Source organism: Coprococcus sp. AM100_B19A, from assembly GCF_027662015.1.
Classification (GTDB): domain Bacteria; phylum Bacillota; class Clostridia; order Lachnospirales; family Lachnospiraceae; genus Allocoprococcus; species Allocoprococcus comes.
This window is the reverse complement of the sequence record NZ_JAQDKN010000001.1, coordinates 1-115,343: the sequence shown is the minus strand read 5'-3', so window position 1 is coordinate 115,343 and position 115,343 is coordinate 1. Positions and strand designations below refer to the sequence as shown.

General features: G+C 41.1%; 106 protein-coding genes, 3 pseudogenes and 2 riboswitches (1 of these 111 running past the window's edge). Of the genes and pseudogenes, 60 read left to right on the top strand and 49 right to left on the bottom strand.

Features of this window, described 5'->3' with window-relative positions; genetic code table 11:
* The 7 genes from hisG to PGQ33_RS00510 all read left to right on the top strand — a co-directional run.
* On the top strand, nt 1-121 hold the final stretch of the coding sequence (hisG, locus tag PGQ33_RS00540; protein ID WP_270205047.1) for an ATP phosphoribosyltransferase. The gene continues 536 nt to the left of window position 1, outside the view; only the last 121 of its 657 coding nucleotides appear in the window; the start codon falls outside the window, past its left edge; the stop codon is at nt 119-121.
* 5 nt (nt 122-126) lie between these two features.
* Nucleotides 127-1,425 carry a histidinol dehydrogenase gene (gene hisD, locus PGQ33_RS00535; RefSeq protein ID WP_022220613.1) on the top strand — a complete coding sequence of 433 codons (1,299 nt, stop codon included), beginning with the start codon at nt 127-129 and terminating at the stop codon, nt 1,423-1,425.
* 3 nt (nt 1,426-1,428) lie between these two features.
* Entirely contained in the window at nt 1,429-2,019 is a 591-nt protein-coding gene (gene hisB / locus PGQ33_RS00530; protein WP_022220612.1) for an imidazoleglycerol-phosphate dehydratase HisB, read from the top strand.
* A gap of 22 nt (nt 2,020-2,041) precedes the next feature.
* Entirely contained in the window at nt 2,042-3,325 is a 1,284-nt protein-coding gene (gene hisIE / locus PGQ33_RS00525; protein WP_270205046.1) for a bifunctional phosphoribosyl-AMP cyclohydrolase/phosphoribosyl-ATP diphosphatase HisIE, read from the top strand.
* Between the two features lie 223 nt (nt 3,326-3,548).
* Nucleotides 3,549-3,848, top strand: a complete 300-nt coding sequence (locus PGQ33_RS00520; RefSeq protein WP_022220610.1) for a hypothetical protein — start codon at nt 3,549-3,551, stop codon at nt 3,846-3,848.
* A 260-nt stretch (nt 3,849-4,108) separates the two neighbouring features.
* Nucleotides 4,109-6,727 carry an NlpC/P60 family protein gene (locus PGQ33_RS00515; RefSeq protein ID WP_270205045.1) on the top strand — a complete coding sequence of 873 codons (2,619 nt, stop codon included), beginning with the start codon at nt 4,109-4,111 and terminating at the stop codon, nt 6,725-6,727.
* Nucleotides 6,728-6,999: 272 nt separating this feature from the next.
* The gene (locus PGQ33_RS00510; RefSeq protein WP_270205044.1) at nt 7,000-9,321 is read left to right on the top strand and encodes a C40 family peptidase; all 2,322 of its coding nucleotides are present in this window, start codon (nt 7,000-7,002) and stop codon (nt 9,319-9,321) included.
* 113 nt (nt 9,322-9,434) lie between these two features.
* On the opposite strand, the gene PGQ33_RS00505 is transcribed toward PGQ33_RS00510, so the two are convergent.
* On the bottom strand, nt 9,435-10,316 hold the full coding sequence (locus PGQ33_RS00505) for an AraC family transcriptional regulator (protein ID WP_270205043.1): 882 nt from the start codon (nt 10,314-10,316) through the stop codon (nt 9,435-9,437).
* A 324-nt stretch (nt 10,317-10,640) separates the two neighbouring features.
* Here PGQ33_RS00505 and PGQ33_RS00500 point away from each other — a divergent pair, with 324 nt between their 5' ends.
* The 9 genes from PGQ33_RS00500 to PGQ33_RS17110 all read left to right on the top strand — a co-directional run bounded on the left by PGQ33_RS00500 (nt 10,641) and on the right by PGQ33_RS17110 (nt 19,686).
* Nucleotides 10,641-12,248: an ABC transporter substrate-binding protein gene (locus tag PGQ33_RS00500; RefSeq protein WP_055248809.1), complete on the top strand. Its 1,608-nt coding sequence runs from the start codon at nt 10,641-10,643 to the stop codon at nt 12,246-12,248.
* A gap of 100 nt (nt 12,249-12,348) precedes the next feature.
* Nucleotides 12,349-13,314 carry an ABC transporter permease gene (locus PGQ33_RS00495; RefSeq protein ID WP_022220605.1) on the top strand — a complete coding sequence of 322 codons (966 nt, stop codon included), beginning with the start codon at nt 12,349-12,351 and terminating at the stop codon, nt 13,312-13,314.
* Nucleotide 13,315: 1 nt separating this feature from the next.
* On the top strand, nt 13,316-14,221 hold the full coding sequence (locus PGQ33_RS00490) for an ABC transporter permease (RefSeq protein ID WP_416386984.1): 906 nt from the start codon (nt 13,316-13,318) through the stop codon (nt 14,219-14,221).
* A 39-nt stretch (nt 14,222-14,260) separates the two neighbouring features.
* Nucleotides 14,261-15,265, top strand: a complete 1,005-nt coding sequence (locus PGQ33_RS00485) for an ABC transporter ATP-binding protein (RefSeq protein ID WP_270205042.1) — start codon at nt 14,261-14,263, stop codon at nt 15,263-15,265.
* Complete coding sequence (locus PGQ33_RS00480; protein ID WP_118219091.1) at nt 15,258-16,286, top strand: ABC transporter ATP-binding protein; 1,029 nt, start codon at nt 15,258-15,260, stop codon at nt 16,284-16,286. The genes PGQ33_RS00485 and PGQ33_RS00480 overlap by 8 nt, the downstream gene beginning before the upstream one ends.
* A gap of 91 nt (nt 16,287-16,377) precedes the next feature.
* Complete coding sequence (locus PGQ33_RS00475) at nt 16,378-17,592, top strand: MalY/PatB family protein (protein WP_270205041.1); 1,215 nt, start codon at nt 16,378-16,380, stop codon at nt 17,590-17,592.
* Nucleotides 17,593-17,621: 29 nt separating this feature from the next.
* Nucleotides 17,622-18,770, top strand: coding sequence for a double-cubane-cluster-containing anaerobic reductase (locus PGQ33_RS00470; protein ID WP_270205040.1), 1,149 nt, complete (start codon nt 17,622-17,624; stop codon nt 18,768-18,770).
* A gap of 241 nt (nt 18,771-19,011) precedes the next feature.
* A complete protein-coding gene (locus PGQ33_RS00465) occupies nt 19,012-19,404 on the top strand; it encodes a C-GCAxxG-C-C family protein (RefSeq protein ID WP_022220600.1) in 393 nt (130 codons plus the stop codon).
* A 138-nt stretch (nt 19,405-19,542) separates the two neighbouring features.
* Entirely contained in the window at nt 19,543-19,686 is a 144-nt protein-coding gene (locus PGQ33_RS17110; RefSeq protein ID WP_442872433.1) for a sortase B protein-sorting domain-containing protein, read from the top strand.
* A 323-nt stretch (nt 19,687-20,009) separates the two neighbouring features.
* Here PGQ33_RS17110 and PGQ33_RS00460 read toward each other — a convergent pair whose 3' ends face one another.
* Both PGQ33_RS00460 and PGQ33_RS00455 read right to left on the bottom strand, forming a co-directional pair.
* Nucleotides 20,010-20,252 (bottom strand): hypothetical protein, encoded by a 243-nt coding sequence (locus PGQ33_RS00460; RefSeq protein ID WP_270205039.1) that lies wholly within the window; start codon nt 20,250-20,252, stop codon nt 20,010-20,012.
* Nucleotides 20,253-20,334: 82 nt separating this feature from the next.
* Nucleotides 20,335-20,544, bottom strand: a complete 210-nt coding sequence (locus PGQ33_RS00455) for a hypothetical protein (RefSeq protein ID WP_270205038.1) — start codon at nt 20,542-20,544, stop codon at nt 20,335-20,337.
* A gap of 162 nt (nt 20,545-20,706) precedes the next feature.
* On the opposite strand from PGQ33_RS00455, the gene PGQ33_RS00450 reads away from it, so the two are divergent.
* The gene (locus tag PGQ33_RS00450) at nt 20,707-20,934 is read left to right on the top strand and encodes a hypothetical protein (RefSeq protein WP_270205037.1); all 228 of its coding nucleotides are present in this window, start codon (nt 20,707-20,709) and stop codon (nt 20,932-20,934) included.
* Nucleotides 20,935-21,006: 72 nt separating this feature from the next.
* Here PGQ33_RS00450 and PGQ33_RS00445 read toward each other — a convergent pair whose 3' ends face one another.
* Together PGQ33_RS00445 and PGQ33_RS16920 are read right to left on the bottom strand one after the other, a co-directional pair.
* The gene (locus PGQ33_RS00445) at nt 21,007-21,162 is read right to left on the bottom strand and encodes a rubredoxin (protein ID WP_270205036.1); all 156 of its coding nucleotides are present in this window, start codon (nt 21,160-21,162) and stop codon (nt 21,007-21,009) included.
* A 54-nt stretch (nt 21,163-21,216) separates the two neighbouring features.
* Nucleotides 21,217-21,315, bottom strand: a complete 99-nt coding sequence (locus PGQ33_RS16920; protein WP_334294845.1) for a rubredoxin-like domain-containing protein — start codon at nt 21,313-21,315, stop codon at nt 21,217-21,219.
* 487 nt (nt 21,316-21,802) lie between these two features.
* Here PGQ33_RS16920 and PGQ33_RS00435 point away from each other — a divergent pair, with 487 nt between their 5' ends.
* The 5 genes from PGQ33_RS00435 to PGQ33_RS00415 all read left to right on the top strand — a co-directional run bounded on the left by PGQ33_RS00435 (nt 21,803) and on the right by PGQ33_RS00415 (nt 26,916).
* A complete protein-coding gene (locus PGQ33_RS00435) occupies nt 21,803-23,509 on the top strand; it encodes a peptide ABC transporter substrate-binding protein (RefSeq protein ID WP_182451008.1) in 1,707 nt (568 codons plus the stop codon).
* A gap of 72 nt (nt 23,510-23,581) precedes the next feature.
* Nucleotides 23,582-24,541 (top strand): ABC transporter permease, encoded by a 960-nt coding sequence (locus PGQ33_RS00430; protein ID WP_270205035.1) that lies wholly within the window; start codon nt 23,582-23,584, stop codon nt 24,539-24,541.
* A 17-nt stretch (nt 24,542-24,558) separates the two neighbouring features.
* A complete protein-coding gene (locus tag PGQ33_RS00425) occupies nt 24,559-25,458 on the top strand; it encodes an ABC transporter permease (RefSeq protein ID WP_270205034.1) in 900 nt (299 codons plus the stop codon).
* A 26-nt stretch (nt 25,459-25,484) separates the two neighbouring features.
* Nucleotides 25,485-26,507 carry an ABC transporter ATP-binding protein gene (locus PGQ33_RS00420; RefSeq protein ID WP_118218881.1) on the top strand — a complete coding sequence of 341 codons (1,023 nt, stop codon included), beginning with the start codon at nt 25,485-25,487 and terminating at the stop codon, nt 26,505-26,507.
* A 37-nt stretch (nt 26,508-26,544) separates the two neighbouring features.
* Nucleotides 26,545-26,916 carry a hypothetical protein gene (locus PGQ33_RS00415; protein WP_270205033.1) on the top strand — a complete coding sequence of 124 codons (372 nt, stop codon included), beginning with the start codon at nt 26,545-26,547 and terminating at the stop codon, nt 26,914-26,916.
* Between the two features lie 53 nt (nt 26,917-26,969).
* On the opposite strand, the pseudogene PGQ33_RS16915 reads toward PGQ33_RS00415, so the two are convergent.
* Nucleotides 26,970-27,164 (bottom strand): annotated as a pseudogene (locus PGQ33_RS16915) (aldehyde dehydrogenase family protein); the annotation flags it as partial.
* An 825-nt stretch (nt 27,165-27,989) separates the two neighbouring features.
* Here PGQ33_RS16915 and PGQ33_RS00400 point away from each other — a divergent pair.
* From PGQ33_RS00400 to rsfS, 14 genes are all read left to right on the top strand, one after another.
* The gene (locus PGQ33_RS00400) at nt 27,990-29,855 is read left to right on the top strand and encodes a TIGR03960 family B12-binding radical SAM protein (protein ID WP_270205032.1); all 1,866 of its coding nucleotides are present in this window, start codon (nt 27,990-27,992) and stop codon (nt 29,853-29,855) included.
* On the top strand, nt 29,839-30,546 hold the full coding sequence (locus PGQ33_RS00395) for a TIGR03936 family radical SAM-associated protein (protein WP_055157215.1): 708 nt from the start codon (nt 29,839-29,841) through the stop codon (nt 30,544-30,546). The genes PGQ33_RS00400 and PGQ33_RS00395 overlap by 17 nt, the downstream gene beginning before the upstream one ends.
* A complete protein-coding gene (locus PGQ33_RS00390; RefSeq protein ID WP_270205031.1) occupies nt 30,547-31,737 on the top strand; it encodes a ribonuclease E/G in 1,191 nt (396 codons plus the stop codon).
* Entirely contained in the window at nt 31,730-32,212 is a 483-nt protein-coding gene (gene ybaK / locus PGQ33_RS00385; RefSeq protein WP_008370496.1) for a Cys-tRNA(Pro) deacylase, read from the top strand. The genes PGQ33_RS00390 and ybaK overlap by 8 nt, the downstream gene beginning before the upstream one ends.
* A gap of 205 nt (nt 32,213-32,417) precedes the next feature.
* A complete protein-coding gene (locus PGQ33_RS00380; protein ID WP_055157219.1) occupies nt 32,418-33,737 on the top strand; it encodes an aspartate kinase in 1,320 nt (439 codons plus the stop codon).
* An 89-nt stretch (nt 33,738-33,826) separates the two neighbouring features.
* A complete protein-coding gene (locus tag PGQ33_RS00375; RefSeq protein ID WP_270205030.1) occupies nt 33,827-34,240 on the top strand; it encodes a CBS domain-containing protein in 414 nt (137 codons plus the stop codon).
* Nucleotides 34,241-34,358: 118 nt separating this feature from the next.
* On the top strand, nt 34,359-34,667 hold the full coding sequence (rplU, locus tag PGQ33_RS00370; RefSeq protein WP_008370484.1) for a 50S ribosomal protein L21: 309 nt from the start codon (nt 34,359-34,361) through the stop codon (nt 34,665-34,667).
* A gap of 15 nt (nt 34,668-34,682) precedes the next feature.
* A complete protein-coding gene (locus PGQ33_RS00365) occupies nt 34,683-35,015 on the top strand; it encodes a ribosomal-processing cysteine protease Prp (RefSeq protein ID WP_008370483.1) in 333 nt (110 codons plus the stop codon).
* Between the two features lie 5 nt (nt 35,016-35,020).
* A complete protein-coding gene (gene rpmA / locus PGQ33_RS00360) occupies nt 35,021-35,305 on the top strand; it encodes a 50S ribosomal protein L27 (RefSeq protein WP_008370482.1) in 285 nt (94 codons plus the stop codon).
* 73 nt (nt 35,306-35,378) lie between these two features.
* Entirely contained in the window at nt 35,379-36,662 is a 1,284-nt protein-coding gene (gene obgE, locus PGQ33_RS00355) for a GTPase ObgE (RefSeq protein WP_055248620.1), read from the top strand.
* A gap of 32 nt (nt 36,663-36,694) precedes the next feature.
* Nucleotides 36,695-36,985 carry a ribosome assembly RNA-binding protein YhbY gene (yhbY, locus tag PGQ33_RS00350; protein ID WP_270205029.1) on the top strand — a complete coding sequence of 97 codons (291 nt, stop codon included), beginning with the start codon at nt 36,695-36,697 and terminating at the stop codon, nt 36,983-36,985.
* A 17-nt stretch (nt 36,986-37,002) separates the two neighbouring features.
* Nucleotides 37,003-37,635, top strand: coding sequence for a nicotinate-nucleotide adenylyltransferase (nadD, locus tag PGQ33_RS00345; protein ID WP_022221033.1), 633 nt, complete (start codon nt 37,003-37,005; stop codon nt 37,633-37,635).
* Nucleotides 37,616-38,218: a bis(5'-nucleosyl)-tetraphosphatase (symmetrical) YqeK gene (gene yqeK, locus PGQ33_RS00340; protein ID WP_270205028.1), complete on the top strand. Its 603-nt coding sequence runs from the start codon at nt 37,616-37,618 to the stop codon at nt 38,216-38,218. The genes nadD and yqeK overlap by 20 nt, the downstream gene beginning before the upstream one ends.
* A gap of 8 nt (nt 38,219-38,226) precedes the next feature.
* A complete protein-coding gene (rsfS, locus tag PGQ33_RS00335; RefSeq protein WP_270205169.1) occupies nt 38,227-38,577 on the top strand; it encodes a ribosome silencing factor in 351 nt (116 codons plus the stop codon).
* 102 nt (nt 38,578-38,679) lie between these two features.
* On the opposite strand, the gene PGQ33_RS00330 is transcribed toward rsfS, so the two are convergent.
* The 4 genes from PGQ33_RS00330 to nagB form a co-directional block, all read right to left on the bottom strand.
* Complete coding sequence (locus PGQ33_RS00330; protein WP_270205027.1) at nt 38,680-40,152, bottom strand: PTS transporter subunit EIIC; 1,473 nt, start codon at nt 40,150-40,152, stop codon at nt 38,680-38,682.
* Nucleotides 40,153-40,233: 81 nt separating this feature from the next.
* Nucleotides 40,234-40,713, bottom strand: a complete 480-nt coding sequence (locus PGQ33_RS00325) for a PTS sugar transporter subunit IIA (protein ID WP_270205026.1) — start codon at nt 40,711-40,713, stop codon at nt 40,234-40,236.
* Nucleotides 40,707-41,837: an N-acetylglucosamine-6-phosphate deacetylase gene (gene nagA / locus PGQ33_RS00320; RefSeq protein ID WP_270205025.1), complete on the bottom strand. Its 1,131-nt coding sequence runs from the start codon at nt 41,835-41,837 to the stop codon at nt 40,707-40,709. The genes PGQ33_RS00325 and nagA overlap by 7 nt, the downstream gene beginning before the upstream one ends.
* Nucleotides 41,838-41,867: 30 nt before the next feature.
* On the bottom strand, nt 41,868-42,599 hold the full coding sequence (nagB, locus tag PGQ33_RS00315; RefSeq protein ID WP_270205024.1) for a glucosamine-6-phosphate deaminase: 732 nt from the start codon (nt 42,597-42,599) through the stop codon (nt 41,868-41,870).
* A gap of 605 nt (nt 42,600-43,204) precedes the next feature.
* On the opposite strand from nagB, the gene PGQ33_RS00310 reads away from it, so the two are divergent.
* The 14 genes and pseudogenes from PGQ33_RS00310 to PGQ33_RS00245 all read left to right on the top strand — a co-directional run bounded on the left by PGQ33_RS00310 (nt 43,205) and on the right by PGQ33_RS00245 (nt 62,654).
* Nucleotides 43,205-43,546 (top strand): helix-turn-helix domain-containing protein, encoded by a 342-nt coding sequence (locus PGQ33_RS00310; protein ID WP_117823668.1) that lies wholly within the window; start codon nt 43,205-43,207, stop codon nt 43,544-43,546.
* 212 nt (nt 43,547-43,758) lie between these two features.
* On the top strand, nt 43,759-44,274 hold the full coding sequence (locus PGQ33_RS00305) for a hypothetical protein (protein WP_055157119.1): 516 nt from the start codon (nt 43,759-43,761) through the stop codon (nt 44,272-44,274).
* 438 nt (nt 44,275-44,712) lie between these two features.
* Complete coding sequence (locus PGQ33_RS00300; RefSeq protein ID WP_270205023.1) at nt 44,713-45,279, top strand: TetR/AcrR family transcriptional regulator; 567 nt, start codon at nt 44,713-44,715, stop codon at nt 45,277-45,279.
* 16 nt (nt 45,280-45,295) lie between these two features.
* Nucleotides 45,296-46,708: a glycoside-pentoside-hexuronide (GPH):cation symporter gene (locus PGQ33_RS00295; RefSeq protein WP_270205022.1), complete on the top strand. Its 1,413-nt coding sequence runs from the start codon at nt 45,296-45,298 to the stop codon at nt 46,706-46,708.
* A gap of 40 nt (nt 46,709-46,748) precedes the next feature.
* A pseudogene (locus PGQ33_RS00290) lies at nt 46,749-47,123 on the top strand (extracellular solute-binding protein); the annotation flags it as partial.
* A 21-nt stretch (nt 47,124-47,144) separates the two neighbouring features.
* A complete protein-coding gene (locus PGQ33_RS00285; RefSeq protein WP_178293770.1) occupies nt 47,145-47,888 on the top strand; it encodes a glycerophosphodiester phosphodiesterase in 744 nt (247 codons plus the stop codon).
* 187 nt (nt 47,889-48,075) lie between these two features.
* Entirely contained in the window at nt 48,076-49,596 is a 1,521-nt protein-coding gene (locus PGQ33_RS00280; RefSeq protein WP_270205021.1) for a putative DNA modification/repair radical SAM protein, read from the top strand.
* Between the two features lie 53 nt (nt 49,597-49,649).
* Complete coding sequence (locus PGQ33_RS00275; RefSeq protein ID WP_270205020.1) at nt 49,650-50,414, top strand: TIGR03915 family putative DNA repair protein; 765 nt, start codon at nt 49,650-49,652, stop codon at nt 50,412-50,414.
* Between the two features lie 225 nt (nt 50,415-50,639).
* Nucleotides 50,640-50,715, top strand: a riboswitch (cyclic di-GMP riboswitch).
* 20 nt (nt 50,716-50,735) lie between these two features.
* Nucleotides 50,736-50,954 (top strand): hypothetical protein, encoded by a 219-nt coding sequence (locus PGQ33_RS00270; protein WP_270205019.1) that lies wholly within the window; start codon nt 50,736-50,738, stop codon nt 50,952-50,954.
* 72 nt (nt 50,955-51,026) lie between these two features.
* Nucleotides 51,027-52,076 (top strand): GGDEF domain-containing protein, encoded by a 1,050-nt coding sequence (locus PGQ33_RS00265; RefSeq protein ID WP_270205018.1) that lies wholly within the window; start codon nt 51,027-51,029, stop codon nt 52,074-52,076.
* 97 nt (nt 52,077-52,173) lie between these two features.
* Nucleotides 52,174-53,664 (top strand): HD domain-containing phosphohydrolase, encoded by a 1,491-nt coding sequence (locus tag PGQ33_RS00260; protein WP_270205017.1) that lies wholly within the window; start codon nt 52,174-52,176, stop codon nt 53,662-53,664.
* Between the two features lie 225 nt (nt 53,665-53,889).
* A complete protein-coding gene (locus tag PGQ33_RS00255; protein ID WP_270205016.1) occupies nt 53,890-56,748 on the top strand; it encodes an ATP-binding protein in 2,859 nt (952 codons plus the stop codon).
* 146 nt (nt 56,749-56,894) lie between these two features.
* Nucleotides 56,895-56,985, top strand: a riboswitch (cyclic di-GMP riboswitch).
* Nucleotides 56,986-57,218: 233 nt separating this feature from the next.
* Nucleotides 57,219-60,425, top strand: a complete 3,207-nt coding sequence (locus tag PGQ33_RS00250) for a hybrid sensor histidine kinase/response regulator (RefSeq protein ID WP_270205015.1) — start codon at nt 57,219-57,221, stop codon at nt 60,423-60,425.
* A gap of 306 nt (nt 60,426-60,731) precedes the next feature.
* Nucleotides 60,732-62,654 (top strand): hybrid sensor histidine kinase/response regulator, encoded by a 1,923-nt coding sequence (locus PGQ33_RS00245; RefSeq protein WP_270205014.1) that lies wholly within the window; start codon nt 60,732-60,734, stop codon nt 62,652-62,654.
* A 369-nt stretch (nt 62,655-63,023) separates the two neighbouring features.
* Here PGQ33_RS00245 and PGQ33_RS00240 read toward each other — a convergent pair whose 3' ends face one another.
* A complete protein-coding gene (locus PGQ33_RS00240; RefSeq protein WP_270205013.1) occupies nt 63,024-64,349 on the bottom strand; it encodes a hypothetical protein in 1,326 nt (441 codons plus the stop codon).
* Between the two features lie 155 nt (nt 64,350-64,504).
* Between PGQ33_RS00240 and PGQ33_RS00235 the strand changes: the two genes are divergently transcribed.
* The 4 genes from PGQ33_RS00235 (at nt 64,505) to PGQ33_RS00220 (ending at nt 68,975) form a co-directional block, all read left to right on the top strand.
* Entirely contained in the window at nt 64,505-65,476 is a 972-nt protein-coding gene (locus tag PGQ33_RS00235) for a helix-turn-helix transcriptional regulator (protein WP_270205012.1), read from the top strand.
* Between the two features lie 118 nt (nt 65,477-65,594).
* The gene (locus PGQ33_RS00230; protein ID WP_270205011.1) at nt 65,595-67,061 is read left to right on the top strand and encodes an RNA-binding domain-containing protein; all 1,467 of its coding nucleotides are present in this window, start codon (nt 65,595-65,597) and stop codon (nt 67,059-67,061) included.
* Nucleotides 67,062-67,132: 71 nt separating this feature from the next.
* Nucleotides 67,133-68,143 (top strand): O-acetyl-ADP-ribose deacetylase, encoded by a 1,011-nt coding sequence (locus PGQ33_RS00225; protein ID WP_270205010.1) that lies wholly within the window; start codon nt 67,133-67,135, stop codon nt 68,141-68,143.
* A gap of 169 nt (nt 68,144-68,312) precedes the next feature.
* Nucleotides 68,313-68,975, top strand: a complete 663-nt coding sequence (locus PGQ33_RS00220) for a vWA domain-containing protein (protein WP_270205009.1) — start codon at nt 68,313-68,315, stop codon at nt 68,973-68,975.
* Between the two features lie 64 nt (nt 68,976-69,039).
* Here PGQ33_RS00220 and PGQ33_RS00215 read toward each other — a convergent pair whose 3' ends face one another.
* Entirely contained in the window at nt 69,040-70,926 is a 1,887-nt protein-coding gene (locus tag PGQ33_RS00215; protein ID WP_270205008.1) for an ATP-binding response regulator, read from the bottom strand.
* Between the two features lie 125 nt (nt 70,927-71,051).
* Between PGQ33_RS00215 and PGQ33_RS00210 the strand changes: the two genes are divergently transcribed.
* Together PGQ33_RS00210 and PGQ33_RS00205 are read left to right on the top strand one after the other, a co-directional pair.
* On the top strand, nt 71,052-71,945 hold the full coding sequence (locus tag PGQ33_RS00210; protein ID WP_195251503.1) for a NifB/NifX family molybdenum-iron cluster-binding protein: 894 nt from the start codon (nt 71,052-71,054) through the stop codon (nt 71,943-71,945).
* A gap of 114 nt (nt 71,946-72,059) precedes the next feature.
* Nucleotides 72,060-73,592: a hypothetical protein gene (locus PGQ33_RS00205; RefSeq protein ID WP_270205007.1), complete on the top strand. Its 1,533-nt coding sequence runs from the start codon at nt 72,060-72,062 to the stop codon at nt 73,590-73,592.
* 88 nt (nt 73,593-73,680) lie between these two features.
* On the opposite strand, the gene PGQ33_RS00200 is transcribed toward PGQ33_RS00205, so the two are convergent.
* Nucleotides 73,681-74,535, bottom strand: a complete 855-nt coding sequence (locus PGQ33_RS00200; RefSeq protein WP_022221020.1) for a LysR family transcriptional regulator — start codon at nt 74,533-74,535, stop codon at nt 73,681-73,683.
* Between the two features lie 152 nt (nt 74,536-74,687).
* On the opposite strand from PGQ33_RS00200, the gene PGQ33_RS00195 reads away from it, so the two are divergent.
* Nucleotides 74,688-76,082: an MATE family efflux transporter gene (locus tag PGQ33_RS00195; protein ID WP_270205006.1), complete on the top strand. Its 1,395-nt coding sequence runs from the start codon at nt 74,688-74,690 to the stop codon at nt 76,080-76,082.
* A gap of 80 nt (nt 76,083-76,162) precedes the next feature.
* Entirely contained in the window at nt 76,163-76,864 is a 702-nt protein-coding gene (locus PGQ33_RS00190) for a DNA alkylation repair protein (protein WP_195251646.1), read from the top strand.
* Between the two features lie 121 nt (nt 76,865-76,985).
* Here PGQ33_RS00190 and PGQ33_RS00185 read toward each other — a convergent pair whose 3' ends face one another.
* The 4 genes and pseudogenes from PGQ33_RS00185 to PGQ33_RS00170 form a co-directional block, all read right to left on the bottom strand.
* A complete protein-coding gene (locus tag PGQ33_RS00185; protein WP_118198270.1) occupies nt 76,986-78,062 on the bottom strand; it encodes a tyrosine-type recombinase/integrase in 1,077 nt (358 codons plus the stop codon).
* 175 nt (nt 78,063-78,237) lie between these two features.
* A pseudogene (locus tag PGQ33_RS16910) lies at nt 78,238-79,236 on the bottom strand (Gfo/Idh/MocA family protein); the annotation flags it as partial.
* Between the two features lie 27 nt (nt 79,237-79,263).
* A complete protein-coding gene (locus PGQ33_RS00175) occupies nt 79,264-80,634 on the bottom strand; it encodes a sodium-dependent transporter (RefSeq protein ID WP_117823654.1) in 1,371 nt (456 codons plus the stop codon).
* 343 nt (nt 80,635-80,977) lie between these two features.
* Nucleotides 80,978-81,397, bottom strand: a complete 420-nt coding sequence (locus tag PGQ33_RS00170; RefSeq protein ID WP_211133927.1) for a LysM peptidoglycan-binding domain-containing protein — start codon at nt 81,395-81,397, stop codon at nt 80,978-80,980.
* Between the two features lie 235 nt (nt 81,398-81,632).
* Between PGQ33_RS00170 and lexA the strand changes: the two genes are divergently transcribed.
* The gene (lexA, locus tag PGQ33_RS00165; RefSeq protein WP_055157087.1) at nt 81,633-82,253 is read left to right on the top strand and encodes a transcriptional repressor LexA; all 621 of its coding nucleotides are present in this window, start codon (nt 81,633-81,635) and stop codon (nt 82,251-82,253) included.
* A gap of 273 nt (nt 82,254-82,526) precedes the next feature.
* Here lexA and pepV read toward each other — a convergent pair whose 3' ends face one another.
* The 10 genes from pepV to PGQ33_RS00115 all read right to left on the bottom strand — a co-directional run bounded on the left by pepV (nt 82,527) and on the right by PGQ33_RS00115 (nt 91,206).
* Nucleotides 82,527-83,894 (bottom strand): dipeptidase PepV, encoded by a 1,368-nt coding sequence (gene pepV / locus PGQ33_RS00160; protein WP_195502631.1) that lies wholly within the window; start codon nt 83,892-83,894, stop codon nt 82,527-82,529.
* Nucleotides 83,895-83,972: 78 nt separating this feature from the next.
* Entirely contained in the window at nt 83,973-84,422 is a 450-nt protein-coding gene (gene dtd / locus PGQ33_RS00155; protein ID WP_055260960.1) for a D-aminoacyl-tRNA deacylase, read from the bottom strand.
* 143 nt (nt 84,423-84,565) lie between these two features.
* Complete coding sequence (locus PGQ33_RS00150; RefSeq protein ID WP_117558349.1) at nt 84,566-85,201, bottom strand: cytidylate kinase-like family protein; 636 nt, start codon at nt 85,199-85,201, stop codon at nt 84,566-84,568.
* 83 nt (nt 85,202-85,284) lie between these two features.
* Complete coding sequence (locus tag PGQ33_RS00145) at nt 85,285-86,202, bottom strand: RluA family pseudouridine synthase (protein WP_055260964.1); 918 nt, start codon at nt 86,200-86,202, stop codon at nt 85,285-85,287.
* On the bottom strand, nt 86,192-86,719 hold the full coding sequence (gene lspA, locus PGQ33_RS00140) for a signal peptidase II (protein ID WP_270203678.1): 528 nt from the start codon (nt 86,717-86,719) through the stop codon (nt 86,192-86,194). The genes PGQ33_RS00145 and lspA overlap by 11 nt, the downstream gene beginning before the upstream one ends.
* Before the next feature lie 25 nt (nt 86,720-86,744).
* Nucleotides 86,745-87,521 carry a YlmH/Sll1252 family protein gene (locus PGQ33_RS00135; protein WP_270205005.1) on the bottom strand — a complete coding sequence of 259 codons (777 nt, stop codon included), beginning with the start codon at nt 87,519-87,521 and terminating at the stop codon, nt 86,745-86,747.
* Nucleotides 87,522-87,538: 17 nt separating this feature from the next.
* Complete coding sequence (locus PGQ33_RS00130; RefSeq protein WP_008370263.1) at nt 87,539-88,084, bottom strand: cell division protein SepF; 546 nt, start codon at nt 88,082-88,084, stop codon at nt 87,539-87,541.
* A 28-nt stretch (nt 88,085-88,112) separates the two neighbouring features.
* On the bottom strand, nt 88,113-88,811 hold the full coding sequence (locus PGQ33_RS00125) for a YggS family pyridoxal phosphate-dependent enzyme (RefSeq protein WP_008370261.1): 699 nt from the start codon (nt 88,809-88,811) through the stop codon (nt 88,113-88,115).
* Nucleotides 88,812-88,828: 17 nt separating this feature from the next.
* Nucleotides 88,829-90,244, bottom strand: coding sequence for an HlyD family efflux transporter periplasmic adaptor subunit (locus PGQ33_RS00120; protein WP_008370259.1), 1,416 nt, complete (start codon nt 90,242-90,244; stop codon nt 88,829-88,831).
* A gap of 17 nt (nt 90,245-90,261) precedes the next feature.
* Nucleotides 90,262-91,206 carry a TIGR01212 family radical SAM protein gene (locus PGQ33_RS00115; protein ID WP_270205004.1) on the bottom strand — a complete coding sequence of 315 codons (945 nt, stop codon included), beginning with the start codon at nt 91,204-91,206 and terminating at the stop codon, nt 90,262-90,264.
* 79 nt (nt 91,207-91,285) lie between these two features.
* On the opposite strand from PGQ33_RS00115, the gene PGQ33_RS00110 reads away from it, so the two are divergent.
* A complete protein-coding gene (locus PGQ33_RS00110; RefSeq protein ID WP_022221010.1) occupies nt 91,286-91,492 on the top strand; it encodes a DUF378 domain-containing protein in 207 nt (68 codons plus the stop codon).
* 122 nt (nt 91,493-91,614) lie between these two features.
* Here the strand turns inward: PGQ33_RS00110 and PGQ33_RS00105 are convergent, their stop codons facing one another.
* From PGQ33_RS00105 to PGQ33_RS17105, 22 genes are all read right to left on the bottom strand, one after another.
* On the bottom strand, nt 91,615-92,601 hold the full coding sequence (locus PGQ33_RS00105) for a D-alanyl-D-alanine carboxypeptidase family protein (RefSeq protein WP_270205003.1): 987 nt from the start codon (nt 92,599-92,601) through the stop codon (nt 91,615-91,617).
* On the bottom strand, nt 92,585-92,980 hold the full coding sequence (locus tag PGQ33_RS00100; RefSeq protein ID WP_008370250.1) for a methylglyoxal synthase: 396 nt from the start codon (nt 92,978-92,980) through the stop codon (nt 92,585-92,587). Before PGQ33_RS00100 ends, PGQ33_RS00105 begins: the two co-directional genes overlap by 17 nt.
* Before the next feature lie 14 nt (nt 92,981-92,994).
* Entirely contained in the window at nt 92,995-94,119 is a 1,125-nt protein-coding gene (locus tag PGQ33_RS00095) for an FtsW/RodA/SpoVE family cell cycle protein (RefSeq protein WP_055157102.1), read from the bottom strand.
* Nucleotides 94,116-94,346 carry a cell division topological specificity factor MinE gene (locus tag PGQ33_RS00090; protein WP_022221008.1) on the bottom strand — a complete coding sequence of 77 codons (231 nt, stop codon included), beginning with the start codon at nt 94,344-94,346 and terminating at the stop codon, nt 94,116-94,118. Before PGQ33_RS00090 ends, PGQ33_RS00095 begins: the two co-directional genes overlap by 4 nt.
* An 11-nt stretch (nt 94,347-94,357) precedes the next feature.
* The gene (gene minD / locus PGQ33_RS00085; RefSeq protein WP_008370246.1) at nt 94,358-95,149 is read right to left on the bottom strand and encodes a septum site-determining protein MinD; all 792 of its coding nucleotides are present in this window, start codon (nt 95,147-95,149) and stop codon (nt 94,358-94,360) included.
* A 13-nt stretch (nt 95,150-95,162) separates the two neighbouring features.
* Entirely contained in the window at nt 95,163-95,807 is a 645-nt protein-coding gene (locus tag PGQ33_RS00080) for a septum site-determining protein MinC (RefSeq protein ID WP_022221007.1), read from the bottom strand.
* A 19-nt stretch (nt 95,808-95,826) separates the two neighbouring features.
* The gene (locus tag PGQ33_RS00075) at nt 95,827-98,667 is read right to left on the bottom strand and encodes a penicillin-binding transpeptidase domain-containing protein (RefSeq protein WP_442872443.1); all 2,841 of its coding nucleotides are present in this window, start codon (nt 98,665-98,667) and stop codon (nt 95,827-95,829) included.
* 61 nt (nt 98,668-98,728) lie between these two features.
* Nucleotides 98,729-99,256 carry a rod shape-determining protein MreD gene (mreD, locus tag PGQ33_RS00070; protein ID WP_173826051.1) on the bottom strand — a complete coding sequence of 176 codons (528 nt, stop codon included), beginning with the start codon at nt 99,254-99,256 and terminating at the stop codon, nt 98,729-98,731.
* 2 nt (nt 99,257-99,258) lie between these two features.
* Nucleotides 99,259-100,146, bottom strand: a complete 888-nt coding sequence (gene mreC / locus PGQ33_RS00065) for a rod shape-determining protein MreC (RefSeq protein ID WP_008370236.1) — start codon at nt 100,144-100,146, stop codon at nt 99,259-99,261.
* Complete coding sequence (locus PGQ33_RS00060; protein ID WP_270205001.1) at nt 100,147-101,169, bottom strand: rod shape-determining protein; 1,023 nt, start codon at nt 101,167-101,169, stop codon at nt 100,147-100,149. It abuts the gene before it with no gap.
* Nucleotides 101,170-101,190: 21 nt separating this feature from the next.
* Nucleotides 101,191-101,901 carry a RadC family protein gene (gene radC, locus PGQ33_RS00055; protein ID WP_008370231.1) on the bottom strand — a complete coding sequence of 237 codons (711 nt, stop codon included), beginning with the start codon at nt 101,899-101,901 and terminating at the stop codon, nt 101,191-101,193.
* A gap of 66 nt (nt 101,902-101,967) precedes the next feature.
* Nucleotides 101,968-102,228: a DUF4321 domain-containing protein gene (locus PGQ33_RS00050; protein ID WP_008370229.1), complete on the bottom strand. Its 261-nt coding sequence runs from the start codon at nt 102,226-102,228 to the stop codon at nt 101,968-101,970.
* Between the two features lie 105 nt (nt 102,229-102,333).
* Nucleotides 102,334-103,986 carry an NAD(P)/FAD-dependent oxidoreductase gene (locus tag PGQ33_RS00045; protein ID WP_270205000.1) on the bottom strand — a complete coding sequence of 551 codons (1,653 nt, stop codon included), beginning with the start codon at nt 103,984-103,986 and terminating at the stop codon, nt 102,334-102,336.
* Entirely contained in the window at nt 103,979-105,214 is a 1,236-nt protein-coding gene (locus PGQ33_RS00040; RefSeq protein ID WP_195502648.1) for an aminoacetone oxidase family FAD-binding enzyme, read from the bottom strand. Before PGQ33_RS00040 ends, PGQ33_RS00045 begins: the two co-directional genes overlap by 8 nt.
* Nucleotide 105,215: 1 nt before the next feature.
* Nucleotides 105,216-106,511 carry a methionine gamma-lyase family protein gene (locus tag PGQ33_RS00035; RefSeq protein WP_008370218.1) on the bottom strand — a complete coding sequence of 432 codons (1,296 nt, stop codon included), beginning with the start codon at nt 106,509-106,511 and terminating at the stop codon, nt 105,216-105,218.
* Nucleotides 106,511-107,476, bottom strand: coding sequence for a tRNA (adenosine(37)-N6)-dimethylallyltransferase MiaA (miaA, locus tag PGQ33_RS00030; protein ID WP_172676610.1), 966 nt, complete (start codon nt 107,474-107,476; stop codon nt 106,511-106,513). The genes PGQ33_RS00035 and miaA overlap by 1 nt, the downstream gene beginning before the upstream one ends.
* Nucleotides 107,477-107,485: 9 nt before the next feature.
* Entirely contained in the window at nt 107,486-109,606 is a 2,121-nt protein-coding gene (gene mutL, locus PGQ33_RS00025) for a DNA mismatch repair endonuclease MutL (protein ID WP_270204999.1), read from the bottom strand.
* Between the two features lie 33 nt (nt 109,607-109,639).
* Nucleotides 109,640-112,291, bottom strand: a complete 2,652-nt coding sequence (gene mutS / locus PGQ33_RS00020) for a DNA mismatch repair protein MutS (RefSeq protein ID WP_330376882.1) — start codon at nt 112,289-112,291, stop codon at nt 109,640-109,642.
* 17 nt (nt 112,292-112,308) lie between these two features.
* Nucleotides 112,309-112,746, bottom strand: a complete 438-nt coding sequence (locus PGQ33_RS00015) for a tyrosine-type recombinase/integrase (RefSeq protein ID WP_147326329.1) — start codon at nt 112,744-112,746, stop codon at nt 112,309-112,311.
* Nucleotides 112,737-113,468, bottom strand: coding sequence for a tyrosine-type recombinase/integrase (locus PGQ33_RS00010; protein ID WP_270205168.1), 732 nt, complete (start codon nt 113,466-113,468; stop codon nt 112,737-112,739). Before PGQ33_RS00010 ends, PGQ33_RS00015 begins: the two co-directional genes overlap by 10 nt.
* 310 nt (nt 113,469-113,778) lie before the next feature.
* Entirely contained in the window at nt 113,779-113,976 is a 198-nt protein-coding gene (locus tag PGQ33_RS00005) for a helix-turn-helix domain-containing protein (RefSeq protein WP_117558317.1), read from the bottom strand.
* A 244-nt stretch (nt 113,977-114,220) separates the two neighbouring features.
* On the bottom strand, nt 114,221-114,592 hold the full coding sequence (locus PGQ33_RS17105) for a hypothetical protein (RefSeq protein ID WP_416387083.1): 372 nt from the start codon (nt 114,590-114,592) through the stop codon (nt 114,221-114,223).
* Between the last annotated feature and the right edge of the window lie 751 nt (nt 114,593-115,343).

Below are 115,343 nucleotides of genomic sequence, written 5' to 3'. Positions count from 1 at the left end.
CGATGAGGTTTGCCCGTTATCAGCGCGTATGATCGTAAACCCGGTCAGCATGCGTCTGGAAAATGACAGGATCAAGGAACTTCTTTATAAACTCAGAAGTATATTAAAAAGGGAGGCTTAATGCACATGAGAATACAAAAGCTGAACAGCGATACAAAGAAAAATCTGCTGGAAGATCTGCTGAAAAGAAGTCCGAACAATTATGGACAGTATGAGGCAAGCGTAAAAGAAATTTTAGATAAAGTAAAAGAAGAAAAAGATGCGGCAGTTTTTGCATACACTGCCAAATTTGATGGGGCAGAGCTTACTGCAGATACGATTGAAGTCACAGATGCAGAAATTGAAGAAGCATATGCGCAGGTTGATGATACACTTCTTACAGTCATCCGCAAAGCAAAAGACAATATCGAAAGTTATCATGCAAAACAGCGTCAGAACAGCTGGTTTGACAGTAAACCGGACGGAACCATTCTTGGGCAGAAGATCACTCCGCTTCACAGAGTCGGCGTGTATGTACCGGGAGGAAAGGCAGTTTATCCGTCTTCGGTACTGATGAATGTGATGCCGGCAAAGGTTGCCGGTGTGGATGAGATCATCATGGTAACGCCTCCTGGAAAAAATGGAAAAGTAAGTCCGAATACACTGGTTGCAGCCAAAGAAGCCGGTGTGGATAAGATCTACAAGGTCGGCGGTGCACAGGCAATTGCAGCCCTTGCATACGGAACAGAGAGTATCCCGAAGGTTGACAAGATCGTAGGACCTGGAAATATCTATGTAGCACTTGCAAAGAAAGCAGTTTACGGTCATGTCAGCATTGATTCCATTGCAGGACCAAGTGAAATCCTGGTTGTGGCAGATGAGACAGCTAATCCGAGATATGTTGCGGCAGACCTGCTTTCCCAGGCAGAGCATGATGAGCTCGCTTCCGCAATTCTTGTTACGACAAGTGAAAAGCTGGCACATGAGGTATCCGATCAGGTAGATGGTTTCTTAAAAGAACTTTCAAGAGCAGAGATCATTTCCAAATCTCTGGATAATTACGGATATATTCTGCTTGCCGATACGATGGAAGATGTGATCGACGTGGCAAATGAGATCGCATCCGAGCATTTGGAAATCCAGACAAAAAATCCATTTGAAGTGATGACCAAGATCCGCAATGCAGGAGCTATCTTTATCGGAGAATATGCAAGCGAGCCACTGGGCGATTATTTCGCCGGACCAAACCATATCCTTCCGACCAACGGAACTGCTAAATTCTTTTCCCCGCTTTCTGTAGACGATTTCATTAAGAAATCCAGTATCATCTCTTATTCAAGAGAAGCACTGCAGAAGGTACATAAGGATATCGAAAGCTTTGCAAAAGCGGAACAGCTGACTGCACATGCCAATTCGATCCATGTACGTTTTGAAGAGGAGGACTAAAAGATGGAGAGCAGAGTTGCATCCTGCAGTCGTGTGACAAAAGAAACACAGATTGAGATGACACTGAATCTGGACGGAACAGGAAAGACTGACATTTCCACTGGCATCGGTTTCTTTGACCATATGCTTTCCGGCTTTGCAAGACATGGACTTTTTGATCTGACTGTCAAAGTTACCGGAGACCTGGAGGTAGACAGCCACCACACGATCGAGGATACCGGAATCGTGCTGGGACAGACCATTGCAAAAGCACTAGGAGATAAAAAAGGAATCAAGCGGTATGGACATTTTATGCTTCCGATGGATGAGGTACTGGTGCTTTCGGCAATCGACCTTTCCGGAAGACCATATCTGAATTTTGACGCCACATTTACCTGTGATAAATTAGGAGAACTGGACACGGAGATGGTAAAAGAATTTTTCTATGCTGTTTCCTACAGCGGTGCAATGAACCTGCACCTGAAAGTCCTGGATGGCGGCAACAACCATCATATGGCAGAGGCGTTATTTAAAGCATTTGGAAAAGCGCTTGATATGGCTGTATCCGAAGAACCACGGATGAAAGAAGTGTGGTCTACAAAAGGCAGTCTGTAAAAAGATAAAAGGAGTTTCTCGTATGAGTTATAAAAGATTGATTCCCTGCATTTTTATTCTTGGAGGGAAGGCGGTAAAATGGTTTGATGACCCGACAGTTGTATCTGAAGATGTGATTGCGCTGGCAAAAGAGTACAACGATAACGGGGCGGATAAACTTCTGGTATTTGACCTGTCAAGCACGGATCAGGATCATGATGAGTCCATTGAACTGATGAAAAAGATCAACCGCGTGATCCGGATCCCGATGGTTGCCGGAGGAAATGTAAAGCGGCAGGAGGATGTGAAGAAAATCCTCTACACCGGTGCAAAGCGTGCCATGCTGAATTTTTCAAAGCCGGATTCACAGAAACTGATCGAATCGGTGGCAAAGCGGTTTGGAAAAGAGAAGATCGCGGTGTCACTGAATGACTTTGATGCATTATTTAAGCAGCAGCATCTGATCCAGACTTACAGTAGCCAGATTGTATTTATGCACCGTCTGGATCTGAATTCCGTTGTTAATATTACGGATATTCCGTGTGTGGTTGTGACCGATACACTGGAAAAGGAAGAACTTTTTAAGATCCTGGAATGTCCGGGTGTGAAAGGACTTTCTGGAATGTATGTGAGTCAGAGAGAAATCAATTGTGCTGATTTCAAAGAAGAGTGCAGCCAGAAAGGAATTCGTATGACATCCTTTGAGAGTCTGATGGATTTTTCCGAATTTAAATTAAATTCCGATGGATTACTTCCGGTTGTCACACAGCATTATAAGACGTCCGAAGTGCTGATGGTGGCATACATGAATCAGGAGGCATTTGAAAAAACAGTGAAAACCGGACGGATGACCTATTTCAGCCGGAGCAGACAGAGTCTCTGGACAAAAGGCGAGACATCCGGACATTTTCAGTATGTCAAATCCCTGACCATCGACTGTGACAAAGATACCCTGCTTGCAAAAGTCGATCAGGTAGGAGCGGCATGTCATACCGGCAATCCGACCTGCTTCTTCCAGCCAATCGTAGGGGATCAGTATGAAGAAATCAATACGCAGCAGGTATTCGAGAGCGTGTATCATACGATCATGGATCGCAAAGAGCATCCAAAGGAAGGATCTTACACGAACTATCTGTTTGAAAAAGGTATTGATAAAATTCTGAAGAAGGTTGGAGAAGAGGCTGCCGAGATCATCATTGCAGCGAAGAATCCGAACCCGGAAGAACTCAAATATGAGATGTGCGACTTCCTGTATCATATGATGGTGTTGATGGCAGAACGCGGGATCACCTGGGATGACATCATGGAAGAGATGGCAAAACGGTAAAAATAGCATATTTGAAAAAAAGAGGGACATATACTGAGGTAGAGGTATATGTCCTTTTTGTTTGTCTGAAATTGGGAAAGAACTTTCTGGTAAATGAAAAGGACTACCTGCCAAAGATGCGCACTCGCGCAAAGAAGAATGTTGCAAGTAACTGCGTTCGGTGTAGAATGCACCGAGGCACATTCATTTTAATTGGATGCTTTAGCAGAAGGGAGAGATTGGAATGAACGAATCACAAGAACGCCGCGAGGAGTTGCTTAGGATGTCACGTCAAAAATGGAGAAAAGGCAGTATCCCGGCGGTGCATCCAAGGTATCAGCATGTATACAGGGGATTATATGGAGAACATTCTTCAGAAGAAAATGGCGGAAGCAGTTTCTTTGCGCGGATGTTTATCAGTTTCCTTATCTTTGGGATGTTTGTGGCAGCAGATTATACAGGAGAGAAAATCTGGAAATATACGCCCTCACAGATCGTGTCACAGATTGAGTACCAACCGGATATTATGGGTGGAAAATGGTAAGAGAAGATAGGAAAGCAGTTCTATGGCGGAGACGGACTTGTAGAAAAAGGTGTAGAATTGTGTATTTTTACCAAAAAAACACCACATATGGTTAAATTTGTGCTATAATTAAAAATAATCAAACAAAAGATGAATGGAACTCCTAAATTTAATGTTTTATACATTTTATTAATGCAATTGTTAATGCGAAGAAGAATTTTTTGAAAACTTCAAAAATTAACATACAACTTATAGCCTATTTACGAGAGGAGGATCAATTATTGAAGTTTAGGAACAAATTTGTATCAAAAAGGATCGGGACAAAGACACTGGCAAGCCTTCTGGCATTTGGAATGGCTCTTGGTTCGCCAATGGCGGCATTTGCCGATGATGGGGAAACGGCCGTTGTAGCAGAGAATACAGTGCAGGCAAAAAAGACAGATGGATCAGAAGCATTTGTGAATGTATCTGATTATGTATGGGGAATGATGGAAAGCGGAGCAGTCAGGCTGAATAATGAAACCGGCTATCTGGAAGATACCTCGACTGGTCAGAAAGTGGATCCGGAGACAGGCGAACGCCTGACAGAGACACCGGATGTTCCGGAGACACCAGCCATACCGGACACCCCTGGAAATCAAGAAAACCCAGAGGTTCCGGAAAAACCGGACACTCCGGAAAATCCAGAGACACCGGAAAAACCAGAAACTCCAGAAAAGCCGGAGAATCCAGAAATTCCAGAAAAACCGGATACTCCGGAAACTCCAGAGGCACCGGAAAAACCAGGCACTCCAGAAAAGCCGGACACTCCGGAAACTCCAGAGACACCGGAAAAACCAGGCACTCCGGAAAATCCGGATAGCCCGGATTCCGGAAAATCCGATTCCAAAGATCCGATTCAGACACCGGATACTGATAAGGCAGATTCTTCCGAAGACCGGAAAGATACAAAGACCGACCCAATTCCGGGAAGTGAGATCGACCATACACAGGAGATCAGCAAAGCAGAAGAAGCAGCCGGTCAGAACGAATCAAAAACTGCAGTCAGTAATTCTGAACTGATCAGCCGTCAGCAGATTGTGAAGCAGCCAGAGATGGTAGAGGATTTTCGTTTCTGGACTGTGGCAAGAAAATATGCATTTGCCAGAACAGCGATCAATGTACGGGAGAAAATTCCGGAAGCTGCAGATGGCAGGGCAGATGCTTCCGAGGAAGCCAAAGAAGCAGAGCTTGAAGCGGCAAAAAAAGATGCAAAAGAGCTGAGAGCCGGATTTGATAAAGAGAATCAAAAATACAACACGAAAAAAGTGAAACGTACAAAAACGGCAAAAGGTGTAAAAAAATCTACACAGATCAAACTGACCGGACTCAACATTTTTTCATCAGCGAAATTAAAGGCAGAGGCGCCGAATCAGACTAATCTGAAAGCTGGAAAAAGAGCTGAAACAGCAAGACAGGCTGAGAAGGATCTGCAGAAGCAGAAAGAAGAACAGGCGGCAAAAGTGACTGCTGACCTGGCAGCACAGCAGATGGAAGAAAAGGTCCGCTCGGTCGGAACGATTTCGCAGGACGGGCTTCTTTATATTTTGAAAGAAGAAAACAATGGCTGGTTGTATGTGGAATCCGGTAATGTCAGGGGATTTGTAAAGGCGTCTGAAATTTATACGGAAGATGCGGCACAGGAACTTCTGGATGTCTATCAGACACAGGCCAGGTTAAAAGCTTCCAAAGAAAACAAAGACTATACCGGAATCGAGGGAACCGCAAAGACGGCACAGGCACTGATCGATGCAAAAGATAATCAGGCATATACCTATCTCCGTGCGACGGTGAAGCAGACGGTTGCAGATAAAGAACCGGCACTGGTAAGCGATCAGCTAGATACCGATAAAAAAGGAATCCTGAATATTCAAGAAGAGAAGAATGCGGATTCCAGAGTTGTTGGGACAATGACAGCAGGAGAGCTCTGCTACATTCTCGCAGATGAAGATTCAGACTGGGTTTATGTAGAATCCGGAGATGTCAGAGGCTTTGCGGAAAAGAAGTATTTGAAATCAGACGCTGAAACCAAAGCACAGGTGACAGAAAGAGGAGCTGATGCCTATTCAGTGGCAGAGGAAAACATGGATCCGGAAGATAATAAAGCTCTTTATTATACGCTGACTTCTACAAAAGAAGGAACGCCGAGTGGTGAAATCCGCCAGTCAATGATTGAATATGCATCCCAGTTTGTCGGTAATCCTTATGTGTGGGGCGGAACCAGTCTGACAAACGGAGCAGACTGTTCCGGATTTGTACAGCAGATTTACAAGGCTTACGGATATGATCTTCCGCGTGTTGCCGAGGATCAGAGCCAGTATGGAACCAAAATTCCAGTAGAAGACGCACAGCCGGGAGACCTGATCTTCTATGCAAAGAACGGTTATGTATATCATGTTGTGATGTATGCTGGAGATGGAAAGACCATCGAAGCTGCAAATGAAGATGTTGGAATCATTTACGGAACTGTTTATAACAAAGATGCAGTATGGGCAACCCGGATCCTGGACGATCATTATACTGTTGCAGGTGGCGGAATCGGAACAGTCAATGCGACAGAAGAGATGTACGGCGCAGATCTTGGCAATTTTACGATTACATATTACTGTGCATGTGAAATCTGCTGTAACAAAGCAGACGGGATCACAGCAACCGGAACTCCGGTCATTGAGGGACAGACCATTGCGGTGGATCCGAGTGTAATCCCTTACGGAACAAAAGTCATCATCGGCGGACATGTATTTACTGCTGAAGACTGTGGTGGTGCGATCAAGAAAAACCACATTGATGTCTATGTAAACAGCCATGAAGAAGCACTTGCTCTCGGCGTGACGAATGCAGAAGTATATCTGGTTAAATAAAAATTAAGCGAAGGATAATTTGTTCTTTCGGAGTTTATCTAAAGCCATAAAAAAAGGAAAATGTTCTGACGTAAGATATGTCAGGACATTTTCTTTTTTTCATTTTACCAAAATATTTTCCGAAAGAAATTACTCTCTGAGTTTGAAAAATTTTATCAGAAATATTTTTAATGAAATATGGACGGTTTTGTCAAAGAGTAGTAGAATAAAAATGTCGTGTTTCGACTAAAAGGACTGCATTTTACAGAATTTGTAAGAAGGAGCAACAGATTTTGAAATATAGAAATATACAGGTAGCAAAAATGACAGGAGCAAAAATTCTAGCAGGATTACTTGTTTTCGGACTTGCTTTCAGCGCTCCGGCAACAGCTTGGGCGGCAGAGGGCGGTCTTACAGAGGTTACTTCTAATGGATCAGAAAATGGAGAAAAATTACATGCAAAATCCATTGATGGGCGTGATACACTTACAGAAGTATCAGATCTTGTCCTGGAGATGATTCATAATGAAGAAATCAGATACAATGAAGAGACTGGATATCTGGAAGATACCGGTCTGCGTGATGCGGCGAAAACAGGATGGAAGGTTGATCCGATAACAGGGGATGAAGTAGAAGTAATCCCGGCTAACCCGGATGTGCCGGTTACGCCGGAGCAACCGACAGATCCGGTCAATCCGGATACACCACAGCAGCCTTCGGATGGCAATGTGAACAATGAACAGCAGCCTTCGGAAGACCAGACAGAAGACTCAGAAGAAAACAAAGCGCAGGAGCAGGAAAAAAATGCGCAGGATAGCGAACACAAGATGACCAATGAAGAACTGGTCAAGAGACAGCAGATCGTCAGTCTTCCGGAATACGAAGAAGATTTCCGTTTCTGGACAGTTGCGAGAAAATATGCATTTGCAAAGACAAAGATCAGCATACGTGAGGCAATTCCGGAGGATATCAGTGGAGCCGTTGATACTGATCGGACAGAAAGTGATATTCAGGAAGCAACAGCTGATGCTAAAAAACTGTTTCATAAGGAAACTTCTGTAAAGGCGAAGAAATCAAAGACGAAATCTTCTGCGAAAAAGACGAAAACAGCAAAGAAAGTACAGCTTAATACATTTTCTGCCGAGACATTAAAAAACACAGCAGACACTTCGGGAAAGAAGTCATCCTTAAACTCGGATACTGCTACAGCATTGCAGGATGATACTTTAAATGCATCCCCAGCATCCCGGCAGTTGACCGAAAAGGTGCGTTCTGTCGGAGAAATTTCACAGGATGGACTTCTCTACATTCTGAAAGAAGAAAAGAATGGATGGCTGTATGTAGAATCCGGAAAGGTCAGAGGATTTGTAAAAGAATCCGAGCTTTATACCGGAGATGCCGCACAGGTACTGCTGAGTGGATACCAGAAGCAGGCAAAAAAAGCTGCAAAAAAAGCCAAGATTGCATACACTGGAATCGAAGGAACAGCATCCCTTGCAAAAGAAACGGTTCCGGCAAATGAAAATCAGGCATTTACCCATGTACGTGCAACCGTAAATCAGACACTGGCTACGAAAAAATATGCACTGGCAGATGCATCAAAGTCGGATGGAACTGTAGCAATCCAGGAAGAGGCAAATGGACAGTCACGTGTGATCGGAACCATGTCCCAGGGTAATCTGTGTTATATCCTTGCGGATGCAGAGAAAGACTGGATCTATGTGGAGTCCGGGGATGTCCGAGGGTTTGTCTCTAAAGAGGCTGTTCAGACTGGGGATGAAGTAAAAGCGCAGGTAGAAGCAGCAGGCGAAGGTGCTTACCAGACAGCTACAGAACTGATCGCACCGGAAGATAACCGGGCACTTTATTATAGCTATGCTTCTGTAAAGCCGGGAACACCGGGGAATGCGATCCGCCAGGCAATGCTGGATTTTGCCGCACAGTTCATTGGCAATCCTTATGTATGGGGCGGTACAAGCCTGACAGAAGGGGCGGACTGCTCCGGATTTGTACAGCAGATCTATAAGAATTTTGGCTATAATCTGCCAAGAGTAGCCGAAGATCAGAGCCAGTATGGAACCAAGATTCCGGTTGAAGACGCACAGCCGGGGGATTTGATTTTCTATGCAAAAGACGGTTATGTCCATCATGTTGTGATGTATGCAGGAGACGGAAAGACCATCGAAGCTGCAGATGAAGACCAGGGAATCATTTCCGGAACGGTATATATTCCGGAAGCTGTCTGGGCAACCAGAATCCTGGAAGAAAATTATAATCTGGAAGGCAAGGATGTGAACGAACAGAACGCTACAGCCGAACAGTATGGAGACAGTATTGGAGAGTATACCATTGATTATTATTGTTCCTGCGAAACTTGCCGTGCGAAGGCAAGCAAAGTTAAAGCAACCGGAACTCCGATTGTTGAAGGGCAGACCATTGCGGTTGACCCGGATGAGATTCCGTATGGAACAAAGGTGATCATTGACGGACATGTATTTACTGCTGAAGATTACGATACTTCCGGCAAAGAAAAACATATCAGTATCTATGTCAATGAGCATGAGACTGCACAGAAGCTGAATGAGAAGAAGGCAGAAGTACATCTGGTGAAATAAAGACAATCAAAAAAAGAAATATTAAACAAGAAAAACTTCGGATCACTGGCGAAAATCCAGAATATCCGAAGTTTTTTGCATGTCTACACTATTCAGACAAGTCATTCTCCCGGCTAATGTTTGATCTTTTTCAGTTTTTCATTGCCTGCCTGACATTCGGTCGGGGAAATATGATACATTTTCTTAAAAGCACGAAAAAATGAAGAATAGTCTCCAAAACCGGACTGGACAGCAACCGTTTTAAGCGGAACATCCTGCCGGATCAGCGAGACCGCAAGTGCCAGCCGTTTCTTTAAAATATACTGATGACAGGTCGTATTCAGTTGTTTCTGAAAAAATTTGTTCAGACTGCTCTTGCTCATGTGGAAAGTACGCGCCAGATCCTCCACGCCGATTTCTTTCAGAAAATGCTGATCCAGATAGCGGACGATCTGATTGGTCTGATCGGATTCAATCTCAATAAATTCGTTGGAATATTTCAGGGCATAATTGATGATTTTTACCAGAAGACAGGTGGATGCACCACAGGCATAGGTTTCGGAAAGCTCCCCATAAGAAGCATATTCCCGGTAAAAGGTTTCAAATTCTTCCTCAAAATTGCACAGCTTATTGGTAGTATGAAGAAGATGAGGTGTGTCAATATTGAAAACAGATTCCTCAAGAGCCGGAAGCTGGCTTTTCAGATTGGAAATATATGATTTTTCCAGCCATACAGTGATAAAATCATAATAGTTTGCAACAAGATCACTGGAGGTAAAGTAGTGTGGAATATCCGGTGGAATAACCAGAATATCGCCATTTGTAATAAAATGCCGTTTCTGGCCGATGCGGAACAGAAAATCTCCGCTTTTACAAAAGCTGATCTCGTAAAATCCGCTTTTGATCATAGAAAGATCTTCCATCAGATATCCTTTGTGGTGCGTGCATTTTACATGGCGCAGATGACGTTTGCCGGACAGATGCATTTCAGGGCTTTGCTCATATAATTTTTTCATTTATAAACCTTTCATGATGAATAATAATTTAACAAATCTTTTTTAATCATTATACAATACACATTGCAAAAAAGGTAAAAGAAATTGTAAAAAAGTTATATTTTTTGTTATAGATAAAAACAATAAATTGTTAAAAGTTACAAAAATAACGGGAAATCAACGTTTTCTGGAATTATTGATAAATAATAGCAATAAGTACAAAAAGTGATAGAAAAAAGCTATTTGCAAAGAAAAAAATATTTTGGTAGTATTTTTGAAGAGTTGTTAACGAGGGGATACACAGACAGAACAACTTAAGGAAAATACAATGGAGGAAAAAGGAAAATGAAAAGAAGAGCACTCGCATTATTGTGTGCAGGAATTTTAGCAGTCGGTATGCTTGCCGGATGTGGTGGAAGTTCTGACAAGAAAGACAGCAGCGCAAAGACAGAAGACACGAAGAAAGAGGCAAAAAGTGATGGGACTTTTACAGTTGCATTGAATTATATGCCAAATTCACTTCAGCCAAGTGCACAGAGCAGTGATGACTTGGTAAGTGCAATCCGTCCAATCTATGAACCGTTATTTGCTGAGACAAAAGACGGTCTGGAATATTATCTGGCTGATAAGCTTGATATTTCAGAAGATGGTCTTACCTACACACTTCATATTAATGACAAAGCAACATGGAGTGATGGAGAACCGGTTACAGTAAAAGATATCAAATTTACCATTGATTATGGTGCATTGGTTTATGGCGGACCTACATCATTCACCAAGGTAAATGGTGGAGAAGTGCAGATTAACGAGATTGATGATAAGACAATGGAATTTGTACTTCCATCAGTATATGATAACTATGTCAGAACGTTATCTCAGTTCTATCCAATGCCGGCACATGCATTTGATAATGATCCGTCAAAGATTAATGACAGTACATACTTCAAAACACCGGGTATGGCTACATCTGGAGCATATGTAGTAAGCGAAATTAACGAAGATAGTTTTGTTTATACAGCAAGAGATGACTACTACAGAGGAACTCCTTCTGTTAAGAAAGTCGTTATGAAAACAATCGGCAGCGGAAGCACAAAACAGATCGAATTTGAAAATGGCGGAATTGATTATATGCGTGTTACAAGCGCAGAAGACCTGAAGAAATACAAAGAGGAGTCTGATAAATACAATATGTACAGTATATCAGAAGCTCGTCTTAATTACCTTCAGTTAAACCCACACGGACCGGTAATGTCTACATTATCTCAGGATGCAAGAAAAGCAATCTTCCTTGCACTTGACAAAGATGCGATTGTTGATTTTGCATGGGGATCAGATGAACTTGCAGAGCCAGCGAACAGCCTCATCACACCGGACCAGTCTATTTATAATAAAGACTGTAAAGGATATAACTTCAATCTGGAAGAAGCAAAAAAACTTGCAAAATCATCTGGATTGGAAGGAAAAGAACTTACATATATTTACAATTCAGACCGTGCAAATATGGAAGCTGTAGCAACTGTCGTACAGCAGCAGTTAGCTGAAATCGGCGTAACAGTAAATATTGAAAGCTGCGATACTTCTACATTCTTCCCACGTTTCTTTGCAAGCAAAGATAAAGAACTGGCTACAACATGGGATCTTGGTACAAACGGATGGGATTCACAGCGTGGTTCAAACTGTGGACAGGCAATCAGCTACTTTACAAATCGTCTCTGTGATTGTGGATACAGTGATGAAGTTTCAGGGCTTGCTCAGAAAGCCATAGGAACTGCAGATGCGAAAGAAAAACAGGAACTTTGGAATACAATTCAGGACAAAGCTTTGGAAGAATGTTGGGAATACCCACTTACATATACAAACTTTGTTATGGTTTCGCAGAAAAATGTTACTGGTTTAGATGGTTCGTCAGTTGTTCCTGAATTCATTGATTACTTATCTATTCATGTGGATTAAAAATTTACATTAGCTGAAAAGCATACGGAATGTGGCATGCCTTTAAAGTAAAGACAAGCCACATTCTTTCATATATTCGGTTTTACAGAGAGGAATACTTATGTGGAAATATTGTTTAAAAAAGACGGCTCAGGTAGTAATCGTAATGATATTGATTTCCTTTTTTTCATTTGCAATTGTCTATTTTGCACCAGGTGACATATCGGATATGTATGTGAATCCGGAAATGACGGAAGAACAGAAAGCTAATGTGATTGCACAATTGGGGTTGGATAAGAGCATGACAGAGCAGTATTTTGCCTGGGCTAAACGTGCGGTACACGGAGATTTAGGTGTATCCTTATCTAATAAGTCGGCTGTGTGGCCCCAGTTTATGCAGCGTCTTCCGGCAACGATCATACTTATGGGAAGTTCTATGATCTTGTCACTTTTACTTGCAATCCCGCTTGGCTTATGGTCGGGATATAAGAAGAACTCATGGCTTGATAACTTGATAAGTTCGTTAGCGTATATGGGAATGTCCATTCCTTCTTTTTGGTTTGGTATGCTGCTTATTATTGTATTTGCTGCAGTATTAAAGGTATTACCTTCTTCCGGTATGCATACCGTTGGAAATGTATCTGCATTTGATACGTTCCAGCATATGATTCTTCCATGTATTACGCTTAGTATCGGTCATGTTGCGGTTTATATCCGTTATATCCGTGCAAATACCATCGGACAGTTAAGCGAAGAGTATGTGCTTACCGCCGAAGCAAAGGGAGATTCTCAGACGAAAATTTTATTCCGACATGTGTTGAAAAACACGCTGTTGCCTATCATTACATTGATGGGAATGAATCTGGCATCTTTGGTATGTGGATCCTTTATTGTAGAAAGTGTCTTTGGATGGCCGGGAATTGGAACCTTTGCGATGTCTGCGATTGGTTCAAGGGATTATCCGGTAATCATGGCGTATGTTATGCTTTCAGGTTTTCTTTTGGTAGTCGGTAATTTTATTGCAGATTTATTGTATGCCTTTGTTGATCCAAGAATTAAACGGGGAGGTGCATCCGGTGGGAAATAATATAGTAATAACCAATGATTCATTTGCAAAACTGGAAAAAAAGAAAACAGTAGAAGTTTCTGTGGAGAGACAGAGCGTATGGAAAGATATTTGGAAAGAACTAAGGAAAAACAAAGTTGCTATGGTAAGTGTCGTACTTCTTGCCATTCTCATCATTGCTGTTCTTTTGGCACCTCTTAGTCCTTACGATCCTTATAAGTTAGATGCCTCTCAAAAACTGCAGGGTATTTCATCCAGTCACTGGTTTGGCACAGATGAGTACGGAAGAGATTATTTTACCAGAACCTTATATGGTGGAAGAGTTTCTTTGCTGGTGGGATTCATGTCTATGATCATGACGGTTGTAATCGGAACATCATTAGGTGTATTCTCCGGTTATGTCGGAGGAAAAGTGGATATGTTTTTGATGAGTTTCACAGATATTTTCCTTGCTCTTCCGAGTATGCTGTTAATGGTTATTTTAAATACCTTTTTAAAGCCTGGTTTACCGACTCTGATCGTTGTATTGAGTCTGTTTTCCTGGGCATCCGTTGCAAGAATTACGAGAGCGGAGACAATGTCATTAAAGGAACGAGATTTTGTGGTGGCTACACAGAATCTGGGGGCATCAAACTTCCGCGTGATCGTTAAACATATTATCCCTAATATTTTAGGACCGGTTATTGTTGCTGCAAGCTTGAGTGTGGCAAATGCAATTCTGATGGAATCTTCTTTGAGCTTCCTGGGATTAGGTGTGCAGATTCCACGTGCATCCTGGGGAAGTATGCTTCAGGGGGCACAGGCGCATATTTTGGATTACCCCTTATTGGCGGTATATCCGGGTGTAATGATCCTAATTACAGTTTTGAGCTTTAATTTACTGGGAGATATTCTGAGAAACGCATTAGAACCTAAAATTGTAGAATAGCAAAATAGGCAGTAACCACCTTAGGGAAAGGGATAAAAAATGAATAATTTATTAGAAATGAAACATGTGGCTGTGAATTTTGCTGCATATGGAGGCACTGTGCAGGCGGTGCGGGATATATCGTTTTCTATTGAAGAAGGACAGACGGTTGCACTGGTAGGTGAATCGGGCTGTGGAAAATCGATTACAGCGAAAACTATTATGGGGCTTGTAAAAAAGCCGGGGAAAGTAATGGAAGGAAGCCAGATCATATTTGAAGGTACAGATATCGCAAGATATTCTTCTAAGGAGTGGAAAAAATTCCGTGGCAAAGAATGTTCTATGATTTTTCAGGATGCACTTGTTTCTTTAAATCCGACCATGAAAATCGGAAAGCAGATCATGGAAAGTCTTGACAATCATGCCGTAACGACTTCTAAAGAAGAAAAAAAGAAAAAAGTAATCGATATGCTGAAGTTAACAGGCATTGCAGATGCTGAAAAATGTCTTGAAAAGTATCCGCATGAGTTATCTGGTGGAATGCGGCAGAGGATTATGATCGCAATTGCATTGATTTCTCATCCGAAATTGTTGATTGCTGATGAACCAACCACATCTTTGGATGTAACGATCCAGGCGCAGATTCTGGCTGAAATGAAAGCCCTGCAGAAAAAACTGAATATGGCAATTCTGCTGATTACGCATGATTTGGGAATTGTGGCGGATGTGGCTGATAAAATTGTAGTTATGTACGCCGGGAAAATTGTAGAAGAGGGTATGGTCAGAGAGATTTTCTATCATCCGGTTCATCCATATACAAAAGCCCTTTTAAATTCCGTTCCACGACTGGACAGAGATGGAAAAGAAATGCTTTGTACCATAGAAGGAAACATTCCGGATATGACAAATCCGCCGAAGGGATGTGCATTTTGTGAAAGATGTCCGCATGCCATGAATATTTGTGCACAGTATATGCCGGAGGAAAAAACGGTATCTTCCAGTCACAGGGCATCTTGCTGGATGATGGATGAACGTGCCGCAAAGGGAGGTGTTGCACATGCCTAGCCAAAAGAAAATCTTAGAAGTTAAAAATTTGAAAAAATATTTTCCGGCTGCTCAAAAACAACAGTTAAAGGCTGTTGATAATGTGTCATTTGATATTTACGAAGGTGAGACTCTGGGAATTGTTGGTGAATCCGGATGCGGAAAAACAACCTGTGGAAAAACCTGTCTTGGAATGTATCCGGTAACAGATGGAGAGGTTCTGTTTCACGGAAAAAACATTCATACCATGTCAAAGAAAGAACGGTTTGCATTTACAAAACGTGTGCAAATGATTTTTCAAGATCCGTATGCTTCTCTTGACCCTCACCAGAAGGTTTATGATATAATAGCAGAAGGAATCCAGATTCATGGGATGGCGAAAAACAAAACAGAAGAAAAGAAGATGGTAGCGGAACTACTTGAGATGGTTGGATTGAATGCAGAGCATGCATCGAGAAATGTCCACGAGTTTTCAGGTGGGCAGCGTCAGAGGATTGGAATTGCCAGAGCACTTTCCGTTAATCCAGAATTCTTGTTTTGTGATGAACCTATTTCAGCATTAGATGTTTCGATACAGGCACAGATTATAAATCTGCTTATGAAATTACAGAAAGAAAAAAATCTGACCATGTTGTTTATTGCACATGACCTGTCTATTGTAAAACATATATCAGATCGTATAGGGGTAATGTACTTGGGGAAAATGGTAGAACTTACAGAATCCTCTAAGTTATATGTTGATCCAAAACATCCTTATACGAGAGCTCTTTTATCAGCGGTTCCGATTGCGGATCCTGAGGCATCAGCACAAAAAGAGCGTATTATGTTAAAAGGCGATGTCCCAAGTCCGGTGAATCCACCAGTTGGATGCAGATTTGCAGGACGCTGTGAAAACTGTATGGAGATCTGCCGTAAGGAAGAACCTCAGATGATAGAGATTGTTCCGGGACATTATGTGGCATGTCACCTGTATGATGAGATACCAGGGTCAAAAGGTCAGAAAGACGATGCAAGCTTGCTTGCAAGAGTGCAAAGCACGTAGCAATCTGGTATCAAAGGGGTTAAAATACCTTTTGACTACAATATCATGATGACTAAAAGAAAAAAATGTATGTAACAGAGGAGAAAGAAAAATGAAGTACGATTTTACAAGTATTATTGACCGTAAAGGAAAAGATGCCCTTGCAGTGGATATCCTTCCAAATATGCTTGGACCGGGGAACAAAGTAGAAGTAAGAGAAGGAATGGATTATATTCCGATGTGGATTGCGGATATGAATTTCCCGGCGCTCCCGAAGATTACTGAAGCGATCATCGAAAGAGCTAAACATCCGACCTATGGATATTTTATTACCAGAGATGAGTATTACAACAGCATCATCAAGTGGCATGAAGAACGGAATCATGTGACCGGACTGAAAAAAGAACATATCGGTTATGAGAATGGAGTTTTAGGCGGCGTGGCAAGTGCACTTCACGCGGTCTGCTCACAGGGTGACAATGTCCTTGTCCATGCACCGACTTATATTGGATTTACCGGCACACTGAACAACAATGGCTACCATATCATTCACAGCCCGCTGAAAAAGGATGAAGAAGGCATCTGGCGGATGGACTTTGAGGATATGGAAGAGAAGATCGTGAAAAACAAGATCCATGCAGCTGTTTTCTGTTCACCGCACAATCCGACCGGCCGTGTATGGGAGCGCTGGGAAATCGAGAAAGCAATGGAAATTTATAAAAAATACGATGTGACCGTCATTTCCGATGAAATCTGGTCCGACATTATTTTATATGGAAACGAGCATATCCCAACCCAGTCTGTATCTGAAGATGCAAAAAACAGAACGGTTGCTTTATACGCACCGTCAAAGACCTTCAACCTTGCCGGACTGATCGGAAGCTATCATATTATATACAACAAACGCCTGAAAGACAGAGTGTTAAAAGAGTCTTCCCTCTGCCATTACAATTCGATGAATGTGCTGTCCATGCATGCACTAATGGGTGCGTATACACCGGAAGGACGGGAATGGGTTGGCGAGCTTCGGGAAGTGATCGGGGAAAATGTCGCTTATGCATGTGATTATATCGACAAACATTTTGAAGGTGTTTCCGTAACCAGACCGCAGGGAACCTATATGCTGTTTGTTAACTGTGAAGAATGGTGCAAGGCACATGATAAGAGCCTGGAAGACGTTCTGAAGATGGGATATGAAGCAGGTGTGTTCTGGCAGAACGGAAAGCCATTCCATGGTGAATGGTATATTCGTATGAACCTTGCACTGCCGACATCCAGAGTGAAAGAAGCATTTGACCGTCTGGATAAATATGTATTCAATGCTTAAAATGCATACAATAAAGGAGGAAAATAAAAATGGAATTAGTAAAAGAGCTGCCGGAGATTTTTGAAGAATTTGCAGAGCAGAGACAGAGATCTTTCCTGGTAATGAAAGAAGTAAAGGACAAAGGAATTCCGGTTGTAGGTGCGTACTGTACCTACTTCCCACAGGAAATCGCAATGGCTATGGGAGCAGTTACCGTAGGACTTTGCTCTACATCCGATGAAACGATCCCGATCGCAGAAAAGGATCTGCCGAAGAATCTGTGCCCGATGGTAAAGGCAAGTTACGGTTTTGCCGTATCTGACAAATGTCCATTCTTCTATTTCTCAGACGTGGTAGTCGGAGAGACAACCTGTGATGGAAAGAAAAAGATGTACGAACTGATGAAAGAATTCAAAAATGTCTATATCATGGAACTTCCAAACTCACAGAGAGAAGATTCCCTGGAACTGTGGACAAAAGAGATTATCCGTTTCAAAGAATATCTGGAAAAGACATTTAATGTAGAGATCACAGAAGAAAAAGTGCGCCATGCTGTTCATGTATCCAACCAGGGACGCATTGCACTGAAGAAATTCTACGAAGTTATGAAAAATGATCCGGCTCCGATGAACGGTTCCCAGCTGTTCGGCGTTCTCTATGGAAGCCAGTTCAAATTCGACAAAGAAAAGATGCCGGCAGAAATTGATGCCCTTCGTGAAAAGCTGATGAAAGAATACGAAGAAGGTGAAAAACCAGAGAGAAAGAAACGTATCCTTTTAACCGGATGTCCAAGCAGCGGTGCACCGATGAAGGTTGTAAAAGCCATCGAAGAACACGGTGGAAATGTTGTAGTCTATGAAAACTGTGGAGGTGCAAAATCTGTTGACCGTCTCATCGATGAAGATGCAGAGGACATCTACAAAGCAATTGCAGAGAGATATCTTGCAATCGGATGTTCCGTTATGACACCAGATAACAACCGTATCGAACTGATGGGAAGACTCCTTGAAGAGTATAATATCGAGGGTGTAGTAGAAATGACACTTCAGGCATGTCATACTTACAATATTGAGGCAAAGAGCATTGAGAAATTTGTTAAATCCAAAGGACTTCCGTATATCCATGTAGAGACTGATTATTCTCGGGCAGATATCGGACAGCTGGATACACGAATTGCTGCATTTTTGGAGATGATCTAGGATTTAGAATGTATCAAATTTAAAAGAATATGTCCCGGTATTCTGAAAAAGTGGATGGGATTCTAACAGATTTATGTTATAATAGGAATTAACAGGCAGGGAACAGGCATCAGTCTGTTCCCTGTGTATATTTACAGGTATATGGAGAATATGCCGGAATTTTTTCAGAGAGCAGCTAAGACTGAGGCGAAGCCTTTGAAAAAATTTTACCAGATTGAATAAAATAAGAGAGGTATTGAATATGACAATCGAAGAACGCGCAGCAAAAGCTGCAGATTTAAAAGCTGCCGGAGCATGCAACTGTTCCCAGGCAGTGGTAAAAGTATTTGAAGATAAGCTTTCATTGGACGATGAGACACTGATGAAATTAACCGCAGGCTATGCAGCTGGAATGGGATGTCTGGAAGCAACCTGCGGGGCACTCATTGGAGCTGTGATGACCGCCGGAGTCCTGACAGACGGAGCTGGAACGCCTCGTTATTCCAAAGAAATCCTTGCAAAGTTTCAGCAAAAATGCGGAGCAACGATCTGTAGGGAGTTGAAGGGCGTCGGCACAGGAAAGGTACTCTGTGAATGTCCGGAATGCGTAAGAAATGCGGTGCTTGCACTAGGAGAAGTAATGGGGATTGAATAAATAAAACGATACGAATACGGAACACATCCACATTTGTGCTATACTTAAGCTAACAAAGTGTTTAGGACATGGTTTCATAGCTTCAAGAAAGTAATGGTTTTAAAATACAGGCTGAACTGACAACAGACTAAGAAGACTATTCCAAAACCAAAGGCGCCGGCTTCCGATGCAAAGGATAAAGTTCCGGAGACGGGAGATAGCAGTTCTATGACATTGTATCTGGTTCTGATGGGGATTACAGCAATGTCAGGAGCACTGGTATTAAGAAGAAAAAGTAAATAACAAAAGGGCGTATCGGTGCGGATATCAAGAGATTTTATTTCTCCCTCTCAGGTATAATACATCTTGGAGGGGGAATTTTATAACCAGATAAGTATGATTCTAAGATTAGTCATGTTTTTAAATGTGTTCTTGTATTATGCGGAATTGATTCAGAAAAATATCATTGTCAGGACTTTGATATGGCTAAAATGGTTGATTTTCTCACTTAAACAAGCTACTATTAAAAGTAATTGTCTTAATAAAATACTCGTTTCAAAATTATCGCTTACAGTATTATACGATATGATAAAGTATCGTTGTGGTCGCATTCTGCGGAAATCATTCTATCCGAAAGGCTGAAGCTGTACAGTTTCAACCACTTCATGCTTTGCTTCAGATACTTTTTTGACATGAGGTTCTACTTCATAATTTTCCTTTCCTTTGATATTAAGTACACCTGTCATCATGTATGACAGTGACTCGTTTATGGAAGGATATAATTTCTTTCCTTTGTGTTTGGGATCCGGCACACCCAGTACGCACAATATTAAAGCAGCCTCATTCTCATTGATTCCTTTCATACCCATAATATTTTCCTCCTGTTATATATTGATTTCAAATAATATGGAAGAAAAAATTATTTTTATTTCTTTTTAAGGAATAAAAATACTATCCCGGTGGCAAGAAAAATAGCTGCTGCGATTCCGTAAAGCGAGAATTCTGAGGATTTTTCTTTGACAACTGGAGCCTTTTTTTGGATTCTTTCGTGGATTTTTCTTTTTTTTCAACAGAACGTGTTTTTTCTTGCGCTGTTTTTGTGTCAGTATCATTTTTGGATGGACGGATTTTCGTTTTTTTTTGCTCCGAAGCATCTGCCACCTGTATTTCCTGTGTATCCAATACCTGATAAAATATATGATGCTTCCGATTGCGATTTTCTTTATTTTGTGCGTGCCGATATGCGCGATGGGCGGGGGATTTATTTACAGCGTCTGGTTTCTTGTAATTGCGGCTGTGTGCCTAATTGTGCGCAGATATGGAATGAAAATGATGCATGTGATCATTTACTGGGATAATGGTATGGTTTTTTATGACAAAGATGGAAATGAAATTGTGCAGCTGCCACGGCAGGCAATTGAGCAGATGTCAGGGAATAACAGGAAAATTACAATTCCATGGAATGGCGTAGAATACAAGATTGTCAGAAACCCGTTTGATAATGAAAAAGAGGTACAGGAAATGCTTGCATTTTATGGAAAAGACAGGTAATTTACTCTAGTACAGCACAAAATCACCGGCGTGTTATGAATCATAAATACGCCGGTGAAATATTCCCTTTATTTACTCAGCAGAGAACTGATCTTTTCCCACAGAGCACAACGGACATTCAAAATCCTCCGGGACATCTTCCCATTTTGTGCCAGGTGCGATACCGCATTCCGGGTATCCCTGTTCTTCATCATATTCCCATCCGCAAACGTCACATACATATTTCATAATTTTGATCTCCTTTTAAAATAGCTTGTCATATCTAGTAATCATTCAGGGTAATTATTCAAAAATCGGTTCGAAATCGCTGGCATCATGTCCGCATACAGGACAGATGAAATCTGCCGGCAGGTCACTGCCCTCATATACATAGTTACAGATCTTGCATCTCCATCCGACGATTTTCTTATCCTGAGGTACATCATTTTTCTTTGGCTTTACATGATTCTGGTAATCTGCATAAGTAAGCGGTGGATTGTCGCTTAAAAGCTTTGCATCTACAACTTCCCCTCCTAAAATAAATATCCGATAATAATTACTAATATTATTGTATGCTATTTAGAGATAGTTATCAAGCAAATTAAAGAAATGAGCAACTATTGTTGGAAAATACCACTTATAGATACTACGGATAAAACATTTTAAATATAGAAATTAAAAATGTTAATTAAATAACAATATTATTGACGCTTGGCCAGTTAGATGTTAAGATCAAATTGTAGTTAGAAATGACAGATGCTGTAAAACAGATGTCGTTTTTTTATGTCAGAAAACGATTTGATGACCGGCCGACAATGTGATTTCCTTGATATGCATGAAATCGTTAGCAAATCTGATGATACAAAATAATCTGAGGAGGAACATGAAAATGAAATTCAAGAGACTTTTGACATCGGCACTTGCGGTTATAATGTCTGTGTCAATGTTGGCAGGATGCGGGGGAACATCGGATTCTGCAAAGAAGGAGGAAACAAAAGCAACCAGTGAGGATACCCAGGTATTGAATCTTAGTGCAAATTATTTCGGGAATAATTTCGATGTGCAGGATATGGGATGGCGCTGGATGATGGCTGCGTGTTATTCGGGACTTTATCGCAATGTTGCTGATGAATCCGGAGAGCATTTCGAATTAGAAGGTGCTGAAAAAGTAGATGTTTCAGATGACGGAACAGAATATACTTTCCATCTGAGAAAAGATGCAAAATGGTCTGACGGCGAACCGGTTACAGCACATGATTATGAATATGGATGGAAACGTCTGTTAAATCCAGAGTATGCTTATGGAAATGCATACGGCCTTTACAATGTAGTCGGTGCAAAGGAATACAATACTGGTGAAGGAACAGCTGATGATGTGCAGGCTTATGCAGAAGATGATTATACTTTCAAAGTTAAATTACTGGCAGAGGATCCGACATTTATTTCAAAACTTGTATCTACACCACTTTATCCGACCAGAGAAGATCTTGCAGAAGCAGCAGGAGATGACTGGGGAAAAGATTGGACACTGAATGTATATAATGGTCCTTTCTGTATGACAGAGCTTGTAGAAGATAACAAGATGGTTTGGACAAAGAATGAATATTACTGGAATAAAGACAATACCAAATTGGATTCCATCAACTGGTTCTTTGTAGCAGAAGGTTCTACTGCAGCAACCATGTTTGAAAATGACGAAATCGATATTCTTCAGACAACAGGTGATTATTCAAAAAAATATAAAGAAAAAGCAGCTGCAGGTGAAATTAAGATGATCGCTGCAGATTATCCGGGAACTACTTATTTGGGATACGAATTCAAAGATGGTGGAAAATCAAAACTGATGAAAAATCAGAAGATCAGAGAAGCGTTAACCTACAGCATTGACCGTGAAGAGATGATCGAAACAGCATTCGGACAGTACAAACCGGCTTACGGTCTGATTCCGCCGGCACTTAGTGTTGGAGGAGAATCTTTCCGTAAATCAGTAGAAGAACCGCTCCTGAAACCATATGAAGAATATGATGGTGACAGTGAAAAATTACAGGAATTGTTCAAAGAAGGTTTAAAAGAACTGAACATGGATACAGACCTCTCAAAGGTTACAATCACATTCCTTTCTTTTGATTCAACAGCAGAAGATGCTACCATGAGAGAGTATCTTCAGCAGACATGGCAGCAGAAACTTGGAATTACCGTTGAGCTGAATGCAATGAACGATTACACTTTATTTGCAGCAGAACAGGAAGCCGGAAATTACGATGTATATCAGAATTACTGTGCATGCGATAATGATGATCCGTATTTCCTGCTTGAAACATTCTATGCACATTCCCTTGATATGTTTGCAGGTTGCTACAACAATCCGGAATTTGATGCTGCAATTGATAAATCCAAAAAAGCAACTGATGATGAAGGACGTTTGGAAGCTTATAAAGAAGCTGAACAGATTTTGATTGATGACAGTGCATTTATTCCTGTATACTATACGACGAAGGAATATTTCCTGAAACCTTGGGTAAAAGATTTCCGCTGGTCTTCTTATGGAGCAAGCATGGAATTCTACATTACTTATATTGAAGGAAGAAATAAGTAAATCAGAGATTAAAAATAAGAACAAGGCTTTCGTAGGTACGGGAGCCTTGTTTCTGAATATGGAGAAATATTTATGCTGAAATATACCTTGCGTCGTTTTGTGGAAATGCTTTTTACACTGTTTCTGATTGCGACGGCAACATTTTTTATGTTAGAAGCGATTCCGGGGAATCCGCTGAGCGAACGCGCAGACAGAATGCCTAAGCAGGCAAGAGAGGCTCTCTATGCAAAATACGGTCTGGATCGTCCGGTGATGGAGCGTTATGTAAAGCAGATGACGAATATGATGAAAGGCGATTTTGGAGAATCCATCGTATATGCAGGTCAAACGGTCGGAAAACTCATCCGTACGAGGCTTCCCGTATCAGCAAGACTTGGATTACAGCAAATGCTTCTTGGCGTTACAGTTGGGCTTTTGCTCGGTATTTTGGCGGCAATGAAGCTGGGCACGGTGGCGGACTATCTGGTTGTCGGTCTGACGGTCTTTTTGATCTCGGTTCCGCATCTGGTATTCGGACTTCTTTTGCAAAAGATATTTGCCGGAACACTAGGGTGGTTTCCGATCATCGGGTGGCCGGAAGGAAAGGATTTATGGATAGGCGGATGGAAGTATACAGTTCTTCCGACGTTAACAGGCTGCTTTGGTTATATTGCGGTCTATGCCAGATTAATCAAAACATCGATGCTGGATGTTGTTAATCAGGAATATATTTTGACTGCGGAATCAAAAGGACTGAGTAAGGGTGCAATCATTCGAAGACATATTCTGCGGAATTCATTTATTCCTGTTATGACACAGCTTCCGCTGACGATTGCGATGTGTATTACCGGATCTTTTTTTATTGAAAATATCTTTTCGATTCCGGGAATCGGGCAGTATTATGTTACGGCAGTGAATAATCAGGATTTGCCAATCGTTCTTGGAGAAACAGTTCTGCTTGCGGTGCTGTATATTATTGTTCTGTTTCTGACTGATATTTTATATGTCGCAGTAGATCCACGGATTCAGCTGCCTGATCATAAGAAACGCTAGGAAAAGGGGGAAGAAACGTGTCTAAATTTGAAATCATCGGATATGAAGAAGGTATGGAGTTTAACGAACGTCCCACGATTTCTTACTGGCAGGATACATGGAGAAGTCTTCAGAAAAATCAGGTTGCCATGGGGGCTCTTCTGGTGCTTATTCTTCTTACGATTATGGCAATTATCGGTCCAAATCTTCGAGGGTATGATTATATCAATATGGACATTGCCCAAAAGAACAAAAGCTGCAGTGCAACGTACTGGTTTGGAACGGATCGACTGGGAAGGGATCTTTTTTCAAGAGTCTGGGCCGGTGCCAGAGTTTCGATGATCATAGCGTTAGTTGCAACTACCCTAAAGCTTTTTATGGGTACTTTTTATGGCGCGATGATGGCGCATTTTGGAGGCTGGGTAGATGATGCTCTGATGCGGATCATAGAAGTAATCGATTCTCTTCCGAGTCTGCTTTTGACGATTCTAATTATGATGGTGCTTGGAAAAAATTTATTTTCTCTGCTAGTGGCCCTCAGTATCACAGCCTGGTGTAATACTGCGAGACAGGCAAGAGGAATGATCAAGCAATTAAAGGAAGCAGAGTATGTAAGTGCTGCCGAAGCACTTGGAGCCGGTCCCCTTCGGATTATTTTGAAACATTATATCCCCAATATGCTGGGAATATTGCTGTTGGATGCTTCTACTTCTATTCCTTCCTTTATCTTTATGGAAGCAGGCTTAAGTTTCCTTGGAATTGGTCTGATCCCTCCAGAAATCAGCCTTGGAGTGCTGATATCCCAAGGACAGCAGGCTATGGATTTTTATCCGACGCAGTTGTTTTTTCCATGTGTGGTTTTGTGTATTATTGTGATGGCGTTTAATCTTTTGGGGGACGGGCTTCGGGATGCGCTTGATCCAAGACTTCGTAATTAAATGCAGGGTTCTAAGAGGAGAAATATATGAATGAGAAAAATCCAATGCTTGTAGTTGAAGATCTTCGTGTGTCCTATCATACCTATGCAGGAGAAGTAAAAGCGGTAAGAGGTGTTTCTTTTGCTATCAAAGAAGGGGAAGCACTTGCGATCGTTGGTGAGTCCGGGTGCGGAAAAACGGTTACGGCTAAAGCAATCATGGGACTTATCAAAAAGCCGCAAGGTGAGATTAAGGAAAACAGTAAAATTTTATATCGCGGAGAAAACATTCTAACCTACAATCAAAAACAGTGGCAGGCGTATAAGGGGGGAGAGTGTGCGATCATTTTCCAGGATGCTTTAGTAGCATTAAATCCAACGATGCGTGTTGGAAGGCAGATCATGGAAAATTTGATGGTTCATAAGCGCATGAATCGTAAGATGGCAGAAAAAGAAGCTGTCGAAATACTCCGAAAGGTAGGGATTCCGGAACCGGAAAAACGTGCGAAACAGTATCCGCACCAATTTTCGGGAGGTATGCGTCAGAGGGTGATGATCGCAATCGCATTTGCATGTGATCCGAAGATTCTGATCTGTGACGAACCAACGACCGCACTGGATGTGACCATTCAAAGTCAGATCCTGGATTTGATCAAAGAATTGCAAAAGGAGCACAAAACAACGGTAATTATGATTACACATGACCTGGGGATTGTGGCAAATATTGCACAGGAAATAGCGGTAATGTATGCTGGTGTAATTGTGGAAAAAGGAAGCAGCCGGGATGTTTTCTATCATCCGCGACACCCGTATACCTGGGCTTTGATTGAATCGGTACCGCATTTTAATTTGAAAAATAAAGAGGCTCTGGCATCGATTCCGGGAAATCCTCCGGATTTATTAAATCCACCAACGGGCTGTCCGTTTTCTACCAGATGTAAATATTGTATGCAGATTTGTAAAGAGAGGATGCCGGAGCGTTTCGAATTTGAAAATGGGCATACTGCAGCCTGCTGGCTTCATCATCCTCTGGCACCGAAAGTGATGATGCCGGATTATAAAAATGAATAAGTAGGAAATCTATGCCAGAAATGAAAGGGAAATATAGATGATAAAACAGGAAGAAATTAAAAAGAAAAGCAGATGTTTTGGAAGAGATATTGGAAAGATGCTATGCATCGGAGCCGGCACAGGAGTGGTTACTTTCATTTTACTGTTTCTATGTGGAACTTTATTTGGTGGAGGATTTTCAAATGGTCTGGAAATGGCAAAGAACGGTTTGTTTTTGATTGTGGCACTTTTGTTGTTTGTAGTAGCAGGAATGGTTATGGGAAAAGGAAAAAAGAAAGAACCGGAGTTTAAGGATGCCGGATGGAGAAAACACTTTTCGGTAATCGGACTGAAAACGGCGGTGATGATCCTTGGGCTTGCTTTTCTTTTGCTGGGTACGGTATTAGATTATATTCTGATAAACGATTAAAGATAAAATTTAGTTATTGATAAAAAATGCCAGGTTTTCTCCCTGCGCCGCATTTAGCGCAGGAAGAGTCTCAGCATTTTTTCTTTTATCAAACTGTATTTCTGGTAGCGGATCGGGAGATCCATCCAGGTTTTTTTGTCTACGATGCTTCTTATATGGCTGAAGCAATGGAAGTCTTCTTTTCCATGATAACAGCCCATTCCGCTTTCACCGACTCCTCCGAAAGGCATCTCGCTGGAAGCTAAATGTCCTTGAATTATGTGATATAAATCCTGATGATTATTGCTGGTATGACTTACGGCACACATATGCCACATTATTGAAAAAGAATATTAATAATTTAAAAGTAATCTCTAAATTATTAGGACATTCAACTGTAGATATGACTGAAGACGTTTATATTGACGATCAAAGAGATATAATTGATACAAGCAGCATTATGACAAAATATGTCGATTCACTATATGACAAAATTCATATGAGCGATAAAAGTGAAGAACTTGATATGTCAAAAATAAGTGATGCCTTTCTAAAAATAAGATAGTGTCCGTAAATATAATTATATAATCGTGTGTTGTATCATATGGTCTTACATGGTAACAGAACTATAGTTTTTGTTGCAAAATGCCATAAAACAAGCATTATTTTAATTTTTAATTTTTTAAATTATTTCAGATTTTCCCACAATGAAAGGGAATACTGCAAAACATATACGGTTTGCAATGTGTTTTCCAGGACATTGTTTTGTTGTTTATTGACTAGATTCGTAATTATGTATAAAATACATTTTAATGAATAATTATTCAATGTATATGTCATATCATTGCGTAACAGGCAACAAAAATCTTATAAAAGATCAAACTGTTACATATAATCTCATACAGTCTTTTACAGTACAGAAACTACACTTTCTGTTACTTAATAGCAAAAACAGGCTGTTTTCACCTCATTTATTTTGCAATTTTCTGAAATAAATGGTATAGTTGTAAAGTTAAAAAATTGTAAATATTGCTTGTATTTACGGCGTGAATCGTTATAGAATTAAGAGCAAAAGAACTAAAAACGGAGGAAAAATGAGGAAATTAGCATTAGATGATGATATTTTACTGAATATAGAGAAACCTGCCCGCTACATTGGCCATGAAGTCAATTCGGTCATGAAGGACAAAAAAGCGGTGGAAATCCGCTTTGCAATGTGTTTCCCGGAGGTATATGAGGTTGGTATGTCCCATCTGGGGATCCAGATTCTGTACGATATGTTCAATCGCCGGGAGGATACCTGGTGTGAGAGAGTATACTCTCCGTGGATCGATCTGGATAAGATCATGCGCGAAAAACATATTCCACTTTTTACCCTGGAATCTCAGGATCCGGTGAAGGAGTTTGATTTTCTTGGCATCACATTACAGTTTGAGATGTGTTACACCAATGTACTGCAGGTGCTGGATTTATCCGGTATTCCACTTCACAGTGAATACAGAACTTTAGAAGATCCATTTGTCATTGGTGGTGGACCATGTGTTTACAATACAGAGCCACTGGCTGAATTTTTCGATATGTTCTATATCGGAGAGGGCGAAGTGGTTTATGATGAACTTCTGGAAGCATACAAAAAGTGGAAGAGAGCCGGAAAAAGCCGAAAAGAATTTCTGGAAATGGCAGCAGAGATTGAGGGAATTTACGTTCCTTCTTTTTATGATGTCACTTACAAAGAAGACGGCACAATCGAATCTTTCCTGCCAAACAATCCGCATGCAAAGGAAAAAATCAAACGAGTAGTTGCAGCAGATATGAGCCAGACAACTTATCCGTTAAAGCCGGTTGTTCCGTTTATCAAGGTTACACAGGACAGAGCCGTTCTGGAAATCCAGCGTGGCTGTATCCGTGGATGTCGTTTCTGTCAGGCGGGAATGGTTTACCGTCCGACACGTCCGCGTGATATCAACATGCTCAAAGAGACGGCACGTGCAATGCTGAAAAATACGGGACATGAAGAGATCACCTTAAGTTCTTTAAGTTCCAGTGATTACAACGAACTGGAAGAGATCGTCACCTTCCTGATCGATGAGTTCCACACACAGGGCGTCAACATTTCCCTGCCGTCCCTTCGTATCGATGCATTTTCTTTGGATGTTATGAGCAAGGTGCAGGATGTGCGTAAGAGCAGTCTGACCTTCGCCCCGGAAGCCGGAACACAGAGGATGCGTAATGTAATCAACAAAGGTCTGACGGAAGACGACATTTTAAATGGTGCAGGACAGGCTTTTGAAGGTGGATGGACGAAGGTCAAGCTCTATTTCATGCTTGGACTTCCGACCGAAACCCAGGAAGATATGGAAGGAATTGCTGTTCTTGCAGATAAAGTAGCACGCCGGTATTATGAAATTCCGAAGGATCAGAGAAATGGAAAATGTCAGATCACGGCAAGTAGTTCCTTCTTTGTACCGAAACCATTTTCACCGCTTCAGTGGGCGACCATGCAGCCGATGGAAGAATATATCCGCCGTGCAGGAATTGTACAGGAAGCATTCCGCAACCAGCTGAACCGCAAGAGTCTGCGCTACAACTGGCATACCGCCGAAGTAACCGTTCTGGAAGGCGTCTTTGCCCGCGGTGACCGGAAGGTCGGAAAGGTTCTGGAAGAGGCTTACCGTCTTGGCTGTATTTACGATGCGTGGGATGAGTATTTTGATTATGATAAATGGCTGCAGGCCTTTGAAAATACAGGTGTAGACATGGATTTCTATAATCTCAGAAAGCGTGAATTAGATGAAATCTTCCCATGGGATTTCATCAATTGTGGCGTGACAAAATCTTTCCTTATAAGAGAATGGAAGAATGCAATGGAAGGGAATGTAACCCCGAACTGCCGTGCAAAATGTTCCGGCTGTGGGGCAGCAAGTTACGGAGGAGGTGTCTGCTTTGAAGGCAAGAATTAAATTTCGGAAAAATGGAGTGATGAAGTTCATCGGACACCTGGATATCATGCGGTATTTCCAGAAAGCGATTCGCCGTGCCGAGATTCCGATCGCATTTACCAGTGGTTACAGCCCGCATATGATCATGTCTTTCGCTAATCCACTTGGCGTAGGGCTTACCAGTGACGGGGAATATTTTGATATCGAATTGACCGAGTCAATCGCCAGCAAAGAAGCGGTCAGACGGCTGAATGAACAGATGGTAGACGGCATGGAGATCGTCAGCTTTGTGCAGATCCCGGATGATAAGAAAAGCAAAGGAATGTCAATCGTAGCAGGTGCCGACTATTTATCTTCGGTAAAAAATGGCAGCCTGCCGGAAGATCTTGCTGAAAAGCTGGAAGCTTTTTATGCGCAGAATGAAATCTGTGTGGTCAAAAAGACGAAAAAGAGTGAAAAAGAAGTGGACATTCGTCCGATGATCTACAAGCTGGAATGCCGGGACGGAAAGATTTATATGCGTGTGGCAGCAGGAAGTGTCCAGAACTTAAAGCCGGAGCTGGTCACAGAAGCGTTTGTCCGCTATCTTGGTATGGATGCGGAGGAAGTGACCTTTACCCACCACAGACTGGAAACTTTTGCGGAATCCGAAGACACGGAGGGCAAGATGATTCTGGTTCCACTGGATGCGCTTGGAACGGAGATTGTATAGATGGAACGAAAAGTACTCCTTACGGAATGCATGAACCGCCGGGTGCTTGCACTTTTAGAGGATGAGAAAGTAACGGAATTTCACTTTGGCAGTAGCGGAGAAAAAAAGAGCTGCCGCCTGGGTGAAATTTATGTCGGAAGAGTACGGAAAATCCTTCCGAATATCGGTGGCGCATTTGTTGAAATTGCCAATGGTGAGCAATGCTATTTTGCGCTGGATGGAAAATATACCTCGGTTTTCACCAATAAGATTGGAAAGAAGCCACTTGTGATCGGTGATGAGCTTCTGGTTCAGGTGGAGAAAGAAGCAGTGAAAACCAAGCAGCCTGTCGTGACCGGGAACTTAAATTTCACCGGGCAGTATGTAGTACTGACTTCCGGCAATCGTACCATTGGTGTATCCGGTAAAATTCACGGTGCCCGGAAAGAAGAACTGCAAAAGCTGGGACAGGACTATATAGACTGTGATTTCGGATTGATTTTCCGGACAAATTGTGTGGAAGCAGAAGAAACACAGATCCGTGCCGAAATTGACAAACTGGCAGAGAACTATCACAGAATCGTAGAATATGGCAAGATGCGGACCTGCTTCAGCTGTCTGCAAAGTGCACCGGATCCGTGCGTACAGGCACTCCGGGATATTTACAAAAAAGATTTGACGGAAATTATTGTAGAGGAAACGGTAGAAGATGGAGCTTTGTATAAAGAAGTTCAGACTTATCTGGAAACGGAAATGCCAGATGAACTTCCGCTTCTCCGTGCGTATACGGATCCGTCTTATCCACTTGTAAAATGCTATAACCTGGAAGGGGCGATCCGAGAAGCCAGACAAGAACGGGTATGGATGAAATCCGGGGCTTATCTGGTGATCCAGCCAACCGAGGCGCTGACTGTAATCGATGTCAATTCCGGAAAATGTCTGAAAAAGAATTCTCATTTTCCGGAGATCAACCGGGAGGCAGCAAGGGAAGCAGTCCGCCAGATCCGGCTCCGCAATATTTCCGGTATCATTATTATTGATTTTATCAACATGAAATCAGCAGAAGAGAAGAAAGAACTTCTTGCGTATCTGCAGCTGGAATTAAAGAAGGACCCAAATCCGGGAAATGTGATTGGAATGACGAAACTGCAGCTGGTGGAAATTACACGAAAGAAAATCCGAAAAACACTGGAGGAAAGTTTACATGGGTAAAAAAGAAGTCAAAACAAATGCAATGCGAATTTTAGACAGAAAGAAAATTTCTTATGAATATCAGACCTATGAATGCGATGAATTCACAGACGGAATTGAAACCGCCGACAAGCTGAATCTGCCTCACGAACAGGTTTACAAGACCATTGTCACAACTGGAAAAAGTGGTGAACATTATGTGTTCGTGCTCCCGATCGAAGCGGAGATTGATTTTAAGAAGGCTGCAAAAGCGGTTGGTGAAAAATCTATTGAAATGCTTCATTTAAAGGAGTTAACACCGCTTACCGGCTATGTGCGTGGTGGATGCACTTCGATCGGAATGAAAAAGCATTTTCCGACGGTCATTGATGCAAGTGCACAGCAGTTTGAAAAAGTTTATGTAAGTGCCGGAAGAATCGGTGCACAACTGACACTTGCACCGGAGGATTTGAGAAAAGCAGCGGATGCTACATTTGCAGATGTAATTCATGCATAGAAAGTTTTCAAAAAAAGAAATTCTATTAGACAAAATGCAAGATTTTCAATAGATTCCAAAAGAAAATCTTGCATTTTTCACGTCAGCGTAATAAAGTAATAACTACATAAGTGTAGAAACATCTGCACGGTGTTTCTACAGAAAATGCAGGTTTGCCATGTGCAGATCAGAATACATGAATTGAGAGATGGAGGAATACCAACAGATGATTAAGGTAGTGAAATTCGGCGGAAGCTCTCTTGCCGATGCAGTACAGATTAAAAAGGCAGGAAAGATCGTTCTTTCAGAGGAATCAAGACGTTACGTTGTACCGTCTGCTCCGGGAAAGCGTTTTTCCGACGACACCAAGGTAACAGATATGCTGTATCGTTGTTACGGCGCAGCTGTAAAAGAGAAGAAATTTACAGAATTACTCGCTGACATTCAGAAGAGATATCAGGAAATCATTGAAGGGCTTGGGATCACTCTTTCTCTTGACGAAGAATTTGCCACCATCCGTGATAATTTTGCAAAGAAGATCGGAAGAGATTATGCTGCTTCCCGTGGAGAATATTTAAACGGACGTGTAATCGCAGCTTATCTTGGATATGAGTTTATCGATGCGGCAGAAGTGATCAAGTTTGATGAAAATGGGAACTTCCTTTCAGAAGAAACTAACCAGGTACTTGCAGACAGACTTTCAAAAGTAGAGCGTGCCGTGATTCCTGGATTCTACGGAGCACGTCCGGACGGAACGATCCAGACATTTTCCCGCGGCGGATCTGATGTAACAGGATCGATCGTTGCAAGAGCCACACATGCTGATATGTATGAGAACTGGACAGACGTATCCGGATTCCTCATTGCAGATCCCCGTATCATCAAGAATCCAAAAGGAATCGAAGCAATTACTTACAAAGAGTTGCGTGAACTTTCTTATATGGGTGCCAGCGTATTACATGAAGATGCAATCTTCCCGGTTCGTAAAGAAGGAATCCCGATCAACATCCGTAATACAAACGCACCGGAAGAAAAGGGTACTCTGATCGTAGAAGGAACCTGCAGAAAGCCGAAGTATACAATTACCGGTATTGCAGGAAAGCGTGGATTTGCTTCTATTACAATTGAAAAAGCAATGATGAACTCAGAAGTCGGATTTGGTCGCAAGGTTCTTGGTGTATTTGAAGATGAAGGGATTTCTTTTGAACATATGCCGTCAGGAATTGATACTATGACTATCTTCGTCCATCAGGATGAATTTGAAGAACATGAGCAGAAAGTGCTTGCGGGCATCCACCGTGCCGTGAATCCGGATGACATCGAACTGGAATCCGATCTTGCACTGATCGCTGTTGTTGGACGTGGAATGCGCCAGACGCGCGGTACAGCCGGAAGAATTTTCTCCGCACTGGCACATGCACATGTCAATGTAAAAATGATCGACCAGGGATCCAGCGAGTTAAATATTATCATCGGTGTGAGAGAGCACGACTTTGAAGCAGCAATCAAAGCAATTTATGATATTTTTGTTAACACTCAGCTGTAAATCTTCAATTCGATCCTCAAATATGGTATAGTACAGGTGTTGGGGAAAACTCCCCTGTACAGAACATTCATACAAGAGAGGATACGAAAATGAACATATTATTTTTCCTGAAGCCAAAAGCAGAAGTGGCATTTGTATATGACTACCACACGCTCAGACAGGCAATGGAAATCATGGAGTACCACAAATACTCATCCATTCCGATGATCAACCGGGAAGGTAAATACGTTGGTACAATCACCGAAGGAGACCTGCTCTGGGGACTTAAGAAGCTGAACATCCTGAATCTGAAAGGAGCAGAAGACATTGCAATCACGAAGATTGCAAGAAGAGCAGATTACCGGCCGGTAAGTGCCGATTCCAATATGGAAGATCTGATGGAAAAAGCGATGGATCAGAACTTTGTTCCGGTCATTGATGACCAGCAGAATTTCATAGGAATTATCACAAGAAAAGACATTATCGGATATTGTTACGAAAAAATTAAAAAAATCGCAAATTAGGGGTTGACTTTGTGCAGTATGCCACTGTATAATACAGAGGTATGCCGCACAACGAGGTTATAAGTCCTGATTTGATCAGACACCGTAGTTGGCGAGTAATGATAATAGGAGGTGCCATATGTACGCAATTATAGCAACAGGTGGTAAACAGTACAAAGTAGCCGAAGGCGATATCATTAAAGTAGAAAAGCTTGGTGTGGAAGCCGGACAGTCTTATACTTTTGACCAGGTTCTCGCAGTAAGTGGTGACGAGCTTAAAGTTGGAACACCAGTAGTAGAAGGTGCAACAGTTGAAGCATCTGTAATTGGTGACGGAAAAGCTAAAAAAGTTATCGTTTACAAGTATAAGAGAAAAACAGGTTACCACAAGAAAAACGGACACAGACAGCAGTATACAGCAGTTAAGATCGAAAAGATCAACGCGTAAGAAGCTGGTGGTTATATGATACGAGTAACCATTTATAAAAATGAAAAACATCAATGTGTAGGTTTCAAAGCACATGGTCATGCAGGATTCAGTGAAGAAGGACAGGATATTGTCTGCGCAGCTGTTTCCGTACTTACGATCAATACTTTGAATGCCATTGAGAAATTTGCGGATGACCGTACAAGCCTTGTATCCGATGAATCCAAAGGACTCATTGACTATCGACTTAAAGGTAATCCGACTCGCGAGGCAAAGCTTTTGCTTGACGCGATGGTTCTTGGTCTGGAAGAGATTGCAGAAGATGAGAACTACAGAGAATATATGGATTTGACATACGAGGAGGTGTAACAACCATGATGAAATTAAACCTTCAGTTTTTCGCTCATAAAAAAGGAGTTGGTTCTACAAAGAACGGTCGTGACTCTGAATCTAAGAGACTTGGAGCAAAAAGAGCAGACGGACAGTTTGTAAAAGCTGGTAACATCCTTTACAGACAGCGCGGAACAAAGATTCATCCAGGAATCAATGTAGGTCGCGGTGGTGACGATACATTATTTGCACTGGTTGACGGTGTTGTTCGTTTTGAAAGAAAAGGAAGAGATAAGAAACAGGTTTCTATCTATCCAGTAGCTGAATAAGCAGATTTAACAGAGGCTTCAAACTTTTTGGGTTTGAAGCCTTGTTTTTAGTCATAAATAAGGAGGACATATTATGTTTGCAGACAGAGCAAAAATATATATCCGATCCGGAAAGGGCGGCGACGGTCACGTCAGCTTTCGCAGGGAATTATATGTTCCGAATGGCGGTCCGGACGGAGGCGACGGCGGTCGCGGCGGTGATGTAATCTTTGAAGTGGACAAAGGTCTTAACACACTGGTAGATTTCCGTCACAAAACAAAATATAAAGCACAGGACGGAGAGGAAGGCGGCAAAAAGCGCTGCCATGGTAAGGATGCAAAGGATCTGATCCTGAAAGTTCCTGAAGGGACAGTTATCCGTGAAGCAGAGACCAATAAAGTCATTGCCGATATGTCGGGCGAGAACCAGCGCCAGATTATCTTAAAAGGTGGTAAGGGCGGTCTTGGAAATATGCATTTTGCAACCTCTACCATGCAGGTTCCGAAGTATGCACAGCCGGGAAAGCCTGCACAGGAACTCTGGGTGAATCTGGAACTTAAGGTGATCGCAGATGTTGGGCTTGTAGGTTTCCCGAATGTTGGTAAATCCACATTCCTTTCCCGTGTAACCAATGCGCAGCCAAAGATTGCAAATTATCATTTCACAACACTCAGCCCGAACCTTGGAGTTGTAGATCTGGAAGGTGCAAAGGGATTTGTTATTGCAGATATTCCGGGACTGATTGAAGGAGCATCAGAAGGTGTCGGACTTGGACATGAATTTTTGCGTCATGTTGAACGTACCAAGATGATGATCCATGTTGTGGATGCGGCAGGTATCGAAGGACGTGATCCGGTTGAAGACATTTACAAGATCAACGCTGAGCTGGAAGCCTATAACAAAGAAATTTCCATGCGTCCACAGGTCATTGCAGCGAATAAGGTTGACCTGATCTATTCCGAAGATGAAGATCCGATCCAGAGACTGAGAGATGAGTTCGAGCCAAAAGGAATCAAGGTATTCCCGATTTCCGGTGTGACCGGAGAAGGGCTTTCTGATCTTCTTTACTATGTAAATAATGAACTTCAGAAGTTGGATGACAAGCCGATCGTATTTGAACAGGAATATTTCCCGGAAGAAGAGATCATCCACATGGATCTTCCATATACCGTGGAAAAAGAAGACGATGTATTTGTAGTAGAGGGACCGAAGATCGAAAAGATGCTTGGTTACACCAATCTGGATTCCGAGAAGGGATTTGCTTTCTTCCAGAAATTCCTGAAAGAAACCGGTATCCTTGAACAGCTTGAAAATGCAGGTGTTCAGGAAGGCGATACTATCCGTATGTACGGTCTTCAGTTTGAATATTACCGTTAGAAAAGAACATAATTTCAGAAAGGAGAAGTTTTATGACTTCCAAACAGAGAGCTTATTTAAAGAGCCTTGCGATGACAATGGATCCGATCCTTCAGATCGGTAAATCCAGCGTAACACCGGAACTTACCGCAGCTGTTGCAGAAGCGCTTGAAGCAAGAGAACTGATCAAGCTTCACGTTCTTCAGAACTGTGGAGATGATCTGCGTGGAATGCCAGAGATCCTTGCAGAGCGTACACGTTCCCAGGTGGTACAGGTTATCGGAAGAAAAATCGTTCTTTATAAAGAGGGAAAAGACGACAAGAAGAAAATCGTTCTTCCTTAATGAGTGGAGTATAGATTATGAGAATCGGTATTATGGGCGGAACATTTGATCCCATCCACAACGGGCATCTGATGCTTGGTGAATATGCATACCAGCAGTTCCATCTGGATGAAGTGTGGTATATGCCAAACGGCAATCCGCCCCATAAATCAAATCCGGAAATACGAAAAGATTTACAGGACCGTGCCGAAATGACACGCCTTGCAATTGAAGAGATCCCGTATTTCCGGCTTTGTACCTATGAAATGGATCGAAAGGAAACTTCGTACTCCTATCAGACAATGGAGTATTTTAAAGAGACTTATCCGCAGGATGAATTTTATTTTATCATCGGTGCGGATTCTCTTTTCAATCTGGAAACCTGGAAATGTCCGGAAAGACTTCTGAAAACAGCGGTCATCCTGGCAGCATATCGGGATGATGCAGGAGCGCCGAAAGAAATGCGCCGTCAGATCACATATTTGAAAGAAAAGTATGCATGTGATATCCGGCTTCTCCGTACCCCTGTGATGCCGGTTTCTTCCAGTGAGATCCGGCAGATGATCCGAGGAGGAGAGACAGAAGATCTTCCGATTCCGAAAAAGGTTGCAGATTATATAGATTTGAACAGATTATATCAGGTGAGTGAACATGACGGAAACAATACTTAAGATGCAGAAAAAAGTAAAACGGTACCTGGATAAAGACCGTTATGATCATACGATCGGTGTGATGCATACGGCAGGCTGCCTTGCCATGCGTTATGGTGCCAATCTGGAGCAGGCTTTGACGGCAGGACTTTTACATGACTGTGCAAAATGTGTGCCGGCAGATGAAAAGATTAAGCTCTGCGAGAAAAATCATATCGAAATTTCCGATGCAGAGTACAAAAATCCGGGACTTCTGCACGCAAAGCTGGGCGCATTTTTTGCCCAGAAAAAATATGGAATAGAAAATGAAGAGATTCTACGATCGATCGAGTCTCATACAACCGGTCGTCCGAATATGTCTCTGCTTGATAAGATCATTTATATCGCAGATTATATTGAGCCTGGAAGAGATGTTGCACCAAATCTTCCGGAAGTACGTGCGCTTGCATTTGTAGATATCGATGCATGTCTTTACCGTATTCTGGAAGATACACTTGCATATCTTGCCGAAAAAGGTGCAACGTTAGATCCTGCGACAGAAGAGACATTTTTATATTATAAAAACCTGAAAAACAGTGATTCCGAAAAGGAGGACAAAAACTGATGCAGACAATCGAGCAGTCAAAAGAGATGGCAAAACTTGCCTGCGAAGCACTCGCTGACAAAAAAGGCGAAGATATCCGTGTAATTGACATTGCAGGAATCTCTGTGCTTGCAGATTATTTTATTATTGCAAACGGAACCAATGAGAGCCAGGTAAGAGCTCTTGTCGATAATGTCGAAGAAGAACTTGCAAAAGCAGGATATGAAGTCAACCAGCGTGAAGGCTATGGACTCGGAAGCTGGGTGCTTCTTGACTTTGGCGACATTATCGTTCATGTATTTGACAGAGAAAACCGTGTTTTCTATGATCTGGAAAGAATCTGGAGAGACGGAAAACAGGTTGATCCGGAAGAATTATAAAAGAATTCAAAATGAGAATGTGCTTCGGCACATTCTTTTTTTAATGTAAAAAGCAGGGCATGCGCCCTGCTTTTCTGATACAATTATTCAAGATATATAAGCTTATTCACAAAGTCTTGAGAATGCATCCGCAACAAACTGAACTTTAGTTCCAACAATAACCTGTACAGAAGTTTTTCCAGGTCTAATAACACCTGCAACACCTGCAGATTTGATCACTTTGTCGTTAACTGCAGTCATATCTTTTACTTCCAGTCTCAGTCTTGTTACACAGTTGTCGATGCTTGCAATGTTTTCCTTTCCGCCGCAACCTTCAAGAATCTTTGCTGCGATAGCTGTGAAGTCATCACTTGCCAGTTCTACATTTTTTTCTGCTTCCAGATCATCATCATCTTCTCTACCTGGTGTCTTCAGATCAAATTTCTTGATCGCGAAGAGGAATACGAAATAGAAAACTAAGAATGCTGCGATTCCAAGCGGAATAATAAGCCATGTCTTAGCTGCTGCCGGAAGAGAAGCAGAGAAGAATAAGTCCATCGCACCTGCTGAGAATGAGAATCCTGCACGGAATCCAAGAGCAACCGTGATCATTGTGAAGATACCGTAAAGTGCTGCATAAATTACATAAAGTACCGGTGCAAGGAACATGAATCCGAATTCGAACGGTTCAGTTACACCACAGATGAATGCACAAATAGCTGCAGAAGCTACAAGTCCGATTGCAACTTTCTTTTTCGCCGGTTTTGCACATTTTACCATAGCAAGAGCTGCACCAGGGATACCAAACATCATACATGGGAAGAATCCTGACATGTACATTCCAAGACTCCATGATACGTCTGCAGATGTTTCACCGGCCCAGAAGTGCTGTAAGTCACCAAGACCGATGGTATCAAACCAGAATACGTTGTTCAGTGCGTGATGTAATCCGGTAGGGATCAGCAGTCGGTTGAGGAATGCATAGATACCGGCTCCTACAACATCCAGACCAACAATACCTTTTCCAAGAGCAACAAGTGCACCGAAAAGTAATGGCCATACGAATAATAAAACAACAGATGCAAGAATAGAAACAACTCCTGCAATAATTGCTACACAGCGTTTTCCACTGAAGAAAGCCAACCAGTCCGGAAGCTTTGTGTTTTTGAATCTGTTGTAGCACATTGATCCGATGATACCTGCAAGAATACCGATAAACGGGTTTGCGATTTTGTCGAAGGCAAGTGTCTTTGTTGCACTGTCTGCGATAGAAGGCATGATCGTTGTAACAAATCCTGTTGAAAGAAGTGTTGTCATCATAAGCCATGAAGCAAGAGCAGCGATACCACCTGTACCATCATTTTTTTCAGACATACCGACACCGACACCGATTGCAAAAAGAATTGCCATGTTGTCGATCAAAGCTCCACCTGCTTTTACTAAAAACAGACCGATCAGATTTGCTGCACCCTGGATGTCTCCACCCTGCATCGCAGCCGGACATAACCTGTATCCAATACCCATGAGGATACCACAGATCGGAAGAATAGCTACCGGGAGCATTAACGCTTTACCAAGTTTTTGTAAGAATTTCATGTTTTTCCTCCTTAGAAATAAAATAAAAGTATACACTAAACTGGACCATTCCAGTTAGCTTCGATTGAAAAAGCACAGATCCTAGGATAATTTAAGCACAGCATCCTCCAGTGTGACTTCGCCTTTCTTCTGAAGGGCTATTTTTCCATAAGTATCTGTATTACAGATGAGTACCGGAGTAATGGTATTTAATCCGGCTGCCTGGATCTTATCCAGATCAACTTCCATCAGGAGATCTCCCTGTTTTATCTTGTCACCTGCAACAACATGAGGGATAAAAGGTTCTCCTTTCAGTGTAACAGTATCAAGACCGATATGGATCAGAATCTCTGTTCCCTGGGTGCTTGTCATAGTAACGGCGTGAAGAGTATCAAATACCATACTCACTTCCCCATCTGCCGGTGCATAGACCCTTCCCTCGGAAGGAATGACTGCAAATCCGTCTCCTAATATTTTATCCGCAAAAGTCGAATCCGGAACTTCTGTGATCGGTACGACTTTTCCGTTACACGGGGAGTGGAGTAGATTCCCCTTATTTTTTCCTTTAAATAAACCTAACATGTGATCTCCTTTCCATCTACATAGACGCTTACTATATTCAAATCTTTATCTAAAAGCACAAAATCTGCTTTCTTACCAGCGGAGATACTTCCGACCTCATGGAAAATTCCGATTTCTTTTGCCGGATTTTCAGATGCGCACATGACTGCTGTTTCAAACGGAAGGCCGACTTTCTTAACCACAAAACGCACACAGTCCATAAGATTCGTAGCAGAACCAGCAATTGTTCCATCATGCAGGGTAGCAAGATTGCCTTTTACCTTTACCGGCTGTCCGCCAAGGGTGTAATCTCCATCATTCAGACCAGTTGCTCGCATACTGTCACTGATCAGGATCATACGCTTCGCACCAAACATGGCAAAGGTTGCGCGGATCACAGACGGATGAATATGTACACCGTCGCAGATCAGCTCTGCATGGCATGTTTCAGAATCCCTGACTGCACCGATCACGCCCGGATTTCTATGATTCAATGGTGGCATTGCATTGTACAAATGGGTTGCGTGGGAAGCACCACGCTGAATGGCTTCTTTTGCAGTATCATAATCCGATGCGGTATGCGCAAGGGATATAACCACCTCATCCTTTGCTTTCTCGATAAATTCCATGGCTCCCGGTTCTTCCGGTGCAAGATCCACCAGTTTGATCAGTCCCTTTGCCGCTTTTTGAAGCCGGCAGAAATATTCATAATCACAATGCAGGATATTTTCTTCTGCCTGGGCACCTTTTTTGGAAGCACTGATAAATGGTCCTTCCATATTGATACCGACCAGGTGTGCACCGCCATTGTAGGCGTAATCACCTGCATTTTTCATGACATTTAAAAGCTCGTCTTTAGCAATTGTCATGGTAGCCGGACAGACAGAAGTCACACCGATGGACGCTTCATATCTCGTAATGATATCCAGTGCTTCTTTTGTACCGTCGCACATGTCTGCTCCCATGCATCCGTGAAAATGAATGTCCACAAGTCCCGGAATCATATAAAGTCCCTGGGCATCCACGATCTGGGCATCCTGTTCCGAAAAATCCGAAAAACTTACAAATCTGCCATTTTCTACAACTGCATTCCCGTTCACAAAAGTATGATCTTCTGTATAAATTAACGCATTTTTAATGATCATTTTCAAAGCCTCCGTTCCTTGCAGACATGATTATAAAGGAAGTTTGCTAAGTGCAGCTTCGTCAGCTACCAAAGTCACATCATTGTGCAGCTGTAAAACAGAAGCAGGAACCTTCGGTGTGATCGGACCAAAGAAAGCATCTCTTACGATTTCTGCTTTATCTTCGCCACTTGCAACGATCAGGATTTTCTTTGCCTGCATGATCGTCTTGATTCCCATTGTATAAGTCTGTTTCGGAACATCGTCAGCTGAAGCAAAGAAACGTTTGTTTGCTTCGATGGTAGACTGAGTCAGATTTACACAATGAACCTGCTTGTCAAAAGCTTCCCCCGGTTCGTTGAATCCGATATGACCGTTATGACCGATTCCGAGAAGCTGAAGATCTACGCCGCCTAAAGACTGAATCAGATTGGTATATTCCTGGCATTCTTTTTGAGAATCCGGTTCCATTCCGTTTGGAAGGTGTGTATTCTCAGCTGGAATATTCACATGATCAAATAGGTTCTGATGCATGAAATAGTAGTAGCTCTGATCGTTGTCACGGCTAAGTCCTTTATATTCATCAAGGTTTACCGTCATAACTTCTGAGAAATCAAGATCACCTTTGTTATACCATTCCACCAACTGCTTATAAAGACCGATCGGAGTAGATCCGGTTGCAAGCCCCAGAACACAATTTGGTTTCATAATAACCTGTGCAGAAACAATATTGGCAGCCTTGCGGCTCATGTCTACGTAATCTTTTGCTTTGTAAATTCTCATTTTTATCCTCTCTCCATTCCATAAATATTAAACGCCACGATTCTTTACACAATTTGCATATATCACAGCAAGTTGTATTAGTACATATACACATCCTAACCAATGCGCACACTTCTGCCTACAAAAAATTTAGCGTTTTACCGAATTACATTGAAATTGGTGAATATTCTTCTAGTTAAATTCATGATATTATTATAACAAAAAAATCAAGATTACCCATGTAAAAAACTACGTGAAGTATATAAAAAACAACAAAAACAACAAATATACATAAAAATGTTATCCTTGCTTTTCATATCTTATGGGGATATTGCTGGACAATCTTTGTTTCTAACGGTTTTAAGGATTTCTACTCATTTTTGTTTCCAGGAAAAAGCTGTTTTTATAAACTTCTGATTGAATAAAATCCATTTCCGAAGCAAGGACAGAAAGGGTCTGTTCTACGATCTGGAAAGAATCTGGAGCGATGGCAAACAGGTGGATCCGGAGGATCTGTAAATATATTTTCTGATGTTTTGGAGACTGATACTGGTGATCCGATGCTTTCTGTGTTATAATATATAAGTTATCAGGGAACTTGATTCTGAATCATGGAGGCACAAAGTATGGAACCCATGTATTTGTCAATCCAGCCGAAAAAGACTGGAGAACACATAAGAAAGCTACTCTTGGAACAAGGATATACAATTCGGGAAATCCAGGGAGCTTTTGGATTTGAAAATCCGCAGGCCATTTATAAATGGCTTTCCGGCAAATCGTTACCCAGTATAGACAATTTCATTATTTTAAGTAGATTATTACATACTTCGATTGAAGATATCCTCGTCATTGACGGGGATATTTCTTATTACATAGGAAATTTCATTTCCTATGTAATAAAAGCCTCCGGCAGGATGCGTACTGCGGCGTATAATGAAGATGTCGCAAGCGACCGCCACAGGCGCTAGAATGTGCTTCGCACATTCTTTGTTCTTTCTGTGGAGTTTTAAACTGTTGGTTGAATGACAAACTGCTATCATATAATTATAATTAAATCAGAAGTTGAGGAACAGATATTATTTATATGGTGTTCGAGAATTGCGGGAATTGCATAGCAATGGAGCAATCCGGTTACATCATTTATATTGTAAGCAAGAGAACAGTATGGGAGGCAAAAATCATGAAGAAAATTACATCAGCTTATGCAAACAAGATGTTGAGAAGCCTTGAGGAAGATAAAGCATTCTGGGTAAACAAGGAGGCAGCATCCAGTACCTATGTGGCAGCGGTCAATGAGGAGCCGGTCATTCCGGAATATGATTATATGACCATTGCAAATACAATTGACGAGATCGACAGGAAGATTGTTACTATCAAACATACATTGAACCTGACAAATGCCACCGCAAAAGTGCAGGTTGGCAATCAGGAGATGAGCATTGACAGCATTCTGATCCGAATGGCGCAGCTTAACAAAAGAAAAGCTGTTCTTGACGATATGCGCAAGCGGCTTCCGAAAATGCGTGTGTATAGTAATTCCTTCAGTTCATCCGGATCGGTACCGGAATATAAATATATCAACTATGATCTGGAAGTAATCCGTCAGGAATACGACCGTATTTCCAATACAATTATGGAAATGCAGATTGCACTGGATCGTTACAATCAGACAGTATTGTTTGATGTGGATATCTAAGTAGGAATTTCCGTACAGGGTATATCTTCAACAAAGCTTATAGACGGTTGGTTATGGTTCAATGTCATCGTTTATTGGTTATTTGTTATCAGGTTATGTGTTCTTGTTCATAGAAACATTTTTGGAAAAGTATACAATTTAAATTTTTAAATCCCCCTGTAAAAAACCTGTGTCAGTTCACAGTGTAGAGGTACGGTTTCAAGCACGCAACAGCTGTGGAAGCAATTCCGCAGCTGTTTTTATACTAAAAAAAATTGCAACCAAGAGAGTTTTAAATCAAAATGTATCCGCAGAAAAAGAGATGTCATTCAATATTAAAAAGTTACCAAAAACAAGAAACTATTTTTGTGAATTTAGTTGCTTGTTTTTTTGTGCGCAAAGATGCTACAATCAAGGAAACTATTACAAGAGAAATAGTTTCCAAAAGGAGATGATCTTGTGCCGAATCAAAATTTAAAAGGAGATATTCTCGAAGCAACCATCCAGGCATTTCAAAAAAAGGGATTAAAATTTACAATGGATGATCTTGCATCTCTTCTGGGAATCAGCAAAAAAACAATCTATACTGTTTTTCCTGACAAAAATTCGTTGGTTCTGGAGATGGTTGATTATTGTTTTTCCTCGATCAAAGAAAGTGAACAAAAAGTTCTTCAAGATCTGAGTCTGGATACGGTTGGTAAAATCAGAGCAATTCTTGGTGTGTTACCGGAAGGGTATCGGGAGCTTGATCTCAGACAGCTTTATCAGCTAAAGGAGAGGTATCCCGAAGTTTATGAAAAAGTAAAATCCCGTCTGGAAACCGGGTGGGAGAGTACGATTTCATTACTGGAACAGGGCATCTCAGAAGGGAAAATTCGAAATATCAAGATTCCAATTTTAAAAACCATGATGGAAGCCACATTAGAACAGTTTTTTCAGAGAGACGTGCTGGTCCAGAATGGAATTTCTTACCATGAGGCATTAGATGAAGTCGTATCCATTCTGATCGATGGCATTACAATCTGACAAGGGGGAATTTATTATGGGAGAAGTACAGAAACTAAAAGGAAAAGAAAAGTTTGCCTACGGAATCGGGGCTGTAGGGAAAGATATGGTCTATATGCTGTCAGCGTCCTATGTCCTTTATTATTACCAGGACATCATGGGTGTCAGTGCTGTGGCAATGGGGGTGATCCTGTTTATCGCCCGAATTTTTGATGCATTTAATGATCCGATCATGGGAATCATCGTAGCAAAGACGAAAACCAGATGGGGCAAGTTCCGACCGTGGCTCTTTATCGGTACACTGACAAATGCCATTGTTTTGTATCTGATGTTTGCTGCACCGCCCTCTCTTTCAGGCAGAGGACTGGTTGCTTATGCGGCTGTAACCTACATACTCTGGGGCGTAACTTATACGATGATGGACATTCCATACTGGTCTATGATTCCTGCTTTTACCGAAAGTGGAAAAGAGCGCGAAAATCTTTCTGCAATGGCACGTTCCTGTGCCGGCGTTGGTTCTGCCATCGTCACGATCATTACTGTGCTTTCTGTATCCACGCTTGGCAAACTGGCAGGCGGGGAAGGTGCATCGGAAATTGAACGGCTTGGATATCGCTATTTTGCACTGATCATTGCGGTTTTGTTTTTCATTTTTATCACGATTACCTGCCTTTCTATTAAAGAAAAATCTTCGGTAAATATGGAAACAGCAACGGTAAAAGAAATGTTCCGGGCACTGTTTCGCAATGGCCAGGCAATGACCATGGTTGTGGCAATTGTTATGATCAATACCGCATTATATATTACATCGAATCTGGTCATTTACTTTTTCAAATATGATTTCAGTCCGGAAGCATGGCAGAGCAATTATACGCTTTTTAATACCTTTGGCGGTGCATTCCAGATTCTTGCGATGATGATTTTGTTTCCGCTGTTCCGGAAATTTATGAATACGATAAATCTTTTTTATGTCAGCTTTTCTATGGCATTTGCAGGATATCTGCTCCTTCTTGTGATTGCATTCTCCGAAAGTACCAGTGTCTATCTGCTTCTGGTTCCGGCATTCCTTATTATGTCAGCGATGGGTATGCTGAATGTCATTGTGACGATTTTTCTTGCAAATACGGTAGATTACGGGGAATTGAAAAATAACCGGCGTGACGAATCGGTAATTTTTTCGATGCAGACCTTTGTGGTAAAGCTTGCATCTGGCGTGGCTGCACTTGCGGCTTCGATCGTTATTCAGATTTTCCAGATCAAGAAGGATGAAACGGCAGAAGTACTGACGGCAATCGCACCGGCTTCCAGGCTGGGACTTCGGATGTGTATGACGATCATTCCGATTCTTGTATTGCTGATCGGATTACTTGTGTTCCGAAAACATTACATATTAACAGATGAAAAGACAGAAGAAATATCCAGAACACTGGAAGAACGGAAGAGAGCATAATATTTATATCTATAATTTTATAACGAAATTTTAGTGGGACAGTTTGCGGACTGAAGATCCAAAGAAACTCTGTGCACCATGGGAATTCGTAAAATTCCTGATTTCTCCGGAATCACAGGCATACTGGAATGCACAGACAGGATATTTCCCGGTTACCACAAAAGCACACGATGAACAGACATTCAAAGATAATATCGCGCAGTATCCTCAGTTCCAGACAGCAATCGATCAGCTCCATGATTCTTCACCGGAATATTGCGGTGCGCTTTTAAGTGTATTCCCGGAAGCAAGAGCAACTGTTGAGTCTGAAATCGAAAGTATGCTGAATGGAAAAGAAGATGTCGACACAGCAGTACAGAAAATGTCAGATTCGATCAACAAAGCGATCACTGACTACAATACTGTAAATAATTAAAAAGAATCGAGGCAGTAAACAATGAGCAAAACAAAAATATTTGCACACAGAGGTGCAAGCGGATATGCACCGGAAAATACGTTGGAAGCATTTGCACTGGCAATCACACAGGGTGCTGACGGAATCGAGCTTGACGTACAGCTTACAAAGGATGGAATCCCGGTTGTGATCCATGATGAAACCATCGACAGAGTTACAGAAAAAAAAGGATGGGTCAAGGATTATACCTTAAAAGAGTTAAAAGAGCTTACAGTACTGAAAAACAAATTCCCGGAGTATTCCGCAGCAAAGATCCCAACCCTGGAAGAAGTACTGGATGCGGTAAAAGCATCCGGTATCCAGGTCAATATTGAGCTGAAAACAGGAATTTACTGGTATCCTGAAATCGAGCAGAAGGTTGCGGATCTTGTAAAAAAAGCAGGAATGGAAGAGCGGGTGATTTATTCTTCCTTTAACCATTACAGCATCCAGCAGATGAAGAAAATTGTGCCGGAAGCAGAAACCGCTTATCTGTACAGTGATGTGATCCTGAATGTTGCAGAGTATGCGAAGAATACAAAAGTAGACGGACTGCATCCGGCAGTATATCATGTAAAAATGGCAGATTTCCTGAAAGAATATCTGGGCAGCAATCTGAATGTCCGTGTCTGGACAGTCAATGAAAAAGCGGATATGAAATGGCTGATCGATGCAGGAGTAACTGCAATTATCACCAATTATCCAGACATGGCAGTGCAGATCAAAAAACGTGATGTCATTCGTTGATGAGTTGCATGAAGCATGGAGCAAAAGTATTTCTTAAATAAAAGAAAATATGTTTACTAAAACAGGGTATGTATGGCAAATGAAGCTGTACATACCCTGTCTGTATATTCAGGTCAATTCTTGATTGCCTCTGTTTTAACTGTAAAAAACACTTGCGCAATCGAACATATGTTTGTATAATGGAAATATGAATACAGAAATGACAAATGAACATTATACAATACAGGAAAAATTACATATTCTTGCTGATGCTGCAAAGTATGATGTCGCATGTACATCAAGCGGCTCAAGTCGCCGGGGACAGAAAGGAGAACTCGGTAATGCCGTTTCATGTGGAATTTGTCACAGCTTTGCGGCAGACGGAAGATGTATTTCTTTACTTAAGATCTTAATGACCAATCATTGTGTCTACGATTGCAAATACTGCATTAACCGTGCGAGCAATGATGTAAAAAGAGCTACATTTACTCCGGAAGAGATCTGTAATCTTACAGTCGAATTTTATAAACGGAATTATATAGAAGGACTTTTCCTAAGTTCCGGTATTTTGAAAAATCCAACCTATACGATGGAAAAGATATGCGAGACATTGTTACTTCTCCGCACCAAATATCATTTTAATGGATACATTCATGTGAAGACGATTCCGGGGGCTTCGGATGAATTACTTGCAGCTGCCGGTTATCTGGCAGACCGTGTCAGCGTGAATCTGGAACTGCCAACTTCTGAGGGACTTCGTAAGCTGGCACCGAACAAGACTATGCAGACAATCCTAAGTCCGATGGGAAAGGTGCAGAATACCATTGCCGCACATCGCATGGCAATCGGAAAATCATCATATATGGAAAGAAGTCGTGGAAATCAGTTCCTGCATAACGGAATTTTTTCTGATACTTCCAAACAACAGTTCCAAAGGAAACTGGATAGCAGGGCAGCGCTGCAAAAAGCAGCAGATGTATCCTCAATTACTGCACAGTCAAATCCTGCTCTATTGGATTCTTCCTTCACCTGGAATCAGGCATATCAACTTGCACCACATGATATGTACAGATTAAAACGCAGCTTTGCACCGGCAGGACAAAGCACCCAGATGATCATCGGAGCGACAGGTGAAAGCGATTATACCTTATTACAGACCACGCAGCAGCTTTATCAGGGATTTGATCTGAAACGTGTTTTTTATTCGGCATATATCCCGCTGAATGAAGATCCTGTTCTGCCTGAGATTGGAACTCCACCGCCGCTTTTGCGTGAACACAGGCTTTATCAGGCAGACTGGCTGATCCGGTTTTACGGATTTCAGGCAGATGAACTTTTAACCATAGAGAAACCGAATTTTAACGAACTTCTGGATCCGAAGTGTGATTGGGCATTACGCCATCTGGAATTATTTCCCGTTGAAGTAGAAACGGCAAGCTATGCAGAACTCCTCCGCGTACCCGGAGTCGGACCGAAATCAGCCAGCCGTATTGTAAATGCACGAAGATATGGCAGAATGGATTTCACAAGTCTGAAGAAAATGGGAGTTGTGCTGAAAAGAGCGCACTATTTCATCACCTGTGGCGGAAAACAGATGTATCACACACCACTTGAAGAGACTTATATCACAAGACAACTGGTCAGCGTAGACCGGAAGGAATCCTGGGAAATGGCTCATGCAAATGAAGGCTTCTCACAGATGACACTTGCTGATTTTGGAATTGGATAGTTACATCATTAGGGCAGAAAATACTTATAGCAATATGAGAAAGCAGGAAATTTATGAAGATATATACTTGTAAGGATCGGTTGGAAGACATCATGACCTGTATCTATGATGCATGGGCAGATGCTTTGCTAATCGGTCATGATCAGATAAGATTGAAAAAAGAACCGATTTTCCAGGCGACACTGCTGGATGAATATATCCATGTAGACGGAGACTGTTCAAAGGCAGAAAAAGTCACCCGGTCTATCCGCAGAGATATTTCTTCCAGAGCATATCTGTATGTGTATTACGCATCCCTTTCAGCAGAAGAAGACGCACTGCAGGCAATCTATAATTTTCTGCGGGTTGGATTTGCCATGGGAGCAGATGTACTTGAACATTATACGAACCCACATGTGATGCGGATTATGGAATTATATCGTAATGTTGGAAATGAAAGCCATCATTTCCGTGAATTCGCCCGGTTTCAAAGTCTCGACGGGCGTGTGTATGTCAGCCATCTGGAACCCAAAAGTGATGTGATCATGCTGGTTGGAAGACATTTCGCAGACCGTATGCCGTCGGAATATTGGATGATCGTTGACGATAACCGGAAGACCGTCTGTGTCCATCCAAAAGACGGAGAAAATTATCTTCGTTATCTGACGGACGGAGAGTTTGAGGCGCTTCGGAAAACAGAAGAGTACGAAGATGAATACACTGGGATGTGGAAGACATTTTTCCATACGATCGGGATCAAAGAGCGGAAGAATTATGTCTGTCAGAGGAATCTTTTTCCGATCTGGAAGAGAAAGCATGCTGTGGAATTTAAAGAATAATCGCAGGAATTAAAAAGCAGCAAAGAATAACTCTGGTTAAAAATCATGAGCAGGAAACAGTGATGTCAATGCTGCGTGGACTTCAGAAGTAGAAGAACAGTTCGAGGATATGTATCGGCTGTTCTTTTTTGCTTTTAAGCGTAAAAACGGTAATTTTTTTCTTGTACATAGTCGAGCATTAGAGTATAATAAACTCAGTTTTTTTCATATGTTTAAAAGCTATAATAAGAAAAACGGCAAAACAGATGAAAGTCTGCGACGCAAAGCTATAGGGCCTGTAAAATGGTAGCCAGTTGCCACGTTAAAGATGCATTGTCTGCAATGACAATGCTCTTTTTCGGTTTGGTTGTCCTGGTGAATATAGGCATTCGTGCAGATAGCAGTCAAAGGGATTTGACAAGGTTAAGAGCTGAATTAAACGCAGTAACGTATGCAGATCATATGAAGGCTGATATCGTGAGAGGAATTGATATTACAAATTTGGCAAAACCTCTGGATATTGAAAAGATGAAAAATACTATCAAAGATATTTGTCCCTAATATAGGGAGAAAGTAAATGAATAGCATAGTTATTGAAATGAATATTATTTAAGATTCGGGATAAATGGTAAAATGAAGACAAGCAAGAAAAATAAAAATATAATAGGTATTATACAGAGTTTCCTTATATTGATATTAGTGGTTCTTATTATTTTTATGATGATTCAGATTAGCAGGCTGCAGGGGACAGCACGCGTAATAAATTATGCAGGTCTGGTACGTGGAGCTACACAGCGCGAAGTAAAATTAGAAATTACAGGAAACCAAAATGATGAATTAATTAAATATTTGGATGACATTCTTCTTGGATTGAGATATCAGGATGGACATTATAATCTGGTAAAACTCAATGACGAAGAATATCAGGGGAAATTGAAAATCCAGAGTGATTACTGGGATAAATTGAAAACAGAAATTGAAGCAGTAAGAAACAAAGGATACGAAAATACAGACATTGTTAATATGAGTGAAATATATTTTACGATGGCAGATGAAACTGTCTCTGCCGCAGAAAGCTATTCAGAAAAGATCGCTATAAAGATTCGTACTATAGAGCTTTTGTCGGCACTTGATATGTTGATTCTGGTGATATTGGTTATTATGCAGACTCTAAAGGCAATGCAGATGGCAATGCAAAACAGATTGCTGGAACAGAAAGCATTCGTAGATGCCCCTACTGGGCTGCCAAATAAAAATGCCTGTAATGAGCTTCTTAATAAAAAAGATATAATTACAGGTTCTACAGCATGCATAATGTTTGATTTAAATAATCTAAAAACTGTAAATGATACAATGGGACATTCCGCAGGAGATAAGTTAATAATGAATTTCTCAAAGTTTTTGCGAAGTGTTATTCCAGAAAAGGATTTTGTTGGAAGATATGGCGGAGATGAGTTTATAGCAGTCATTTATCATACAAATGAGACGGAAATTAAGGAAATATTAAAAGGTTTGTACAGAGAAAAAGATAGATTAAATAGTTATGAAAATCAAATACCAATCGACTATGCATGCGGATGGGCATTATCCTCCGATAATATGTCGTGTACAATGCAGATGTTATTGGATGATGCAGATTCTAATATGTATAAAGATAAACAGTTATGCAAGAAATATAATTAGCATTCTTAAGGAAAGTGATTAAAAAACTATCGATAGGGAGTGCCTTTTTTAATTTATAGGATTTCTAAAGACCACAAGAATAAAGGAAATAGAAAATATGAACAAAAGACAAAAAATACTGATTGCCGATGATGCAAAGTTTAACAGGGATATATTGAAAGAATTTCTTGGAGAAACCTATGATTATCTGGAAGCTGAAAATGGAAATCAGGTAATCCAGATGATAGGAGAAAATATTGGAATTGATCTGATGCTTTTAGATATCAATATGCCACAGATGAATGGTTTTGAAGTCTTGGAAATAATGAAAAGAAGCCAGTGTATTGATGAAATTCCAGTTATTATGATCTCTGCTGAAGAATCTGTTGATGTTATGCGTAAAGCATATGAAATGGGGATTACGGATTATATTACACGACCTTTTGATTCTGTTATTGTAAAGAAAAGAGTCCAGAATACCCTAGAACTTTATGCGAACCAAAAGCGTCTGATCAATGTGGTTGTTGATCAGGTTTATGAAAAAGAAGAAAACAATGATATTATGCTCAGGATTCTGAGCAATGTATTAGGGTCCCGCAACAGTGAGAGCAGCGAACATATTTTACATATCCGTACTGCGACGAAAATGATGCTGAGACAACTGTTAAAAACAACGGATGCTTATCATCTGACGGAGACCGATATTGCTATAATCACAACCGCTTCTTCGCTTCATGATATTGGTAAAATACGCATTCCGGAAGAAATACTGAATAAACCCGGAAGACTGACCGATGAAGAATTTAAAATTATGAAAACTCATAGTGAGATTGGAGCATCCATGATCTGGGATATGCATTTTTTACAAGATCATCCACTGGTACATACCGCATGGGAAATCTGCAGATGGCATCATGAAAGATGGGATGGAAAGGGTTACCCGGATGGTCTGAAAGGTGAAGAAATACCAATTTCTGCACAGGTGGTGTCTATTGTGGATGTTTATGATGCTCTTACCAGTGAACGATGTTATAAGAAAGCATTTGAGCATGATACCGCAATCAAGATGATTCTGGACGGGCAATGCGGGCAGTTCAATCCGGTTCTTCTTAAGTGCCTGAAAGAACTAAGCCTTCAGTTTTCCAAGATGTATACGAATGAAACGAATGATAATAAACAGTATTATGAAGCACAGAGGCTCTCTGACGAAATACTAAAAGAAAAGTCTTTACCCCGTAAAAATTATTCGCAGCATGTCATTAAGCTCATGCAGGAAAAGATAGAGTTTTTTAAAATGGACAGTGGCAAAATTTCCATTGAGTATAATGCAATTTCAGGTCGGCTGATTATAATTAACGGAAACCGGCAGATACTGTGTCAGAGAGATGATCCGAAGTTTGATATATTCAAACTGTTCGAAGTAAGCAGTGAAGATATTCAACATATCAGAGCGTTACTGGACCAAACATCAATACAGAATACAGAAATCTCATTGCAGTTAATGGCAAAGGTGGAAAATAAAAGGCAGATGTATGATCTGAAACTGCATACCTTATGGTCTTCTTTAAAGAAAGATGGATATATAGGAATTGTCGGATATCTCTCTTGATTGGTGATATTATTTTTGGATATATCGAAATAAGAAAAAGGATAATGTAATTACTCTGTTAGTAAATTGACACAAGTTGGCTGTAGAGTATAATTATAGTAAAAGTACAGCAGAAGCTGTCGCAAAGATATTTATAAAAATGTTGCGGGGGTATTGAACATTAATGAATGTAAAATTAAAATCTGGAAGCAAGCAAGCGACTGTAGCCTGGAGGGTGGGAGAAAGATGAAGAAGTGCAAATTAGTACAGAATATAATGAATTTCAAATTTTGTTACATTATATTTTGCACAATTATATGTTTTATTGTTTTATCCGTTCCTATATTTGCCAAAGAAAACTCTGACAATGTTATCCGGGTAGGATCTTTTGAGGAAACTTATAATGTAGTCAATGAAAAGGGAGAAAGAAGCGGATATGGTTATGAGTATCTTCAAGATATTGCAGGTTATGCAGGTTGGACATATAAATACATAACAAGTGATTGGAAAAACTGCTTTACACAGTTGGAAAATGGAGAGATTGACATTCTTGGTGGTATTTCCTATACAGACGAACGTGCTGAAAAAATGCTTTTTTCCGATATGCCTATGGGGGAAGAGAAATATTACATCTATACGGATGCATCCAATATGGATCTTACAGCAGGAAATTTGGATTCTTTTGAGGGAAAAAATATTGGTGTGTTTAAAGATAATATAACGGAGGATGTGCTTAACGAATGGGAGTTAAAGTATGGTCTGCATACGCAGCATGTCAATGTTTCTAATACCGCAGAAGTTATGGACAAACTGTCGAAACATGAAATTGACTGCTTCGTTTCGGTAGAAGAACCCCGTTGGGAAGAATCGGAGATTTCGCCGATTACAAGTATTGGAGAGACAGAAATCTATTTCGCTATAAATCCAGATCGTCCGGATATCAAAGAAGCACTGGATAGTGCTATGCGCAGAATCAAGGATGACAACCCATTTTACACAGATGATCTCTACAGGCGTTATCTTTCTGCACAGAGCAGCTCCTTTCTTTCAAAAGAAGAAAGGGAATGGATCGGGCAGCATGGTGCAATCCGGATAGGGTATCTGAATCAGGATGGAGGTATCAGCAGTGTAGATCCATCAACAGGTAAACTGACAGGTGTTATTACAGATTATGTGGACCTTGCAGAAAATTGTCTGCAAGGTCAGACTCTGGAATTTGAATTAAATGGATATGAGACAAGAAGTGAACTGCTTCAGGCATTGCAGGATGGAAAAATAGACCTGATTTTTCATGCAAACCAGAATCCATACTTTGCAGAAACAAATGGATTTGCTTTGTCGGATACGCTGTTGACTCTCAATATGGCAGCAATTACGGCAAAGGATTCTTTTGATGAAAATAAAGAGAATACAGTTGCCGTTGAAAAAGATGATTTTGCATTGAAAGCATATCTTTCATACAATTATCCGCAATGGAAGGTTGTGGAATATGAAACATCAGATGCAGCAGTAAAAGCAATGCAGAAAGGGGAGACGGATTGTATTGTAAGCAATTCAGGTACTGTTTCAGACTATTTGAAAAATAATAAACTTCATAGTGTTTTCCTGACAAAAGAAGCTGATGTTCCATTTGCTATTCAGCAGGGAGAACCGGTTCTTTTGTCCATTCTGAATAAAACACTGACATCTATGCCTACAACTCAATTTTCAGGTGCAGTAGTTTCGTATAATGCTTCCTCACGAAAAGTTACAGCGAAGGAGTTTATTCAGGACAATTTACTGACAGTTTCACTTATCGCTGGAATTTCTTTTTTCGTTGTTCTGTGTATAATTCTTGATTCTTTGAAAAAATCAAAACGTGCGGAAGAAAAATCCAAGAAGTCTGCTGAGCAGGCATTGAAGCTGAATCAGGAGCTTGAAGAAAAACGGCAGGAATTACAAAATGCACTTGTAGAAGCACAGAGTGCCAATAAGGCTAAGACTTCCTTTTTAAATAACATGTCTCATGACATCAGGACACCGATCAATGGCATTATGGGCATGCTTACAATTCTTGAAAAAAGCGGAAATGATGGTGAGCGGGCAAAAGATTGCCTGAATAAAATAAATGAGTCTTCGAAACTGCTATTATCATTGGTAAATGATGTTTTGGATATGGCAAAGTTAGAATCGGATACCGTGGTTTTTAGTGATGAATCCATCAATCTGGATCAGGTATGTCAGGAAATCACGGAGTCACTATCTTTTCAGGCAGAAGAAAAAGGACTTCATGTTATAGGAGAACATGATGATTACAGTGGTATATATGTTTGGAGCAATGCAGTTCATCTGAAAAAAGTATTGATGAATCTGTTTACAAACAGTATGAAGTACAATAAGGTGAATGGTTCTATTTACATGAGTATGAGAACGATTGAAAGATCAGAAGATCACATGACATGTGAATTTAAAATAAAAGATAATGGAATTGGAATGTCAGAAGAATTTATAAAAAATGAATTGTTTACTCCATTTGTACAGGCAGATAATTCCCCACGTTCTGATTATAATGGGACAGGTCTGGGAATGCCTATTGTGAAACAACTTGTAGAAAAGATGGGCGGAACCATAACAGTTGAAAGTAAGCTGGGTGAAGGGAGCTGTTTTAGTGTAATACTTCCATTTGAAATTGATACGAATGCACGACCGGAAGAAAAAGAAGATTTCAATGCAGATCTATCAGGTGTCCGGATATTATTGGCTGAAGATAATGAGCTGAATGCGGAAATAGCAGAATTTATGCTGATGGAAAATGGGGCTGAAGTAGAAACAGTGAAAAATGGGTTAGAAGCTGTTCAGCACTTTGAAGCCTGCGAATCAGGAACATACGATGTTATTTTAATGGATGTCATGATGCCGGTGATGGATGGGCTTACTGCCACAAAAACAATAAGATCCCTGGAACGGCAGGATGCAAAAACAATCTCTATCATTGCTATGACTGCAAATGCGTTTAGGGAAGATGCAGAAAAGTGTATGGAAGCAGGAATGAATGCACATTTGTCAAAACCGATTGTGATTGAGGAAGTTATAAAAACGATTTTAAGGTATGTTCATAATGATTAGCAGGGTTCATGAATTAGTGGAATACAATTGACAGGAGGGCTAAAAGATGACAATGCAGGCTGGCATACGCAAAATACACAGATTTTCTATCCAACATTATTGACGTGTAAAAATTTTTATGGTAGTTTAATTTTTAAAAAAAGAGATTATTTTAAAGGCAAACCTGTTGAAAGGCAGGAGCGCAAAGCCAGAGGGGACTAAAGTCAGAAAGCTTGACCATGTCAGCCGGTTGCCACTGTTTCCATATCATCATAATATATGGAAAAGATGTTTGAACAGAAGAGATTCCGATACCTTTTATACTATATAGATGTGTCATTTTAGAGAAATATAGTAGGGACACTGGCAGATTTTGGCAAGTGTCCTTTTTGCATGCAAAAATGGGTAACAAAACTGGCAGGGACAGGTTTTCTGTATACAGATAAAAGCAAGATGAAGAAGGCATAAGACGGAGAAAGGATTTTTATAAAATGAAAAATTATGAAGACAAAATATATTCCTTAGGTGAGACTGTAACGGGGCAGACACAGGTCATGTCACAGGTCGTACAGAAAACACTGGAAAATAATGGCGGGGTAGGTATAATGACAGGATCTTATGACCAAAACCTGTCTATTTTGTCTGTGAATAATCTGCTGTTGCATAGTACGGGATATACATTCGATACTTTCATGGAACAGACAAAAGGCTCATTGAGAAATTTCTTTTATGACGAGGAAGATAGACTGGAGCGAGACCGTTTTTTGCAGCTTCACGGAACAGGAGAAGCACAGATCCTTGCAGCAGACGGTACAGTGAAAAATGTACGGCTTTGTAAAGAGGATGCGACAGATGAGGCGGGCAGACAGATCTGGGTTATGTCCGTACAGGTCAACTGGGATCATGTAAATTTGACACTGCTCAATGAGGCTATCTGTTCCGGCTTCTGGTATTTTGACTGTGACGAAAACAGTGAGATTGTGAATGTAAACTGGAGTCATGAATTCCGAAAAATGCTTGGCTATCATGACACTCTGGACTTTCCGAATAAACTGGAATCCTGGTCAGATCTTCTGCATCCACAGGATAAAGAAAGAGTAATGGTGCAGCTTCAGGCGGCAATTAAGGATAAGACGAACCAGATAAAATACCAGGTAGAGTATCGTATGAGAATGAAGGATAATCAATACCAGTGGTTTCGGGCATCGGCAGAAGTAATACGCCGTCTGGATGGTTCTGCCAGCAGGATTGCCGGGATTTTTATTAACATTGATGGGGAGAAAAAAGAAATCATGCAGGCACAAAAATCTGCTGCTTTCCACCGGGCTTTTACGAAAGCAGATTTGTGCGAGTATTATGTGAATCTGGAAACGAATACTTTTGATACCTTTAAAGTTGAACCGTCCCTGATGACCGTCTTTGAACAGAGTCATACGTGGGATGAATTGATCCGGCATTTTGTGGATTCCTATGTTGTGGAGACAGATAAGAAGGCGGTATCCTCTTTTTACGACCGTGGTTATATTGCAGAAAGGCTGAAGGGTCTGGAAACCGAATTGGCTTTAGAGTGCCGTATCACTCTGAATGGAAAAGAACGATGGGTCCGCAATGTGGTCATACGTGGCGAGATCGAGGATTCAGAATATGCCATGATCTTTCTGCGTGATATCACAGAGGCAAAGGTAGAGAGCGCACGGCATCTGCAGATGGCAGCGGATAATGCTTCCATGGAGCAGCTGATTCAGAGTATTGTGCGTCTGGTTGACCGCTTTGTTGTCTGTGATCTGGAAAATGACAGATATGAATTCTACAATCTGAATGGACAGATGATATATAAACCTCTGGGATTTTATCATGATTTTCAGATGCAGGTTCTTGAAAAATATAAGACACTGGAACCATTGGAAGCTATAGATATCCTGATAACCCCGGATAATATTCGGAAAAAACTGAAAAGTGAAAATGATATTTATAAGTTTGAGTATTGCAGCCTGGATGAAAAGACTTATAAAATCGCTTCTTATATTCCCTTGGAATGGAAGAATGGAAAGCTGGAAAAGGTATTGCTGGCATCCATGGATGTGACACAGGAAAAGAAAGCAGAGATTGAATCCCGTCAGGCACTGAAAGAAGCTTACCGGTCCGCAGAAAATGCAAATCGTGCGAAAACGGAATTCCTTTCCAATATGTCCCATGATATCCGGACACCAATGAATGCGATTGTAGGTCTGACGGCAATCGCAGGAGCAAATATTGAGAGCCAGGACAGAGTCATTGAATGCCTCAGCAAGATCACAGAATCAAGCCGCCATCTGCTGGGGCTGATCAATGAAGTATTGGATATGGCACGTATTGAAAGTGGAAAAATGACACTGGCACAGGAAGATTTCAATCTGTCAGAGCTGGTAGATAATCTTATTACACTTACGAAACCGGTGCTTGATGAACATAAACATAATTTTGATATACACATCAATCATATTGAACATGAGGCTGTCTGTGGTGACAGCTTGAGGATTCAGCAGGTATTTGTGAATCTGATGAGTAATGCGATCAAGTATACACCGGATGGTGGAAATATTACTTTTTCGATAGAGGAAAAACCCAATGGATTTTCAGAACTTGGATGCTATGAATTTACGATTGAGGATAATGGAATCGGTATGTCACCGGAATTCCAGAAAATCATGTTTGATCCTTTCAGCCGTGCAGATGACCAACGGACAACCAGAGTTCAGGGAACCGGTCTTGGAATGGCAATCAGCAGAAATATTGTGAACCTGATGAATGGCACTATTAAAGTGGACAGTACCTTACATAAGGGAACTAAAATCACAGTAACAATTTATCTGGAGCTTCAGGAACAAGAAAAAGAACAGGACAAAAATCTGATGAATCTGCCGGTTCTGGTAGTGGATGATGATAAGACATGCTGTGAAAGTACAGTTGCCACACTGAAGGAAATCGGTATTATGGGTGAATGGGTTCTCTCTGGCAGGGAAGCCGTTGAGTGCTGTTATGCACGGCATGAGTTGAAAGATGATTACTTTGCTGTTATTTTAGACTGGAAGATGCCGGAGATGGATGGTATAGAGACTGCCAGACAGATCCGGAAACGGATCGGGAAAGAGATTACCATCATTGTACTGACATCCTATGAATTCAGCGAAATTGAAGAAGAAGCAAAGGCTGCAGGTGTAGATGCTTTTATTGCAAAACCGCTGTTCCGTTCCCGGCTGACGGCTACACTGCGGCAGTTTACTTCAGGCAGAAAAGAAAATACAGCGAGAAATTATCTGGAGAAACTGTCAGAAGCAGATTATACAGGAAAAAAGATTCTGCTGGTTGAGGATAATGAGTTGAACAGAGAAATTGCTGGTGAAATTCTGCAGATGACAGGTGCAAAAGTGGAAACGGCAGAAAATGGAAAAATCGCAGTTGAGAAAGTGGAAGCTTCTCCGAAAGGCTTGTATGATCTTGTTTTTATGGATATCCAAATGCCTGTCATGAATGGTTATGAGGCAACTGCAGCAATCAGGAGCCTTCCGGGTGAAAAGGGAAAACTGCCTATTGTTGCCATGACTGCCAATGCTTTTGCAGAAGATGTACAGCTGGCCAAAAATACAGGCATGAATGGACATATCGCGAAACCGCTGGATATGAATAAGCTGAATGATGTTCTGGAAAACTGGCTGTAATTGACTTCCTGGATACATGGGAAAAGCAGCTAGGAAACATAGAGAGGGTTTTGTGATACAATGTTGCATCTGAATACCGCTCGCTGATCCGTCCATTTCTGGATGTCTCTAGACTTTCAGCAAGATAGAAGGCGGTAGAATGCATTTCCACAGAATACCGTATGTGTGATGGCAGTTGGCACAGGATGCTTTTTACTGTAAAAAAAAGGGATGAGTCTGGAAATGTAACCCATGTTTGCAAAATGCGTGAAGAGTTGAGGCGTTTTTGTATTAAACTAAAATTAGGGAAAAGACATGTGAAATACGATGATGAAAAATAACTATATAAAACAAAAAAGAAAAGATCAAAATCCGGTAAATCATTGGAAAATTTTTGAGGGACGGTTGGTATTCCTTCTGGCAATGGTGATTTTGTTTGTTGTTGCATATACTTTTATTTTACAACAAGCATATACCCAAACTGCTCTGAAAACAGAAATTGAACGAGATATTTCCAGTGCAGATGCGGTTCATAAGCTGGTAAATCACAGACTGGGACGAAAAGATTTTAATGAAATAAAAAGTAAATCTGATGAGAATACAGAACTATTCAAGAATATATCGACATATATGAATGAAATCAGAACGCTGAATTCTACGAGATATATTTACACAGCAACCAGAAATGAAGACGGTAGATTGATTTACGTTGTAGACGGACTGGATCCATCGGCTGGTGACGTCAGACATCCAGGAGATCCGATTGAAAAGGAGATGGTTCCTTATATAGAAAAAGCACTTTCTGGAAAAACAGTATATTCTCAGGATATTGTTGATACAACATGGGGACCTATTTTTACAGCCTGTTATCCTGTGACAGCGGAAGATGAATCTAATGAAGTAATAGGTGCTTTCTGCATAGAAATGGATATGCAGAAAGCGTATGGAATGGTTGAGAAGACGAATAAGTTAAGTATTGTACTGGGATGCATTACAGCGTGTATTTTGTTAATATTATGTACCTGTGGATATTCTGTATATAAGAAGCAAAAAGAAAATGAGCAGAAACAGCAAAAACTGTTGCAGGAAGCTGCAAGACTGGCCGATTCAGCTAATAAAGCAAAATCAACATTTCTGTTTAATATGTCTCATGATATTCGTACCCCTATGAATGCAATCATTGGATATGCAGAATTGGGAGAGAGACATTTAAAGGAGCCAACTATATTAGAGGATTACTTTGAAAAAATATTATTGTGCGGAAAGAAAATGCTGCATTTGATTGATAACATTCTTGAATTAGCACGAATCGAAAACAACCACGCAACGCTAGATGAAACAATAACAGATGTTTCTAAAAACTTTGATTTATGTATTGATATGTTTAGGAAACCGATAGAAGAAAAACATCAAACACTGAAAGTCAATAAGAACATTCGATATCCATACCTGTATATGGATGATGCAAGATCATCTGAAATTACGATTAACATTTTGAGTAATGCTGTGAAATACACGGGTGAAGGCGGTAACATAAGCTGTACATTGAACCAATATCCCGGCGAAAAAGAAGGTTGGAGTGTATTAGAGCTTATCATAGCAGACAACGGAATCGGAATGTCAGAAGAATTCCAAAAACATATTTTTGAATCATTTTCACAGGAACGATCTTCGTCAGACAGCGGAATAGAAGGTAGCGGACTTGGCATGGGAATCGTGAAGAAACTGGTGGATTTAATGAATGGCAAGATCACAGTTCAGAGCAAACCGGGAGCAGGTTCTACTTTTACAATCACGCTTCCATTAGAAATAGCAAATGAGGAAGAAAGGAATCCGAAACATGCAGACGGTCAGTTGAATATCAAAAAACTGGAAGGAAAAAGGGTTCTTCTGGTAGAAGATAATGACTTGAACGCAGAAATTGCAACGGAACTTTTGACAGAAGAGGGAATCATGATAGAAAGAGCGGAGAACGGCGTTGCATGTATTGATATGCTTAACAAAGCAAAGCAAAATTACTACAGTCTGATTCTGATGGATATTCAGATGCCGATTATGAACGGATATGAAGCATCCAGGAGAATTCGAGAACTGAAAGACGGTAACAAATCGCAGATTCCAATTGTTGCAATGACAGCAAATGCTTTTGAAGAAGATAAGAAGACGGCTTTTGCAAGTGGCATGAATGATCATGTTGCAAAACCAATAGATATGAATGTATTATTGCCTACTATTATGAAATATATGTAAAGGAAGAAAGAAGGACACTGATTTTGCAGTCAGTGTTCTTCTTACATATCAGTCGACTAAAGAAAAACATTTTATAGTTGTACATTATCTCGTTGAGAAGGGTAAATCTGTGAACTTTGTTCACTAAGCAGAGCAGTGAAATTTTGACGAATGATATTTAAAGTCTTTTGCTTTTTCAGTAATTCTTGTAATCAATAAGAAGATTATTCAAGAAAAACAGGGAAAAGATAAGCCGGAGAGAGAAGCTGATTTTGGTGTGAGATAATTGAAAAAGGAATGGAAGTTACTGTTTTGGTAGCTTTCATTCCTCGCACTTACGGAAATATCCCCTTGATTTTCACTTAAAAACAAGAGGATATTTCCAGCATATTATTTTTTCCCAAAAACAACCCTACCAAACATCTTTCCATCAACTTTCGCATAATATGCCATTTTCGCATACCCCAGCACATATCCAATACAATGCGCCCGTGGAAATACATACCGATAATTTTTCGCAACATTCTTTATTCCTTCAGGAATCTCCAAATGCTTCCATTCGTCCTTATGTTTCACAGACACTGCATATCCTTTTCGAATACACTCAAAAGCTTCATAGGCTCTAACTCGGTCAACTCCATTTTCAATCATATAATCATAAAAATCTTCCTGCGTAAAACATGGATACAGTTTAAAGTCATTTGTTAAGGTTATTTCAATAAATTTATCAATATCAAAATAACCCTGCTGCCCATTTTGCCAGCAAAAAGTGCTGTGAACACCTGATTCTAAAGCCACCATATCCCGATACGTTTTCGGTTTTACTTTCTGAAAGAGCATTTGCAAATCTCTACTCGGAGCTGCTGTGTTGCATATATTGCTCCACGTAATCTCTCTTAATTCTTTATTCCCAATTTCATTAGCGTAAATACCAGTTTGCCTCTGTAACTCAGTTAATTCATCCAAAATTTCTACAGTTAATAATCGAACAGGTTTAATCGAATGTTCCTGCAGTTCCAAAATTCCGCCAGTAATACAAATATCCCCGTTTTCCAGATAAGAAATCAAATCTGTGTAATCCTGAATTGTATTTTCAGAAGGCAAAATAGCGTAACCAATCAAATCAACACCAATCATTCTCTCATCAAACTGTGTTGAATTAAACTGAAACATTCCCCATCGCACGACTTCCTGATTTGGATATATTTTTTCTAAAGTTCTTTGTGCGAATGCCAGAAATTCAGAATTTACGTTATATTCAAATGAAATAGATTTTTTGCCATCTATTCCCCAGACGGTTTCCAGAGACAGGTTGTATCCGTCTGCCCACATTTTTGTATTACAACAAGGACATTTTCTGGAGGGAAGATCAATTCCAAATAAATGTGTATCTACTTTTTCATAATATCCACATTCGGTACAATAATAATGTGCTGAAAGAGGATTGAACGAATGATTTCCGAGAAGATAACATAAAATTGAACCTGAAACAGTTCCGCGCATATTTATAAGTGTATTGCTTTTTTTTGCCGCTTCTGACAGACAGCGGAAAATCTCAAAATCATCGATATGGTCTGAATTTTCTAAAAACGTAAGCTCTTGTAAATAACGTTTCTGGATAGTTTCTGGCACTCCATTTGGATATTTTTCTACAAGTTTTTCCTGGCTGAATTTTTTTACATTTTCAAATGCATTTTGAATAACTGGTAATTTCATAAGCGACCTCCAATTTATTTTTAAGATGTGGTCAGTATAACAAATCTGAAATACCTTTTATATTCCAATAGCTGTACCAAAAATAGCACAGCTATTAGTTGTTTTGAACAGAGAAAAAAGTTATAATATAGAAAAGGCAATCGGAGTGTACAATTATGATAGCACCAAAAGCAACCATTTTATGTTTATATGAGATTCTAAAAAAGTATACCGACGAATCCCATATTCTATCAGCCGAAAAAATTCGCGAAAAATTAAAATCTATTTACGATGTTGACATGGAACGAAGAGCAATCTATCGAAATATAGAAGCATTACGCAGTATGGGAATTGAAATCGCAGGATATCAGGATAACCGGGAAGGATATTTCCTAATCGACCGCGAATTCGAGCTTTCAGAAATAAGGCTTTTATGTGATGCAGTTGCTGCTTCTGATATGATAAAAGAATTCACCAGCAAAATAATTATAAAAAAACTTCTTGAATCACAAAGTATTTTTCAAAGCAGAATGCTACAAAAAACTGTTTTCGTAAAATCAGAAAAGAAGATTCTAAGCAAACAGCTTTTTTATAATATCGATGCTTTAAATGTTGCAATCAATCAAGGATGTAAAGTAAGTGCAAAACTGCTGAAATATGGAGTTAATCAGGAATTAGAAGAAGTCATAAATAGCAATATTATTATTAGTCCATACGTTACTATTTGGGCTGAAGGGAATTACTATATCCTTGGAAAGAGGGAATATTCTGAAGAATTAGAACATTTTCGAATTGATCATTTAAAGGATATCACGATACTGGAAAGAGGCATTGATATGATCTTTGGCGGTTTAAATCCAGGTCAGTATGCCGAGAAAAAGATCTTTCAAAAAGGAGAATCAAAAGCATCCTACGAAATAGAATGTGCTTTCGGATTATGGCAGGAAATTGCTGAAACCTTCGGGAAAAATGCAACCGTATTAAAAAAGGATAAAGAAAATATTACAGTAAAAATTAATACAATATCATCCGTTATACATTCATGGGTAATGACTCACATCAATCAATGTGAAATTATTGGGCCTAAAAGTTTCCGGGACAAAATCCAAAATGAAATTATGGATGCGTATAGAAAATATTGTATGTAGTCCTGATATGTATAAAAATATACTTGATTAGTTTTCAAAAATACTTGATAATAGTACAACAATATGTTTTAGATCAGTAGATGAAATTTAAGCATTAATTATAGAATGAGATGACCAAATGGAAATAAAAGAAGTACAATCCATTCTTACAATTGGTGAAACTGTAGCGGTTGAATTTAAACGCTATGGAAATGGAATTGAAAATGATACCTATGAGACAGTTTGCTCATTTCTGAACAGATTTGGCGGAGACCTTTTCATGGGAATATTAGATGATGGGACTGTAGTAGGAATACCAGAAAAAGCAGCTCCTGATATGGTAAAAAACTTTATTAAGGTTATTAGTAATCCTACATTGTTCTCACCAACGATATATTTGGTACCGGAAATTATAAAATATGATGAAAGTCATACGATCATTCATGTTCATATTCCGCCTAGTGCAGAGGTTCACAGCTTCAAAAAAGTCATCTATGACCGTGTGGATGATGCGGATGTAAAAATAACATCTACCAGTGCAATTGCACAGATGTATATTCGTAAGCAGAATATTTTTACAGAAAAGAAAATCTATCCTTATGCAAAAATGGAAGATTTGAGATTAGATCTGCTGCCAAAGATTCGTATTATGGCACAGAATCATGCAGGTGGTCAGCATCCCTGGACAACTATGGATGATCAGGAACTTTTGAAAAGTGCAGGATTATACGGTAGAGATATCGTTACCGGAGAAGAGGGTTTCAATTTAGCAGCAATTATGCTGTTAGGAAAAGACGATGTAATTTTAAATGTTGCACCGACTTATGTGACCGATGCACTTGTGCGAAAAGTTAATGTAGATCGTTACGATGATCGGGAAATTATTAAGACAAACCTAATTGAAAGTTATAGCCAGCTCCTTGATTTTGGAAGAAAAAACTTGCCAGACAAGTTCTTCCTTGAAGATACAGTAAACAAAAGTCTCCGGAATACAATTGTCAGAGAAATGATCAGTAATACGTTGATGCACCGTGAATTTACAAGCAGTTATACAGCAAAGTTTGTGATTGAGAAAGATCGAATGTATGTGGAAAATGCGAATCGTGCAACAAAGGAAGGTTTCATCACAGTAGATAATCTGGAACCAAATCCAAAAAATCCTCTTATAGCATCGTTTTTCAGGAATATCGGTTATGCTGACCAGCTTGGATCTGGAGTAAGAAAATTATTCAAATACAGCAAATATTATTCAGGGAAAGATCCTTTGTTTGTGGAAGACGATGTATTCCGGATTATTGTTCCATTGGATGATGCATATTCGTTTGATTATGGAATAGAAGCTGGAAGCAGTAAAGTAATTGAAATTAATAATGCCGATAAAATGCCGATAAATGCCGATAAAACGCCGGTAAATAGTTTGTCGGCACAGCAAAATTCAATTATTCAATTTGCGAAAGAAACAGGATCGATTAAATCTCGGCAAGTAGAAGAATTACTTGGAGTAAAGCAACGTCGAGCAAGAAGAATTCTTGGAGAACTGGTCAATATGGGAATTTTGGAACGTCAAGGTGCATATAAAAGCACTGTATATGTTTTGAAAAATTAAAAAAGGCACCTGCTTATCATTACTATAAAAGTAAAATCATCAAACACTAACCTAAAGGAGCACACCAACCCATGCCATTACAAATCGTCAGAAATGATATCACAAAAATGCCCGTAGACGCCATCGTCAATGCCGCAAATTCCTCCTTGCTCGGCGGCGGTGGAGTGGATGGCTGCATTCACCGTGCAGCAGGGCCCAAGCTTTTAGCGGAATGCCGCACTTTGGGCGGCTGTCAGACCGGAGATGCAAAGATTACAAACGCCTATGATCTGCCTTGCAATTATGTCATTCACGCAGTAGGTCCTATTTGGAGAGGCGGACAGTTTCATGAGCGGGAGCTGCTTACTTCCTGCTATGAAAATTCCTTAGCACTTGCAAAAGAAAAACATTGTGAAACCATAGCATTTCCACTGATTTCTTCCGGAATTTACGGCTATCCGAAAGCTCAGGCGCTGAAGGTTGCAATCGACGCGATCAGCGCATTTCTTATGGAAAATGATATGACGGTATACATCGTCATTTTTGATAAAGCAGCTTATCGGATCAGCAGCAAACTGTTTTCTGATATTGCATCTTATATCGATGATCATTATGTAGAAACACACATTAACAAAACATCCGAAGCAATGAGGCGCCAGAAGCAGTTCCGGGAAATGGATCTCTGTGAAAGCATATCTTTACCAGAGCCATCAAATGTACCATTAAGTAAGGCTGCAACTTTGGAAGATGCCTTGCAGCAAATGGATGAAAGCTTTTCTGAAATGCTGCTTCGGAAGATTGATGAAAGTGGAATGACCGATTCTCAGTGTTATAAGAAAGCCAATATTGACCGGAAATTATTTTCCAAGATTAAAAATGACAAGTACTACAAACCATCCAAACCGACCGTTCTTGCATTTGCGCTGGCACTTGAGCTTCCGCTTCCGGAAATTCAGGATATGCTGATGAAAGCAGGATTTGCCCTGTCTCATTCCAGCAAATTTGACGTAATCGTTGAATATTTTATCTTAAAGCCAAATTATAGTATTTATGAAATCAATGAAGCACTCTTTGCCTTTGATCAAAGTCTGATTGGAGGCTAAGAAGAAAATAGTTTGGCAATTTGGCACATAGCGTTGTTCACCTGATATGATTCTGTAGAAATTTTCTGATCCATAAAAAGTGTCGCTTTTCATGCGACCATTTCCCCTGAAAATGGCAGTATCCTATAGTTACAAACAAAATAAGCCATTACTTAGGAGGAAATTTAGTATGAGAAAAAATCTGACAGAAGTTGTATTTATTTTAGATCGCAGCGGATCCATGAGCGGACTGGAAATGGATACCATAGGCGGCTTCAATTCTATGATTGAAAAGCAGAAAAGAGAGGCAGGGCAGGCGCTGATTTCTACCGTGCTTTTTAACAATAACAGTAAAGTCCTTTATGACAGAGTAGAGGTGCAGAAGATTCCCTCTATGACAGAAGACGATTATTCTGTGTACGGCTGTACGGCTCTCCTGGATGCGATCGGCGGTGCTATCCATCACATTGGAAATGTCCACAAATATGCGCGCACGGAAGATGTACCAGAGCATACCGTTTTTATCATCATGACAGATGGTATGGAAAATGCAAGCCACATTTATCGCATTGATAAAGTAAAGCAGATGATCGAACGACAAAAAGAAAAATATGGATGGAAATTTCTCTTTCTTGGCGCAAATATTGATGCGATTGAAACAGCCAGTCATTTTGGAATTGACGCCGATAAAGCTGCCAATTATCAATGTGACTGCGAAGGAACTGCATTGAATTATGAAGTATTAAATGATGCCATATCTGCTGTTCGGTGCAATGCAGCGCTTGATTCTAGTTGGAAAAAGCGGATTGATAAAGATTACAAAAAACGCGGGCAACATAGCCGCGTAGATTGATGAAACACACAAAGAGCAGGGGATGAACTTTCCAAAGTTCTTTCCCTGCTCTTTCCACATTCATTTATTCCATCACTTCTCCGATCACCTTCATCATCTCATCCACCCGGAACGGTTTCATAATAAACCCATCCATCCCGGCATCCAGCGCATGTTTCCGGTCTTCCTCAAATGCATTTGCAGTCATGGCAATGATTGGAATCTGTGCCTTCTTCACATCTGCAAGCTGACGGATTTTCTGTGTCGCTTCGTACCCATTCATCCGTGGCATCTGTACATCCATCAGGATAAACTGATATGTGCCTGCCTCCTTATCTTGAATTTCTTCCACACAGGCGCATCCATCCGGAACCCAGTTCACAAGAATCCCTTTATTTTTCAAAACTTCCATGGCAATTTCTGCATTTAATTCATTATCTTCCACCAAAAGTACATGCATTCCGTCAAGACCTATTTTGTATTCCTTTGCTTTATCTGATTGATGAAGCTGATTTTCCGTTGCAATCCGAAGGGGAAGTGAAATCTGTATTTTGGTTCCCTGACCGGAATTACTTTGGATTATCACATCACCATGCATCAGATCTACCAGTTTCTTCACAATCGCAAGTCCAAGCCCTGTTCCTTCAGTCTTGCTTTCGGTAGAAGTTCGCTCTCTTTCAAATGCCTCAAACGCATGTTTCTGAAATTCTTCAGTCATACCGATTCCGGTATCCTTTATCGTGAATTTGTATTCGGCAAATTCAGGTGCGATCATTCTCTGGACGCAGCTAAATGTGATCGTTCCTCCCGCTGGGGTAAATTTAACTGCATTATTCAGTACATTTACCAGAACCTGCTGCAGTTTTGTCACATCACACCATACCAGTGGATTTTCTATTTGATCCTCAACTTTGAAATCAATCATTCCCTTTTGGATGCTGTATTCGAGCATCATTTTCAGATTTTCTTCCATTTGCTTCAGGTCAGTTACCATCTCCACAATTTCTGCCTTTCCACTTTCGATTTTAGACAGATCCAACACATCATTGATGATCTTCAGAAGAATCTCACCAGATGCCTGAATTTTGGAAATTGCATTTTTTACAATTTCTTCATCATCCGGATGTTCTGCAATGATATCAGAAAATCCAATGATCGCATTCATCGGGGTACGGATATCATGGGACATATTTGCCAGGAAAGCATTCTTTACCTCACCGGCTACTTTCGCTTTCCGTGTCGATTCTTTTTCCAGTTCCAATGCATTGGACAGTCTTTTCCGGTGTTCAAACTCCATCTGATCTTGCTGGTGCTCCACCATGAACAGGTAGGAGAGCAGTGCTCCGATTACCAGGCAGTACGGTTGGAACGGATACGCCCCATAAAGTGGAATGATATAGGTATTTACCAGAATTCCGATCAGTGGGACTGCTGAAAACAGTGCCGATTTTATGAGATATCTGACACCCTTTGTATTGTTCATGAATAAAATGAAGAATGTCTGTGCAAATGTATAAACGTAATAAAACAGATTGAGTACGGCAAACACTCCGAAAAATGTACCGCGTATATAGGTCCGGTTCCGTGAAAATCTCCAGACAATTCCCGTCGGAACTGAGAGAAGCACCATCAGAACCAGGAGAATGAACGGAATCATTTCCGCAAATCTTTGCTTCTTTGAACGGTTAATCCCCATATAACTCTGCATAAACAAATGCCACACATATGGCATGATTACATAAACCAGATAAAAGAAAAACACAACCAGCTTAAACTGCAAAAGGTTTCCTGACTTACCTAAGAGTTCTTTCATAAACAATGCATCCATTAACACATAAAGCTCTACCATGCCAATAAAGATCATCGTATATTTTTTACTCGGGCTCCATGTAATATAATAACGGATCCTTAAAAAGATGATCGTCAGTATTATCATCATAAATATTGCGTTGCTCAAATAAATACTACTCATTTTCCAGTCCCTTTTTTCTTTCGTTTTGTCTCATTATTTCTTTCATTATTGTATACTTTTTCTATGCGTTTCGCAATCCATATGTTATACTATTGAGTAAAGGTATCTCAAGGAGGATTTTACAAATGAAAATAGCAGTAACATACGAAGGCGGATCTATTTTCCAGCACTTCGGAAAGACAGAAACTTTTAAAATGTATGAGGTAGAAGACGGAAAGATCACTTCCATGCAGATTGTTCATGCTGGTGGCGCCGGACACAGTGCGCTTGCAGGATTCCTTTCTGAGCAGAGTGCAAATGTTCTGATCTGTGGCGGTATCGGAGAAGGTGCACAAGAAGCGCTGAAAGAAGCCGGTATCAAAGTTATATCCGGTGCAGCAGGAGAAGTAGATGCGGCAGTGAATGCCTATCTTGCAGGAGAACTGGAATCTGCAGGTACAAATTGTGACCATCACCACGAAGAAGGTCATTCCTGCTGTGGACAGCATGAAGAAACAGCAACAGAAGAAACTTCTGCTGAAGAAGAACATTCCTGTGGCGGACACTGCAGTGGATGCAGCGGATGCGGTGGCGCACATGTGCCGGATTTTGAAGGTCCGAATGTCGGAAAGACCTGCCGTACCCATTACAGAGGTACCTTTGATGATGGTACCCAGTTTGATTCTTCCTATGACCGTGGAGAGCCATTGGAATTTGTATGCGGAGCCGGACAGATGATCCATGGTTACGATAAAGCCGTTGCAACAATGGAAGTAGGACAGACCATCAACATCCATCTGATGCCGGAAGAAGCTTACGGCATGCCGGATCCACGCGCCATTTTTACGCTGGAAATCGCACAGCTTCCTGGATCAGAAGATCTGGAAGTCGGTGCACATGCATATCTGACCAACCAGTACGGACAGCCATTCCCGGTAACCGTAACAGAAAAGACAGAAACCAACATCACATTTGATGCCAACCATGAGATGGCTGGAAAAGAACTGAACTTCCAGATCGAACTGGTAGAAGTAAAATAGTAAATATGAAAAGTGATTTAAGCGCCCCTTTTATTTCGTCATAAAGGAGGCGCTTAAATACTAAGATTATATTTTTGGAAATCGATAATTAGACAACGGAAGGGAGATTTGCCCGTGCTAGATTCAGAATTAAAAACATATCCATGGAATCCAACCGTAAAAAAGAAAGCCCGCCGCGTGTTCATGCTGAGATGGTTGTTCGTCATCCTGGCTGCCGCTGCAATCTTTTTTCTGACCTATCAGAAACTCACTACCAATGTCTGGGGATTTACGGCTTTCCTTTGCCAGATTCTTGCCGTTATCGAACTTGCTTTTGGGCTCCAGTTTGTAGAAGCCGGATGGAGCAGAAAGATATCGAGTAGAATGCCACTGGACGAACATTATGAGTATGCGCTTTATGTGTATCATATACAATCTGTCCGCGATCTTGCTACGAATAACCGCATGCTGCTCCTGATTGCAAGCCTTGAAATCCAGCTTGGGAAATACGATCATGCTACACAGACAATTACACAGATTTCTGTTGGAAAATGCACACCGGTCCAGTTAAAACAGTTGTATTATATGCAGATCTTACTGGCAGCAGAAGCGGGAGATACTGATACAAAAAATCAGTTTTTAACCCGTTATACAGGAATTCCTGACACAAACGGTGAATATCCATCTGAAGCAGAACTTACCACCTGGATTGAAGCAGAAGAAATGGACAGACTTATTTCTGCATTAAAAAAATTCACTCCGACAAGAAAAGAGCATATCCTGCGTACTTGTCTGATTACAATCGTTCTGGCATACAGTACCTTTTTCTACGGTGCATGGTATGGTATCAATAGAAGCGCAGGATATGCAATCCGCTATTATTTTGCTGAAATATCCGTCATCTGCGTTTCCGTCACCTTGTCCTGCCTGCTGATCTGGGGCATGATCTGTCTGTATAAAAAGCAAAAAAGCCTTCTTAATAGGAAAGCAGCCAGACGAATAATTGCCGTTTCTTATGCCGCACTGACTCTTTTCTTACTTTCTCTGATTGGTTACAGCTTTTTAATTGTGAGCTTTGGCGTAGAAGGAACGGAAACCGTAACCGGTCAAGATCAGCATTATATTTATCTTTCCGTACAGCCTGATTATGGCATCGCTACACAATACCGAACTGATAACCTGATTTATATGCAAAAAACGGGTTTGTTTTTACCGAATACAGATACTTTAACAGAATCCTCTGTACCAGATTCCGACCCGAATGATTCTGAAACACAAGATAGTAGTACCACTGATTCTACCGAAAATTCTCCGGCACAGGAATCCCAGAAGGCTTCACCGCTTCAGGACGAAATGCGTGCTGTGTATCAATATATCCAGCAACAGAATCCCCTTCCGGATATGAATTTCACTTACACGGCAAATGCAAAGGGCGAAAATTACGCGATCCTCTCTGAGACAACAGAAGAGAAGGATGGCACAACAGTAAATGTCAATTACTGTCTGTATGATAACGGTTCTAAGACAGATGAAAATAATAATACTTTCGAAGAATTGGTTCTGGAAAAGGTATATCCGGATGGTGGATATGAGACAGAATTGGTTGATTTCTATCTGGTAAATCCGGAGACTTTGGAAGTTATAGATGAGCAGAAATCAAGCTGGTAATTCTATTTATCCTATTAAAAAAATACTTACCAAATGATAAAATAAAGTAAAGAGCAGAGTTATTCGAAGGTATCTCTGCTCTTTTACTTTATATTTTCTCCTCAAATAATGTCAGAAAATCCTGTAATTCCGCCGGCATCCTGCCTTTCCTCCATGCAAGAAGAATTTCAGTTGTAAGATCAGCTCCAGTAATATCATATGCTTTTAATTTATTAGTGAGCTTCAGCATAGACTCCGGAAGAATCGCAATTCCCAGTCCCTTTTCTGCCATCGTCATTGCAGTGCGGGCATCCTCACAGGCAAAATAAATATCACAGACCAGTCCGGCGCCCTCAAATGCGGCAAGCATATATTTGCGGTAGCGGTGGGAGAGGATTAAGGGTTGTTCGGAAAGTTCCCGCAGACTGATGGATGTATGTCCCTGCAACAGAGGGTGATCAGGAACTGCCATCACAAGCAGCTTCTCCCGGGAAAGAGACTTGGTTTCACAGCCATTTAACACAATTGGTGTGCGGAGTGTAGTCAAATCGATCATTCCATTTTCCAGCTGATCTTTCAGTGTAAATGTAGATCCTTCATGTACATCAAAATGAATTTGAGGATACTTTTTTGCAAAGTAAAGCAGATATTCGGACATCATCGATACAGTGGATGGTGTGATCCCTATGTGCAGGGTAGCTGCCTGACCGGATTTGACAACCTCCTGTTTGGTCAGATCTGCAAGCATCAGAAGATTACCGGCCTGCTCATAAAGCGTCTTTCCGGCATCTGTAAGCGTAATTTTCTTTGTACCTCGCAAAAAGAGTGATACCTGTAATTCTTCCTCCAACATCTTCATCTGATAGCTCAGCGGTGGCTGGGTCATGTGAAGAACTCTTGCTGCACCGCTGATCGTTCCGGCATCTACGATCGCACGAAAATATTCCAACTGTCTGATTTCCATAAAAATGTAATTCATCTCCTGATTATTTAAAAATGAAAATATATTATCCATATGATTTTTATTGAATTATCATATAAAAACAATAATTTACATATATATTACATCATGTTAGAATTAAAAAGCAAGAAAAATAAAAAGGAATGAATTTACAAATGAAACGAGTCGATTTTGAAAATGGAACGATAACCAGTAATATCCTTGGAGCATCGCTCCCGATGCTGGTTGCCCAGATTTTAAGTTTACTTTATAACATTGTAGACCGGATTTATATTGCACGTATCCCGCACATCGGAACTGCAGCACTTGGTGCAGTCGGTCTTTGCTTCCCGGTAATTGTCATCATTACCGCATTCAGCAATCTATTCGGAAGCGGCGGTGCACCATTATTTTCGATTGAGCGCGGCAAAAATGAGCCACAGGAAGCGAAAAAAATTATGAATATTTCTTTTTCCATGGTCTGTATCTGTGCCATTGTACTCATGGTAATTGGCTTTTTATTTGCCCGCCCGATCCTGGTACTGTTTGGTGCCTCAAAAGACGCTCTGATCTATGCATATCCGTACCTGCTGCTTTACCTGATCGGAACTCTGCCTTCTATGATTGCAACCGGTATGAACCCGTTTATCAATGCACAGGGATATTCAACCATCGGCATGCTTTCAGTTACCATAGGGGCAGTAACGAACCTGCTGCTTGACCCGTTGTTTATTTTTGTGTTCGGGCTTGGCGTGCGCGGTGCCGCAATTGCAACGGTCATTTCTCAGACACTTTCTGCTGCATTTGTCTTTTTCTTTCTTACAAAGAAAGCAGAACTGAAAGTGAGACTCCTCAAAAAAGAGGAACTTGCCAGCTGTACAGCTTATGCAAAAAACATTGTAAGCCTGGGAACTGCCGGATTTATCATGCAGTTAACAAACAGTCTGGTAACGATTGTCTGCAACAATGTACTTTCCGTCACAGGCGGAGATATCTACATTTCTGTTATGACCATCGTATCCAGTGTCAGACAGCTTGTAGAAACTCCGATTTATGCAATCAACGAAGGGACTTCGCCAATCCTGAGTTACAATTATGGTGCAAGACGCCCATGCCGTGTAAGAAAAGCCGGTGCCATGATGGCACTTATGATTCTCGGATACACAGCTGTGATGTGGAGTATTATCATCATCGCGCCAAAAACCCTGATCGGAATTTTCAGTTCGGATGCTACGTTGATGAAAGATGCAGTTCCTGCCCTGAAGCAGTATTTTGCAGCGTTTATCTGCATGGATATGCAATACATTGGCCAGACGGTCTTTAAATCCCTGAATAAGAAGAAGCATGCAATCTTTTTCTCACTACTTCGGAAGGTATTTATCGTCGTGCCTCTGACATATCTGATGCCGTATGCCCTGCATATGGGAACAGACGGCGTATTTCTCGCTGAGCCGGTTTCTAACGTCATTGGTGGAGGATTATGCTTCATCACCATGTTACTTACCGTATTGCCGGAATTAAAGCGTATGGAGCGGAAGAATGCGCTCTATGAGACAGGCACGATCTTATAAATGCTTAAACCGCTGTCAAGCTGTAGCAAATTTCGTTATACCGAATTATAAATCTACAATATTTCAGGAGGAAATGACAAATGAGCAGTAGAGAAGTAATAGAAAATGTACAAGCAGATCTCTTTGCAATACAGGATCTTGCTTATCGGGATTTTCAGGCAAAACTGATGCCGACAGTCAATAAGGAAACCGTCATCGGTGTGCGGACTCCTTCTTTGCGCGCATACGCAAAAAAGTTCGGTAAAACAGACAATGTTTCTGCATTTCTTGAAGTGCTTCCACATAAATATTATGAAGAAAACAACCTTCATGGACTACTGATTGAACAGATTAAAGCGTACCCATCCTGTATTGCCGCACTGGACCGTTTTCTCCCGTATATAGATAACTGGGCAACCTGTGATATGATCGCGCTCCGGACAGTAAAAAATCATCTGGACTTATTTATCCAGGAAGTCTGCCGCTGGATAGCATCGGATCACCCTTATATCGTCCGTTTTGGAATTGGAATGCTGATGCGGTATTATCTGGATGAACAGTTTAAACCGGAATATCCCAAAAAGGTAGCCGAAGTTAAATCAGACGAATATTATGTAAACATGATGCGTGCCTGGTATTTTGCTACCGCTCTTGCAAAGCAGTATGACCAGATCATTCCTTATCTGGAAGAGAAAAGGCTGGACACCTGGACACATAATAAGACGATTCAGAAAGCAATTGAAAGCTACCGGATCACGCCGGAACAGAAGATCTATTTAAGGACATTAAGAGTAAAAAAATAATAAAATGCCATCATCATATCAGTCACATCGATGAAATGATGATGGCATTTTATTATTCACCAATTTATCATTTGTAAAAATTTATCCATATTAGGATATTATTTAACCGTACTTTGACAATTTATGGTTCCCGCAATTTTACCACATTTGCAGCACTACGTCGTCTGTCTTCATCGATTGCAGCGTAGTGCTTTTTCGTTGTATTGACATCTTTGTGTCCCAGAACATCCGCTACCAGATAAATATCCCCCGTTTCCTTATAAAGGGCAGTACCATAGGTACTTCTGAGCTTATGTGGCGTGATTCTTTTATTTGTAATCTGACTGGCATACTTTTTAACCATATTTTCAACCGCCTGCACACCGATCCGGCGTCTTTGGGTTGATAAAAATAGAGCATTTTCATAGCCAGCAATGGGCGTTACCGCTTTACGGTATGTCTCCAGATAATTGCGAAGTGCTTTTTCCACCTCTTCACCAAAATAAACAACCATCTGGCTTCCACCTTTTCGTGTCACCATGACCCCATTATTGTTGAAATCCACATCTGACAGGTCCAGTCCAACTAACTCCGATACTCGAATACCTGTTCCAAGTAGAAGAGTAATGATCGCAATATCACGTTCTTTCGTCTTATTATAATAGGAGAGTGCCTGACCGGTTAATTTGGAACCACAGGATTCCACATAATCCAAAAGCTTTGCAACCTCATCGGTATCCAAACGTATGATCGCCTTGTCATGTAACTTCGGCATATCTACAAATAAGGTCGGATTTTTCTGAATTATCTGTCTTTTAAAGAAATAATTATAAAAGCTACGTAATGCAGACATTTTGCGAAATAAGCCTCGTTCAGAGTTTGTGACCTGTTTGGTTTCTTTGGTATGAACATCTGTAGTATCATAGACCTTCAGATATTCCAGATATTCCTCAATATCAACCGGCTGAATAGCTTCCAGATCCTGTACCTGAAAGTCCTTAATTGAGTGATGTTTATAAACAGGATTTTCTTCAATTAAAAACTGAAAGAACAAACGGATGTCATATGCATACGATATTCGTGTCTTTGGTGATGTGGTTGGTTCAATGGCACGAAAATAATCACGTGCAAAGTCAGGCATGGTGTTTAAAACACCACGAAGACGAATAGTATTATCAATATAAGTTTCTTCCTGGTATGTTTTTGTATCAGATGGCATGATCCTAAGAACCTCCTAAATTCCATAAATTTCCCCGATATAGGTATGATTATAGCATGGTTTCGGAAGATTTGTCTATATCTTTTGGAAAAATCGGTATTTGTCGTATAGATTTGTTATTCAAAATACTGCTGTCCCAAGACAACTTTTTGCCAGGGACAGCTGATTATAATTACTAGCACGGTCTGTTTCCTTTTTCAAATGGATATTCAATCCCCCAGTCTTTTCTAAGTCCATCCATCTGTTCCATGATGCGAATACTTTCTTCATGCGGCATTTCCGTACATTCAAGTTTTCCTTCACGGATAGCCTTCATAGAAGCGCGTACTTCATATTCAAACCCAGTGATCTGTTCTGGCATTGTAATTTCCCTTACAAATTCCCGATCCGGTGTATATACTTTTACCGCCGTAATATCATTAATATTTTCCGCAATCAGATACCCCTTGGTCCCATATATCATACCATATTGTTCTGTACCGGTAAGTGCACTGCTTTGTATAGAAGCCATCGATCCATTTTTGTATTTCAAAATAATGGAATTCTGTGCATCCACTCCACTGTCAAATTTTACGCAGGAAGAAAGCGTTTCTTCAACATCATCGCCTAAAACCATGCTTGCAAAATTCAGTGGGTAAATACCTACATCTAATAGCGCTCCACCGGCAAGCTTCGGATCGATCAGACGTTCTTTTGTATGCATATCATATCCGAGATTTGCTGAAATCCCCTTTATTTCTCCGATTTCACCACTTGCAATAATATCATCGATTATTTTACGGGATGGAAGGTATCTTGTCCAAATTGCCTCCGTAATAAAGACTTCTTTTTCCTTTGCGAGAGCAAATACTTCTTTTGCTCCAACAGCATTTACAGTAAATGGTTTTTCACAAAGTACCGGTTTTCCATGATTGATACAAAGTTTGGCATGTTCTATATGAAACGGATGTGGTGTCGCGATATAAATCAACTCTACTTCCGGATCACTTACCAGTTCTTCGTATGAGCCATATGCCTTTTCAAATCCCCATTCTTTGGCAAATTTCTGCGCTCTGTCAAGATTTCTTGCAGCAATGGCATATGCAGCCGCATCGTCCATACCGTCCAGTGTTTTCGCCATATTTGCTGCAATTCGCCCAGCACCGATAATTCCAACTTTCATCTGTTCCATTTCTTTACACTCCTTTTTTCACATATTATTCTACATGGAAATCCATCCAAATGCATTCGCCACAGAACTGATCAAAATAATCAGAACAAAGATTGGACACAGATATTTAATCATAACAGCAAAAATCTTCTTTCTGCGGAATGTACTTTCTCCATGAATAATCTCTTCTTCTATCTTCTTTACCCCAACAACTCTAGCTACCAAAAGACTTGTCATCAGTGCCGCGATCGGCATCATTACCGAATTAGTCAGGAAATCAAAGAAATCCAGGAACTGCATACCAATAATTTTCACAAATGCAAGTGGTCCATATCCAAGTGAAGATAAACTTCCTAATACTATCATGATCACACCAACAAGCACAGTAGACTTTTTACGACTCCAGCCGATTTCATCTTCAAATGTAGATACTGCACTCTCTGTCAATGCGATTGAGCTTGTCAGCGCAGCAAAAAGAACAAGCAGAAAGAACAAAATTCCAATTGCTGTTCCCAATCCCATATTCTCAAACACCTTTGGTATTGTAATAAACATCAGTGCCGGCCCTGCCTGTAACGTATCCGGATTTCCACCTGAAAACGCAAATACGGCTGGGATGATCATAAGTCCTGCCATAATTGCAATCGCTGTATCAAATACTTCTACATTTCTTGTAGAATCTTCAATCGAAATATCTTTTTTCATATAAGAACCAAATGTAATCAAAATTCCCATAGCGATCGATAGGGAATAAAACATCTGTCCCATAGCAGCTACCACAGACATCCATGAGAAATTCTTTAGATTTGGCACCAGAAAATACTTCACGCCTTCCATTGCACCTGGTCGTGTTACTGAGTAAATGGTAATGATCAGCGAAAGCACAATCAAAATCGGCATCATAAACTTTGAAACACGCTCAATTCCATTCCGAACACCTGCATAAATAATAATCAATGTAATCAGACAGAATATGATAAAACAGATTTCTGTAGAAAATCCATTTGAAATAAACTCTGAAAAATATCCATCTTGAGCCAGACTACTGCTGTTCCCTTTTACATATTCCAAAAGGTACTTGATAACCCATCCTCCAATTACAGAATAATATGGTACAATCAGAACCGGAATAATCGCATTAATCCATCCACCAAAAGAAATCCATTTTGACTTTCCAAAAGATTTGAACGCACCTACCGGACTTTTTCTTGTCATACGGCCAATTGCTGATTCAGCAATTATCATTGTATAACCGAAAGTAAGGGCTAACAGAATATAAATAAGCAGAAAAATTCCTCCGCCATATTTTGCCGCAAGATAAGGAAACCTCCAGATATTTCCAAGACCTACAGAAGCTCCTGCTGCTGACAGTACATATCCTAATTTGCCAGAAAATGTACTCCTTTTTTTATGATTATCCATAACAAAATCTCCTCTTTTATTCTAAAATTAAATACACCTGTTTGATTTTATCATGATAATCCTTTAAAGTCACTAGTAAAATCAAGTATAACCTTAAAAATATAAAATAAGTTTTGTCTTATAATTCATCCATACATTCCGTGTATTCTTTTAAAACCTGTTCCAGTAATAATTTCTTAGTATAAAATTAAAAAGTCCGGAAAGACTAAGACGGGGTGAGCGATGGGATCTTGGTTAGAGACCTTAAGAATGTCTTAGTCTTTTAGACTTTTATAAAAAATAGAGTGTATATAATGTGCTGTCAGGCAGATTATTCGCTGCTACCTGACAGCACAGATGGTCTTTAATAAATAGAATCATCTCCATAATACGAAACAACCAGATAGTCTCCTTCCTGGAGATTATTCCTGTCTTTTAAACTTAAATGATTTGCTTCTGCCAGCTCATCCATATATTCATATATAGAATCTTCTGTTCGTCTGTATCTTTGTGCAATGCTCCAGAGTGAATCCCCTTTTTCAAGCTGGACACTTTTATAATATCTCTCTCCGGAAGGTTCTTCAACTTTGCTATCGTGCGCACTGGAGAAAAAGCTTCCAAATCCAAAACTCAGTGACATAACCATCACCAGAGCCGCAATCCCTGTCACAAACCGTCTGATAGAATTCGTCTTACGGTGCTTTGCATAATGACAGTGCTTCTGTCCTTTTGCTCCTGCATGATATCGATCTGCATACATATCTTTTCTTTTCTCTGATCTCATGATAAATTCCTCCCTTTTCTTCTGTAATCTTTTCAGTTCTCCTATATACCAGAAAGCATGTTCTCGAACAACTGTTCTGTTACCAATATACAACAAGAACATACGTTTGTCAATATGCAAATCGAACGTATTTTCTAAACATTTGTTTGCTATTTTTTCTTCTGTATGATATGATAATTTTAATAGTTCAGATAATAATTCAAATTGATATAGATACAGATTTAGGAGGTCTTTTATGAGTAAAGGTAATATTAGCAAGAAACAGGAAGAGATACTTGAATATATTAAGTCCCAGATCCTGCAACGTGGTTTTCCACCGGCTGTACGTGAGATCTGTGATGCTGTGAATCTGAAGTCAACTTCTTCTGTACACTCTCATCTTGAGACTCTTGAAAAGAACGGATACATACGACGTGACCCAACCAAACCACGTGCAATCGAGATTCTGGATGATTCATTTAATCTCACAAGACGTGAGATGGTTCAGATTCCGATCGTAGGCCATGTAGCTGCAGGAGAACCGGTTCTTGCACAGGAAAATATTGAAGATTACTATCCTGTTCCTACTGAATATATTTCATCAAATAAAGAACTCTTTATGCTGAAAGTTCAGGGTGAAAGTATGATAAATGCCGGTATACTGGATGGAGATTATGTCATTGTGGAAAAGCAGGCAACTGCAGAGAACGGTGACATGGTTGTTGCTCTGATTGATGACGGTGCAACGGTAAAGACGTTTTACCGAGAAGAAGGTGTGATCCGTCTTCAGCCGGAGAATGATGCAATGGAACCATTTATCCTTGAAGATGTTACGATTTTAGGGAAAGTTGCTGCTGTTATGCGCTTCTTCCGTTAATTTTAAAAAACAGGTGAGTACACTTGCAGAAGCATCTCAGATAGAAGTGCTTTTTGCAAGTACTCACCTGTTTTTTATATATGTTCTTCTCCATATCCCTTTTTCTCTTACTATCATAAATATTTTTTCAAATGCATCAAAAAAGCCGGATAAGATGTACAGGTATTCTCAACCTGTCATCTTATCCGGCTTTTGTTCCATTGAACAGCTCACCCTTCGATGCTCGTATCTATATATGACATATTCAGATGATTCAGTCAGTACTGTTTTCTACTATTTTTTTGCAAGTTCGTACATTGCTGCTGCCGTAATCTGCAGTGCACGGAGAAGCTTTTCTACTTCCACATGTTCATCTGGCTGATGGATCACGTCTGCTTCACCTGGAAATACCGGTCCGAATGCAACCATGTTCGGGAATTTCTTTGCGTAAGTTCCACCACCGATTGCAAGTGGTTCCAGGTGCTCGCCAGTCTCTTCTTCATATACATGAACGAGCTTTGTCACCAGTTCAGAGTCTTTTGGTACATAGAGAATTTTGTGGTTATTTTTCCGGAGCACATCGAATGTGTAACTGTTGATATGATTGATCAGTGTATCATCAACAACTTTCGGATCTGCATTTTTTGGATAACGGACATCTAATGTAAAATAGGTCTCTTCTCCATCATAATAAACAATACCAAGGTTTACGGTTGTCTCACCAGTTTCTTCATCCACATAATGTACCCCCAGTGATTCTCCATTTGTCTCCGCTCCGATCTCGTTCAGAAGAAATTCCATCAGTTGCTGGAATTCTCCACCAAATTCATTCTCTTTCACTGCATTCAAAAGAAGAATTGCTGCATTTACACCAAGATGCGGGGTACTTCCATGTGCACTTCTTCCCACCGCTTCAACGATTGTTTTTCCGTTTTCATGCGTCACAGTGATTCCTTCTGTCTCTGCTACCTTAATGTCTCCTTTTACGATCAGTTTACAAGTTGGAATCACGACATTGTCAGCAATTCCACCACCAAAATATTCCACTTCGATATGACCTTTGTCATAAACCTTAGAACCGCCTTTGATGCCGGTCGTTCCTTTTTCACAGAAAATAACCGGAAAATCTGCATCCGGAGTAAATCCGATCGTCGGCATCTCATATCCGTTCTCTACGTAATACGCTGCACATGAAGAGCCACATTCCTCATCAGATCCAAAAATAACACGGATTCTACGGTCAATTGGAAGATTCAGGTCACGGATCGCCTTCAATGCGTAAATTGATCCAATGATCGGTCCCTTATCATCCAGACATCCTCTTCCCCAAAGAATTCCATCATGGATCTCGGCACCATAGGCAGGATAAGTCCAACCGGTATCGCCAGCCGGTACAACGTCTACATGACCAAGAACGCCTACCATCTCTTTTCCTTCTCCATATTCTACCCAGCCTATACGATTGTCTGCCTGCCCAACCTTGAAGCCAAGCTTGCGGCCAAGTTCAAGGGCATCTTCCAGAGCAGCCTTCGGTCCCGGACCATATGGCGCGTCTGGCTGTGCCTCACCACGCACGCTTTCAATTCTCATGTTCTGTTGGATTCCAGCAAGAATTTCATCCTTCATCTCCATAATCCTGCTGTTTAATGCTTCATAACTCATTATTACATTCCCCACTTTCTTGTGTATTCCATCTGTATTCTATTATACACGATACATCTTTAGAAACCAAATAATAATTTAACAAATCTGCTCCGAATCCAGCACGATCGTAAATGGACCGTCATTTAAAAGAGATACCTTCATATCTGCGCCAAAGTTTCCTCTTTCCACAACCGGGATCACTTTCTTACATTCTTCAATAATATATTCATACAGTTCATTTGCCATATCCGGTGCACCTGCCTCAATAAAACTTGGGCGGAATCCTTTTTTACAGTTTGCATATAAGGTAAACTGGGAAATCAGAAGAAGTTCTCCATCCACATCCTTCAGGGCAAGATTGGTCTTTCCGTTCTCATCTTCAAAAATGCGAAGTCCTGTCAACTTCTTTACCATTTTGTCTGCAATCACTCTGGTATCATCCTGTGCCACTCCGATCAGCACCATAAATCCTTTTCCAATCTTTCCGATCACTTCTCCTTCTACCGCAACCTCGGCATGTGTTACTCTCTGAATTACAAATTTCATGTTTTCTTGTCTCCTCTTTCTTCTCTTTATTTGACACTATAATACCTGTGTTCCGAAATTATCAGAACATAAGTATTTTGCTACAGGTCTAAAAAACGGGGGATTTTTATTTCCCCCGTCTTATAACATTATAATCTCTGTTCTTACTCTTCCAAGCTTGCCTTTAATTCAAGAAAATCTTTGATAGCTTTCACACATCCGTCAACACCAAACTTGGAACTGTTTATACAAATATCATAACTTTCGGCATCGCCCCATTTTTTGTTGGTATAATAATTGTAATAGCTTGCCCTGCGTTTATCTGTCTTATGTATCAGATCTTTTGCTTTGTTATCTGTCAATTCATTCAGCTTTGCTACATTTTTAATCCTGTCTTCCAGATCTGCATGAATGAATACACTTAGTACATCATCCCGCTCTTCCAGTGCATAATCCGCACATCTTCCTACCAGTACACACGGTCCTTCCTCCGCAATCTTTTTGATCGCATCAAACTGCGCAAGGAAAATCTTGTGATTTAGTGGCATTTCATTGACAGAACCGGATGCAAATCCCATAGAATATGTATCCATTACCAATGAATAGAGAAAACTGTTCGTCGGTTTTTCATCATGTGTCTCAAAAAGCTCTTTGCATATCTTACTGTCCTTTGCTGCCCGTGACAACAATTCTTTATCATAAAACTCAATTCCCAGTTCATCTGCCAGACGTTTTCCAATCTCGCGTCCTCCGCTTCCAAACTGACGACCTATTGTTATAATTGTATGTGTTTTACTCATAAACGTCACGCTCCTTTGCAGGTCATTATTCCATGATTATCCTATACATATTATATAACAATTCATAATAAATGTATAGATTTTCATGACATTTTGCGTAGTTTTTTCAATAAATTTTCAAAATATTCCGGAAGTGGGGCATCAAATTCCATATATTTTCCGGTTCTCGGATGGATAATTCCAAGAATTTTCGCATGAAGTGTCTGCCCCTGTAGTGTCCACGGACATTTTGCCGGACCATATACACAGTCTCCAAGTAACGGATGATGGATACTTGCCATATGCACACGGATCTGATGTGTGCGACCGGTTTCGAGCTCACAGGCAATATAAGTATACTCGCCAAACCGCTCCAGGACCCGGTAGTGTGTCACTGCATTTCTGCCGTTTTTTTCATTGATACTCATTTTCTTCCGGTCAATCGGATGGCGTCCGATCGGCGCATTCACAGTACCGGAATCCTCTTTGATATTACCGTGTACAATCGCATGATAAATCCGCTTAATGCTGTGCTCTTTTAACTGCTCTGCAAGGATCTGGTGTGCGGTATCATTTTTACATACCAGAAGAGAACCGGTAGTATCCATATCGATCCGGTGTACGATTCCCGGACGCATTACACCGTTGATTCCTGAAAGCCGGTCTTTGCAATGATACATGATCGCATTGACCAGGGTTCCGGTATAATGACCTGCTGCCGGGTGCACTACCATACCTTTCGGCTTATTAACCACCAGGATATCATCATCCTCATAGAGAATATCCAATGGTATATTTTCCGGCAGGATATCCGGTTCCGTCAAATCCGGTATCGTAATCTGAATTTGATCTCCTTTTGCAACCTTATAGTTAGATTTGATTACTGTGGAATTTACCTTTACATTTTTTTCTTTTATCAGTTTTTGAATATAAGAACGGGAAAGCTCCGGCACTTTCTCTGTGAGAAATTTGTCGATTCTCTCCCCTGCATTTTCTTCACTCTGAAATTCTTTAATCTGCATGTTTCTGCTCCTGTCTGCGCGAATAAATAGAAAAATCTTCGTCCTTATAATAAAAAAAGATCAGCAGAACCAGAACGATAAACGTCACAGTCACATAAATATCCGCCACATTGAAAATCGGAAAATCAATCAGTGAAAAATAAAAAAAGTCAACCACATATCCTCTGGTCAGACGGTCAATAAAATTCCCGATTGCTCCGGCTGTCAGAACGATCATACAGATTCTGAGTGGCAGATATCTTTTTTCTACCGGAGTTCTGCCATAAAACCAGCTCACAATAACAAGGATCACAACGGTCATGATGACAAAGAACCATCGCTGGTTCTGAAAAATCCCAAATGCAGCTCCTCTGTTTTCAAGATAATGCAATTCAAAAACATTATTCCACAACACAAATGCAGACTGATCCTTCAAATGTGCAATTGCCAGAAGCTTTGTATACTGATCCAGAAGCACCAGGATTACGACTCCAAGTGCTGCAAAAATATATTGTTTTAACCCTGGTCTGTTCTTCATATGCTCTCCTTTACTGCTAATGCCATTAGATATACTTTCGGATTGTAACATAATAACGTCCCTTTTTTGTCTCGGAAAGAACTCCTTCGTACTGAAAACGTCCCATCTGTCTTACGGAAATGATATCGTTGTCCTTTACATGATATCCATTACTGGTAATCAGCTTTCCGTTTACATATACACGCCCAGCCTCAATCAATGCAGTAAGTTTACTTCTGGACGAAGAAAAAGCCAGTGAAAGAAGGGAATCCAGGCGTACTGATGCAACAGTTCCCTTAATCTCTTCGTACTTTGGCTTCCATTTAAAATCTGCATTTTCTACTTCTACGGCACGAACGGTTGTATGACGTACCCTGGTCAGTTCTTTTACAAGAAACTCCGTCAGTTCCTGATGTACAAAAACATAAGCTTCCTTATCGTGAATCAGAATATCTCCCGTCTTTGCCCGTGTGATCCCAAGGTTCAGAAGTGCACCCAGATAATCTCTGTGTGATAATTCCTCAGCAAATTTCGGCTGTAGCGGACTGATCTTCAGAATGCGGATCGGATATGTACTGCGGATACTTTCCTCATCCATATACATATAAAAAGCATCAGGTAGAAATGCTGCCATCTGACGCTCTGACGGATCATACCCGCCAAAGGTCCTGTATGGAACAGGGAAAGAATCCTTCGGCGTAGTATGTAATATATTCAGTTCATTCAGGTTCAGGAAATCGGAATACATAATGATTCCTCTCTGATAAGCATTGTTAGACAGCTCAATCAGACGTTTACGAAGTAAAGTCTCTTCTTTTTCCATACCCTGTCTTCTTTCTTCTAGTAACGGTTCTGGATCGGCACATCGAACGAAGTATTCAGAAGATCCTGCATATCGCCGGAAATATCAACATTTGCCGGTGTTACCAGAAAAATATAACTTGAAATCTTCTGAAGATTACCATCAATTGCAAAAGCAGATCCTGATGTGAAATCAATAATTCTCTGCGCGATCTCAAGATCCATACCTTCCAGATTCAAAATAACAGTTCTTCCCGCGAGAAGAGTCTCTGTAATCTCGCGTGTATCATCCATTGCGTTTGGTTTGATTACACAAACTTCCATTGCAGGAGCATTTCTGCGTGTAGAAGGCTGGCGCATCGGGGTGACTTTATTTGAACGACCTGATTTTTTAAGCTGATAATCTTCCTCTTCTTCTTCGTAAGCAGCCGGTTTATCTTTCTTTCCAAAAATATTCTTTTTTGGCTTCTCTTCTTCATATGACTCATCTTCAAAATCGTCATCTTCATCGTAGAAATCATCATCATACTCATCATCGTCGCCGTTTAATTTCATAACGTCTAAAAACTTATCTAATACTCCCATTTTTCTTATACACTCCTATCTGTGGTATCTAAATCTGATGAGCATAATTTCGCTCGCCAAAAATTGCTGTCCCTATCCGAACCATGGTGGCTCCCTCTTCTATAGCAACTTCAAAATCATTGGTCATCCCCATTGAAAGAATACTCATGTTAACATTATCAACTTTTTCCTTTGCAATGTCAACAGATAATTTTCGTAAGTTTGCAAAATGTATACGATTTTCTTCCGGGTTTTCTACAAACGGAGCAATTGTCATCAATCCTTGTACTTTTATGTGTTGAAATCTGACAATTTCATGAATAAAATCCATAACTTCCTCTGGCATCAGACCGAATTTTGTATCTTCTTTTGCCATGTTTACTTCGAGAAGCACATTTACAACAATACCTTTTTTCGCTGCTTCTTTATCAATTGTTTCCGCAAGACGAATAGAATCAACAGAATGGATCAGCTCTGCCTTATCGATGATATATTTTACTTTGTTGCGCTGCAGATGACCAATCATCTGCCAGTGAATATCCTTCGGCATTATATCATATTTTTCATCCAGTTCCTGCACTTTATTTTCACCAAAATAACGGCAACCGTAAGCATACGCTTCTTCCAGCATTTCTACCGGTTTGGTCTTGCTTACAGCAATCAGTGTTACATCCTCCCGTTTTCTGCCGGAGCGTTCGCATGCAGCGCATACACGTGCTTCCACATCTTTTAAGTTTTCTGTGATCATTTCTTTCACTCCATTTCTTATTGACTTACTATCTGATTATCCCGAACAGAATCTCCGTTCAGGGCAATATGATCATAATTGGATAGACTGTAGCTGTTTCCTTCTGCAATAATATAGTATTCATCACTCTCACTCAGAATCTGAACCTGCTTGAATACAGCATAGCCTTTATTGACATTATAAACTCCTTTGATGCTTTCGGTTTTCAAAAGATCCATCGTATCGGAAGATTCCGGCAACAAAAGAGTATCTCCTTTTTTCAGATTCTCTGTATCCAGATATGCAATACCCGATTCCGTATCCTCGTTAATGATCGTCACCGGAATAAATTCCGTTGTCGTCTTTCCTTTTTTGGTCGTCTGCCTGTAGACACCTTCGTTCTGAGAAGCCCCGCCGCTCGTAATATAATCTATCGGAACAGCATAACAGTCTTTCTCCGTTACCGAGGTTTTCGGAATCTTAAGCCCGGACTCGTCTTCCAGGATCAGTTCAATATTCACGAACCGTTCATCTGCATACCGGATCATGGAATCCTTAAAAGTAATATTGGCATAAATATCATTTTTCTTTTCCGTAAGTCGCATAGTTCCCCACAGGTCCTTATTATCCTTCAGGAATCTGACCTCAACAGAAAGGGAATCTTCCCCGTTCATTTTTTTCTGGAAGGTTTGTGCCAGATCAGAGGTCAGGCGTACCGTTACCGTCCACTCTTCATCTGTGACCAGGCGATATACCGGCTGCCCTGCATCAATCTTCTGGTTGCCTGAAAGCTCTGTGACACTGTAATTTGCCTTATCAAACATCTCATCCGTGATATTATCTGTCGTCAGATTTTCATAGCCATCTACCGAAAGCTCCACGATTCCGTCATCCGGGCTTTGAAATGCATCTACATTTCCGGACTGCAGAATAGAATTCAGCTGTGCAACCCTGCTCTGTGTCGTATTGTTCTGTAAGATCGCTGTTACTTCACTTTTCAGATTTGATGCCGTCTTAAACTCCTCCGGTGAATAGGATTCATTAAATCCCTGTGCCTTCAGCAGAATACTGTTCCATTCATCTGCATTCAGGGAAACTTCTTCATTGCTGTCCTGATCCGTCTGTGTCTCGAGCTTGGAAGACGTAATGGTGTAAATATTGGTTCCAAGTGCAACCTTCTGTGCATCATCTACAAAATAATTGACATATCCGCTTTTTTCAGCATTTACCACCGTTTCTTTTCTGAGAACCATTCCGGTTAGATTCCTGTCTTTTAAAATGCTTCCTTCCCGTACCTCATATACACTCACTCTGTCTTTTGTAAAATAGATCAGAACGGTAAAAACAAGATACACAAAAATAATTCCAAACAGAATCGTACCAATATTTAAATGTCCTTTTCGTTTATATTTCTGGAGGCTGACGACCTCCGTATTCTTCTTTTTCCCAGCCAAAAATCAAGCCTCCAAATCTATTCGGATTTTAACAGGCACAGTGCCGCACCATTCAGATAATCACAGCACCTACCCTGATACCTGCCTTCCTCTTCCATCTTCTGCAGCAGTTCGTCCCTCAGCCTCCACCAGCTGCATCCCCAGTTACAGAACACTGCATCTTTCTCAGGAATTCTTGAAAACATTCGTTCTACTGCCACGGTTTCCGGAATCTGTTCAAGAAACGTAATCACTCTTTCAAAATATTCTTCCTTTGAACATACCGTTATTTTACCATTTTCATACCAATCGCACAACCGTGTATTTCTGGCAATATAAAGCGAATGCAGTTTCACAATATCCACACCAAGCGCAGTAAGGATTCTTGCAGTCTCTTTTGCATCCGCTGCCGTATCTCCCGGAAGATTAAGAATCACATGGGTACAGATTGAAATACCAGTATATCTTTTAATCCGCAGTACTGCATCGATAAATTCTGCAAGACCATGTCCCCTGTCGATCATCTGCAGTGTATGATAATTTGCTGTCTGTAATCCAAGTTCTACATTCATCTGAATTCCGGTCATCGCGCGGATATCTCTCATAATATCAAGATACTCAGCCGAAACACAATCCGGTCTTGTGGAAACAGATATCTCCACGACACCCGGAATCCTGGTAGCCTCCATCAGATAACTGCGAAATCTGTCCGGAGGAAGAAAGGTATTGGTATAATTCTGAAAATATGCAATATATTTGTTGGCATGGTATTTTCTCGTGATCATCTGTCTGGTCTGTGTCAACTGTTCTGTGACAGAAACTGTAGCCGCCATTGCCTCAAATCCGGTTCCTGCACCGGCACAGAATGCACATCCATCTCCGTTAAGACGGTTCGGACATGTGACCGGAAGGTTCACCGGAAGCTTGTATACTTTTTCACCATATTTATTTTTCAGGTAATCCGAATATTTATAATATAACATATTTTTCCTCTCATTTATGAATAATTAAAAAATTTTAACACATACTAACCGTATAGAATCGTATAAGGAGGATATTTACATGAAATGGTTTGATAATACAGCACTCACCGTCGTGATCATCGGTGCTGTGAACTGGCTTCTGATCGGTATATTCCGTCTGGATCTTATTGCCTGGCTTTTTGGAAACATGTCATGGCTCTCACGTATCGTCTACACGATCGTCGGACTGTGTGGACTCTACCTGATCAGTCTTTTTGGTAGAATCGGATCCATGTCCGAATCTTAATACGCCCAGGTAATGTACCTGATACCATCTCGGTGTATTTTCTACATGCTTGAAAAAAAGAAAGGGGCTCCCAGACAAGAGATGCCCCTTTTTGTGTATACGATAAGATTCACACACCACATTTACTGCTGACCAGACGGGATTGCCTCGATCAATGATGTCATATCCTCATACAGAACCGGTTTTTCTGAGGCTCCCATAACAATCGATATGTATGGATTGTCACTGGAATCTTTTTCCATTAGAATCAGACAATATCCTGCTTCATCCGTTGTCCCGGTCTTCCCGCCTACGATCGTAACATTCTCCGGCACATCCACCTCTCCCTGCGCATAGAGATTGGTCGGTGTAAACAACGCCTCCTGGCTGTTACCGTCCACATCTGTATAATATGCGGTATATGCTTCACTCTGTATGATATTTACAAAATCTTCATGCTTTATGCACTCATTAAATATCAGATAAAGGTCATACGCTGTTGTATAATGATTGTCATCATGCAGTCCGTGCGGATTCATAAAATGAGTCCCGTTCGCCATCAATTCCTGGGCTCTGCGGTTCATCATATTAACAAACGCTTCTTCTGATCCACCTACATATTCCGCGATTGCAGTTGCTGCATCATTTCCAGAATACAAAAGAAGAGCTCCCAAAAGATCCCTGAGTGTCCAGACTTCTCCTTTCGCAAGACCGCACACCTGTGCATCCGCCGAAAAACTGGATGCATCTGCGTTTCCACTGATCGTCACCTGGTCATCCAAATTTGCATTCTCAATAGCGAGAAGTGCCGTCATGATCTTGGTTGTACTGGCAGGATACAGTCGTTCATGCGCTTTATAAGAATATAATACACGTTCTCCTGTAAGATCAAATAATGCAGCACTGTGCAATTCAGTATCTTCTGTATATCCCTCTAACGCCACATCATTTTGTGCTACACACAGCTCCTCTGCATAAAGCTTTCCCTGGTATAAATCCTGATTATAATTTTTAAGTTCATATGCTGTCACAGGTGTTGCTCCTTTTCCTCCGATGCAACCACCTGTAAACAGACTTATCGATGCCACACATACCAGTGCGACACTTTTTGCTCTACTTATACATCTCACGCCAATCCAAGTCTCCTCTGTCTAATGCAAGTATAATGATTTCTGCCGTTGCAAGATTGGTAGCCATCGGGATGTTGTGCATGTCACAAAGACGAATGACATCATTTACATCCGGTTCATGTGGCTTTGGATTCTGTGGATCCCGAAGAAAGATCAGAGCATCGATTCCATTCTGTGCAATCTGCGCACCGAGCTGTTGTTTGCCGCCCAGCGGTCCCGCAAGATATTTGTGAATAGAAAGATTAGTAACTTCTTCGATCAGCCGGCCGGTTGTACCGGTCGCATACAACTCATGCTTGCTCAAAATCCCACGATATGCAATACAGAAATTCTGCATCAGTGTTTTCTTAGAGTCATGCGCAATAAGTCCGATATTCATTTTCTCAGCTCCTTTTACTGATATTTTTTAGGCTGAAGCCCTATATTTAATACAATGCCAATTCCCATATATAAGCTGATAAGCGAAGTCAGTCCGTAACTAACAAACGGAAGGGGAATTCCTGTATTTGGTAAGATCCCTGTTGCCACGCCGATATTGATAAACGACTGAAATCCTATCTGCGCGGCTACACCGCAGCAAATAATCCGCCCCGCCAGATCTTGTGCCCTGAGTCCTATCAATATGCATTGTACTACAATCAATAATAACAGACCAATCACGATACAGCAACCCACAAAACCTAATTCTTCACCTACAATTGCAAAAATAAAGTCTGTCTGTGGCTCAGAAATAAAATTTCCGTTCTTCACGGATGTGGTTGTATTATTATTCAATCCTTTACCGGTAAGCTGTCCGGAGCCAATCGCCATAATTGCATTATTCTGCTGGTAAGCTTCATCACTTGCATATTTCTGCGGTTCCAGCCATGCCAGAATACGCTTTTGCTGATAATCGTGCAGAAATGGCTGATTTGGCTGTACAACAATACTGATAAAAATAATCGTAACCGGAACCAGAATCGCAATCAGGGTTCCGATAAATCGATAACTCAGTCCCGCCAGATACATCATAGCACAAAAGACAAGCGCTATGGATAAGGTTGTTGAAAGGTCTGGCTGAAGAACGATCAGGATCAGTGTTGGTGCAATCAGTCCTACTGCTTTCAGGATGGTTGCAGCACTGTTCAGATCATCCTCATGATTCATCAGAAATTTTGCAAAGAATACGACAACCAGTATTTTGCTGAGCTCTGATGGCTGAAAATTCGTCACTCCGATATCGATCCACCGCTGTGCACCATTTACATTGGTTCCAAACAGCTTTACACATACCAGTGCAATGATATTGATCCCGTATAAAATCCAGTAAAAGTTCAGAAGCCATACATAGTCTATCATCGAAAGAATGATCATCAGGATCACTCCGGCGACAAGTCCTATGATCTGTCTTCCCTGTACTGCCTGCTTTGCACTTCCGATTACCATAACTCCGATAATCGATATAGCAATAACAGAAATGACCAGACCGAATTTCACATCTTTTAAATGATAAGGTTTTGTCTTTTTTGGTAATCTCACGATTTTTCTCCTGTCAAGTTGATTCTAATCTGTGAACGTGTTATTTCCACTTTAAAATTATCTTCGGTTATCTTCATGTATTTTCCGATTGTGTGGTATAATTCTCCGCACAAAAGTTCATAAGTATCTGGCTGACACTGCACCCGGTCCGAAACAAGAAGGCTTTTCAAACGTTCTTTTGCAATGCGGACAGATGAATGGTGCATACCTCTTTCAAATACATGCATGATACATCCTCCTAATTTCTTTTAAACATATGGGAAAGTTTGTAAAACAAACTTTCCTGTTTATCCAGATCGAGAAATGGCACTTCTTCACCAGTTATACGCCGGCAGATATTGGTATATGCTTTTCCTGCCAGCGAATCCATATCTACAACCGCCTCTCCCTGGTTCGTTCCGATCACGACCTGTTCATCATCCGGAATTGCTCCGATCAGATCGATAGGAAGAATCTCTGTCACATCTTCTACTGACATCATCTCTCCTCTTTTCACCATATCCATCCTGATACGGTTAATAATAAGATTCAGTTTTTTCATGTGATTCTGCTCCAGCAGCCCAATGATGCGGTCAGCATCACGAATGGAGGATACTTCTGGCGTTGTCACAACAAATGCTCTGTCAGCTCCGGCAATCGCATTCTGGAATCCCTGCTCAATTCCTGCCGGACAATCCAGTAAAACGTAATCAAATTCATCTCGAAGCTCATTTGTAAGCTTGATCATCTGCTCCGGTGTGATCGCTGACTTATCCTTTGTCTGTGCCGATGGCAGCAGATACAGATTTTCATGACGCTTATCACTGATCATCGCCTGCTTCAAACGGCAGCCACCTTCGATCACGTCGACCAGATTATATACGATCCGGTTTTCAAGTCCCATGACAACATCCAGATTCCGAAGACCCAGATCCGTATCGATCACCAGTACCTTTTTCCCGAGCCTTGAAAGTCCGGCACCTATATTTGCTGTCGTTGTTGTTTTTCCGACACCGCCTTTTCCCGATGTCACTACAATAATTTCACCCATTTTTCAGATCCTCCTACCACTCTAAATTCTCCAGTGGATCGATATAAATGCGCTTGCCGTCAAGACGGGCGATACTTGGTCTTACGGTTTCGTCTTGAAGATATGTATGTGTTGATACAATATCTGCAATCTTCATCACATGCGGTCTCATCGACAACGCTGTAATAAACGCATTCCGATCTCCTGTTGCCCCGGCATGTACCGTTCCCCTTACCGCACCCAGCACAACAATATTGCCCTTGGATACTACGGTTGCACCAAACTCTACATCGCCAAGTATAATAATACTCTGTTCTGTCTCCAGTACCTGCCTTTGTCTGAGCGTACCTTTGTAGAACTGACCTTCTTTTCTGGTTAAACTGTTAAGAGAGTCTTCTACTACTTTTTTGTATAATCTTTCTGTATTTTCATTAGCATCAAAAATACAGACAATATGGATATGAGCGACATCAGTGATCAGACCAATGACCTCTTCTTCCTGTGGTTTTGTAAGAATCCGCCCTTCAAACGTAACCGCCATGGTCGCATCTTTGAAAAAGCGGGCAGATTCGGTAAATTTTTCTCTCAATTCCTTCAGAATCTCTGTATACTCTGCATCAGGATCCATATGAACAATCAGACCGTATTTATTACTTTTAATGATGACTTTCTGTTTCATACCTGTGATCCCCCTCAATCTAGTCTCCATGTGTCGATGATGAACCTGCTGCCGATGCATGCCCTGTGATCAGCTCATCACGGCTTGTCTCTCCATAATAATAGCGCATCAGGTCTCTTCCAATCTCTGACGGATATAAAGATTCATAACCATTTTTGATACGGATCGCAAATGCGACTTCCGGGTCGTCACTTGGCGCATAGCCAACAAACAGACCGTGATCCGGATGTGTAGTACTCTGCTGTGCCGTACCGGTTTTACCTGACATTGTAATATTTCCCAGCGAAGAATATGTACTGTTGCTGGTAACAACTGCCCGCATTCCCGACTGAACAGCATCCCATGTATTTCCGGAAACACCCTCTATCTGGTTCAGCACATCCGGTTCGTAAGTTTTTGTTACCTTACCATCCTTATTTTCCACATGATCCAGAAGGGAAAGATTATAAACAGTTCCTCTGTTTGCAATTGCTGTAACATATCTTGCAAGCTGAGTTGTCGTATAGTTATTAGTACCCTGACCGATTGCAGAACGTACAGAGTCCTGATCAGATACCTGAGGTGACGATTCCGGAATTTCGATTCCTGTTGTCTGGTTCAGTCCAAACATAGTCGCATATTTCAGAAGCGTCTCACATCCCTGGTCAGAAGAATATCCCGACTCGCTGCTCTTTGCATTACTGAGCATCTGGTTTGTAAGTCCCAGACGGTATCCAACTTCATAGAAGAACATATTGCAGGAATGCTGGATCGCACTCGTCACATTCAGACTTCCATGCGACCCCGGATAAATCCAGCATCGTGGACTCGGTGAAATTTTTTCATAGAGTCCGCCGCAGCTGATATACGTACTGGTATCAATGACATCTTCTGTCAGTCCGGCAACAGCAACCAGTGGTTTGTAAGTAGATCCCGGTGCCGTCTTCTCCTGCGTCGCATTATTATATAACGGTGCTGACTGATCATTTAAAAGCTTTGTATAATAGCCTGAATCCATGGTATTTGCAAGCCGGTTATTATCATATCCCGGGTAGGATACACAGGCAAGAAGCTGTCCGGTCTTCGTGTCAGTTACTACGACCGATCCGGTAGATGGTTCCAGTCCAAGCTGTCCCGGTGTAATTTCCAGATCTTCAATCTTGGAATACATGAAATCATAGGCGGTCATTGTACCATCCGCAAGCTTATTATAAACATCTGCATCATAATTCAGAATTCCCTGCTCATAAAGCATCATACCAATCTGGCTTCCTGTGATTTCTTCATTGCGTATCATATACTTGTAGATCAGTTTGTCAAATCCGGAATCCTTAGGAAGATTTGCACTGATATACGCCAGAATCCCCTGATATACTTCATTTTGATCCGAATACTCACTGTCACTGTTCATATAATCAGTCAGTTTTGATGTATCGATCCAGTTCTTGGAGATCGCATAATTCAGATAAGTATAGAGACTGATGCTCTCATCATTTTCCCACGCAATATATGTAGAATCATTGGTATCAATCGAATCTTTCTGAATGATTGCTGCATTCTGGGTAAGTACAGTACTGATAATATAACTGAGATATGCCTGCATATCCTCATCACAGTCTTTATATGCCGGCGCACCTGAATCACTCAGCTGTGCCATCACATCTGCAAGCACTGCCTCCTTTTTGGAGGAAAATGACGCATACACACTTTTCTCAGTCTCCCCGGCATCCGCAGCCTCAAAATGTCCCACATTCAGAATCTCATTGGAAATAAATGCATTGTAAACATCACCAATCGGTATCTTCACATCACTTCCCTCTTCTGCCTGTGTACGGTCATAGGTCAAAGACGTAGTCAGATTGGAAAGGATGATTCCGGCAAGCTTTTCTTCCAGGAGATCATAAGCTGCCTTTTGCAGATTGGCATCAATAGAAAGATAGACATCATTTCCTGCTTTTGCCTTTTTCCCCTGCTTAGACTCAATGACCTTTCCCACACTGTTAACATAAAGTTTGATTTCACCTTTTTCACCTTGAAGTGTTTTATCCAGTGTCTGCTCCAGCCCTGCTTTTCCAACCACATCCGTAAGAGAATACGAGTCCGACTCCTTTTCATCCAACGCATCATATTCATCTTGTGAAATCACGCCCGTATAACCAAGAATAGACGCAAAATATTTGCTGTCCGGGTAATAACGGATTGAATCCTCTTCAATATTAACTCCCTGAAGAGTATCCAGGTTCTCCATAATAGCAGCTGTTGTACTTTCACTGACATCACTTGCAATCGTTGTAGCCACATACTTCTGATAGCGATTCAGTCCCATGGAATACCGGATTGTTACCAACTTCAGGATTTCTTCTTTGGACAGTTTCTGTTCGTCCAGCCCATAACCGTAGGTCTCATCTGTACAGAGATAATGCATCAGATCTGCCGCACTGTATGCCTTCTGCTTGTTACTGAGCTTATCAATGGTTGCTTTTCCAAACACATCCGCAAGGAACCGCAGACGCTGCACCTCGCTTGTCATGGAATAAGCATATTCTCCATTATCATTGAGAATAATTTTGAAATCATTGACAATAGAATCTCCATTCGATTCAACAATACTGATCACTTTCTCAATTGTCGCATTGATGATTTTATTTTTCTCTTTGACCGTATCATAGTCACCGTTGTCTTCAATCGTGACGGAATATGCGAGCTTGTTATCTGCCAGAACCACTCCGTTCCGATCCAGGATACGACCTCTGGTTCCCTGTACCTCTTTTGTTTTCTGGATCTGAAGCTTATAGTCATCCAGATATGCCTGTCCGTTTACGATCTGTAAAGCAAACACACGCTGTATCAAAATTGTAGAAAGCACAATAAACACAAGCATCAGCACAAACACTCTAGATTTTACCAAGTCGATAAACCATCTTTTCAGACGATCCAATAAATCATACAAATCTGCTAGCACTCCTTTTTTCTTCTTCTTCAAGTCTTCGGTTAATATGCAGAATGATCTGATACAGAACAAGTGTAACCAGAATCGTGTAAACCAGTTCCGGCATGATCACATGTCTCAGATAATTCAAAAAATGGAAATCACTTTTTAACATGAATAAAAGGACATAAATCACCATACCATATAGAAACTCACTGCCGGCAATAAGTGCCAACGGGAGTTTAATGTCTTCGTCATAAAATACTCTCTGGAAAAATCCGTTGCCATATCCGATCAGCATATAGATCAGCGCATAAAATCCAAGCAGATTTCCACCTAGTATATCTTTTAAAAGTCCACAGAAAAAGCCGATGATCATCCCTTCTTTTTGTCCCCTCATAAATCCAAATGAGGACGTCACGATAATCAGGAGATTCGGAATAATCGAGGCAAACGCCAGCTTTTGAAACACCGTTGTCTCCAGAAGAAAACAGACAGTGATCAACACAGCACAGATCAGGATCCTTTTAATCTTTTTCATGTCTATTCGCCTCCGTTATCGCTTCCACTTTCACCTTTTCCATCGATCAGATCCTGCTTTGTTGTTGTAATAACAAGAACTTCCTGTAATTCCTTAAAATCCGTAGCAGGAATGATATATCCGGATCTTGTCAGGTTATTGGAATCTACATTTACCTCTGAAATATATCCAACCAGAAGTCCCTGCAAATATTTGCTGCTGATATTCGATGTTACAACCTGTTCTCCGACCGCCACTTCATTTTCATTATTGGCAAGCTGTTCAAATTTTAAAAGTCCGTCCTGCACCGTCTGCAGATCTCCGCTTACAATACATTTGTCAAAGGTTGTCAGGATCATGGCACTTACATTTTTATCATCGATAATCGAACTTACTGTTGCCCAGTTCGGTCCGACTTCTGTGACGATCCCAACCAGTCCGGTTCCAGATAGGACATTCATATCTTCCCTGATCCCATCATTGCTTCCCTTATCAATCGTAAATTTCGAAAACCAGTTGCTATTCTCGCTGGCGATTACATTCGCAGCAACTTTCGGATAATCCGCTGTATTCTGATCCATCTTATATAGTTCTTTATATCTTTCCAGCGTTGCTGAATTCTGCTGCAACCGGTTATTCTCAGTCGTCATCTCTTCCAGGCGGGATTTCAGTTCTTTGTTTTCTTTTTTTATTTCCTGAAGTGTTGCAAAATTCTCTGAAACATCGCCGATCCACATCCCAACACGGTTGATTCCTTTCTGCATCGGCACGATCGTGTAACCTGCTGCCCAGGAAAGCGGTCCTTTCCCGGACTCTGCAAATCCGGAAAGTCCCATCAATACAATACATATGATAGCAAGGATCAGCAACCAGTATTTATTTGATGTTGAAAATTGATTCTTTCTTTTCATCTATCTTATCCACCTATAATTTTCATCCAACATTGAGTACGAAAGTTTTTTAAGTTCTTTTGAATTGATCATCCGTCGCAGCCCTTCTACTGCACACAGATCCGGCTTAGCAGCCACATGCACCGGATATCCAGTCACAGCTTCTATGTACCGGTCAAGCCCCGGTAGCCTGGAAACACCACCCGTCAGACAGATTCCATTCTTTCTGATTGAACGGGCTACCTCCGGTGGGGTCCGTTCAATCAACTGACCAATCTGCGAAGTACAGGTTTCCAGAGATTCTTTCATCGCAGCCCGTACCGCACTGCTTGGGATTTCCTGGTATCTTGGTACACCAACAACCAGATTACGTCCGGCAACCACCATGGAAGCTTTTCCGTTTCCGCCAAGCACTCCAAAACGTTTTCTGAGAGCCTCGGCTGTCTGTCTTCCGATCAGAAAATCATAATTCCGGCGGACCATATTCTGAACTGTCACATCAAATGTCATACCACCAATCTTAAGCATTTTATTAAGTACCATGCCACCTGAACCTACTACAGATAATTCGGTTGTAGCCGCACCAAAATCAACGATCAGCATCCCTTTTGTCTTCCGGACATCAATTCCCATTCCGATACACTGCGCAACACCGCGTTCTACAATACTCACTTCTTTTGCTTTCGCCGTTGAATGAACAACCAGATCAAAAAACGCCCGTTTTTCAACTTCTGTGACATCCGTAGGTACTGCGATCAGATATTCTGATCCTCTTGTAAAACGGCGCTCTTTCTTCAGCAGATTCTGAAGAAGATACTGCATATCCGTAAATCTGCTGATTACACCTTCTTTCATCGGAAACACCACTTCAATATTTCCCGGTGTTCTCTCGAACATCGCATATGCTTCATCGCCGACAGCCAAGATCTCTTTTCCGTCCACAATAGCAATTACATTCTTCTCTTTCCACGTACTGTCCTGCTTTTTATCATACACCTTGATCTCATAAGTCCCGAGATCAAGACCGTAAATATTTCGCGCCATAATCTAAAGTTCCTTTCCATACTACTTTTCCTTAAGCAGCTTCTGCTCTGCGAGTGATACATAGCAGTTATCACCAATAATGATATGATCCAGAAGTTCAATTCCAAGAAGGCTTCCGCCCTCCCGGATGCGCTGTGTCACAAGAATATCTTCCCTGCTCGGCATCGGATCACCACTTGGATGATTGTGCAACAGTATAATATAGACTGCGTTCTTTTGCAATGCCTCTATAAAAAGCTCTCTCGGGGAAATTACGGACATATTTACTGTCCCTCTCGAAATTTCGCTTTCTCCGATCAGTCTGGAACGCGTATTCAGCATCAGCAGTTTCAAATGCTCCTGCCTGTAATAGCGCATATCTTCCATATAATATGCTGCAATTGTATCCGGTCTTGAAAAATCCAGATCTTCTCTGGCTGAAAGCTGGGACATTCTCTTGGAAAGCTCACAAAGGCATAAGATCTGAATAGCCTTTACTCTTCCGATTCCACTGATTTTCAGCAGTTCTTCTTTTGTCCAGCTTTGAAGATGGGCTTTGGCTTGTGGCTGTGTACCTTCTCCGGGATAAAAAAGCTTCCTGGCAAGATCCAGTGCACTCTCTCCCTTTGTTCCAGTCCTTAACAAAACAGCGAGCAATTCAATATCTGTTAAACTGCCCGCCCCAAAGCGTTCACATTTTTCATATGGCCGCTCTTCTGATAACATTTCTCGAATGGTATTTTTTTGATTCATCCTTTTGCAGGATTTGTTGATTCACACCAGACACTCCACCCTTGTATATGGGATGCTTTATACATCCTATAAGAAACGATAAATGAATATGGAGATAATCACTCCAATAATGCTTGCGATCGTGATCTTAATCGTAAGACCAAACGTAATAACGACAAGTCCGAGGTTCAAAACAATCGGTGTCTCTACCCCGAAAGTCTGTCCATAAGAAAGCCAGCTAAGTGCTGGAACCCCTTCTGCAAGCACACCGATAAAGCCACCCAGAACAATCCCTGCCAGAATCAGCAAAAATAAAGCCCAGGCATTCTTACTTCCGGCTCCTCTCATCTGTACTCCTCCTCTTTTGAATCACAAACTGGTATCATTTTAGCATATTTTAAAAAACGTGTATAGACTTTTTAAATATTATTTTTTTCTTAACACAGCTGTTTTCTATAAAAACGGTGCATATTTTTGTCGAATTTTTTCTGCGATTTTAATACCGTCTGCTGCCGCCGACGTAATCCCGCCAGCATATCCTGCGCCCTCTCCGCAAGGATAAAGTCCTCCAATCACGCTTTCCAGCGAATTACTATCTCTTACGATCCGTACCGGCGAAGAGGTTCTGCTCTCCACTCCGGAAAGAATGGAAAGAGGATGCGAAAATCCTCGAATTTTCTTGTTAAAATCTTCCATCCCATCCACCAGCGCGCTACTGATCTTTGCCGGAAAAATCCCCGCCAGGTCTGTTTCTTCATACGCACCCTTCATACATGGCTCATGTCCCTGATACCAGACTTCTGCTTCGGTTTTTCCCTTTTCTTTTCCGGTCACACTCCGGTAAAAATCCCCGTATCTCTGTACCGGAATTTTTCCTTTTCCTGCTTTGTAAGCTGCCTTTTCCAGTTTTCTCTGGAATGCAATTCCGGCAAGCGGATGGTCGCTTTCAAAATCCTCCGGTGTAACCGTCACAACGATTGCGCTGTTGGCATTGTGGCTGTCGCGGGCATGATAGCTCATTCCGTTGACCGCAAGATATCCCTCCTCCGAAGACGCATTAACCACATAGCCTCCCGGACACATACAGAACGAATATACACCTCTTCCATCCGGCAGTTTTGCAGTCAGCTTATAGGCTGCTGCCGGAAGAGATGCCTTTGCATCCCCATACTGGGAATGATTGATCAACTCCTGCGGGTGTTCTGCACGTACACCAACCGCAAAGGATTTTGCCTCCATCGGAACCTTTTTCTCGAAGAGCATCGCAAAGGTCTCCCGCGCACTGTGTCCCGGTGCCAGAACCAGCGTCTCCGTCTGTATTTCTTCTTTTTCTTTTTTCAGAAGATCTTCATATATGATCCCTCTGATCCGCCTTGTATTTTCTGTAAAAAGGACCTCTGCCATCTGTGTATGGAAATGGATTTCACCACCCCACACAAGGATTTTCTCCCGCATATTTCTGATCACAGTCCGTAGAATATCCGTTCCAATGTGTGGTTTATTCACATAAAGAATGTCTTTTGGTGCTCCGTTTTCCACGAAAATCTCCAGCACCTTACGATTGCGCCCCACCGGATCCTTGATCAGTGTATTTAGTTTTCCGTCTGAAAACGTCCCTGCTCCGCCTTCTCCAAACTGCACATTAGAATCCGGTTTCAGCACCCCCGTCTTCCAGAACTCCTCAACATCTTTCTGTCGCTCTTCTACCGGTGCCCCCTGTTCCAGAAGAACCGGCTGATACCCATATTCTGCAAGAAAATACGCACAGAAAAGTCCGGCAGGACCGCATCCGACAACCACCGGACGGAACTTCAATTTTTCGTTGCCTCCTGCCGGAAAAATATATGGCATTGCCTCATGGAGCTGCACATTGCCCGCACGCTTTTTTCTGGTAAGCATCTTCAAAAGCTGTTTTTCATTGTCCGCTTTTACATCCACAGTATAGACATAGAACAGCTCCGGCTTCTTTCTGGCATCCAGAGACTGCTTGATAATCTCATAGCTCTGTACCGCTTCTGTCCTGCACATCAGTGTGTGCACAATCTTTTTCTTCAAATCCTCTTCCGTATGCGTAACCGGAAGCTTCAGCTGACTGATTCTAAGCATTTGCCGCTCCTTTCCCTGCCAGATAACCACTGGTCCATGCCCACTGCAGATTGTAACCTCCGCAGATTCCATCTACATCCAGAATTTCTCCTGCAAAATAAAGTCCTTTTACAAGCTTCGACTCCATCGTGTCCGGATCAATCTCGCTTGTATCTACACCACCCGCACAGATCTGCGCCTGTTCAAACGGATTTGTCTTATCAATATAAGTCCGGAAATGCTTACAGATCCGGCAAAGTCTTTCCAGATTCTCTTCACCAAGGTCATGCACCGGCATTGTTCCTGAAATTCCAATTCTCTTAAGCAGCGCACTGGCAAGCTTTTTGTGGAATAGCCCATTAAAATACTGTTCCATCACAAGACCATCCAGCCTTATCTTCCGTTCCTTTAACATCTGCAAAAATTCTACATCTCCAAAATCCGGCATAAAATCCAGTTCTGCAAAAACTTCTTTCTTTTCATACAGACCTCTCGCCGCATAACGGCTGATCTGAAAAACCGGGATCCCGGAAATACCATAATCCGTAAGCTGCAGCTCGCCGATATCAGAAGCCGTTTCTGTCCCATCGATAAAAACCGTTACTTTTCCATGAGTACGCACGCCTGCGACTTGCCGGTACAGCTTTTCCCTGCACCGGAGCTGTACCAGAGCCGGGACAACCGGAACCAGCTTATGTCCCAGCATTTTTGCCAGGTCATATCCACTTCCGTCACTCCCTAGCTTTGCAGCTGCCTTTGATCCGGCCGCAAGGATCACAGCCTCACCGGAAATCATTCCTTTTTTCCCATCTTTTGAAAAACTGATCTGAAAACCATTTTTCTTTGGTATGATCCCAAATACGCGAACTCCGGTATGAATCCGGATCTTTGCCAGTTTCAGCGCAGACTCCAGCGCTTCCCTCACTGCCGAGGCTTGCTCGGACCAGGGATACAGATAGCCATTTTTATCCTTCGGATAAATTCCAAGATTTTTAAAAAAAGACGTTGTCTCAGGCTCAGAAAATTTTCCGATTGATTTCCATGCAAATCCGCTATTGTCGCTTCGATAGCAGGATGGATCCTGAAAACGATTGGTAAAGTTACATCTGCCATTACCCGTCGACAGTATTTTTCTGCCAATTATTTCATTCTGTTCCAGAAGCAGTACATCTGCGCCGTTCTGCGCCGCCGTAAGTGCAGCCATACTGCCAGCTGCTCCGCCGCCGATGATGATGACTCTTTTTTTCATTCTATAATTCCTTTACAATTCCTTTTTCATATAACTTCTGAAGAGACATTAAAATACCAAGTTTTGCATGCGCCCAGGTGAGACCTCCCTGAAAATATACTGCATACGGTTCTTTGATCGGTCCATCTGCACTCAGTTCGATGGACGATCCCTGTACAAATGCCCCTGCCGCCATAATCACATCACTGTCATATCCCGGCATTGCCCACGGTTCCGGTGTTACATAACTGTCAACCGGTGCTGCCGCCTGGATTCCCTGACAGAATGCGATTACACCTTCCGCACTTCCAAGTGTTACCGCCTGAATGATATCATGGCGTTCCTCTTTTCCGTCCGGTACAACTGCATAACCAAGCTTTTCATATACATTCGCCGCAAAAATAGCACCTTTTAATGCACCTGCAACAACAGTCGGTGCAAGGAAAAGTCCCTGATAAAACGACTGCATCACACCAAGTGAAGCACCCACTTCTTTTCCAAGTCCAGGAGAAGTAAGGCGGTAAGCACACTGCTCGATCAGATCCTTTCTTCCAGCCACATAGCCACCGATCGGGGCAAGTCCGCCGCCCGGATTCTTGATCAGGGAACCGACAACCAGATCCGCACCCACATCACTTGGCTCCTTTTCTTCTACGAATTCACCATAGCAGTTATCCACCATACAGATGACTTCCGGTTTGATCTTCTTGACAAATGCAATTGCTTCCCCAATTTGATCCACAGAAAAACTCGGTCTTGTCTGATATCCTTTGGAACGCTGAATCGTGATCAGCTTTGTTTTCTCGCCAATCGCTTTTTCAATCGAATCAAAGTCAAAGCTTCCGTCCGGCAGCAGGTCCACCTGGTTATAGATTACTCCATATTCTGCAAGGGAACCTGTGGATGGGCGGATTCCAATGACCTCTTCCAGTGTGTCATAAGGCTTTCCTGCGATGGAAAGCAGTTCATCACCAGGTCTTAAATTTGCAGAAAGTGTTAAAGCAAGTGCATGGGTTCCACAGGTAATCTGTGGTCTTACCAGCGCATCTTCGGTATGAAAGACATTTGCATACACCTTTTCCAGCGTATCTCTTCCGAAATCATTGTATCCATAGCCAGATGCATAGTTAAAGCATTCTGCATTCACCCTTGCTTCCTGCATGGCATGAATGACCTTCAGCTGATTCAACTCTGCCATCTTATCGATCTTATCAAAACGTTCTTTCAGTGATTTTTCAATTTTTTCTCCAAAGTCATGAACTTCCGGTGAAATTCCGGTCTGTTCATATAATTTCTGTATTTTCTGACTGATATCCATTAGTCTGTAATCTCCTTTTCTTTCAGTATCGCAAGCATTGCCTGCAAAATCTTCTCTTCATCGTATCCGAATTCCTCTTTCTGGATCCAGTTCACATCCCGCTCTCTGCGGAACCAGGTCAACTGACGTTTTGCAAAATGACGGGTATCCCTTTTCAGGATCGTTACCGCTTCTTCAAGTGAATTCTTTCCATCCAGATAATCCAGAATTTCCTTATATCCAAGTCCCTGCATTGAAACCATTTCCCTTGTGCATCCTCTGGTCTTTAAAGCAGTCACCTCATCTACAAGCCCCTGCTCCACCATCAGATCCACACGTCGATCAATCCGCTCATACAAACGGCTACGCACATCATTCAGAACAAAATACGCAAACTGATACGGGGAATCCTTCTCCCGTTCTGCTTCATTATGTTCGGAAATCTTTGTTCCTGTCTCATGATAATATTCCAGAGCACGAATCACCCGTTTTACATTATTTGCATGAATTGCATCTGCCGACTTTGGATCCGCTTCCCGCAGCCTGTCATGGAGTGCCTGCGCACCATGCTCCTTTGCATACGTTTCCAGCTTCTTTCGATAGGCAGTGTTTTCTTCTCCCTTTTCAAAATCAATGTCATACAAAAGCGCCTGGATATAAAATCCCGTGCCACCTACAACAATCGGAATACGTCCTCTCTTATAGATCTCTACCATTGCATCTTTTGCCATCTTCTGAAAAACAGCTACATTAAATTCCTCTTCCGGATTAAGCACATCGATCAGATAATGTTTCACACCTTTCATCTCTTCTGGCAAAATCTTCGCGGAACCAATATCCATGTGCCGGTATACCTGCATCGAATCCGCCGAAATGATCTCTCCTCCAATTGCTTTTGCAAGGCCAATCGACGCAGCCGTCTTTCCGACAGCAGTTGGGCCTGTCAATATGATCAGTGGCTTTTTCTTCTCTGTCATCTGTGTCATGTTCTTCTCCTACACAATACGCTTAAATTTCTTTTCCAGTTCCCGCTTTGTCATCGCAATGATCGTTGGTCTGCCATGCGGACAATGATATGGATTATCCAGGGACAACAGTTCATTGATCAGTTCATCCATTTCTGCATAGGACAGCTTCATATTTCCTTTGACAGCCGCCTTGCAGGACATGGATGCAATCTTCTCGTCAATCAGCTCTGGTTCCAGACTGGTCGATAACCCATCCGACAGGGAATCCAACATTTCAAGAAGCAGTTCCTTTTTGGCGATTCCAAACAGATTATCCGGAATTGCGCGAACTGCGTACTCGTCACCACCAAATGGCTCAATTTCAAACCCGATTGCCGTAAAGCGGTCTTTAAATGTCTCCAACACATCAATCTCCTGCATAGAAAGGCTCAGGATGATCGGTGGGCTCAAGTATTGTGAAGTATACTCTCTCTTCTTCATTCCTGCAAGGGCCCTTTCATAAAGGACTCTTTCATGTGCGGCATGCTGGTCTATAATATAGAGGCTGTCACGATACTGGATCAGCCAGTAGGTTTCAAAGACCTGTCCGATGATCCGGTATTCCTGTCTTGCCTCTTTCTTTAAAATCTGCTCTTCAAACAAATCTAACTGTTTTACTTTTTTTGCTTTCAAATCCTTCAAAAACAGATTTGACTCTGTTTTTTCTGGATCACGCTCTGTTTTTTCTTTACTTTTATCAGAATACGCTCTGTTTTCTGCTCCTTTATTCTGGATATCTACAGCCGGATTTTCATCTAATGCAGCCATCTTTGTCTCTTTAGCACCGATATTCTTCTCTTGCTCTTCTTTTGCTTCTGCAAGATGACTGGCATAAACCCGCTCCCTCATCTTCTGCATAAAATAATCCAGCTTTTCGTCACCGGTTGAGACTGTCTTTTCTGTACTTATCTGTGTCTGAAGTTCTGCTGACGGCATCTCTGACTGCGACCAGGATTCCGCTCGCTCTGCCCCCTCCTGAACGGAACTCTTTCGCATCTTGGGTGAAGTGCCATCTGCCCGATATGGATTCCCCGCATCTCTTATAACAGTTTTCTTTTCCTGTCTTTTTTCAGACATTCCCGGTACTTTGATCTCAGACATTTCCACTTCCGGAATCAACTCCGGCTCATGCAGTCCCTTACTGATCGCCTCATAAAGCAGATTGTAAATCCCCTGTTGGTTACTGAACCTAAGTTCCATCTTGGATGGATGCACATTTACATCAATTTTTTCCGGATTGATCTCAATCTGGAATGCAACAAACGGATAACGATGCTGCATCGTAAAATCTTTGTATCCATCTTCAATCGCTTTTGCAAGAATACTGTTCCTTACATAACGCCCGTTGACAAAATAATTTTCAAAATTTCGATTTCCACGGTTAATCACTGGCTTTCCCAGATATCCGGACAGCCTTACACCATCTTTTTCAAATTCCAGTGGGATCAGATTGTTCGCAATTTCCCGTCCGTAAATGTGGTAAATGACATCTTTCATCTTCCCGTTTCCGGAAGTATGCAGCTTTACCTGTCCATTGTTGATAAACCGGAAGGAAATATCCGGATGCGAAAGAGCAAGTCTGGTCAGCAGATCACTGATATGGCTTGCCTCTGTCATCGGCGTCTTCAGGAATTTGCGCCTGGCAGGTGTATTGAAAAATAGCTGACGCACCAGAAAGGTCGTCCCATCCGGCGCTCCGGTCTCCTCCGGCGTTCTTCCTTTTCCGCCTTCTATGATATATTTTGTCCCAAATACGTCTTCTCTTGTCTTTGTGATCAGTTCCACTCTTGCAACTGCCGAAATACTCGACAACGCTTCTCCGCGGAACCCAAGAGAAGACAAATTTGTCAGATCCTCTGCACTGCGGATTTTGCTGGTCGAATGGCGCAGAAATGCATTTTCCACGTCCTGTTTCGCGATCCCACAACCATTATCCGTAATTCGTATCAGAGAAATCCCGCCCTCTTCAATCTCCACAGTCACCGCTGTAGATCCTGCGTCAATCGCATTTTCCACCAGCTCTTTCACAACAGAAGCCGGGCGTTCAATCACTTCCCCGGCTGCTATCTTATCAATTGTAATCTGATCCAGCAATTCTATATGCGGCATTCGATTCTTCTTTCCTTTCTCTTATGGATCAGCCTACCATCTGTTCCGCAGCTTATTCTGCAGCTGATACAGTTTGTTCATGGCATCCATTGGCGTCATATGGCTGATATCCAGTTCCTTTAACTCATTTAACACATCATCATCTTTTACGGTATCAAACAGAGAAAACTGTGTCAGATCCACCTCATCCAGCTTCTTCTGCGTTTTTTTCTTCGTCTCACTTCCCTGTACCGCAATATCCTTTACTTTTCCGGTAATATCCGCTGTCACCAGCTCTTCTACGATCTCTTTGGCGCGGTTAATGACAGGATCCGGCACTCCTGCAAGCTTTGCGACCTGGATACCATAACTCTTGTCTGCTCCACCCTTTACGATCTTACGCAGGAATACGATATCATCACCTTTTTCCTTGACCGCAATACAATAGTTGTTGACATTGCTAATCTTGCCTTCCAGCTCGGTAAGCTCATGATAGTGGGTTGCAAATAAGGTCTTTGCCCCAAGAAGCTTGCTGTTGCTGATATACTCGACAACCGCCCAAGCAATACTCAATCCATCAAAGGTACTGGTTCCTCTTCCAATCTCATCCAAGATCAGAAGGCTCTTGCTTGTCGCATTTCGCAGAATATTTGCCACTTCGTTCATTTCCACCATGAAGGTGCTCTGTCCGCTTGCCAGGTCATCTGACGCTCCCACACGGGTAAAAATGCGGTCCACAAGTCCAATATTTGCTGAAGACGCCGGCACAAAGGATCCCAGCTGTGCCATCAGTACGATCAGCGCAGCCTGACGCATATAGGTGGATTTTCCAGCCATGTTTGGTCCGGTAATGATGGAAATGCGCTGTTTTTTATCATCCAGATAAGTATCGTTGGCAATAAACATATCATTCGGGATCATCTTTTCCACCACCGGATGTCGCCCATCACGAATGTCGATCACGCCCTTTTCATTGATCTTTGGCCGTACATAATTGTTGCGCTCGGCAACCAGTGCAAGAGAAGCTATCACATCCAGCTTTGCAACTGCCTTTGCTGTTCTCTGTATCCTGGTTAACTCTGCTGCGATAGTATTTCTCACCTCACAGTAAAGCTCATATTCCAGTGCACAGAGTTTATCCTCTGCTCCCAGAATCGTATCTTCCAGCTCTTTCAGTTCTGGAATGATATAACGCTCCGCATTGGCAAGGGTCTGCTTTCTTGTATAATAATCCGGAACCAGATCTTTGAACGAATTGGTAACTTCCAGATAATAACCGAATACTTTATTATAACGGATCCGCAGGTTTTTAATCCCGGTCTTTTCCCGTTCCTTGGTCTCCAGATCAGCAAGCCAGTTCTTTCCTTCGGATTTTGCTTTTCGAAGACGATCCACTTCTTCATTATAACCGTCTTTGATGATTCCGCCTTCTTTCATGGCAAGCGGCGGTTCTTCCTGAATCGCCCGTCCGACCAGATCACAAAGTTCTTCCAGCGGATCCAGTTCTTCATAAATTTCTTTTAAAAGGTCACTCTCCATATCCTTTAATATGCATTTAACCGACGGGAGCATGGAAAGGGAACTCTGAAATGCAATCAGGTCTCTTGGATTTGCTGACTGATAGGTGATTTTCCCGACCAGACGCTCCAGATCGTACACCGGATTCAAATATTCCCGGATTTCTTCTCTGCAAATAGCATTGTCCTTCAATTCCGCAACTGCATCCAGCCTTTTGACAATGGATTTCTTGTCGATCAACGGCTGTTCTACATATTTCCGAAGGGTTCTCGCCCCCATTGCCGTCTTTGTCTTATCCAGTACCCACAGAAGGGATCCTCTTTTCTGCTTTTCACGCAAAGTCTCAACCAACTCCAGATTACGCCTTGTAGCACTGTCCAGAACCATATAATTACCCGTTGCATAACGTGTCAGACGGCTCATGTGAGACAGGGAATTCTTCTGCGTCTCTTCCAGATACTTTAAAAGCGCACCGGACGCGATCATCCCACATTCATAGTCCGAAAGTCCAATCCCTTCAAGAGAAGCCACCTTAAAATGTTCCTGCAAAGTTTCCCGGCAGAGTGCATCATCAAAATACCATGCTTCCAGTGAATAAATTGCCATATGCAAACGATTTTTCAGATCATCCAAATCCAGTCCACTCATGTAAAATGCTTCATTGCAGACAATCTCAGACGGCATAAATTTGTAAAGCTCATCCATCAGTTTTGTCTGGGAATCCAGTTCTGTCACCAAATATTCCCCGGTTGTAACATCCGCAACCGAAAGTCCGTACCGGTCTGCCATATAGACAATACACATAATGTAATTGTTCTTTGTTTCATCCAATCCCTGAGTATCCAGGTTGGTTCCAGGTGTTACTACACGGATAACTTCCCGTTTTACAATTCCTTTTGCAGTTTTCGGATCTTCTACCTGCTCACAGATTGCTACCTTATAGCCTTTTGATACCAGACGGTTCAGATAACTGTCAACTGCATGGTACGGGATTCCGCACATCGGCGCCCGTTCTTCCAGTCCGCAATTCTTTCCAGTCAGAGTAATTTCCAGCTCTTTTGATGCTGTGAGAGCATCGTCGAAGAACATTTCATAAAAATCTCCTAAGCGGTAAAAAAGGATACAATCCTTGTATTCCTCTTTTGTCTGCATATATTGCTTCATCATCGGTGTTAATTCATTACTCATATCAAAATCTCCTTATTTTATAAGGGTTTCAGCGTTTGTGGTATGCTAATTTGACCATCTTTTGACCAAATTTGTAAATCCTGATCAATTGTTGCATTTGAACGGAATGAATAATTATGCATATAATCTGTATATTTATTAAACTCGCTGTTAATAAATACGGAGTCCGGATGTGTATAATGTTTCATCATATCAATATCATTATGTCCGGAAATAAGCATTATAGACGCTGGATCCATATGAGATTCATAACACAATGTAATAAACGTATGGCGGAATAAATGAGGATGAATATTGGAAATATGATATTCCCTATTTTCTGTTAGTGCCTGTTGTTTTTCATGATTATTCATTATGGAAGTTATCCGTCGGCACTCTTTTTCTGCCTGTGTCGGCATAAAACAATTTCCCTCTTGTGTCGTAAAAATCAATTGAGGATAATCATTTAATAACAAATTTTTAATCCCCCACTTTTTTTGTACTTTCTTTTGTCAGCAAGCTGTTTTTCGTGCCAACTATATAACGCATCAACTGCAGCCTTGAATAGTGGGATTTTTCTTATACTTGCGGTTCTTTTTGGAGATGTAATTTGCTTGATGTAATAAGGTCTATCTAGTTTGTTCCCGTTGTCATCGTAATAAACAGGGACAATATTGATTGTTTTATACACATGGAGATAGTTGTTTTGAAAGTCAACATCTTTCCATTCCAATGCACACGCCTCTCCAATCCGCATTCCTGTAAAAAGAAGCAGTATATATAATTCGTAATATCGAGTATCTCTTGCTACATCAAAAAACCTTATGATTTCGTCATTTGTCATGCGTTTCAAATTCTGTCCTGCCATTTTGACCGGTTTGAAGTTTTTATTCGTTATTTCCGGATAAACAATCCCTCTGCATGGATTGAATAAAAGCATTTTTCCGATTACAGCTCTTTCAAGACAGCTGGATACGACAGAAACAGTAGAACGGATAGTGGATTTTTTATAGCCTTTGTTAGCTAGTTCAATAACCATATTTTGAACATGCGTGATTTGAATATCTGCTAATTTCATATAGCCTATATATTTTATACACCGATTATACGAATCGATATAATTTCGAATTGTTGTTTTTTTTATCCTATTTACGATATAGAGTTCCATCCATTTTTCAAACCACTGATTTAGAGTTATTTTGTGTGTGTCTATATCTAATCCGTATTTTGTTTTTTCTAATAATTTTTCCCTTTTCTTTTTAACTTCTTTTAAAGTATGACCATATAGGCATATCGGTTTCTTTCCTCCTCCAAGGGATATGCGTGTTTGATAACGCCCATCTTTTCGTTAGGTAAACCCTTTTCCTAATTCTTTGCCTGTTAGATCTTTTCCCATGACGATCACCTGTCTTTCCTTGACCCATGGACAGGTACTTCATCCGTTTAATAGTATCAAATTTTAATGAGCTTTTCAAGAAGCTCTTTTTGGGTACTATAGGATAAAATACTCAATGCCGCACTTGATGGTCAATCCATTTTTCTAATTTTTTTTTGTGAATTAAAGTTCTTTTTCCTATTCGCACCATCATTTTTTGCTCATAAGCTAAAGAACGCATTGTTTTTTCGGACACTCCTGTTAACTTGCAGGCTTCTTTTACTGATAAAAGAAGTTTTGGATCCTCTGTATTTTTCTTAGCATATTCCAATTAATAAACCTCCTTAGCTATGAGCAATATGAAATAATTTGTAAAAAATAGGAAAAGGCTGGTTCCCCAGCCTTTTTTCAAATAAACGAAATTATTTTACTCATGATCATATCGATTCCAAAATAAGTGGCAGTTCCTATAGCCGCAATGAATAAAATAAAAAAAGTATCGACGATAGTGTTCTTTAATGACGGATAGAAAAACACGGATGCTGTATCTTTTTTTTCTTTTTTCTTAAACATTTTTACACCGCCTTTGCTATATATTTTTTACTGCGTCGCTGACTAAGTACTTGATTTTTTGTATCAGTAATTACACTCACAGTAATGATTACTGATGTACCAAGAAACGACAGCCGGGATAATCCATAATGTGCACTGATAAAAATAGGAACCATAGCAATGATGGACATACAGATTGCTCCGATAAAGATCAGTGATTTCATCTGTCTTTTTAAATATGCAACTGTATTTTGCCCAGACCTTATTCCAGGGATAATTCCATCACTTTTCTGAATGCTGTGTGCTACTTCGCTCGCATTGAAAGTAATATTTGTATAAAAATATGAGTACATTATGATGAGTAGCAGATAAATAAATGCCCCAAAGCTGTAAATTGGGCTTTTTGGATCAAACCAGCAGGCTGTATTGATTAATTTGATAAAAATAATTCCATTTTTCAGAACTACTAACTATTTTTCTTCAGCCCATAAAATTAAATGATCAGAACACTCTGTTGGTTGCGACACTCTACATGTATTTTTTATAAATCCTTTAATAAAGATATGATCAATAGGTGATGCTGGAGTAGTCAATTTAGTATTAATTGGGGAAATCAATGCTCGTATGATTCTGTATAATTTCTGTGAATTAGTGACTTCTCACGCTGTGGTAAAAACATCTAAAAATACCAAACACGTCTATAAAATTAATTTCGCCACCGCAGTAAACATATGCAGGGCATATCTCAAACACGGCGGTGATGAAACAGAGACCATGCTTCTCATACAAAAGTATCTGACACCAGTCAAGTACAATCGAAAATATCCTATCCACCTCAGTCCAAAGAGAAATAGGGATTTCATGTATCGGGTTGCATAAATCTCGTTACCATTATACTGCGTTATGAGGCAGATATGCAATCTGTCTTTTTGTCATACACAAAAAATGATTTGAACTCATCATACACCTGCTTTCTACGCATTAGTGCACCTAAAAAATACAGCATTTCTTAACTGAACAGTATTTTCAATGCATGAACGCATATGATATACTGTTTTCATCATAAAAAACCTTATCTAAATGACATTGATTATCTAATTAACTACATTATTTTCTGTCTAAAATATCCATAAATTCGTCACCTGT

What these genes read in the sequence shown, in the direction of transcription:
- nagB (WP_270205024.1), bottom strand. Translation starts at nt 42,599, where the DNA reads ATGAGAATTTACAAAGCAAAAGATTACGTAGACATGAGCCGCAAGGCT.
- PGQ33_RS00215 (WP_270205008.1), bottom strand. Translation starts at nt 70,926, where the DNA reads ATGAGTAGTATTTATTTGAGCAACGCAATATTTATGATGATAATACTG.
- PGQ33_RS00465 (WP_022220600.1), top strand. Translation starts at nt 19,012, where the DNA reads ATGACAATCGAAGAACGCGCAGCAAAAGCTGCAGATTTAAAAGCTGCC.
- nadD (WP_022221033.1), top strand. Translation starts at nt 37,003, where the DNA reads ATGAGAATCGGTATTATGGGCGGAACATTTGATCCCATCCACAACGGG.
- PGQ33_RS00075 (WP_442872443.1), bottom strand. Translation starts at nt 98,667, where the DNA reads ATGCTTGTGTTTATTGTGCTTTCTACAATTTTGATACAGCGTGTGTTT.
- PGQ33_RS00110 (WP_022221010.1), top strand. Translation starts at nt 91,286, where the DNA reads ATGAAATGGTTTGATAATACAGCACTCACCGTCGTGATCATCGGTGCT.
- PGQ33_RS00135 (WP_270205005.1), bottom strand. Translation starts at nt 87,521, where the DNA reads ATGGAAAAAGAAGAGACTTTACTTCGTAAACGTCTGATTGAGCTGTCT.
- PGQ33_RS00255 (WP_270205016.1), top strand. Translation starts at nt 53,890, where the DNA reads ATGAAGAAGTGCAAATTAGTACAGAATATAATGAATTTCAAATTTTGT.
- pepV (WP_195502631.1), bottom strand. Translation starts at nt 83,894, where the DNA reads ATGAGTTATGAAGCATTAAACAGCAGGATTATGGAGATGAAGGATGAA.
- PGQ33_RS00480 (WP_118219091.1), top strand. Translation starts at nt 15,258, where the DNA reads ATGCCTAGCCAAAAGAAAATCTTAGAAGTTAAAAATTTGAAAAAATAT.
- lexA (WP_055157087.1), top strand. Translation starts at nt 81,633, where the DNA reads ATGAGTAAAGGTAATATTAGCAAGAAACAGGAAGAGATACTTGAATAT.
- PGQ33_RS00295 (WP_270205022.1), top strand. Translation starts at nt 45,296, where the DNA reads ATGGGAGAAGTACAGAAACTAAAAGGAAAAGAAAAGTTTGCCTACGGA.
- lspA (WP_270203678.1), bottom strand. Translation starts at nt 86,719, where the DNA reads ATGAAGAACAGACCAGGGTTAAAACAATATATTTTTGCAGCACTTGGA.
- yqeK (WP_270205028.1), top strand. Translation starts at nt 37,616, where the DNA reads ATGACGGAAACAATACTTAAGATGCAGAAAAAAGTAAAACGGTACCTG.
- obgE (WP_055248620.1), top strand. Translation starts at nt 35,379, where the DNA reads ATGTTTGCAGACAGAGCAAAAATATATATCCGATCCGGAAAGGGCGGC.
- yhbY (WP_270205029.1), top strand. Translation starts at nt 36,695, where the DNA reads ATGACTTCCAAACAGAGAGCTTATTTAAAGAGCCTTGCGATGACAATG.
- PGQ33_RS00310 (WP_117823668.1), top strand. Translation starts at nt 43,205, where the DNA reads ATGGAACCCATGTATTTGTCAATCCAGCCGAAAAAGACTGGAGAACAC.
- PGQ33_RS00270 (WP_270205019.1), top strand. Translation starts at nt 50,736, where the DNA reads ATGACAATGCTCTTTTTCGGTTTGGTTGTCCTGGTGAATATAGGCATT.
- PGQ33_RS00445 (WP_270205036.1), bottom strand. Translation starts at nt 21,162, where the DNA reads ATGAAATATGTATGTGACGTTTGCGGATGGGAATATGATGAAGAACAG.
- PGQ33_RS00225 (WP_270205010.1), top strand. Translation starts at nt 67,133, where the DNA reads ATGCCATTACAAATCGTCAGAAATGATATCACAAAAATGCCCGTAGAC.
- PGQ33_RS00305 (WP_055157119.1), top strand. Translation starts at nt 43,759, where the DNA reads ATGAAGAAAATTACATCAGCTTATGCAAACAAGATGTTGAGAAGCCTT.
- PGQ33_RS00485 (WP_270205042.1), top strand. Translation starts at nt 14,261, where the DNA reads ATGAATAATTTATTAGAAATGAAACATGTGGCTGTGAATTTTGCTGCA.
- PGQ33_RS00505 (WP_270205043.1), bottom strand. Translation starts at nt 10,316, where the DNA reads ATGAAAAAATTATATGAGCAAAGCCCTGAAATGCATCTGTCCGGCAAA.
- miaA (WP_172676610.1), bottom strand. Translation starts at nt 107,476, where the DNA reads ATGACACAGATGACAGAGAAGAAAAAGCCACTGATCATATTGACAGGC.
- mreC (WP_008370236.1), bottom strand. Translation starts at nt 100,146, where the DNA reads ATGAAAAGAAAGAATCAATTTTCAACATCAAATAAATACTGGTTGCTG.
- rplU (WP_008370484.1), top strand. Translation starts at nt 34,359, where the DNA reads ATGTACGCAATTATAGCAACAGGTGGTAAACAGTACAAAGTAGCCGAA.
- mutS (WP_330376882.1), bottom strand. Translation starts at nt 112,291, where the DNA reads ATGAGTAATGAATTAACACCGATGATGAAGCAATATATGCAGACAAAA.
- PGQ33_RS00450 (WP_270205037.1), top strand. Translation starts at nt 20,707, where the DNA reads ATGAAAATGATGCATGTGATCATTTACTGGGATAATGGTATGGTTTTT.
- PGQ33_RS00365 (WP_008370483.1), top strand. Translation starts at nt 34,683, where the DNA reads ATGATACGAGTAACCATTTATAAAAATGAAAAACATCAATGTGTAGGT.
- PGQ33_RS00330 (WP_270205027.1), bottom strand. Translation starts at nt 40,152, where the DNA reads ATGAAATTCTTACAAAAACTTGGTAAAGCGTTAATGCTCCCGGTAGCT.
- mutL (WP_270204999.1), bottom strand. Translation starts at nt 109,606, where the DNA reads ATGCCGCATATAGAATTGCTGGATCAGATTACAATTGATAAGATAGCA.
- PGQ33_RS00115 (WP_270205004.1), bottom strand. Translation starts at nt 91,206, where the DNA reads ATGTTATATTATAAATATTCGGATTACCTGAAAAATAAATATGGTGAA.
- PGQ33_RS00235 (WP_270205012.1), top strand. Translation starts at nt 64,505, where the DNA reads ATGATAGCACCAAAAGCAACCATTTTATGTTTATATGAGATTCTAAAA.
- hisIE (WP_270205046.1), top strand. Translation starts at nt 2,042, where the DNA reads ATGAGTTATAAAAGATTGATTCCCTGCATTTTTATTCTTGGAGGGAAG.
- PGQ33_RS00080 (WP_022221007.1), bottom strand. Translation starts at nt 95,807, where the DNA reads ATGAAACAGAAAGTCATCATTAAAAGTAATAAATACGGTCTGATTGTT.
- PGQ33_RS00325 (WP_270205026.1), bottom strand. Translation starts at nt 40,713, where the DNA reads ATGTTAGGTTTATTTAAAGGAAAAAATAAGGGGAATCTACTCCACTCC.
- mreD (WP_173826051.1), bottom strand. Translation starts at nt 99,256, where the DNA reads ATGAAAAAGATTAAAAGGATCCTGATCTGTGCTGTGTTGATCACTGTC.
- PGQ33_RS00150 (WP_117558349.1), bottom strand. Translation starts at nt 85,201, where the DNA reads ATGAGTAAAACACATACAATTATAACAATAGGTCGTCAGTTTGGAAGC.
- rpmA (WP_008370482.1), top strand. Translation starts at nt 35,021, where the DNA reads ATGATGAAATTAAACCTTCAGTTTTTCGCTCATAAAAAAGGAGTTGGT.
- nagA (WP_270205025.1), bottom strand. Translation starts at nt 41,837, where the DNA reads ATGATCATTAAAAATGCGTTAATTTATACAGAAGATCATACTTTTGTG.
- PGQ33_RS00200 (WP_022221020.1), bottom strand. Translation starts at nt 74,535, where the DNA reads ATGGAAATCAGACAGTTGGAATATTTTCGTGCGATCGTAGATGCCGGA.
- ybaK (WP_008370496.1), top strand. Translation starts at nt 31,730, where the DNA reads ATGGGTAAAAAAGAAGTCAAAACAAATGCAATGCGAATTTTAGACAGA.
- PGQ33_RS00495 (WP_022220605.1), top strand. Translation starts at nt 12,349, where the DNA reads ATGTGGAAATATTGTTTAAAAAAGACGGCTCAGGTAGTAATCGTAATG.
- PGQ33_RS00125 (WP_008370261.1), bottom strand. Translation starts at nt 88,811, where the DNA reads ATGATCACAGAAAACTTAAAAGATGTGGAAGCACGTGTATGCGCTGCA.
- PGQ33_RS00285 (WP_178293770.1), top strand. Translation starts at nt 47,145, where the DNA reads ATGAGCAAAACAAAAATATTTGCACACAGAGGTGCAAGCGGATATGCA.
- PGQ33_RS00145 (WP_055260964.1), bottom strand. Translation starts at nt 86,202, where the DNA reads ATGCAGATTAAAGAATTTCAGAGTGAAGAAAATGCAGGGGAGAGAATC.
- PGQ33_RS00175 (WP_117823654.1), bottom strand. Translation starts at nt 80,634, where the DNA reads ATGGATAATCATAAAAAAAGGAGTACATTTTCTGGCAAATTAGGATAT.
- PGQ33_RS00250 (WP_270205015.1), top strand. Translation starts at nt 57,219, where the DNA reads ATGAAAAATTATGAAGACAAAATATATTCCTTAGGTGAGACTGTAACG.
- PGQ33_RS00090 (WP_022221008.1), bottom strand. Translation starts at nt 94,346, where the DNA reads ATGCATGTATTTGAAAGAGGTATGCACCATTCATCTGTCCGCATTGCA.
- PGQ33_RS00435 (WP_182451008.1), top strand. Translation starts at nt 21,803, where the DNA reads ATGAAATTCAAGAGACTTTTGACATCGGCACTTGCGGTTATAATGTCT.
- PGQ33_RS00520 (WP_022220610.1), top strand. Translation starts at nt 3,549, where the DNA reads ATGAACGAATCACAAGAACGCCGCGAGGAGTTGCTTAGGATGTCACGT.
- PGQ33_RS00390 (WP_270205031.1), top strand. Translation starts at nt 30,547, where the DNA reads ATGGAACGAAAAGTACTCCTTACGGAATGCATGAACCGCCGGGTGCTT.
- PGQ33_RS00375 (WP_270205030.1), top strand. Translation starts at nt 33,827, where the DNA reads ATGAACATATTATTTTTCCTGAAGCCAAAAGCAGAAGTGGCATTTGTA.
- PGQ33_RS00500 (WP_055248809.1), top strand. Translation starts at nt 10,641, where the DNA reads ATGAAAAGAAGAGCACTCGCATTATTGTGTGCAGGAATTTTAGCAGTC.
- radC (WP_008370231.1), bottom strand. Translation starts at nt 101,901, where the DNA reads ATGAATCAAAAAAATACCATTCGAGAAATGTTATCAGAAGAGCGGCCA.
- PGQ33_RS00460 (WP_270205039.1), bottom strand. Translation starts at nt 20,252, where the DNA reads ATGGGTATGAAAGGAATCAATGAGAATGAGGCTGCTTTAATATTGTGC.
- PGQ33_RS00430 (WP_270205035.1), top strand. Translation starts at nt 23,582, where the DNA reads ATGCTGAAATATACCTTGCGTCGTTTTGTGGAAATGCTTTTTACACTG.
- PGQ33_RS00035 (WP_008370218.1), bottom strand. Translation starts at nt 106,511, where the DNA reads ATGGATATCAGTCAGAAAATACAGAAATTATATGAACAGACCGGAATT.
- PGQ33_RS00040 (WP_195502648.1), bottom strand. Translation starts at nt 105,214, where the DNA reads ATGAAAAAAAGAGTCATCATCATCGGCGGCGGAGCAGCTGGCAGTATG.
- minD (WP_008370246.1), bottom strand. Translation starts at nt 95,149, where the DNA reads ATGGGTGAAATTATTGTAGTGACATCGGGAAAAGGCGGTGTCGGAAAA.
- PGQ33_RS00420 (WP_118218881.1), top strand. Translation starts at nt 25,485, where the DNA reads ATGAATGAGAAAAATCCAATGCTTGTAGTTGAAGATCTTCGTGTGTCC.
- PGQ33_RS00220 (WP_270205009.1), top strand. Translation starts at nt 68,313, where the DNA reads ATGAGAAAAAATCTGACAGAAGTTGTATTTATTTTAGATCGCAGCGGA.
- PGQ33_RS00170 (WP_211133927.1), bottom strand. Translation starts at nt 81,397, where the DNA reads ATGAGATCAGAGAAAAGAAAAGATATGTATGCAGATCGATATCATGCA.
- PGQ33_RS00275 (WP_270205020.1), top strand. Translation starts at nt 49,650, where the DNA reads ATGAAGATATATACTTGTAAGGATCGGTTGGAAGACATCATGACCTGT.
- PGQ33_RS00260 (WP_270205017.1), top strand. Translation starts at nt 52,174, where the DNA reads ATGAACAAAAGACAAAAAATACTGATTGCCGATGATGCAAAGTTTAAC.
- PGQ33_RS00045 (WP_270205000.1), bottom strand. Translation starts at nt 103,986, where the DNA reads ATGCTTAGAATCAGTCAGCTGAAGCTTCCGGTTACGCATACGGAAGAG.
- PGQ33_RS00400 (WP_270205032.1), top strand. Translation starts at nt 27,990, where the DNA reads ATGAGGAAATTAGCATTAGATGATGATATTTTACTGAATATAGAGAAA.
- hisD (WP_022220613.1), top strand. Translation starts at nt 127, where the DNA reads ATGAGAATACAAAAGCTGAACAGCGATACAAAGAAAAATCTGCTGGAA.
- PGQ33_RS00185 (WP_118198270.1), bottom strand. Translation starts at nt 78,062, where the DNA reads ATGCCATCTGATACAAAAACATACCAGGAAGAAACTTATATTGATAAT.
- PGQ33_RS00265 (WP_270205018.1), top strand. Translation starts at nt 51,027, where the DNA reads ATGAAGACAAGCAAGAAAAATAAAAATATAATAGGTATTATACAGAGT.
- dtd (WP_055260960.1), bottom strand. Translation starts at nt 84,422, where the DNA reads ATGAAATTTGTAATTCAGAGAGTAACACATGCCGAGGTTGCGGTAGAA.
- PGQ33_RS00230 (WP_270205011.1), top strand. Translation starts at nt 65,595, where the DNA reads ATGGAAATAAAAGAAGTACAATCCATTCTTACAATTGGTGAAACTGTA.
- PGQ33_RS00100 (WP_008370250.1), bottom strand. Translation starts at nt 92,980, where the DNA reads ATGAATATCGGACTTATTGCGCATGACTCTAAGAAAACACTGATGCAG.
- hisB (WP_022220612.1), top strand. Translation starts at nt 1,429, where the DNA reads ATGGAGAGCAGAGTTGCATCCTGCAGTCGTGTGACAAAAGAAACACAG.
- PGQ33_RS00380 (WP_055157219.1), top strand. Translation starts at nt 32,418, where the DNA reads ATGATTAAGGTAGTGAAATTCGGCGGAAGCTCTCTTGCCGATGCAGTA.
- PGQ33_RS00050 (WP_008370229.1), bottom strand. Translation starts at nt 102,228, where the DNA reads ATGAGAGGAGCCGGAAGTAAGAATGCCTGGGCTTTATTTTTGCTGATT.
- PGQ33_RS00475 (WP_270205041.1), top strand. Translation starts at nt 16,378, where the DNA reads ATGAAGTACGATTTTACAAGTATTATTGACCGTAAAGGAAAAGATGCC.
- PGQ33_RS00190 (WP_195251646.1), top strand. Translation starts at nt 76,163, where the DNA reads ATGAGCAGTAGAGAAGTAATAGAAAATGTACAAGCAGATCTCTTTGCA.
- PGQ33_RS00240 (WP_270205013.1), bottom strand. Translation starts at nt 64,349, where the DNA reads ATGAAATTACCAGTTATTCAAAATGCATTTGAAAATGTAAAAAAATTC.
- PGQ33_RS00245 (WP_270205014.1), top strand. Translation starts at nt 60,732, where the DNA reads ATGATGAAAAATAACTATATAAAACAAAAAAGAAAAGATCAAAATCCG.
- PGQ33_RS00415 (WP_270205033.1), top strand. Translation starts at nt 26,545, where the DNA reads ATGATAAAACAGGAAGAAATTAAAAAGAAAAGCAGATGTTTTGGAAGA.
- PGQ33_RS00210 (WP_195251503.1), top strand. Translation starts at nt 71,052, where the DNA reads ATGAAAATAGCAGTAACATACGAAGGCGGATCTATTTTCCAGCACTTC.
- PGQ33_RS00130 (WP_008370263.1), bottom strand. Translation starts at nt 88,084, where the DNA reads ATGGGAGTATTAGATAAGTTTTTAGACGTTATGAAATTAAACGGCGAC.
- PGQ33_RS00470 (WP_270205040.1), top strand. Translation starts at nt 17,622, where the DNA reads ATGGAATTAGTAAAAGAGCTGCCGGAGATTTTTGAAGAATTTGCAGAG.
- PGQ33_RS00280 (WP_270205021.1), top strand. Translation starts at nt 48,076, where the DNA reads ATGAATACAGAAATGACAAATGAACATTATACAATACAGGAAAAATTA.
- PGQ33_RS00195 (WP_270205006.1), top strand. Translation starts at nt 74,688, where the DNA reads ATGAAACGAGTCGATTTTGAAAATGGAACGATAACCAGTAATATCCTT.
- PGQ33_RS00060 (WP_270205001.1), bottom strand. Translation starts at nt 101,169, where the DNA reads ATGGCGCGAAATATTTACGGTCTTGATCTCGGGACTTATGAGATCAAG.